Source organism: Guptibacillus sedimenti, assembly GCF_028610665.1.
In the GTDB taxonomy this organism is placed as follows: domain Bacteria; phylum Bacillota; class Bacilli; order Bacillales; family Guptibacillaceae; genus Guptibacillus; species Guptibacillus sedimenti.
This window is the reverse complement of the sequence record NZ_JAQQWV010000004.1, coordinates 112560-226584: the sequence shown is the minus strand read 5'-3', so window position 1 is coordinate 226584 and position 114025 is coordinate 112560. Positions and strand designations below refer to the sequence as shown.

The 114025-nt window shown below is 39.6% G+C and carries 120 protein-coding genes and 1 pseudogene (2 of these 121 only partly in view); 86 read left to right on the top strand and 35 right to left on the bottom strand.

Features of this window, described 5'->3' with window-relative positions; all coding sequences use genetic code 11:
- A protein-coding gene (locus PQ578_RS17800; protein ID WP_273835782.1) for a DUF421 domain-containing protein crosses the window boundary here: on the top strand, window positions 1–527 show its 3' portion. Its footprint begins 109 nt before the window's first position; the window shows 527 of its 636 coding nt (coding positions 110–636); the start codon falls outside the window, past its left edge; it ends in the stop codon at window positions 525–527.
- 101 nt (window positions 528–628) lie between these two features.
- On the top strand, window positions 629–1330 hold the full coding sequence (locus tag PQ578_RS17795; protein WP_273835781.1) for a DsbA family oxidoreductase: 702 nt from the start codon (window positions 629–631) through the stop codon (window positions 1328–1330).
- 40 nt (window positions 1331–1370) lie between these two features.
- Here the strand turns inward: PQ578_RS17795 and yvfG are convergent, their stop codons facing one another.
- On the bottom strand, window positions 1371–1592 hold the full coding sequence (gene yvfG, locus PQ578_RS17790) for a protein YvfG (RefSeq protein WP_273835780.1): 222 nt from the start codon (window positions 1590–1592) through the stop codon (window positions 1371–1373).
- A gap of 274 nt (window positions 1593–1866) precedes the next feature.
- Window positions 1867–2535: a B3/B4 domain-containing protein gene (locus tag PQ578_RS17785; RefSeq protein WP_273835779.1), complete on the bottom strand. Its 669-nt coding sequence runs from the start codon at window positions 2533–2535 to the stop codon at window positions 1867–1869.
- Between the two features lie 82 nt (window positions 2536–2617).
- On the opposite strand from PQ578_RS17785, the gene PQ578_RS17780 reads away from it, so the two are divergent.
- From PQ578_RS17780 to PQ578_RS17710, 15 genes are all read left to right on the top strand, one after another.
- Complete coding sequence (locus PQ578_RS17780; protein ID WP_273835778.1) at window positions 2618–4312, top strand: ABC-ATPase domain-containing protein; 1695 nt, start codon at window positions 2618–2620, stop codon at window positions 4310–4312.
- Window positions 4313–4343: 31 nt separating this feature from the next.
- Window positions 4344–5483 (top strand): tRNA epoxyqueuosine(34) reductase QueG, encoded by a 1140-nt coding sequence (queG, locus tag PQ578_RS17775; RefSeq protein ID WP_273835777.1) that lies wholly within the window; start codon window positions 4344–4346, stop codon window positions 5481–5483.
- A 66-nt stretch (window positions 5484–5549) separates the two neighbouring features.
- The gene (locus PQ578_RS17770; RefSeq protein WP_165999594.1) at window positions 5550–6086 is read left to right on the top strand and encodes a methylated-DNA--[protein]-cysteine S-methyltransferase; all 537 of its coding nucleotides are present in this window, start codon (window positions 5550–5552) and stop codon (window positions 6084–6086) included.
- Between the two features lie 208 nt (window positions 6087–6294).
- The gene (locus PQ578_RS17765; protein ID WP_273835776.1) at window positions 6295–6921 is read left to right on the top strand and encodes a YczE/YyaS/YitT family protein; all 627 of its coding nucleotides are present in this window, start codon (window positions 6295–6297) and stop codon (window positions 6919–6921) included.
- A gap of 55 nt (window positions 6922–6976) precedes the next feature.
- Entirely contained in the window at window positions 6977–7864 is an 888-nt protein-coding gene (locus PQ578_RS17760; RefSeq protein ID WP_273835775.1) for an amidase domain-containing protein, read from the top strand.
- A 64-nt stretch (window positions 7865–7928) separates the two neighbouring features.
- On the top strand, window positions 7929–8402 hold the full coding sequence (trmL, locus tag PQ578_RS17755) for a tRNA (uridine(34)/cytosine(34)/5-carboxymethylaminomethyluridine(34)-2'-O)-methyltransferase TrmL (protein WP_098446376.1): 474 nt from the start codon (window positions 7929–7931) through the stop codon (window positions 8400–8402).
- A gap of 521 nt (window positions 8403–8923) precedes the next feature.
- Window positions 8924–9229 (top strand): antibiotic biosynthesis monooxygenase family protein, encoded by a 306-nt coding sequence (locus PQ578_RS17750; protein ID WP_098446377.1) that lies wholly within the window; start codon window positions 8924–8926, stop codon window positions 9227–9229.
- A 183-nt stretch (window positions 9230–9412) separates the two neighbouring features.
- Complete coding sequence (locus tag PQ578_RS17745) at window positions 9413–11308, top strand: PrkA family serine protein kinase (RefSeq protein WP_273835773.1); 1896 nt, start codon at window positions 9413–9415, stop codon at window positions 11306–11308.
- A 155-nt stretch (window positions 11309–11463) separates the two neighbouring features.
- Entirely contained in the window at window positions 11464–12021 is a 558-nt protein-coding gene (lepB, locus tag PQ578_RS17740; protein ID WP_160921509.1) for a signal peptidase I, read from the top strand.
- Window positions 12022–12080: 59 nt separating this feature from the next.
- Complete coding sequence (locus PQ578_RS17735; RefSeq protein WP_179886343.1) at window positions 12081–12248, top strand: hypothetical protein; 168 nt, start codon at window positions 12081–12083, stop codon at window positions 12246–12248.
- Between the two features lie 287 nt (window positions 12249–12535).
- Window positions 12536–13705, top strand: coding sequence for a sporulation protein YhbH (yhbH, locus tag PQ578_RS17730; RefSeq protein ID WP_159781091.1), 1170 nt, complete (start codon window positions 12536–12538; stop codon window positions 13703–13705).
- A 123-nt stretch (window positions 13706–13828) separates the two neighbouring features.
- Window positions 13829–14698, top strand: a complete 870-nt coding sequence (locus tag PQ578_RS17725; protein WP_273835772.1) for a ComEC/Rec2 family competence protein — start codon at window positions 13829–13831, stop codon at window positions 14696–14698.
- 78 nt (window positions 14699–14776) lie between these two features.
- The gene (locus tag PQ578_RS17720; protein WP_273835770.1) at window positions 14777–15214 is read left to right on the top strand and encodes a CBS domain-containing protein; all 438 of its coding nucleotides are present in this window, start codon (window positions 14777–14779) and stop codon (window positions 15212–15214) included.
- A gap of 115 nt (window positions 15215–15329) precedes the next feature.
- Entirely contained in the window at window positions 15330–16865 is a 1536-nt protein-coding gene (locus PQ578_RS17715; protein WP_224884079.1) for a bifunctional GNAT family N-acetyltransferase/carbon-nitrogen hydrolase family protein, read from the top strand.
- A 195-nt stretch (window positions 16866–17060) separates the two neighbouring features.
- Entirely contained in the window at window positions 17061–18800 is a 1740-nt protein-coding gene (locus PQ578_RS17710) for a phospho-sugar mutase (protein WP_273835769.1), read from the top strand.
- A gap of 99 nt (window positions 18801–18899) precedes the next feature.
- Here the strand turns inward: PQ578_RS17710 and PQ578_RS17705 are convergent, their stop codons facing one another.
- Complete coding sequence (locus PQ578_RS17705; protein ID WP_098446389.1) at window positions 18900–19088, bottom strand: hypothetical protein; 189 nt, start codon at window positions 19086–19088, stop codon at window positions 18900–18902.
- A 157-nt stretch (window positions 19089–19245) separates the two neighbouring features.
- Between PQ578_RS17705 and PQ578_RS17700 the strand changes: the two genes are divergently transcribed.
- The 5 genes from PQ578_RS17700 (at window position 19246) to PQ578_RS17680 (ending at window position 22885) form a co-directional block, all read left to right on the top strand.
- On the top strand, window positions 19246–19506 hold the full coding sequence (locus PQ578_RS17700; RefSeq protein ID WP_098446390.1) for a metal-sensitive transcriptional regulator: 261 nt from the start codon (window positions 19246–19248) through the stop codon (window positions 19504–19506).
- Between the two features lie 202 nt (window positions 19507–19708).
- On the top strand, window positions 19709–20278 hold the full coding sequence (locus PQ578_RS17695) for a redoxin domain-containing protein (protein WP_273835768.1): 570 nt from the start codon (window positions 19709–19711) through the stop codon (window positions 20276–20278).
- 112 nt (window positions 20279–20390) lie between these two features.
- A complete protein-coding gene (locus PQ578_RS17690; RefSeq protein ID WP_273835767.1) occupies window positions 20391–20579 on the top strand; it encodes a hypothetical protein in 189 nt (62 codons plus the stop codon).
- Between the two features lie 259 nt (window positions 20580–20838).
- Window positions 20839–21738, top strand: coding sequence for an EamA family transporter (locus PQ578_RS17685; RefSeq protein WP_273835766.1), 900 nt, complete (start codon window positions 20839–20841; stop codon window positions 21736–21738).
- A 67-nt stretch (window positions 21739–21805) separates the two neighbouring features.
- Window positions 21806–22885, top strand: coding sequence for a mechanosensitive ion channel family protein (locus tag PQ578_RS17680; protein WP_160921493.1), 1080 nt, complete (start codon window positions 21806–21808; stop codon window positions 22883–22885).
- Window positions 22886–22924: 39 nt separating this feature from the next.
- Here the strand turns inward: PQ578_RS17680 and PQ578_RS17675 are convergent, their stop codons facing one another.
- Window positions 22925–23890 (bottom strand): bile acid:sodium symporter family protein, encoded by a 966-nt coding sequence (locus tag PQ578_RS17675; RefSeq protein WP_273835765.1) that lies wholly within the window; start codon window positions 23888–23890, stop codon window positions 22925–22927.
- A 171-nt stretch (window positions 23891–24061) separates the two neighbouring features.
- Between PQ578_RS17675 and PQ578_RS17670 the strand changes: the two genes are divergently transcribed.
- The 6 genes from PQ578_RS17670 to PQ578_RS17645 all read left to right on the top strand — a co-directional run bounded on the left by PQ578_RS17670 (window position 24062) and on the right by PQ578_RS17645 (window position 29374).
- A complete protein-coding gene (locus PQ578_RS17670) occupies window positions 24062–25465 on the top strand; it encodes a SpoVR family protein (RefSeq protein WP_098446399.1) in 1404 nt (467 codons plus the stop codon).
- Window positions 25466–25468: 3 nt separating this feature from the next.
- Window positions 25469–26041 (top strand): DUF4257 domain-containing protein, encoded by a 573-nt coding sequence (locus PQ578_RS17665; RefSeq protein WP_273835764.1) that lies wholly within the window; start codon window positions 25469–25471, stop codon window positions 26039–26041.
- 70 nt (window positions 26042–26111) lie between these two features.
- Window positions 26112–26825: an alpha/beta fold hydrolase gene (locus PQ578_RS17660; protein WP_273835763.1), complete on the top strand. Its 714-nt coding sequence runs from the start codon at window positions 26112–26114 to the stop codon at window positions 26823–26825.
- A gap of 252 nt (window positions 26826–27077) precedes the next feature.
- Window positions 27078–28430, top strand: a complete 1353-nt coding sequence (locus PQ578_RS17655; protein WP_420541584.1) for a TrkH family potassium uptake protein — start codon at window positions 27078–27080, stop codon at window positions 28428–28430.
- 404 nt (window positions 28431–28834) lie between these two features.
- The gene (locus tag PQ578_RS17650) at window positions 28835–29050 is read left to right on the top strand and encodes an alpha/beta-type small acid-soluble spore protein (protein ID WP_048313244.1); all 216 of its coding nucleotides are present in this window, start codon (window positions 28835–28837) and stop codon (window positions 29048–29050) included.
- Between the two features lie 75 nt (window positions 29051–29125).
- On the top strand, window positions 29126–29374 hold the full coding sequence (locus PQ578_RS17645) for a hypothetical protein (protein ID WP_165999633.1): 249 nt from the start codon (window positions 29126–29128) through the stop codon (window positions 29372–29374).
- Window positions 29375–29409: 35 nt separating this feature from the next.
- Here the strand turns inward: PQ578_RS17645 and PQ578_RS17640 are convergent, their stop codons facing one another.
- The 10 genes from PQ578_RS17640 to PQ578_RS17595 form a co-directional block, all read right to left on the bottom strand.
- A complete protein-coding gene (locus tag PQ578_RS17640) occupies window positions 29410–30069 on the bottom strand; it encodes an amino acid ABC transporter permease (protein WP_098446404.1) in 660 nt (219 codons plus the stop codon).
- Window positions 30062–30853: a transporter substrate-binding domain-containing protein gene (locus PQ578_RS17635; protein WP_273835760.1), complete on the bottom strand. Its 792-nt coding sequence runs from the start codon at window positions 30851–30853 to the stop codon at window positions 30062–30064. Before PQ578_RS17635 ends, PQ578_RS17640 begins: the two co-directional genes overlap by 8 nt.
- 174 nt (window positions 30854–31027) lie before the next feature.
- Window positions 31028–32125, bottom strand: coding sequence for an ABC transporter ATP-binding protein (locus PQ578_RS17630; RefSeq protein WP_273835758.1), 1098 nt, complete (start codon window positions 32123–32125; stop codon window positions 31028–31030).
- 163 nt (window positions 32126–32288) lie between these two features.
- Window positions 32289–33179, bottom strand: a complete 891-nt coding sequence (locus tag PQ578_RS17625) for a PucR family transcriptional regulator (protein ID WP_273835756.1) — start codon at window positions 33177–33179, stop codon at window positions 32289–32291.
- Between the two features lie 113 nt (window positions 33180–33292).
- On the bottom strand, window positions 33293–33472 hold the full coding sequence (locus tag PQ578_RS17620; protein WP_098446634.1) for a hypothetical protein: 180 nt from the start codon (window positions 33470–33472) through the stop codon (window positions 33293–33295).
- Window positions 33473–33556: 84 nt separating this feature from the next.
- A complete protein-coding gene (locus PQ578_RS17615; protein WP_098446408.1) occupies window positions 33557–33775 on the bottom strand; it encodes a DUF5342 family protein in 219 nt (72 codons plus the stop codon).
- 44 nt (window positions 33776–33819) lie between these two features.
- The gene (locus PQ578_RS17610) at window positions 33820–34983 is read right to left on the bottom strand and encodes a YheC/YheD family endospore coat-associated protein (protein WP_273835754.1); all 1164 of its coding nucleotides are present in this window, start codon (window positions 34981–34983) and stop codon (window positions 33820–33822) included.
- A complete protein-coding gene (locus PQ578_RS17605; protein ID WP_273835753.1) occupies window positions 34980–36353 on the bottom strand; it encodes a YheC/YheD family endospore coat-associated protein in 1374 nt (457 codons plus the stop codon). Before PQ578_RS17605 ends, PQ578_RS17610 begins: the two co-directional genes overlap by 4 nt.
- Window positions 36322–37410 carry a YheC/YheD family endospore coat-associated protein gene (locus PQ578_RS17600; RefSeq protein ID WP_273835752.1) on the bottom strand — a complete coding sequence of 363 codons (1089 nt, stop codon included), beginning with the start codon at window positions 37408–37410 and terminating at the stop codon, window positions 36322–36324. Before PQ578_RS17600 ends, PQ578_RS17605 begins: the two co-directional genes overlap by 32 nt.
- Before the next feature lie 12 nt (window positions 37411–37422).
- Complete coding sequence (locus tag PQ578_RS17595) at window positions 37423–38781, bottom strand: YheC/YheD family endospore coat-associated protein (protein WP_273835751.1); 1359 nt, start codon at window positions 38779–38781, stop codon at window positions 37423–37425.
- A gap of 127 nt (window positions 38782–38908) precedes the next feature.
- Between PQ578_RS17595 and PQ578_RS17590 the strand changes: the two genes are divergently transcribed.
- Window positions 38909–40051, top strand: a complete 1143-nt coding sequence (locus PQ578_RS17590) for a DUF445 domain-containing protein (protein WP_273835750.1) — start codon at window positions 38909–38911, stop codon at window positions 40049–40051.
- An 83-nt stretch (window positions 40052–40134) separates the two neighbouring features.
- Window positions 40135–40503, top strand: coding sequence for a YlbF/YmcA family competence regulator (locus PQ578_RS17585; RefSeq protein WP_159781116.1), 369 nt, complete (start codon window positions 40135–40137; stop codon window positions 40501–40503).
- Window positions 40504–40656: 153 nt separating this feature from the next.
- Here PQ578_RS17585 and PQ578_RS17580 read toward each other — a convergent pair whose 3' ends face one another.
- A complete protein-coding gene (locus PQ578_RS17580; protein WP_273835749.1) occupies window positions 40657–40878 on the bottom strand; it encodes a hypothetical protein in 222 nt (73 codons plus the stop codon).
- Window positions 40879–41077: 199 nt separating this feature from the next.
- Here PQ578_RS17580 and PQ578_RS17575 point away from each other — a divergent pair, with 199 nt between their 5' ends.
- Window positions 41078–41929, top strand: coding sequence for a Cof-type HAD-IIB family hydrolase (locus PQ578_RS17575; protein ID WP_273835748.1), 852 nt, complete (start codon window positions 41078–41080; stop codon window positions 41927–41929).
- Window positions 41930–42088: 159 nt separating this feature from the next.
- Window positions 42089–43570 carry an aldehyde dehydrogenase family protein gene (locus PQ578_RS17570; RefSeq protein WP_273835747.1) on the top strand — a complete coding sequence of 494 codons (1482 nt, stop codon included), beginning with the start codon at window positions 42089–42091 and terminating at the stop codon, window positions 43568–43570.
- A 60-nt stretch (window positions 43571–43630) separates the two neighbouring features.
- Here PQ578_RS17570 and PQ578_RS17565 read toward each other — a convergent pair whose 3' ends face one another.
- Complete coding sequence (locus PQ578_RS17565) at window positions 43631–43816, bottom strand: YhzD family protein (protein ID WP_098446420.1); 186 nt, start codon at window positions 43814–43816, stop codon at window positions 43631–43633.
- A gap of 143 nt (window positions 43817–43959) precedes the next feature.
- Here PQ578_RS17565 and PQ578_RS17560 point away from each other — a divergent pair, with 143 nt between their 5' ends.
- The 9 genes from PQ578_RS17560 to PQ578_RS17520 all read left to right on the top strand — a co-directional run bounded on the left by PQ578_RS17560 (window position 43960) and on the right by PQ578_RS17520 (window position 55090).
- Complete coding sequence (locus PQ578_RS17560; RefSeq protein ID WP_420541583.1) at window positions 43960–44856, top strand: ABC transporter ATP-binding protein; 897 nt, start codon at window positions 43960–43962, stop codon at window positions 44854–44856.
- Window positions 44849–46102 carry an ABC transporter permease gene (locus tag PQ578_RS17555; RefSeq protein ID WP_273835746.1) on the top strand — a complete coding sequence of 418 codons (1254 nt, stop codon included), beginning with the start codon at window positions 44849–44851 and terminating at the stop codon, window positions 46100–46102. The genes PQ578_RS17560 and PQ578_RS17555 overlap by 8 nt, the downstream gene beginning before the upstream one ends.
- Before the next feature lie 188 nt (window positions 46103–46290).
- Window positions 46291–47532 (top strand): metallophosphoesterase family protein, encoded by a 1242-nt coding sequence (locus tag PQ578_RS17550; RefSeq protein WP_273835744.1) that lies wholly within the window; start codon window positions 46291–46293, stop codon window positions 47530–47532.
- The gene (locus tag PQ578_RS17545; protein WP_273835743.1) at window positions 47532–50318 is read left to right on the top strand and encodes an ATP-binding protein; all 2787 of its coding nucleotides are present in this window, start codon (window positions 47532–47534) and stop codon (window positions 50316–50318) included. Before PQ578_RS17550 ends, PQ578_RS17545 begins: the two co-directional genes overlap by 1 nt.
- 4 nt (window positions 50319–50322) lie before the next feature.
- Window positions 50323–50988 (top strand): response regulator transcription factor, encoded by a 666-nt coding sequence (locus PQ578_RS17540; RefSeq protein ID WP_159781125.1) that lies wholly within the window; start codon window positions 50323–50325, stop codon window positions 50986–50988.
- Window positions 50985–52355 carry a sensor histidine kinase gene (locus PQ578_RS17535; protein WP_273835742.1) on the top strand — a complete coding sequence of 457 codons (1371 nt, stop codon included), beginning with the start codon at window positions 50985–50987 and terminating at the stop codon, window positions 52353–52355. Before PQ578_RS17540 ends, PQ578_RS17535 begins: the two co-directional genes overlap by 4 nt.
- A gap of 48 nt (window positions 52356–52403) precedes the next feature.
- A complete protein-coding gene (gene yhaM, locus PQ578_RS17530; RefSeq protein WP_273835741.1) occupies window positions 52404–53375 on the top strand; it encodes a 3'-5' exoribonuclease YhaM in 972 nt (323 codons plus the stop codon).
- A 136-nt stretch (window positions 53376–53511) separates the two neighbouring features.
- A complete protein-coding gene (locus tag PQ578_RS17525) occupies window positions 53512–54729 on the top strand; it encodes an MDR family MFS transporter (RefSeq protein WP_337958027.1) in 1218 nt (405 codons plus the stop codon).
- Between the two features lie 85 nt (window positions 54730–54814).
- Window positions 54815–55090, top strand: coding sequence for a sporulation YhaL family protein (locus PQ578_RS17520; protein ID WP_273835738.1), 276 nt, complete (start codon window positions 54815–54817; stop codon window positions 55088–55090).
- A gap of 47 nt (window positions 55091–55137) precedes the next feature.
- Here the strand turns inward: PQ578_RS17520 and PQ578_RS17515 are convergent, their stop codons facing one another.
- Window positions 55138–56052 carry a peptidylprolyl isomerase gene (locus tag PQ578_RS17515; RefSeq protein ID WP_273835737.1) on the bottom strand — a complete coding sequence of 305 codons (915 nt, stop codon included), beginning with the start codon at window positions 56050–56052 and terminating at the stop codon, window positions 55138–55140.
- Between the two features lie 277 nt (window positions 56053–56329).
- Window positions 56330–56509, bottom strand: a complete 180-nt coding sequence (locus PQ578_RS17510) for a hypothetical protein (protein ID WP_159787079.1) — start codon at window positions 56507–56509, stop codon at window positions 56330–56332.
- Window positions 56510–56635: 126 nt separating this feature from the next.
- Here PQ578_RS17510 and PQ578_RS17505 point away from each other — a divergent pair, with 126 nt between their 5' ends.
- Window positions 56636–57232: a YpmS family protein gene (locus tag PQ578_RS17505; protein ID WP_160921425.1), complete on the top strand. Its 597-nt coding sequence runs from the start codon at window positions 56636–56638 to the stop codon at window positions 57230–57232.
- A 139-nt stretch (window positions 57233–57371) separates the two neighbouring features.
- Here the strand turns inward: PQ578_RS17505 and PQ578_RS17500 are convergent, their stop codons facing one another.
- Window positions 57372–57917: a DUF3267 domain-containing protein gene (locus PQ578_RS17500; RefSeq protein ID WP_098446432.1), complete on the bottom strand. Its 546-nt coding sequence runs from the start codon at window positions 57915–57917 to the stop codon at window positions 57372–57374.
- 237 nt (window positions 57918–58154) lie between these two features.
- Here PQ578_RS17500 and PQ578_RS17495 point away from each other — a divergent pair, with 237 nt between their 5' ends.
- On the top strand, window positions 58155–58496 hold the full coding sequence (locus PQ578_RS17495; protein WP_273835735.1) for a DUF1878 family protein: 342 nt from the start codon (window positions 58155–58157) through the stop codon (window positions 58494–58496).
- Here the strand turns inward: PQ578_RS17495 and PQ578_RS17490 are convergent.
- Together PQ578_RS17490 and PQ578_RS17485 are read right to left on the bottom strand one after the other, a co-directional pair.
- Window positions 58493–59065, bottom strand: coding sequence for an HTH-type transcriptional regulator Hpr (locus PQ578_RS17490; RefSeq protein ID WP_273835734.1), 573 nt, complete (start codon window positions 59063–59065; stop codon window positions 58493–58495). The genes PQ578_RS17495 and PQ578_RS17490 overlap by 4 nt on opposite strands.
- A gap of 71 nt (window positions 59066–59136) precedes the next feature.
- Window positions 59137–59505: a YtxH domain-containing protein gene (locus PQ578_RS17485; protein ID WP_273835733.1), complete on the bottom strand. Its 369-nt coding sequence runs from the start codon at window positions 59503–59505 to the stop codon at window positions 59137–59139.
- A gap of 168 nt (window positions 59506–59673) precedes the next feature.
- Between PQ578_RS17485 and PQ578_RS17480 the strand changes: the two genes are divergently transcribed.
- A complete protein-coding gene (locus PQ578_RS17480) occupies window positions 59674–59871 on the top strand; it encodes a hypothetical protein (RefSeq protein WP_273835732.1) in 198 nt (65 codons plus the stop codon).
- A 121-nt stretch (window positions 59872–59992) separates the two neighbouring features.
- Complete coding sequence (locus PQ578_RS17475) at window positions 59993–60391, top strand: YkvA family protein (protein ID WP_098446437.1); 399 nt, start codon at window positions 59993–59995, stop codon at window positions 60389–60391.
- Window positions 60392–60426: 35 nt separating this feature from the next.
- Here PQ578_RS17475 and PQ578_RS17470 read toward each other — a convergent pair whose 3' ends face one another.
- Both PQ578_RS17470 and serC read right to left on the bottom strand, forming a co-directional pair.
- Window positions 60427–60945, bottom strand: coding sequence for a tryptophan transporter (locus PQ578_RS17470; RefSeq protein WP_273835731.1), 519 nt, complete (start codon window positions 60943–60945; stop codon window positions 60427–60429).
- A 129-nt stretch (window positions 60946–61074) separates the two neighbouring features.
- Window positions 61075–62163, bottom strand: a complete 1089-nt coding sequence (gene serC, locus PQ578_RS17465) for a 3-phosphoserine/phosphohydroxythreonine transaminase (RefSeq protein ID WP_273835730.1) — start codon at window positions 62161–62163, stop codon at window positions 61075–61077.
- Window positions 62164–62359: 196 nt separating this feature from the next.
- Between serC and PQ578_RS17460 the strand changes: the two genes are divergently transcribed.
- The gene (locus PQ578_RS17460) at window positions 62360–63259 is read left to right on the top strand and encodes a hypothetical protein (RefSeq protein ID WP_273835729.1); all 900 of its coding nucleotides are present in this window, start codon (window positions 62360–62362) and stop codon (window positions 63257–63259) included.
- A gap of 28 nt (window positions 63260–63287) precedes the next feature.
- Here the strand turns inward: PQ578_RS17460 and PQ578_RS17455 are convergent, their stop codons facing one another.
- On the bottom strand, window positions 63288–63722 hold the full coding sequence (locus tag PQ578_RS17455; RefSeq protein WP_273835727.1) for an HIT family protein: 435 nt from the start codon (window positions 63720–63722) through the stop codon (window positions 63288–63290).
- Window positions 63723–64040: 318 nt separating this feature from the next.
- Here PQ578_RS17455 and PQ578_RS17450 point away from each other — a divergent pair, with 318 nt between their 5' ends.
- Genes PQ578_RS17450 through PQ578_RS17440 form a run of 3 tightly spaced genes read left to right on the top strand, consistent with a single transcriptional unit; the run spans window position 64041 to window position 66770 of the window.
- Window positions 64041–64781, top strand: a complete 741-nt coding sequence (locus tag PQ578_RS17450; protein ID WP_273835725.1) for an ABC transporter ATP-binding protein — start codon at window positions 64041–64043, stop codon at window positions 64779–64781.
- The gene (locus PQ578_RS17445) at window positions 64781–65995 is read left to right on the top strand and encodes an ABC transporter permease (RefSeq protein ID WP_273835723.1); all 1215 of its coding nucleotides are present in this window, start codon (window positions 64781–64783) and stop codon (window positions 65993–65995) included. Before PQ578_RS17450 ends, PQ578_RS17445 begins: the two co-directional genes overlap by 1 nt.
- Before the next feature lie 37 nt (window positions 65996–66032).
- Window positions 66033–66770 carry an EcsC family protein gene (locus PQ578_RS17440; RefSeq protein WP_273835721.1) on the top strand — a complete coding sequence of 246 codons (738 nt, stop codon included), beginning with the start codon at window positions 66033–66035 and terminating at the stop codon, window positions 66768–66770.
- A 77-nt stretch (window positions 66771–66847) separates the two neighbouring features.
- Here PQ578_RS17440 and PQ578_RS17435 read toward each other — a convergent pair whose 3' ends face one another.
- Window positions 66848–67282 (bottom strand): ferritin-like domain-containing protein, encoded by a 435-nt coding sequence (locus tag PQ578_RS17435; RefSeq protein ID WP_273835720.1) that lies wholly within the window; start codon window positions 67280–67282, stop codon window positions 66848–66850.
- Between the two features lie 182 nt (window positions 67283–67464).
- Between PQ578_RS17435 and PQ578_RS17430 the strand changes: the two genes are divergently transcribed.
- From PQ578_RS17430 to PQ578_RS17420, 3 genes are all read left to right on the top strand, one after another.
- On the top strand, window positions 67465–67980 hold the full coding sequence (locus tag PQ578_RS17430) for a type 1 glutamine amidotransferase domain-containing protein (RefSeq protein WP_273835719.1): 516 nt from the start codon (window positions 67465–67467) through the stop codon (window positions 67978–67980).
- Window positions 67981–67997: 17 nt separating this feature from the next.
- On the top strand, window positions 67998–68345 hold the full coding sequence (locus PQ578_RS17425) for a DUF3243 domain-containing protein (RefSeq protein ID WP_098446446.1): 348 nt from the start codon (window positions 67998–68000) through the stop codon (window positions 68343–68345).
- A gap of 62 nt (window positions 68346–68407) precedes the next feature.
- Window positions 68408–69154: a phosphatase PAP2 family protein gene (locus tag PQ578_RS17420; RefSeq protein ID WP_273835718.1), complete on the top strand. Its 747-nt coding sequence runs from the start codon at window positions 68408–68410 to the stop codon at window positions 69152–69154.
- Here the strand turns inward: PQ578_RS17420 and PQ578_RS17415 are convergent.
- Window positions 69119–70012 carry a diacylglycerol/lipid kinase family protein gene (locus PQ578_RS17415; RefSeq protein WP_273835717.1) on the bottom strand — a complete coding sequence of 298 codons (894 nt, stop codon included), beginning with the start codon at window positions 70010–70012 and terminating at the stop codon, window positions 69119–69121. The two genes, PQ578_RS17420 and PQ578_RS17415, sit on opposite strands and share 36 nt — an antisense overlap.
- Window positions 70013–70266: 254 nt before the next feature.
- Between PQ578_RS17415 and PQ578_RS17410 the strand changes: the two are divergent.
- Window positions 70267–70563 (top strand): annotated as a pseudogene (locus PQ578_RS17410) (ABC transporter permease); the annotation flags it as partial.
- A gap of 36 nt (window positions 70564–70599) precedes the next feature.
- On the opposite strand, the gene PQ578_RS17405 reads toward PQ578_RS17410, so the two are convergent.
- The 3 genes from PQ578_RS17405 to PQ578_RS17395 form a co-directional block, all read right to left on the bottom strand.
- Window positions 70600–71463: a formate/nitrite transporter family protein gene (locus PQ578_RS17405; protein ID WP_273835716.1), complete on the bottom strand. Its 864-nt coding sequence runs from the start codon at window positions 71461–71463 to the stop codon at window positions 70600–70602.
- A gap of 182 nt (window positions 71464–71645) precedes the next feature.
- Complete coding sequence (locus tag PQ578_RS17400) at window positions 71646–72404, bottom strand: PRC-barrel domain-containing protein (RefSeq protein WP_273835715.1); 759 nt, start codon at window positions 72402–72404, stop codon at window positions 71646–71648.
- A gap of 60 nt (window positions 72405–72464) precedes the next feature.
- Window positions 72465–72974: an antibiotic biosynthesis monooxygenase family protein gene (locus tag PQ578_RS17395; protein WP_273835714.1), complete on the bottom strand. Its 510-nt coding sequence runs from the start codon at window positions 72972–72974 to the stop codon at window positions 72465–72467.
- Between the two features lie 160 nt (window positions 72975–73134).
- Between PQ578_RS17395 and PQ578_RS17390 the strand changes: the two genes are divergently transcribed.
- From PQ578_RS17390 to PQ578_RS17345, 10 genes are all read left to right on the top strand, one after another.
- Entirely contained in the window at window positions 73135–75288 is a 2154-nt protein-coding gene (locus PQ578_RS17390) for a transglycosylase domain-containing protein (protein ID WP_273835713.1), read from the top strand.
- Between the two features lie 218 nt (window positions 75289–75506).
- Window positions 75507–76547, top strand: a complete 1041-nt coding sequence (hemE, locus tag PQ578_RS17385; protein ID WP_160921401.1) for a uroporphyrinogen decarboxylase — start codon at window positions 75507–75509, stop codon at window positions 76545–76547.
- Window positions 76548–76571: 24 nt separating this feature from the next.
- On the top strand, window positions 76572–77525 hold the full coding sequence (gene hemH, locus PQ578_RS17380) for a ferrochelatase (protein WP_098446453.1): 954 nt from the start codon (window positions 76572–76574) through the stop codon (window positions 77523–77525).
- Window positions 77518–78924 (top strand): protoporphyrinogen oxidase, encoded by a 1407-nt coding sequence (gene hemY / locus PQ578_RS17375; protein WP_273835712.1) that lies wholly within the window; start codon window positions 77518–77520, stop codon window positions 78922–78924. The genes hemH and hemY overlap by 8 nt, the downstream gene beginning before the upstream one ends.
- 156 nt (window positions 78925–79080) lie before the next feature.
- The gene (locus tag PQ578_RS17370; RefSeq protein WP_273835711.1) at window positions 79081–80331 is read left to right on the top strand and encodes an ATP-binding protein; all 1251 of its coding nucleotides are present in this window, start codon (window positions 79081–79083) and stop codon (window positions 80329–80331) included.
- 10 nt (window positions 80332–80341) lie between these two features.
- A complete protein-coding gene (locus tag PQ578_RS17365) occupies window positions 80342–80923 on the top strand; it encodes a TetR/AcrR family transcriptional regulator (protein ID WP_273835710.1) in 582 nt (193 codons plus the stop codon).
- 189 nt (window positions 80924–81112) lie between these two features.
- On the top strand, window positions 81113–83440 hold the full coding sequence (locus tag PQ578_RS17360) for a YhgE/Pip domain-containing protein (protein WP_273835708.1): 2328 nt from the start codon (window positions 81113–81115) through the stop codon (window positions 83438–83440).
- 194 nt (window positions 83441–83634) lie between these two features.
- Window positions 83635–84774, top strand: coding sequence for an ABC transporter ATP-binding protein (locus PQ578_RS17355; RefSeq protein ID WP_273835707.1), 1140 nt, complete (start codon window positions 83635–83637; stop codon window positions 84772–84774).
- Window positions 84767–85429 (top strand): ABC transporter permease, encoded by a 663-nt coding sequence (locus PQ578_RS17350; RefSeq protein WP_098446459.1) that lies wholly within the window; start codon window positions 84767–84769, stop codon window positions 85427–85429. The genes PQ578_RS17355 and PQ578_RS17350 overlap by 8 nt, the downstream gene beginning before the upstream one ends.
- Window positions 85430–85479: 50 nt before the next feature.
- Window positions 85480–86343, top strand: coding sequence for a glycine betaine ABC transporter substrate-binding protein (locus PQ578_RS17345; protein ID WP_179886383.1), 864 nt, complete (start codon window positions 85480–85482; stop codon window positions 86341–86343).
- Window positions 86344–86388: 45 nt separating this feature from the next.
- Here the strand turns inward: PQ578_RS17345 and PQ578_RS17340 are convergent, their stop codons facing one another.
- Genes PQ578_RS17340 through PQ578_RS17330 form a run of 3 tightly spaced genes read right to left on the bottom strand, consistent with a single transcriptional unit; the run spans window position 86389 to window position 89366 of the window.
- Entirely contained in the window at window positions 86389–87312 is a 924-nt protein-coding gene (locus PQ578_RS17340) for a glycine betaine ABC transporter substrate-binding protein (RefSeq protein ID WP_273835706.1), read from the bottom strand.
- Window positions 87313–87323: 11 nt separating this feature from the next.
- Window positions 87324–88157: a choline ABC transporter permease subunit gene (gene choW / locus PQ578_RS17335; protein WP_224598571.1), complete on the bottom strand. Its 834-nt coding sequence runs from the start codon at window positions 88155–88157 to the stop codon at window positions 87324–87326.
- Window positions 88158–89366, bottom strand: coding sequence for a quaternary amine ABC transporter ATP-binding protein (locus PQ578_RS17330; RefSeq protein WP_098446463.1), 1209 nt, complete (start codon window positions 89364–89366; stop codon window positions 88158–88160).
- 334 nt (window positions 89367–89700) lie between these two features.
- Between PQ578_RS17330 and PQ578_RS17325 the strand changes: the two genes are divergently transcribed.
- Window positions 89701–90228 carry a GbsR/MarR family transcriptional regulator gene (locus tag PQ578_RS17325; RefSeq protein WP_273835704.1) on the top strand — a complete coding sequence of 176 codons (528 nt, stop codon included), beginning with the start codon at window positions 89701–89703 and terminating at the stop codon, window positions 90226–90228.
- A 115-nt stretch (window positions 90229–90343) separates the two neighbouring features.
- On the opposite strand, the gene PQ578_RS17320 is transcribed toward PQ578_RS17325, so the two are convergent.
- Window positions 90344–91072: an amino acid ABC transporter ATP-binding protein gene (locus tag PQ578_RS17320; protein ID WP_165999716.1), complete on the bottom strand. Its 729-nt coding sequence runs from the start codon at window positions 91070–91072 to the stop codon at window positions 90344–90346.
- Window positions 91073–91289: 217 nt separating this feature from the next.
- On the opposite strand from PQ578_RS17320, the gene PQ578_RS17315 reads away from it, so the two are divergent.
- From PQ578_RS17315 to PQ578_RS17300, 4 genes are all read left to right on the top strand, one after another.
- Entirely contained in the window at window positions 91290–92963 is a 1674-nt protein-coding gene (locus tag PQ578_RS17315) for a glycoside hydrolase family 13 protein (RefSeq protein ID WP_273835702.1), read from the top strand.
- A gap of 227 nt (window positions 92964–93190) precedes the next feature.
- The gene (tkt, locus tag PQ578_RS17310; RefSeq protein ID WP_273835700.1) at window positions 93191–95191 is read left to right on the top strand and encodes a transketolase; all 2001 of its coding nucleotides are present in this window, start codon (window positions 93191–93193) and stop codon (window positions 95189–95191) included.
- 113 nt (window positions 95192–95304) lie between these two features.
- A complete protein-coding gene (gene deoR, locus PQ578_RS17305) occupies window positions 95305–96267 on the top strand; it encodes a DNA-binding transcriptional repressor DeoR (protein WP_273835698.1) in 963 nt (320 codons plus the stop codon).
- Window positions 96264–97010, top strand: coding sequence for an MBL fold metallo-hydrolase (locus PQ578_RS17300; RefSeq protein WP_273835697.1), 747 nt, complete (start codon window positions 96264–96266; stop codon window positions 97008–97010). The genes deoR and PQ578_RS17300 overlap by 4 nt, the downstream gene beginning before the upstream one ends.
- A 601-nt stretch (window positions 97011–97611) precedes the next feature.
- Here PQ578_RS17300 and PQ578_RS17295 read toward each other — a convergent pair.
- Window positions 97612–97806, bottom strand: a complete 195-nt coding sequence (locus PQ578_RS17295; protein WP_098446470.1) for a hypothetical protein — start codon at window positions 97804–97806, stop codon at window positions 97612–97614.
- Between the two features lie 172 nt (window positions 97807–97978).
- Between PQ578_RS17295 and lplA the strand changes: the two genes are divergently transcribed.
- The 10 genes from lplA (at window position 97979) to paaX (ending at window position 106401) form a co-directional block, all read left to right on the top strand.
- Complete coding sequence (lplA, locus tag PQ578_RS17290; protein WP_273835696.1) at window positions 97979–98968, top strand: lipoate--protein ligase; 990 nt, start codon at window positions 97979–97981, stop codon at window positions 98966–98968.
- Between the two features lie 197 nt (window positions 98969–99165).
- Window positions 99166–100692: a fatty acid--CoA ligase family protein gene (locus PQ578_RS17285; protein WP_273835695.1), complete on the top strand. Its 1527-nt coding sequence runs from the start codon at window positions 99166–99168 to the stop codon at window positions 100690–100692.
- A 142-nt stretch (window positions 100693–100834) separates the two neighbouring features.
- Window positions 100835–101767 (top strand): 1,2-phenylacetyl-CoA epoxidase subunit PaaA, encoded by a 933-nt coding sequence (gene paaA, locus PQ578_RS17280; RefSeq protein WP_273835788.1) that lies wholly within the window; start codon window positions 100835–100837, stop codon window positions 101765–101767.
- 6 nt (window positions 101768–101773) lie between these two features.
- Complete coding sequence (gene paaB / locus PQ578_RS17275; protein WP_224884217.1) at window positions 101774–102106, top strand: 1,2-phenylacetyl-CoA epoxidase subunit PaaB; 333 nt, start codon at window positions 101774–101776, stop codon at window positions 102104–102106.
- The gene (paaC, locus tag PQ578_RS17270; RefSeq protein WP_273835694.1) at window positions 102106–102882 is read left to right on the top strand and encodes a 1,2-phenylacetyl-CoA epoxidase subunit PaaC; all 777 of its coding nucleotides are present in this window, start codon (window positions 102106–102108) and stop codon (window positions 102880–102882) included. The genes paaB and paaC overlap by 1 nt, the downstream gene beginning before the upstream one ends.
- Window positions 102883–102895: 13 nt before the next feature.
- Window positions 102896–103369: a 1,2-phenylacetyl-CoA epoxidase subunit PaaD gene (gene paaD, locus PQ578_RS17265; protein WP_273835693.1), complete on the top strand. Its 474-nt coding sequence runs from the start codon at window positions 102896–102898 to the stop codon at window positions 103367–103369.
- A gap of 25 nt (window positions 103370–103394) precedes the next feature.
- Window positions 103395–103715, top strand: coding sequence for an EthD family reductase (locus PQ578_RS17260; protein WP_273835692.1), 321 nt, complete (start codon window positions 103395–103397; stop codon window positions 103713–103715).
- Between the two features lie 15 nt (window positions 103716–103730).
- Window positions 103731–104504 carry an enoyl-CoA hydratase-related protein gene (locus PQ578_RS17255; RefSeq protein ID WP_273835691.1) on the top strand — a complete coding sequence of 258 codons (774 nt, stop codon included), beginning with the start codon at window positions 103731–103733 and terminating at the stop codon, window positions 104502–104504.
- Between the two features lie 134 nt (window positions 104505–104638).
- On the top strand, window positions 104639–105415 hold the full coding sequence (locus PQ578_RS17250; RefSeq protein WP_273835690.1) for an enoyl-CoA hydratase-related protein: 777 nt from the start codon (window positions 104639–104641) through the stop codon (window positions 105413–105415).
- Between the two features lie 92 nt (window positions 105416–105507).
- Entirely contained in the window at window positions 105508–106401 is an 894-nt protein-coding gene (paaX, locus tag PQ578_RS17245) for a phenylacetic acid degradation operon negative regulatory protein PaaX (RefSeq protein WP_273835686.1), read from the top strand.
- A 41-nt stretch (window positions 106402–106442) separates the two neighbouring features.
- Here paaX and PQ578_RS17240 read toward each other — a convergent pair whose 3' ends face one another.
- On the bottom strand, window positions 106443–106967 hold the full coding sequence (locus PQ578_RS17240; protein ID WP_273835684.1) for a gamma carbonic anhydrase family protein: 525 nt from the start codon (window positions 106965–106967) through the stop codon (window positions 106443–106445).
- A 167-nt stretch (window positions 106968–107134) separates the two neighbouring features.
- On the opposite strand from PQ578_RS17240, the gene PQ578_RS17235 reads away from it, so the two are divergent.
- The 8 genes from PQ578_RS17235 to PQ578_RS17200 form a co-directional block, all read left to right on the top strand.
- Complete coding sequence (locus tag PQ578_RS17235) at window positions 107135–108103, top strand: NAD(P)H-dependent flavin oxidoreductase (protein WP_273835682.1); 969 nt, start codon at window positions 107135–107137, stop codon at window positions 108101–108103.
- Window positions 108104–108275: 172 nt separating this feature from the next.
- A complete protein-coding gene (locus PQ578_RS17230) occupies window positions 108276–109286 on the top strand; it encodes an ABC transporter substrate-binding protein (RefSeq protein WP_420541581.1) in 1011 nt (336 codons plus the stop codon).
- A 105-nt stretch (window positions 109287–109391) separates the two neighbouring features.
- On the top strand, window positions 109392–110426 hold the full coding sequence (locus PQ578_RS17225; protein ID WP_273835680.1) for an ABC transporter permease: 1035 nt from the start codon (window positions 109392–109394) through the stop codon (window positions 110424–110426).
- Window positions 110392–111186, top strand: coding sequence for an ABC transporter ATP-binding protein (locus PQ578_RS17220; protein WP_098446483.1), 795 nt, complete (start codon window positions 110392–110394; stop codon window positions 111184–111186). Before PQ578_RS17225 ends, PQ578_RS17220 begins: the two co-directional genes overlap by 35 nt.
- Before the next feature lie 200 nt (window positions 111187–111386).
- Window positions 111387–111782: a thioesterase family protein gene (locus tag PQ578_RS17215; RefSeq protein WP_224884629.1), complete on the top strand. Its 396-nt coding sequence runs from the start codon at window positions 111387–111389 to the stop codon at window positions 111780–111782.
- A 25-nt stretch (window positions 111783–111807) separates the two neighbouring features.
- Window positions 111808–112908, top strand: a complete 1101-nt coding sequence (locus tag PQ578_RS17210; RefSeq protein WP_420541580.1) for a Glu/Leu/Phe/Val dehydrogenase dimerization domain-containing protein — start codon at window positions 111808–111810, stop codon at window positions 112906–112908.
- 24 nt (window positions 112909–112932) lie between these two features.
- Window positions 112933–113997, top strand: a complete 1065-nt coding sequence (pdhA, locus tag PQ578_RS17205) for a pyruvate dehydrogenase (acetyl-transferring) E1 component subunit alpha (protein ID WP_273835678.1) — start codon at window positions 112933–112935, stop codon at window positions 113995–113997.
- Window positions 113994–114025: the beginning of an alpha-ketoacid dehydrogenase subunit beta gene (locus tag PQ578_RS17200; protein WP_273835677.1), read on the top strand. 964 nt of this gene lie beyond the right edge of the window; only the first 32 of its 996 coding nucleotides appear in the window; its start codon is at window positions 113994–113996; its stop codon lies beyond the right edge, outside the window. Before pdhA ends, PQ578_RS17200 begins: the two co-directional genes overlap by 4 nt.

The window sequence follows — 114025 nt, the reverse complement described above, 5'->3', positions numbered from 1 at the left end:
TCATCATGATTGGGATTGGCTCATTACTTATTCAACCCATTGTAGGTAAAAACGTGTTTACGACACTTTTAGTAGGCCTGGCACTTGTTTTAACTCTCGTTATTGTTGAATATAGTCAGCTGAAATTTGATTGGCTAGAACGGTTTATTACTGGGCGCTCAAAAATTCTAATTAAAAATGGGATACTCCAAGAAAATAATCTTAAAAAATTACGCTTTACTGTTGATCAGCTTGAAATGAAACTAAGACAATCACAAATTCACTCTATCTCGGATGTAGCTGATGCCACGTTAGAGCCAAATGGCCAGCTTGGATTTCAGCTTAAAGAATCGAAGCAACCCGCGACCAAGGAAGAGGTCGCCAAGATCTACGAAGAGTTAAAGAACCTTAATCAAGTTATCCAAGGTTTATCAAACAGTCCTGTACTAAAAACACATCCGGCAAATTCTGTTGATAAAAAATCCACTTTATTTGATGAGGTGGGGTCAAATGTTCATAATCCACCAGTACCTAGTAAACTTCAATGATTCATTGGGAAGACCTTGTTGAGCAAATTCCTGCTCATTTTAAAATAGAGGTGATAAAATATAAGTACGTAAAAATAATGATAAACTGAAAGAGTGATTTGATGAGAATTGAAGTATGGTCTGACTTTGTATGTCCATTTTGCTATATAGGGAAAAGACGTCTTGAGAGTGCGCTTCAGACTTTCCCACAGCGTGATCAAGTAGATGTCGTTTTTAAAAGCTTTGAACTTGATCCGAATGCGAAAGAATCTAATGGGGAAAGCATGGCTGAGCTTTTAGCAGCGAAATATAATGTGAGTCTAGAACAAGCTCAAGGTATGTGTGAGAATATGAGGCAACAAGCTGAAGGAGAAAACCTTACGTATGATTTCGATCAAATGATTCCAACGAATTCATTTGATGCCCATCGTCTAGTTCACTATGCAACAGAGCATGGTAAAGGTAATGAGATGTCAGAACGTCTTTTTTATGCCTTCTTTACTGAATCCAAAAATATCAGTGATCATGAAACACTTGCTTCACTTGGTGAGGAGCTTGGGTTAGACGCTAAGGATATAAAACGTATGCTAGGAACTGAAGAGTTTACGAAAGAAGTTCGCAGTGATGAAGCAATGGGAAGCCAACTAGGCATCCAGGGTGTACCGTTCTTTGTATTTGACGGTAAATATGCGGTGTCAGGTGCTCAGCCCGTAGAAATGTTTAAACAGGCCGTTCAGAAGGCCTGGGGAGAAGGTAACCAGCTTGAGGTCGTTGGTGGTAATACAGAAGCGTGTTCTGCTGACTCATGTGATTTTCCTAAATAAAAGCGTAAGAAAGCTCTCTTATTGAAAAGAGAGCTTTTTCTTATACGTCTGTATTTTCTTGTTTAATCGTTTTGTAAGCTGAATCAAGGTTACGAATGCGACGAACAATTTCAGAGTTTTTGTTAAGGTTGTCATAGATCATAGAAGAAACGACAGAACGATAATAGCTATTCATTGCCTCTAATTTTGAGAATACATCTCGGTTTTTTTGTATGTATTGTCGAAAATTTTCTTCGAAAAATGGTGTAGAGAATGGTTCCATATGCGTTCTCCTTTCTACTGATAGTTCCGATTATAGATGGACATTTAGAAGGCGTCAAACCTGATACTGTGCGTATAGGTCTAATAATAATGAAATGAAAGAATTGTTTTGTTAAGAAATTATGAAAAATGTGTTGTTTCTTACATACGTTCTATGGTATTCTATCTACATCAGCGAGGATTGTAGAAATTCCTCGAATTTTCACCATTGACCCAACGCAGTGTTTCGTTAATATTAACGAAGCGTTGCGTTTTTTTATGTCTGATAGATTCCTTTAAATGGAAATTCCATTTTCAACATGACCACCATGAATCTGATGAAACATTTCAGCAGAAGCGTTTACAAGTTTTTTACATTCTGATAAGGGTAGTGACGGTTGGAGATAAAAGAGCTGAATCGCGTTAGTTGAATTTTCCGTCACAGCCGTTCGTTTAGAATCGACAATTGGACTTCCGAACGCACCTCTTTGATCGGACGAATGGAGTTTGTTATTAAAAGAGACCTCACGACCATTTAAACCATCATAGAAGGTATTATTATCTCCAATATCGATCGTAATATCTCCTTCGATTTGATCAAGATCGTAGATTCCAATTGGAATTTTGTATTGAAGCGATAGTAAGTTGTTGATGTCGGCAGCAGAGTGAACGAGAGGTATCGTACTTCCTTTTTTTAATCGTCGTAAGAGAGATTCAGAAGAGGGACGATATCGAGCAGGATCCGTACCGAGTTTTTTGAAAATGGATCGCCATTCTGAAACGGCGGAAAACGAATTGAGATCGATCCCTTCAAGGTCCATCATCATTGTTTCTTGATAAAATTGAAAGCGACCGCGTACCATTTGCGGTGACTTTTCAACCACGATATTATGATAAATAGCATAACCAATTTTAAAATCAGGATAAAGCTCTTTAATAGATGGAGCGAGAGTAATATTAGTCATCACACTTTCCTCCTACTTCATATTTTCCGTTCATTTTACCATATACCAAATTTTGAAGCTTAAAAGGAGGTTTGCCTCATATATGAAAGAACTAAAAAAACAGCTAGAACGCATTGATGGAAAAGGGTATAAGGCATACAAGGACATTAAAGGACGCTATAATTTTAATGATTTTACCCTTGCGATTGATTATGTTCAGGGAGACCCGTTCGCAAGCCCTTCTCGGATAAGAATCATCGTTCCTCGTACGAAAACAATTATAGAACGTGAATGGTTTGAATCGTCTGTGAGGAGAGTCCGAACGGAAGATTGGATTGCGCGAGAAGTAGGAGGGGCCATTAAAAAGACAGAGAAGCATACAAAAGGCACCGGGAAAAGTGGATTGCTCTTTATCGATCAACCTGGTCAAAAGGTCATTGAGCGAGCCTCTGTGAACCTCACAGAGGAAGTCATTACAATTTGTCTATCAATTGGATTACCCGCTCAAGGTAGGAAAGTTCTTGGCAGACAGGCGCTTGACTTGCTTTTGCATCGTATTCCAGACGTTATGAAAAAATCTGTCTTTGCACTAAATAAAGATCACATTGTTAAGGCGCTTTTTCTAGCAGATCAACAGGAGGCGATTCGTGACTACCTCACTGAAAACGGATATGTTAGCTTTGTAGCAAATGGAGCTATTCTGCCACGTGAGAGTGGGGTTAGCGATCGTCCTATGCAGCAAAAGGCCGTCCAATTTGAATCGCCTGAAAGTATGGAAGTATCTCTTAAGATTCCACATCGGTCAGAACCTTTAGCAGGGATGGCGGTAAAAGAAGGGATTACTTTAATTGTTGGTGGTGGTTACCATGGAAAAAGTACCCTCTTGCATGCTATGGAGCATGGCGTCTATGATCATATTTCAGGAGATGGAAGAGAGTATGTGCTCACAAATCACCACGCAATGAAGATTCGTTCAGAAGATGGGCGTCAGGTGACTGGAGTTGATATATCGCCATTTATCAACAATCTTCCATATGGCAAGGATACACGGTCTTTCACATCTGAAAATGCTAGTGGAAGTACGTCACAAGCTGCGAATATTATAGAAGCCTTAGAAGCTGGTGCAGATACGCTTCTAATTGACGAAGATACGAGTGCAACAAACTTTATGATTCGAGATTATCGGATGCAACAGTTGGTAGCAAAAGAAAAAGAACCCATTACGCCATTTATTGATCGTGTAAAGCAATTAAGTACAGAACGACACATATCAACCGTACTTGTTATGGGTGGATCTGGGGATTACTTTGAGGTAGCTGATCAGGTCATTTTAATGGAAAATTATCGTCCATTCGATGTAACCAAAAAAGCTAAAGAAATTGCGCAAGAATCGGCCCGCCAAAAAGAAGGTGGAGAAACGTTTGGTGATGCAAGAAAGAGAGTACCTGAACGGAGTAGTTTGAACAGTCAAAAGGGAAAGAAATCGAAAGTGACTGCTCGAGGACTGCACCAAATTCAATATGGTCATACGGAAGTTTCCTTTCTTCAAGTAGAGCAACTTGTTGATCCCAGCCAAACAAGATTTGCTGCTGATGTTCTTCATTTTCTTGAAAGAAATCAGACGTTAGGAAATAAGTCGATTCCTGAGCTATTGGACTTCATTGAAGAAAGAATAAATAGTGAGGGGCTAGGTTCCTTTTCGTTATTTCAAGATCAGCATCCAGGGGACATTGCTCGAATTAGAAGAACGGAAATGGCAGCGATATTCAATCGGATTCGAACGTTAAAAATAAAATAAACTCACGCCAATAAAGGAAGGAGGGTAATGAATGACAAACGCACAATTAAAAGCTGATATTGTGGCATACAGTAAAACAATTGGGATTGATAAAATAGGCTTCGCTGCTGCAGATCCGTTTAAAACACTGAAACAACGATTGCAGCGTCAGCAGGAGCTTGGGTATCAGTCGGGTTTTGAGGAATCTGATATTGAGAAGAGAACAAAGCCTGAGCTTTTGTTGAGCGGTGCAACGACCATTGTTTCGATTGCCATTGCTTATCCTTCGCGAATGAAGGATAGCCCAAGAAGTAAGAAAGGCGAACGAAGAGGACTATTTTGTCGCGCTTCATGGGGTGTTGATTACCATCATGTGCTTAGAGAGAAACTCTCCCTCCTAGATGCATATATTAAATCGAAGGTTCCTGAAGCTAGAACGAGTTCAATGGTCGATACGGGCGAATTATCCGATCGAGCTGTAGCTGAAAGAGCCGGCATTGGTTTTAGCGGTAAAAACACAATGACCATTACAGAAGAATTTGGATCATGGGTCTACCTTGGTGAAATGATTACTGATCTGAATTTGGAACCTGACGAGCCTGTTGAGGAGGGATGTGGAGACTGTAATATTTGTGTAGATGCCTGTCCAACGGGTGCCTTAATTGAAGGTGGTCAGCTTAACGCGAATAAATGCATTGCTTTTCTTACGCAAACAAAGGGTTTTTTACCTGACGAATACAGGTCTAAATTAGGCAATCGTTTATATGGGTGTGATACGTGTCAGCTTGTTTGTCCTAAAAACAAAGGAAAAGATTTTCATCACCATCCTGAACTCGAACCTGATCCAGAAATGGTAAAACCAAAGTTAATTCCACTCTTAACTATGACGAATCGTGAATTTAAAGAGCAATTTGGTAAAGCAGCGGGCTCATGGAGAGGGAAGAAGCCAATCCAGAGAAATGCAATTCTTGCTCTTGCTCATTATAAAGATGAAACAGCAGTTGATACTCTGGTGGAAGTTATGGAAAAAGATCCTCGTCCGGTGATCCGCGGAACCTCAGCTTGGGCCCTAGGAAAAATCGGTGGTAAGAAGGCCCTTCATGCCCTTATGAAGGAGCAAATGAGAGAAAAAGATACGGATGTGGCAGATGAGATCGCTAAGGGCCTGTCAATGCTTGAAAATAAGGCTTAATGCTGATGGTCAAACGATTAGATGCGTTGTAAGATAGTGAAAAATGTACAATAAAGAAGGGATAGAATGGAGAAACAAGTGATTTATTATGGGGAGTTTCAATCACCGATTGGTCCATTAACGTTGTTTGCTAGTTCGAAAGGAGTTAGTAGGCTCGATTTTGGTTGCCAGGAGGATGTGCTGCCTGCTGCTGAAACATGGTACAAGAAACATCATGTAAATGCGGACCTTGTTTTCAATTCTGATATGATTGAACCAATTGTCATGCAATTGGAGGAATACTTCAGTGGAAAAAGAAAGGTTTTTGATCTCCAGCTTGATCCAATAGGAACGATTTTTCAGCAGAAAGTATGGAAAAACCTCTCGGAAATTCCATATGGGGAAACGCGTTCTTACAGAGATGTTGCCGTCGGTATTTCCGCCCCAAAAGCTGTTCGAGCAATTGGTTCAGCTAATAATCGAAACCCGATTCCCATTATTGTACCGTGTCATAGAGTAATTGGAAGCAATGGTGCTCTCGTTGGATACGGTGGTGGCGTCACGAAGAAAGAATATTTATTATCACTTGAACAACACCATGCCATGCATGCAATGTTGCCATAACAAGATTTGAAGCCTGTTTGCTACGTTTAATCCGTGGCAAACAGGCTTTTTTGAATTTTTCGTCTTAGGCATAATGCTACAAAAAGCGTGTGCTTTCTTGTAAAATAGCAAATGCGGTTAAAGGACAGATGAAAAATTTAAATAAAAAGTAATGAATGCAACAAGTAAATGGATTGTATTCAGAGTCTTCTTAAGAGGAGTGGAAATGATGAACAGCTTTTTGTCGAAAAGCCTTATTTACGTAGCAGGCCTATTTACCCTTGCCTTTGGAGTAGTATTGTTAATCAATGCTGATGTTGGAATTGCTCCCTGGGATGCTCTTTATGTAGCTCTTTCTGATCAAATCGGATTTACAGTAGGATCATGGGTGTTTATTGTTGGAGGCATTTTGATTTTCATTAACAGTCTAATTATGATGAGAAAGCCTAATCTGGCTGGTTTTATCCCGATTATTTTACTAGGACTGTTTGTAGACTTATTGAATTTAAAAATATTAACTTTTATCGACGTAAATGGAATCGTTCCCAGATGGATGTTGTTTCTTGTTGGATTAGTCATTATGGGACTTGGGATAGCTGTGTATTTATTTGCTTCATTGGCATCTATTCCAAATGATGAATTAATGCTTGCACTTACTGAACGAACCGGATGGAGTATCGGTGTTACAAAGACAATAACGGAAGCTATTGCATTTGTTTTAGCCTTTCTTCTTGGTGGTCCCATTGGTGCAGGTACGTTTGTTGAAGTCCTCCTACTCGGTTTCCTTGTCGGTTGGTTTGATAAACTCCTAAAAAAAATAAATCATTCTTCACCTGAAGCAGCTGCTCATTCTTGATTCCATGTCATGTGTGAGTTTTCCTTATCATAAATTGCGATGAGGGGGGACGCATATGGGGTGGGGAGAAGAGTTGAAATCTTTTTGGAAAGATCAAGCAACTAGTTTAATAAATGGTACGGAATTAGCTAGGTTAGGAATTCGTCCTACTACAGAAGAAGAAGCAGCGGCGCGGTACCTGCAACAATGTGAGGATAGAGGAGCCGCTGTTATTCGAATAAAAAACAAAGGAATTCTTCTTAGCAAAAAAGGTTTTTCAAAGGATCAAATGTATGATTACCTTCTCCATCAACAGTTCTTGATCAAGCAAGGGAAGAAACTTTATCAAGAAGAACGAATGGAAAAGAGATTCGCGAAGATGAATGAAGGTGATCTTGTTCTAGATTGTTCTGTGGAAGTTGAAGGAGAGCGACCTCAAACAATAGAGAGTGAAGGAGACGATCGCGTTGGTATGAAAGGTTCATACTATGATCGATTATCTGCTCTTAAGTATGCTGAACGCTGGTGGGACGATTATAACCCGGCATATCAATCATTTGATGTTGATTGTACGAACTATATTTCACAATGTCTTCATGCGGGAAAGGCTCCAATGCGTGGTTATCCTGATCGCACAAAAGGATGGTGGATGAAAGGGAGTAATTGGAGTTATTCTTGGACAGTGGCCCATGCTCTTCGCTGGCATTTAAGTGGCTCGAAGACTGGTCTACGCGCACGTGAAGTAGCAAATCCTGATGATTTGATTCCAGGAGATATTATATGCTATGACTTCGATGGAGATGGTCATTGGCAACATACTACTTTCGTTGTTGATAATGATGAGAAGGGGTATCCTCTTGTAAATGCTCATACGACAAATAGCAGAATGCGCTATTGGGCTTATGAAGATTCTACGGCATGGACACCTGAGATCAAGTATAAGTTTTTTCATATTGAAGATTAGTGAATTCCATCTCCATTTAAAAACATGCTATAATAGAAATGTTTTGAAGTGGAGGTGAATGAAGATGTCTTTAAATATCGTCCTTTTTCAGCCAGAAATACCGGCGAATACGGGGAATATCGCACGAACATGTGCAGCTACTCATACAAGTTTACATTTAATTCGTCCATTGGGCTTTTCAACTGATGATAAGATGTTGAAACGTGCGGGATTGGATTACTGGCAATATGCTGATGTTCATTATTATGATTCTCTAGATGAGTTTTTTGAAAAAAATCAGGATGGGAAATATTACTATATAACGAAATATGGTACAAATACACATACTGATTTTGATTACTCTGATCAAGACGAGAATACGTATTTTGTTTTTGGAAGAGAAACAAATGGCTTGCCAGATGAATTGATTGAGAATAATAAAGAACGTTGTCTTCGTCTACCGATGACTGATCACGTTCGCGCTCTTAACCTATCTAATACAGCTGCAATTATGGTGTATGAAGCGTTGAGACAGCAAAATTACCCTGGAATGAAATAAAAAAGAACGACTTTTCAGCAAAGAGCTGTAAGTCGTTCTTTTTTTGATAGACGATCGAATGGTTACTCAGATAAAGAGTTCCAATATCTCCGTTTCTAAACGCTCGTCTGTGCTTTTCGTTAGATCCAGCTGCAGTGGGCAGACACTCGGTCACTTCACCTTTTCATCCGAACACAAAGAACGTGTTCAAATGAAAAGGCTCCAGTGCCTGCCGTGTCTAACCGCCCACTTCCGCTTTTCGTGTTACCGACTACCTTTTTTGGTTTTGCTTGGTCGGTCGTTGTAGCCGGCGGTGAAGATTGCTGCTAGGAATGCCAGGATTACTACTAAAATACCCAGGAAACTCATGGTCTCATCCTCCTCAGGTAAAATTGTGTCCAAATCTACCTCTCATTATAAACCATGTGAGGTGAGGTGTGAATGTTTTGAGGGGAATTCTTGGATTGTGGGTGGTTTGAATTGGAAAAAAATACGGTTATTCGATAGGATAGAGATAGAAAGATAAAGGAGGCTTTTTAATTATGTATGTTGTCATGAATGAATTAAAGGTGCCAGATGAAGCTAAGGATATGATGAAACAACGTTTTGGTAAGAGCGCAGAGAGTATGAAGAATGTAGAAGGTTGTTTAGAATTTATGTTTCTGGAACAATCTGCTGAGAATGGAAAGTTAATTGTGTTTACGAAGTGGGAAAATGAAGAGGCTTATCAGAACTGGGTACATTCCGATTCCTTCAAGAATGCTCATAAAGAAAAACGTGAATCGAAAGAGAAATCACCCGCAACTGGTAATGAACTTAGTGAGTTTACTGTTGTCTATCATACGTAAGAGTGAGAGCCGGCCGAGCCGGCTCTTTTTGTTTGTTTTATAAAGTTCTTGTGATCTCTCTTTTACGTGAACTTATTTAGCCCTTATCCGTGTTTTTACGTTCAAAAAGAAAGCCGAATGTTATAGGACATCCCCGCATAACATGTATTAAATCCGATGAATCAAACTTGGAGGGGGCTCGTAATGGATATCTTACGTAAAATCCAGCAGCATCGAGAAGATGAAAGGCGGCTGAAGTGGGAAGGAACCTTCAGCGAGTATTTAGACATTATCCGGGAACGACCTGAAGTAGCGCAGTCAGCTCATTCACGTGTTTATAATATGATAAAAGATGCAGGGATCGATGAAGTTGACGGGAAGCGTAGTTATTCTTTTTTCTCAGAAGAACTGTACGGTCTCGAGGAAGCGATCGAACGTCTTGTAGAAGAATATTTTCATCCAGCTGCCAAACGGTTAGATGTTCGGAAACGAATTCTCTTATTGATGGGGCCAGTTAGTGGTGGTAAATCGACGCTAGTTACTGTATTAAAAAGAGGTTTAGAAAAATATTCCCATGAAGATTCAGGTGCCGTATATGCAATTAAAGGGTGTCCAATGCATGAAGATCCGCTTCATTTGATTCCACATCATTTAAGAGATGAGTTCCATGAGGAATATGGAATACGAATTGAAGGAAGTCTCTCGCCGCTTAACGTTATGCGTCTTGAGGAGGAGTATGGTGGCCGTATTGAGGATGTCATGGTTGAACGTATTTTCTTTAACGAAGATAAGCGGACAGGTATTGGTACATTTAGTCCATCAGATCCAAAGTCGCAAGATATAGCAGACTTAACAGGGAGTATTGACTTTTCAACAATTGCTGAGTTTGGATCGGAGTCTGACCCAAGAGCATATCGATTTGATGGCGAGTTAAATAAAGCAAATCGCGGTATGATGGAGTTCCAGGAAATGTTGAAATGTGATGAGAAGTTTCTATGGCATTTGCTGTCACTGACACAAGAAGGGAATTTTAAGGCCGGGCGCTTTGCTTTAATTTCGGCGGATGAATTAGTTGTGGCCCATACGAATGAAGCAGAGTACCGTTCATTTATATCGAACAAAAAGAATGAAGCTCTTCACTCTCGTATTATTGTTATGCCGGTTCCATATAACTTGAAAGTTAGCCAGGAAGAACGTATTTACGAGAAAATGATTCGTGAAAGTGATGTGGCAGATGTTCATATTGCCCCGCATGCTCTTAGAGTGGCTGCCATTTTCTCTATCTTGACGAGGTTAAAAGATACGAATCGTCAAGGAGTAGATCTTGTTAAGAAGATGCGACTCTATGATGGAGAAATCGTGGAAGGGTTTAATCAGGTAGATGTGGATGAGCTTCATAAAGAGCATTCAGATGAAGGGATGAGCGGAATTGATCCACGTTATGTCATTAACCGGATTTCTTCCACCATTATAAGAAAAGAAGTACCGTCCATTAATGCACTAGATGTATTGCGTTCATTGAAGGATGGACTAGATCAACATGCTTCTATTTCAAAAGAAGACAAAGAGCGCTATATGAATTTCATCTCGATCGCACGTAAAGAATATGATGAAATTGCGAAGAAAGAAGTACAGAAAGCTTTTGTATACTCCTATGAAGAAAGTGCGAAAACGTTAATGGATAACTATCTTGATAACGTAGAAGCCTACTGTAATAAAAATAAATTGCGTGATCCACTGACTGGTGAAGAAATGAGTCCAGATGACAAACTCATGCGCTCGATTGAGGAGCAAATCGGAATTTCTGAAAATGCGAAAAAAGCATTCCGTGAAGAGATCTTGATTCGAATTTCTGCTTACGCAAGGAAAGGTAAGAAATTTGATTACAATTCTCATGAGCGTTTAAGAGAAGCGATTCAGAAGAAATTGTTTGCAGATTTAAAAGATGTCGTAAAAATTACAACTTCATCTAAAACACCAAATGAGAATCAACTCAAAAAAATCAATGAGGTTATTGCTTGTCTTATTGATGAACATGGCTACAATTCGATTTCAGCCAACGAACTGCTCCGTTATGTTGGAAGTCTCCTAAACCGATAATTTTCAAAAAGCATACCTCAAAAGGGGTATGCTTTTTGGAATGTATGAATGTGCCAAACATTCTTTATGTAATCGCTTACTAAGGCGGGTGCGCTTGTGCCAGCTTATTAGGAGTGATAGATTAGACGTAAAGACGTATTGAAAAGAGGTTTGAGATGGAGAAGGAACGCAATCCGCTTTGGGAGTGGATAAAGGCTTTTTCAATAGCTGTCGTCCTGGCGATTGTTATTCGTGAATTTCTCATCACGAATTATGTGGTACACGGCGAATCGATGATGCCAACGATTCAAGACGGGAATCGTTTAATAATTAATAAAATTGGCTACGAAGTATCTGAGCCTAATCGGTTTGATCTTGTCGTATTTCATGCGAACGAACAAGAAGATTATATTAAGAGAGTGATTGGTCTCCCGGGGGATACAATCGAATACAAAAATGATCATCTTTATGTAAATGGCGAGAAGATGAGTGAACCTTATCTTGAACGGTACAAGGATGAGATATTTAACGGTAATTTAACGGAAAACTTCAATCTTGAAGATAAAACAGGCAAAATGAAGGTTCCTGAGAACTCTTTATTTTTAATGGGTGATAATCGGAGACATAGTTATGATAGTCGGCATATTGGCTTTGTACCAATGGATCAAGTAGTTGGAGAAGTAAACCTTCGTTATTGGCCACTTGAAAAATTCGACTTCACGTTCGAAAAATGAAGTGCAAATAGGTTAATAATGATGAGATCTGGGTACGTAGATTAATGAGGTGATGCATGATGGCAGACCGAAAAGATAAACCGGACAATAGCTCAATGGCAATGGATGAAAAGGAAATGCAGGCACTTGGTAAAGAGATGGAAGAACTAGAGACAAATGATGAACTTAAGAAAAAGGGTCGTCGTCCAGACCCAGTTCAACATGAAGAGAAAGCCGATGAAAAATAACTCCTAACAGGGGGTTATTTTTTTTTAGAATAATTGTAGGAATAGCAAAAGAGGGAAGGAAGGGTCAATATTTTGTCCAAATCCAATAAGAAGTTTGATAAAACGTTAATTTGTCAGAATTAATTGTCAATTATCGCTTGTATTTGCATAGGATAAAGTATACTATTCAACGCAGCCAGGGGATGTCCATATATGGATGCTGCTTTAGAACAATCATCATGAGTGATCATCGATCATTGAATAAATTTCCGATAGAAATTTTATTTTTTTAAGGAGGGGAATAAGGCATGAAAGACAAGAATTCCAACAATTTCGTCGTCTCTCAGGAGAATTGGTCCCTCCACCGAAAAGGCTATCAGGATCAACAACGCCATGCCGAAAAAGTTCAGGATGCTATCCAAAACAATCTCCCGGATCTCATCAGTGAAGAGAACATTATTCTTTCCAACGGTCGAGATGTCATTAAAATACCAATTCGATCACTTGATGAATATAAAATTCGATACAACTATGATAAATCAAAGCACGTTGGGCAGGGCGAAGGCGATAGCCAGGTGGGAGACGTAGTAGCACGTGATGGCTCCGGCGAAAAGCAGCCAGGAGCAGGTAAGGGTGAAGGAGCCGGTGATCAACCTGGAGAAGATTACTACGAAGCGGAAGTGTCGCTTGTAGAACTTCAGGATATCCTATTTAAAGAACTTGAATTGCCGAATTTACGTGAAAAAGAAACAGCAGATGTTGTCCAGAAAAAAGTAGAATTTAATGATATTCGAAAAACTGGTCTAATGGGTAATATTGATAAAAAACGTACCATATTAACTGCGTATAAGCGAAATGCCATTAGCGGTAAACCAGCAATTGCACCGATCTATCAAGATGACCTTCGTTTTAAAACATGGAATGAAGAAATTAAGCGTGAGTCAAAAGCGGTTGTTTTGGCGATGATGGATACAAGTGGCTCGATGGGAAAATGGGAAAAATATATGGCTAGAAGCTTTTTCTTCTGGATGTCTCGTTTTCTTAGATCAAAATACGAAACAGTAGAGATCGAGTTTATCGCTCATCATACAGAAGCAAAAGTCGTCACAGAAGACGATTTTTTTTCAAAAGGAGAAAGCGGTGGAACGATTTGTTCATCCGCCTATCGAAAAGCGCTTGAATTAATTGATGAAAAGTATTCTCCATCTCGCTATAACATCTATCCATTCCACTTCTCAGATGGTGATAATTTAACGTCTGATAACACAAGATGCGTTAAACTGGTGAATCAAATCATGAAGGTATCCAATATGTTCGGATATGGAGAAGTAAATGCTTATAACAGACACTCTACACTAATGAGCGCTTATAAGAATATCCATGATCCGAAATTTAGGCATTATATTTTAAAAGAGAAAAAAGATGTTTACCATGCCATGAAAAGTTTCTTTCGAAAAGAAGAAGAAGTTCGTTCATAAAACTTCCCTGAAATGGGGAGTTTTTTCTTTTTGTATGCAAAGTAACGGATTACCAGATCATTATGCTTTTAGTTAAGAAAGGAAAGAGCATACTAATGGGAAGAAAAAATAGGAGGGACGATGATGAAGTTTTTAATCGCTCTTTTTTTCTCCCATCTTATCCTATTACAAATGCCGTATCTCGTGACTGCAGAAACAAATTTGGTTGAGGTCCACTTTCTGGATGTTGGACAGGCTGATAGTATTTTCATTACATTTGGAGAAGAAACAATGTTAGTGGACGCAGGCGATAATGGTGATGGGGGAATGGTAACCAATTATTTAAAAGAGCTAGGAGTTAAGCAATTGGATTATCTCGTAGCTACTCACCCTCACCACGATCATATCGGTGGCATGGATGAGGTGATAAAAGGTTTTGAAGTGGAACGGGTGCTGATGCCAGATGTATCTTATCCAACTACTCATTATAAATCTTTACTCAAGGAATTGAAGAAAAAAGACATTCCTGTTACGACGGCGCACGAAGGCGTGAAGATAAAACTTGGGCGTCGTGTGAGTGTACAGGTGATTTCACCTTCTGAAAATGCTGAGTACGAGGATTTTAACGACTATAGTGCAGTGCTGCGTCTTAAACATGGGGATAATCGTTTTTTATTTATGGGGGATGCCGGTGTAGAAGTGGAAAAGCAAATGCTCGATGGATTGAAAAAGAAGCATCTAGTATCTGAAGTGTTGAAAATCGGCCATCACGGAGCAAACTCTGCGACTACAGAAGCGTTTATAAAAGCTGTGAGTCCTGAAACTGCTGTGATTTCAGTCGGAAAAGATAACCGGTATCATTTTCCTGATAATGATGTGCTTCAAAGGTTGCGTGGGAATGATATTTCCATTCTAAGAACGGATCAAATCGGAACAATTATTGCAACAAGTGACGGAAAGAATATTAGCTTCCATACCGAAAATAATCTTATCTCACATAAAAAGGAAAAATAATATATTCGAATTGAGCCTACACTATAACGGTGGAAGGCAATGCCTTTCCAAGCTCAATGATCATACAACCTGGGAGGAATGCTTGTGCAAAACAATCTGCAAAATCTCATGTCTAAGAACATTGTGTCTGTCACACCAGAGCAGTCCATTCAAGAAGCAGCCGCGTTAATGAATCAACACAACATTGGTTCATTACCAGTAATGAAGAACGGTCAGCTTTATGGAATGGTTACGGATCGTGATATTACAACTCGTGCCACTGCGACTGGAGGAAATGCTAACTGTCAGGTGAGTCAATGTATGTCTGATAACATTGTTTCAGCCACTTCTAACATGAGTGCAGAAGAAGCTGCGGCTTTGATGGCTCAGAATCAAATCCGTCGCTTGCCTGTTGTAGAAAACAATCAGGTTGTTGGAATGGTGTCACTTGGAGATTTTGCAACCAAAACACCGGAGCAACAAGAAGCAGGTACAGCGCTATCCAGCATTTCTCAAAATGGTGCTCCAAAGGCGTAAAGCCAGGGAGACTGACTACGTCAGTCTCCTCTCTTTTTACATATGATAAAATTAAGGTACAAACAGCCATAAAAAGGGTACATAGTAAAATAGATCTAAAGTGGAGGGAAAGCAGATGTCAGAATTAGACGTATCGAAATTCGAAAAAAAGATTGAGATCAGGCAAATTCGTCACGAGGATATCGAAGAAATCCTAGCCTTACAAAAAAAGTGTTTTCCTGGAATGGACCCCTGGAAAAGAGAACACCTGGAAAGTCACCTTGATATCTTTCCGGAAGGTCAGTTTTGTGTAGAGCTTGAGGGAGAAATTATTGGTTCCTGTTCAAGTCTGATGGTTAACTTTGATGAGTACGATGATCAGCATACATGGGACGATATTACAGATGAAGGTTATATTACAAACCATAATCCCGATGGCTATAACCTATATGGAATTGAAGTAATGGTTCATCCTGAATATAGAAGAATGAAGATCGGCAAGCGCTTATATGATGCACGTAAAGATCTTGCTCGTGAATTAAATGTTAAGAGTATCATAATCGGGGGACGAATTCCGAATTATCATAAACATGCAGATGAAATGAAGGCATCTGAATATGTGGAGGAAGTAAAATTCCAAAATATTTATGATCCGGTGTTAACGTTCCAGTTAATGAATGGTTTTAACGTAATGAGAATCAATCCAAACTACTTACCAGATGATAAAGCGTCAAAGCAGTTCGCCACGTTAATGGAATGGAATAACGTTGAATATAAGGCAGTGACAAGAAGACACTTTAGGTCCTCTTTCCCTGTAAGAATTTGCGCCATTCAATATGCTATGAAGAAGATTTCTTCGTTTGAGGAATTTGCCAACCAGGTAGAATATTATGTAGATGTGGCAGCTGATTTTGGCTCTGATTTTGCAGTCTTCCCAGAGATCTTTACAACACAACTTATGTCGTTTATGGATGAGAAAATTCCAAGTAAAGCCGTCCGTAAATTAACAGAGTATACAGAGCCTTACATTGAACTTTTCACTGAATTAGCAGTTAAGTACAATGTGAACATTATTGGTGGCTCTCACTTTGTATTAGAGGATGAAAAAATCTACAATATTGCCTATTTGTTTAGAAGAGACGGAACGATTGAAAAACAGTACAAAATCCATGTTACACCGAATGAGCGTCGCTGGTGGGGAATTCACGGTTCTGATGGCATCGAGGTTTTCGATACAGACTGTGGTAAAATCGCGATTCAAATATGTTATGATATTGAGTTTCCAGAACTCGGTCGTATTGCAACAGATAAAGGAGCAAATATTCTTTTTACACCTTTTTGTACAGATGACCGTCAAGGATATTTACGTGTTCGATACTGCGCGCAGGCTAGAGCGGTTGAAAATCAAATCTACACAGTGATTGCTGGTACAATCGGTAACCTTTCTCAAGTAGAGAATATGGATGTTCAGTATGCGCAATCCGGCATTTTTACGCCATCCGACTTTGCATTTTCAAGAGACGGCATTGCCGGAGAGTGTCACCCGAATATTGAAACTGTCGTTGTAGGGGATGTCGATCTTGAAATTCTAAGAAGGCAGCGTCAGTCTGGAACGGTTCGTCAATTACGAGATCGTCGAAAAGACTTATATGAAATTCATTATAAAAAGTAAGCCTCAACGGCTTGCTTTTTTTTGTCGTTTTTTAGGAAATGGTGTCTTTTTCCTAAATAGCATTGGCTGATCAAACAATTCGTATTATGATTAAGTAAGAATAGGAGAAAATCTGACCAAAAGGAAGGACTTCAGTCGGTTTTCTAGAAATGATACAAACGTGATAAAGAAGCTATACATAACGGGAGGAAAAAAATGGACTGGAAAAACGCGTACAAGAGATGGACATCAGCAACTTCACTTGATGAGGAATTAAAAAAGGATCTGGAAGCTCTTAGTGGACAGGATAAAGCACTTGAAGATGCTTTTTACAAAAACCTTGAGTTTGGAACAGGTGGGATGCGTGGAGAAATCGGTCCTGGTACTAATCGTATGAACTTATATACGATACGTAAGGCGTCTGAAGGCTTAGCGCAATACATAGATGCAAACGGTGAGGAATATCAAAAACGAGGAGTAGCCATTGCATACGATTCACGTCACAAGTCACCTGAGTTCGCCATGGAAGCCGCTAAGACGTTAGCGACACATGGGATTCAAACATATGTCTTTGAAGAGCTACGCCCTACACCAGAGCTTTCTTTTGCTGTTCGAACGTTAAATGCTTGTGCTGGAATCGTTATCACAGCTAGTCATAATCCGCCAGAGTATAATGGGTACAAAGTATATGGCGAAGATGGAGGTCAACTTCCTCCTAAAGCTGCTTCAGAAGTGATTTCATATGTAGACGGCATAGAGAATGAGTTAGAGGTGAATGTTTCTTCTGAACGAGAATTAAAAGACAAAGGACTCATTCAAATGATTGGCGCAGAAATTGATCGTCAATACGTTGAGCAATTAAAAACGCTTCGCGTGAATCAATCACTACTTTCTGAAATGGGTGAGCAGTTAAAGATCGTCTTCACTCCTTTACATGGAACAGCTAATATCCCTGTTAGAGAAGGATTGAAAGCTTATGGTTTTAACAATGTGACGGTGGTAAAGGAACAAGAGATGCCAGATCCTAACTTCTCTACTGTTTCTTCTCCAAATCCGGAAGAGCACGCAGCATTTGAACTTGCTATTCAATACGGCGAGCAGCAAGACGCTGACATTCTTTTAGCTACTGACCCTGATGCTGATCGCGTTGGTATAGCTGTAAAGAACAAGGAAGGTAAATATGTTGTTCTTACTGGGAATCAAACAGGTGCTCTTCTGTTGAATTATATTATTACTCAGAAAAAAGAAAATGGTGAACTTCCACAAAATGGGGCAGTCCTAAAGACAATTGTCACTTCTGAAATCGGTCGTAAGATTGCAGAAGACAATGGTCTGACTTCCTATGATACGTTAACTGGATTTAAGTTCATTGGCGAGAAAATAAAAGAGTTTGAAACGACTGGGGAGCATACTTTCTTATTCGGATATGAAGAGAGCTATGGTTACCTTGTTGGAGACTTTGTTCGAGATAAAGATGCTGTTCAAGCATGTCTTGTCGCCGCAGAAGTTGCTGCATTTTACAAATCCAAAGGAATGACACTTTATGAAGGACTTCTCGAGGTATTCGAACAATATGGCTATTATCAAGAAGGGCTGGAATCACTAACACTTAAAGGGAAAGAAGGCGCTGAAAAAATCGTATCTTTACTTGCAAAGTTTCGTGAAGATCCACCTACTGAAGCAGCTGGATTAACTGTTCAAAGCGTAGAAGACTATGAGATAAGTAAACGAACTTATTTAGGTCAAGATAAGAGTGAACAAATTGATTTGCCTACTTCAAATGTATTGAAGTATAAACTTGAAGATGGATCATGGTTCTGTCTGCGACCTTCAGGAACCGAGCCAAAGGTGAAGTTTTATTTTGGAGTGAACGGTGATAATCTAGAACACAGTCAGAGTAAATTGGCTGAACTTAGAAAATCTGTGATGAGTAAAGTGAATGACCGGTTGGAATAATAGGGTAGTGGTGAAAGAAAACCAGGACAATGTTCGTCCTGGTTTTCTTATTTAACTAAAAACATGAAAAAAAAACCGGTTAGCAAACCGGTTTTTCTACTATTGGTGAAGTTGTTGTTTATTCAATTGATGTTCGTAATCAGCTTTATTCTTACGAATGAGATGAAATACTTTGTCTTTCGTTTCGCTATCTAGTTTTTCGAGAATTTTACCTGCTTTGTATTCGTTCGAGGTAACAATTTTTCGATAAATTTTAGATAACCGTTTATCATCTTCGGATAAATCCAAAAGGCACTGCCTCCTTATAATGATCTAAACCTTTTTCCTATCCTTAAATTACGATTTATTTTACAATATATGAAGAGAAGTAGCAAGAAATTAATATAATTATGACAGAATATTCTTATATGTAATAAATTAAATGGACATGAAAGGGAGTCATACCATGGAATATACAAATGAAATGAAAAATCGTTTAAAAAGAGTGGAAGGTCAAATTCGCGGTGTTCTCCGGATGATCGAAGAAGAAAAAGATTGTAAAGACGTTATTACTCAGCTTTCTGCGAGTCGGACGGCAATTGACCGTACGATTGGATTAATTGTTGGTTCGAATCTTGAAGAATGCATTCGAGAACAACTTGATAAGGGTGAGTCCACAGAAGATGTCGTAAAAGAAGCCGTACAACTATTAGTGAAAAGCCGCTAGTTCAATTTTGCCTCAAACATTTTATATTGTCGGATACAATTCATGTTGTGGTCAATCAAAATGAATGAGAGTGTATATAACTTGCAAGCTGGAGAAATAGTGAATAATAGATCTTCTCATTTCTGTTATTTGCTTTTAGTTCTATTTGCATGAATGGATAGAGATGATTGCTTTTACGTTTGTTTGAAAAAAGGAGGAGCAAATGAAACGTCTAAGAATAGGAATCGTTTTTGTTCTCGGTTTTCTAGCATATAGTCTCTATTCTTCATATCAAGAGAAAGAAGTGAGCCATCCAGCTCAAATGCAAGCTTCTGAAGTAACGTCTAATGCTCATGAAATAGGAATTCAAGAGGGAAATCGTGCACCTGATTTCACATTATATTCGCTTGAAGGGAAAGAAGTGAGCCTTTCAGATTCCAAAGGAAAGGTTACCTTTATTAATTTCTGGACCACCTGGTGTCCTCCATGTAAAGAAGAAATGCCTGATATGCAGCAGTTTTATGAGGAAGATGGGAAAGAGCTTGATGCGGAAATCTTTGCGGTTAATCTTACAACGAATGAGTCATCCTCACAGGTTGTAAAAGATTTTGCAAGGAAAAATAATCTTACTTTTCCTATTTTGTTAGACACAGAGGGACAATTAATGGAAACATTCGCGACCATTACAATTCCTACTACTTATGTTATTGACAAAAATGGTATAATCATGAAGAAAGTGATTGGTCCTATGAGTAAAGAAATGATGAACGATTTGGCATTCTCTGCTCGATAAAGTGATCACTTGTTGGTTATCTATGTCTTGTTGTTCGTTCCTTTGTTCTTTTTAGAAGACGATTTTAGGAAACATTGAAGATAAACAGTTGACACATAAGGGGGAGTGAACTGTGGCAAATCTAGGATTTGGTGTAATGCTATTTGTTATACTCGGGTATGTCCAATACAGTTGGATTTATGAAACAGTAGATGGAATTGGGTACGAATTCAAATCAAAATGGTCTTACATATCGATGTCAGTGTTTCTGGGTGTGTTAGTTGGCTACTTCATCACTAGTGGTCTTTATCAAGCTTATTAAAAAAGGTGATTAATTTTATAAAGTTTGAAAGAATATGTTTCCGTTGACGTTTTGTGAAATAGCACTTATGCTGTACAATGTATACTAAAACCAGCCCAAAGATGGCTGGACGGCGATTTTTCTGAGAGACGGATCTCTCATTTTCATCGCCCTCTGTTGATTAAATCGACAGGGGGCGATTTTTTAATGTTTACACACAGTAATAAGCTGTTTCTGAAGTTGATATTAAGAAAAGTGGAATGAATGGGGGGATTCATAAATGTGGAAGTATGTATTGCTTGTTTTAGCTGCTGGATGCAGTCTGGGATCACTTTCAACAATTACAAAAATAGGGATTACAAGAGGATTTTCTGTAGGAGAACTTTTAGCAGGACAGTTTGTCTTTGGATGGTTGGTCTTACTTGTTCTACTTCTAATCTTTAAACAAAAGCCAAGTTTTAAAGGAGCTAAATTTTTGTTGCTTGGCGGAGCTATGATCGGGTGTGTTTCCATATTTTATACGCTTGCTGTCTCAAAGCTTCCAGCTTCCATTGCTGTTTTGCTTTTGTTCCAATTTACATGGATTGGTATTGTCATTGATTCCTTATATCAAAAAAAATGGCCAAATTTAAAAACGTTTCTTTCCGTTAGCATTCTTCTTATCGGGACGACTCTAGCGAGTGGAATTATTGGAAGTGAGAAGATAACTTATGATCCAACCGGAATCATGTTAGGGCTTTTATCAGCAATTTGTTTTGCCATGTACATTTTTATTATGGGTAAAACTTCGGCGGAAGTTCCTGCAATACAGAAAAGCTTTTTCATGGTGACCGTCGCAGGAGTTCTAGTGTTAACGACATTTACTCCAGGGTCTCTTCTACATGGTGGGCTATCGTTAGAATGGACGCTGTTTGGTTTCTTCTTAGCGATCCTCGGGAATATATTCCCTGTTCTTTTTATGGCAATAGGTGTACCGAAAGTTGGTTCGAGTGTTGGAACAATCCTTAGTTCTTCAGAGCTCCCCGCAGCAGTGTTTCTCTCGGCTATCATTCTACATGAAGCCGTTCATATGATTCAATGGTTTGGCGTCTTTCTCGTTCTTGCTGGCATTGTCATTTCCCAATGGGATGTTTTCGGTGAAAGTAAATCCAAAAAAAGCAGTATAATTTTAGATAACTGACAAATAGAAGAAAATGAAAACGAATGTATATCTTTATAACCTATTTTAGTAAAGGGGAAATTGCGTAATGGATTTGTTACGTATTGATGACACCTGGATTCAGCTTGGAATTGCCATTGGAATCTTCCTTCTTTTTCTATTAATGAGGAAAATTTTCGCGAAGTATATTTATAATCTCGTTCTTAAATTAAGCAGAAAATCTTCTAATGAATTTTTCACACATCTTTTTTTAGCATTTGAAAGACCGCTACGAATGCTGTTTGTGATTATAGGATTAAATATTTCTGTTCGATATGTTTCTTTTCTTGATCATCATAATGAACTCTTCACAGACATTATGAGTTCATCGTTAATTTTCTTAGCGGCTTGGGGGCTGTATAATTTATCCTCAGCTTCTTCATTGTTTTTCCAAACGATGAACACGAAATATAATTTAAAAATTGATCAACTTCTAATTCCATTTCTATCAAAAACGCTCCGTCTCTTAATTGTTGCCATGACGTTCAGCGTCATTGCTGGAGAATTTGGTTATGATGTGAATGGGTTTATTACAGGGCTTGGACTAGGAGGATTAGCCTTTGCTCTTGCAGCAAAAGAAACGATTGAGAACTTCTTTGGTGGCATTGTGATTATTACAGAAAAGCCATTCTCAATTGGGGAATGGATTAAAACGCCTAGTGTTGAAGGGGTCGTTGAAGACATTACGTTTAGAAGTACGAAAATCCGTACGTTTGCTCAAGCGCTTGTTACCGTTCCAAATGCGAGACTAGCTAATGAAAATATTACAAACTGGTCAAAAATGGGGAAACGTCAGATTACGTTCCATGTTGGTGTCACGTACAATACGCCTTCAGAAAGACTTGAAACGTGTATTACTCGTATTGAGAAGATGCTTCGAGATCATGATGAAATTCACCCTGAAACGATCTTTGTTTCTTTTGATGAGTTTAATCATAGTAGCCTTGATGTTTTTCTTTATTTCTTTACAAATACGACAACGTGGGGCGATTTTTTAAATGTGAAGCAAGACGTGAACTTTAAAATTATGAAAATCATGGAGGAAGAGCAAGTTTCCTTTGCATTCCCTACGCAAACACTCCATGTTGAAAGTGCACGATCTCATGAAGAAGAGAAAATGTATAGCTAAAGAAGAAGGCAGGTCTCCGTTTGAGAGACCTGCCTTCTTCTATGCGCTTCTCTTTGATAAAACGTTTTGTTCTTTAGTAGCCGGCTTCCTTTTACTCCAAATGGTAGCAAGAATAGGGCCTGATATATTATGCCATACACTGAAGATGGCACTCGGTACGGCGGCAATTGGATTGAAATGAGCTGCTGCGAGTGCTGCTCCAAGACCCGAATTCTGCATCCCAACTTCAATAGAGATAGCTCGTTGATCGCGTTCATTAAGTCGAAATAATTTTGCGAGAAAATAGCCAATCATTAGGCCGAGCAAGTTATGAAGAATAACAATTGAGAAGATCAACAGTCCTGTCTCTGCTATGCGGTCCTTGCTTGCGCCTACGACTGCAGCCACAATGGCTACGATAGAAATGACCGAAACAAGGGGTAACGCTTTTACACTTTCAGCAACTTTTTCTTTGAAAATAAGCTTTACGATAACGCCAAGAGTGATTGGTATGACGACCATTTGGAAAATGGATAAGAATAGATCTCCAGCTGAGACCGGTAACCACTGACTCGCAAATAATAAAACGAGTGCAGGCGTTAATAAAGGAGCAAGTAGTGTTGAGACAGCTGTAATGGCTACGGATAAAGCTGTATTTCCTTTAGAGAGATAAGTGATCACATTGGAAGCTGTTCCGCCAGGACAGCAACCGACTAGGATGACACCTACAGCAACTTCAGCGGGTAACCGAAATACAACCGCTAGAGCGTATGCGAGTAATGGCATAATGATGAACTGTGCTGCCACCCCTATGGCAACACTTTTTGGCTGCTTCACCACTTCTTTAAAATCATTGGTAGAGAGGGTCATCCCCATCCCAAACATAATAACGCCTAGTAGTATGGTTATGTAAGAAGTAATCCACGTAAATCCTTCAGGATAAATAAAACCTAACACTGCAAAAAGAAGTACCCAAACTGCAAATGTATTTCCCGCAAAGCGACTTGCCTTTTCAAGAGCTTTCATTCCACCACATCCTTAGAAATTTTAATCTTGATTATACGCTTATTTAAACAATTTTCAATACTATCTGAAAACTTATCCAACTATTTTTCCATAACGATTTTCTTCCGCCTAATCATGAACCTACTTGTCCGGTCATACATATTAGTAAGCAATACATTAGGAGGGAATGAAATGTCTACAGAGAAAGAAATCTTTTATGCCATAGAAGAGATTACGGAGATCGCAAAAGGGTTCGGACTCGATTATTACCCAATGCGTTATGAGATATGTCCAGCAGATATTATTTACACATTCGGAGCATATGGTATGCCAACGCGGTTCTCTCATTGGAGCTTTGGAAAACAGTTTCATAAAATGAAGCTGCAATATGATCTAGGACTAAGTAAAATCTATGAGCTTGTTATTAATTCAGATCCTTGCTATGCCTTTTTATTAGATACAAATAGCCTCATTCAAAATAAGCTTATTATTGCTCATGTATTGGCGCACTGTGACTTTTTTAAGAATAATGTTCGTTTCTCCAATACACGAAGAGACATGGTGGAAAGTATGACGGCCACTGCTGAGCGTGTTGCTTATTATGAACATCATTATGGGAAAGACGAAGTAGAAAACTTCCTTGATGCCGTCCTCTCGATACAAGAACATATAGATCCTTCTATCATGCGTCCTAGACTAACTTATAATTATCAAGACGATACACCAATTCCAGTGAAACATGATTCACCATACAATGATTTATGGTCAATCGATAAGGATGATTCTGCGGACGAGCCAACTCCAAAGAAAAAGAAGAAATTCCCTCCACAACCAGAAAAAGATCTTCTTCTTTTCATTCAGGAATACAGCACCGAGTTAGAAGACTGGCAACGCGATATTTTGACCATGATGCGAGAGGAAATGCTTTATTTCTGGCCACAGCTTGAAACAAAGATCATGAATGAGGGCTGGGCGAGCTACTGGCATCAGCGTATTCTGCGCGAAATGGATTTAACGACGGATGAAGCAATTGAATTTGCTTCTTTAAATGCTAATGTTGTGCAGCCTTCACGCACACGTATTAATCCTTACTACCTGGGGCTTAAAATTTTCGAGCATATTGAAGAAGTCTACGATAACCCAACGGAAGAGATGAGGCAGCGGGGATTCGAGCCTGGGAAAGGGCGAGAAAAGATGTTTGAGGTCCGTGAAGTAGAAGCTGATATTTCATTCATTCGAAATTATTTAACGAAAGACCTCGTCCACAAAGAAGATTTATATTTATTTCAGAAAAAGGGGCGGGATTATAAAATTGTAGATAAAGAATGGGAGCATATTCGCGATCAACTTGTGACAATGAGAGTAAATGGCGGCTTTCCTTATTTAACTGTCAATGACGGAAACTATATGAAAGCTGGCGAAATGTATCTTCACCATTCTTTTGAAGACACAGAACTTGATCTTCAATATCTAGAGCGCGTTATTCCTTATATTTATCAGCTTTGGGGGCGTCCGGTTCATATGGAAACAAAAGTGGAAGATAAAGAAGTTCTTTTTTCATATGACGGAAAGAAATTACATCGAAGGTATTTGTAGGCCTTGGACATCCTGAGTCAATTAAATGATCATTTCTGGACTTATCTTCTCTTTATTACGGTCGCTGGCGCAGTAGGAGGAGTTGGAAATATTCTTATCTCAGGTGAATTCCAGCGTTTTCGTAAAGTAATCAATTACGAAAATCAAACAGTTTACTACAGTCTAGGGTCTATTAAAGAGCCGTTTGTAGGAGCCATTGGCGGTATTTTAACAACGCTTTTGTTTATCGAAACAGCTTCAGCTCAGTATTTGTTATACTTAGCACTGCTCACAGGATTTGGGAGCAGTGCTTTTCTAAAGCGATACGTGGATCAAAAAACAGATCAAATTATTGATCAAAATAACAGTGCGATTCAAAATAAAAATATTCAAATATATGCTGTAAAAAATGAAGCAGACGGGTCAAAGGTAAAAGGAATTATGAGTCCATCACCTATTTACTTAACGGAAGAAGAAATGGAACGTCTCACAAAACTTCAAGCGAAAGTGGGTGAAGCGGTAGGTCCGAAAGAAGCAAAACTGTATCAGTGTGAAATTAATTCGCTTCTAAGTCAAGGCAAGCAGCGATCGTTTTAGGTGTCTCTTGTCGAAGTATGAGATCTATCGTATGATATATGTGATTATGCACATATAAAGGGGATCTCATATGAAAAAAGTGATAAAACGAATCAGCCTTATTGTTTTACTGTTAGTAGTGATCCTTTCGATCGCTTTCTTTTTCTGGGCTCGCTCTGCATATGAACCAACAAAAGAAGCGCTAGCTTATATGGAAAAATCCAATGAAAATGAATTAACTTTTGGATCAACAGACGCAGAGAAAGGGATCATCTTTTATCAAGGCGGCAAAGTAGAAGAAGAAGCCTATGCGTACCTAGCGCACCAGCTTGCTGAGAAAGGTTATTTTGTTGTCATCCCGCGTCTAACGTTAAATCTCGCTATTCTGGATGGCGACGAAGCTACGAGTATTATCGATCGATATAGCACGATCGATAATTGGTACATTGGTGGTCATTCACTAGGTGGTGCTGTGGCTTCCTCATTTGCAATGGAACATCCCGATCGCATACAGGGGTTGTTTTTTCTCGCTGCTTATCCGATTGAAGACATGTCTAACTTAGAGATGCCAACGTTAACAATATACGGGGAGGATGATGGAGTAGCTACCTTATCTGACCAAAAGGAAAAAGAAAGCTTGCTATCTTCTCAAGCTGTCATTCATGTAATTGAAGGCGGAAATCATGCGAATTATGGTATGTACGGTGAACAAAAAGGAGATAATCCTGGATCACTTACATCGGAACAACAAATCGATGAAACTGTCCAAACCATTTCAACTTGGATAGAAACCTCACAAAAATAAGAAGCTGTCAGTGACAGCTTCTTATTTTTGTGAGGTTTTTTAGTTCGGATAAGGGAATAAGGAATAGAAGGTAAGAAGATTCTCAATAATGGAGGATATAGGAAAGAGATTGACAGAAAGCGTATATGGGTTAAGATAGGGAATGTAATTATCTAACCCTTCATATGAGTTCAACTCCTAACTTTAAATGATGGAACAACTGATTAGGAGCTTTCTCAAAAGTTTGTATTATATGAAAAGGCTGTGGATGCTTTGTTAAGATCTCGATTTCGACGAATCCGATTAACGTCTGTTCAGTTAATCGTTTTGTTTTATTTAATAGCGGTAACGGTTTCCACTTTCTTAATTGGTTTACCGATTGCCCATCAACCTGGTGTGGAGCTCTCCTTTATTGATGCGCTATTTACAGCCGTTAGTGCGGTAAGTGTAACGGGTCTTTCTGTTGTATCTATTGCGGATACGTTCAGCGTTCCAGGTATTTTCATCCTCGCTGCAGTCCTCCAAATTGGTGGGATTGGAATTATGACGCTCGGTACATTTGTGTGGCTTGTCATGGGCAAGAAGATTGGGTTGAAAGAAAGACAGTTGATTATGACAGATCAAAATCAATCAACCCTCGCAGGCCTAGTGCAACTGATGAAACAAATTCTTGGCTTGATATTCATTATAGAAGTGATCGGTGCTCTTGTTCTAGGTACTTATTACCTTCGCTTCTTTGAAACTTGGCAGGAAGCCTATTTACAGGGGTTCTTTGCTTCTGTTAGTGCAACGACAAATGGTGGCTTTGATATAACAGGTAGCTCGCTTCAGCCGTTCGCTCAAGACTATTTCGTGCAATTTATTCATATCTTATTGATTGTGACTGGAGCAATAGGGTTTCCAGTTTTAATTGAAGTGAAAAACTTTTTGTTTTCTAGACAAAATAGTTATCGCTACAAATTTTCTTTATTTACAAAACTAACTACAATGACGTTCTTTGTGTTAGTTGTATCAGGTGCTATCCTGATTTGGGCTTTTGAAGCGACAACCTTTTTTGCGGACAAAAGCTGGCATGAATCGTTTTTCTATGCCATGTTTCAGTCGGTAACTACTCGTAGTGGAGGACTCTCAACGATGGATGTGAATCAGTTCCAGGAGCCTACACAGCTACTATTATCTGCATTAATGTTTATCGGTGCTTCCCCAAGCAGTGTTGGAGGGGGAGTTCGAACAACAACCTTTGCAATTGTACTACTTGCTATTTTCTTCTTCGCAAAAGGCGGGACATCGATCAAAGTTTTTGGACGAGAATTGCATCATGAGGACATTCACAAAGCATTTGTCGTCTTCACCGTAGCCATTATCGTGTGGAGCTGTGGAATTATTATGCTCTCATTCTCAGAACCATTTCCGATTGTGGCGATTATTTTCGAAGTCTCATCAGCATTTGGTACTACTGGTTTATCAATGGGGGTAACACCAGGGCTAAGTACATTTGGTAAAATTGTAATTATGTGTTTGATGTTTATCGGAAGAATTGGGATTCTTTCGTTTCTCTTCCTTATTAGAGGAACGGTTCTTCGTGAAAGATACCACTATCCAACAGAACGAGTTATTATTGGATAAAAGCAAGTGGCCTAGTGCTACTTGCTTTTTTTTTCGTTAAGTCCTTTCAATGTAGTAGTTGTTTTCTGTTACGCGGAATTAGTTGGATTTTCGCGGAAATATTGTTCATTATCGCGGGAAAAATAAAAATAACGCGGAAATATCGCAGAAATCGCGGAAATACGTTTTTATGATGCCTGCAGTGTCTAATCGCCCACTTCCGCTTTTCTTGTCTAGCTGCGACTCGCAGAAACTGCGATATTTCACTCTTTTACCAGAACACAAAAGGCGTGTTCTAGTTCAAGAGTTCCAATATCTCCGTTTCTAAACGCTCGTCTTCGCTTTTCTTGGTCTTATTTACCAAAAAATATTGGTATATAAAAATCGGGATTTCACAAACTAGTTGTACAAAGGAGGTGATTGACATGGCTCAACAACAAAGCAGACAAGGAAGCTCTAACAACCTTGTAGTACCTGGTGTGGCTCAAGCTATCGACCAGATGAAGTATGAAATCGCTACTGAATTCGGAGTGCAACTTGGTCCAGATTCAACTTCTCGCGCTAACGGATCTGTTGGTGGAGAAATCACAAAGCGTTTGGTTCAAATGGCTGAACAACAGCTTGGCGGTTACCAAAAATAATTTTATACCATGGCTGTAAGGGGTGGATTCGTCCATCCCTTCTTACGTGATTTATCCATAGAAGGAGGAGGCTTTATGTCTTTTGAATGTCCGCTCTGTAATAGCTTTGCTGCTATTGAGCTTGTTTGTCAGGTATGTGGAGATAAGTTAACGGATAAGGGAAGAGAAGCGGAGTATTATGATGAATATAGTGCGTATGAGCCTATTGAATCAATGAAAAAAGCGGACGGATATAAAAGCAAAGCGCATGAATGCCCCCATCTTCTATCTTGTCCAACGTGCGGATGGAATGATGTCTATTTAATTGAAGAATGGATTACATAGCAAAGAGCTGCCGGTTAGGGCAGCTCTTTATCTTATTAAGAGGATGGAATATACAATTTCTTCTCAAGAAAACTTTGGATGAGATTAAGAATCGTTGTAAAGAACCAGTAAATGAAAGCTGCCGTTAATAAGATTGGTAAGACTTTAAAGTTTGATGCAGCAATCTGATCTGCATTATAGGTTAATTCTGAAATCGTCAGTACGGAAGCAAGAGAAGAGGCTTTTACGATATCAATTAAAGAATTCCACACGGGTGGAATCGCTCTTCTCCAAGCTTGAGGTAAAATGACTTCTTTGTAAATTAACGATTTCTTCATCCCGAGTGACATCGCAGCTTCCCACTGTCCTTTTGAGAGGGAGAGGATGGCTGCTCGGAATGATTCAGAGATATAGGCTCCAAAGTGTAAGATAAGGCCAGTGTATGCGGCTTGCCAGGCTGTTAATTGGATATCAACAGAGACAAGACCATAATACAAAATAAATAATTGGATTAGTAGTGGAGTGCCTCTGAAGAACGAGACATATAATTTTGCTAACCCAGTCGCTATTTTACTTTTAGAAAGACGCAACAATGCAATCATTAATCCAACGAATAAAGCACCAAAGATGGAAAAGAAACTAAGAAGAAGTGTATTCTTAGCCCCTTCAAGGAGAAAGGGCAAAGAATTAATTAACACATCAGTTGTCTCACTCACTTACGTTCTCTCCATCAAAATATTCTTTTGAAAGGTCTGCGAGTGTTCCGTCTTCTTTCATTTCCTTTAATGCATCATTGATCTTGTTAACCAAGTCTTCATTTCCTTTTGGAAGAGCAAAGGCCATTTCTGTTTTGTTGAACGTCTCGCCAACGCCTTTTACTTTATAATCCTGCTCAGGCAGTTCCGTTAAAATGAAGAGACGGTCATTCATTGCTGCTTCGATGTTACGTTCGTTACTGAGATCTGTAAGAACCTGGTTTGCGCCTTTGTAAATTTTTGTTTCAGCTCCAGCTTCTTCAGCAGCTTGTGCGTAGTTACTCCCCTGTGTGGTTCCAACTGTTTTTCCTTCAAGATCTTCAATACCTTTAATATCATCGTTATTCTCGTTAACGATCACCTGTCCACCTGAATAAGTATATGGTTCTGTAAAATCAAATTGTTCTTTACGATCATCCGTAATGGTTACTTGATTGGCGACCATATCAATACGTTCTGTTTCAAGTGAGGATAGAAGCCCTTTCCATTCAATTGCTTTGAATTCCGCTTTCATTCCAATGCGATCGGCTACTTCTCTGGCAACTTCCACGTCGTAACCAGTGATTTCATTATTGTCATCACGATAGCTAAATGGTGGGTAAGTTGCTTCCGTTCCAATTAACAGTGTTTCTTTTTCGTTGGAACTTCCTTCTTCGCTATTCTCTGTATTATTATTGCTACCGCAGGCAGCAAGTACAGTAAGTGTTAAGGCAAGTACCAACCCTAGCATCCATTTTTTGTTCAAAATAAAGTCCTCCTTTTAATTCCTACAAAATTGATGTGAATTATAAATTTATTGTAGTTAGCATTTGACTTAAAGTCAATCAAGAAACATTATTGACGTTAATTTACTGCTTCATGCAAAAAGACAAATAAAAAAGCTTCCTCGCTTTAAGAGGAAGCTTTTTTAGCCATTTTATTAACGAATGCGAAGTTCTGATTCAGTATCAAAGAAATGGCATTTATTCATATCAAACGCAAGGCTGATATTCTGACCGTTTTGAATATCGGTACGAGAGTCAACACGTGCTACGAAGTCTTGATCTGCAACTTTCGAATAAAGGTAAGTTTCTGCACCCATCAATTCAGCTACATCAATGACAGCACTTACTTTTGTATCTTGAGAAGATTCGATAAATACTGGCTCATCATGAATATCTTCAGGACGAATACCAAGCATCACTTCTTTGTTCAAGTATCCTTGATCACGAAGGACTTTCATTTTCCCTTCAGGAACTTTTACTTGAACATCACCTAGTTTGAAGAAGCCATCTTGCAATGTACCACGGAAGAAGTTCATGGCAGGAGATCCAATAAATCCGCCAACAAAAACGTTGTCAGGTGCATCGTATACATCTTTTGGTGTTCCTACTTGTTGGATAAGGCCATCTTTCATAATAACGATACGCGTTGCCATAGTCATTGCTTCTGTTTGGTCATGAGTTACATAAATTGTCGTTGTTTGTAAACGCTGATGAAGCTTAGAAATCTCAGCACGCATTTGCACACGAAGTTTTGCATCTAGGTTTGAAAGTGGCTCATCCATTAGGAACACTTGTGGATCACGTACAATGGCACGACCTAGTGCAACACGCTGACGCTGACCACCTGAGAGTGCTTTAGGTTTACGATCGAGCAGGCTTTCAAGACCAAGAATACGAGCAGCGTCCGTTACGCGACGTTCAATTTCTTTTTTGTCGAACTTACGCAGTTTCAAACCAAAAGCCATATTATCGTATACGTTCATGTGAGGATAAAGAGCATAGTTTTGGAATACCATTGCGATATCACGATCTTTTGGTGCTACGTCATTCACGCGACGATCACCAATAACGAGGTCGCCATCTGAGATATCTTCAAGGCCGGCAATCATACGAAGCGTTGTTGATTTACCGCAACCAGAAGGTCCTACAAACACGATGAATTCCTTATCTTTAATATCAAGGTTAAAGTCTTTTACTGCCTCAAATTTGTTATCATATCTTTTGTAAATGTGATTGAGTGCGATCTCTGCCATGTTAATGCCTCCTATGAAATGAACTCCTTTTGCTAGTTCTAAGTCTACTCTATGAAAACGCTATCGTAAATTGTAAGCGTGCACAAACTTGTTCCGAGGTTTTGTGCATTTTGACCGAAAGACGTGAGAGAAAAGGGGTAACGCACTAAAAAAACTGCGTCCTTTAACGCAGTTCCATCGCAAGAAGAGAAAGGTAAACCATTACAGCTCCTTGAAAGCTTTTAACATCGATTCCCGTTTTTTCAATAAACTTATCGACACGATATTGGAGACTATTTCTATGTACGTATAGCTGTTTTGCTGCAAGGGTAATGTTTAAGTTTGATTCTAAATAAATCCGGATACTTTTTAGTAGTTCAGAGTCATGTTGAATTGGTTCCATGAGTTTAATTAAGTAATCAATGGTATCTTCACTCGCTTCATTGAAAAGAACAGCAGGGACAATATCCACGTGTGTAAAAACCATTTGAGAAGGCATCAGCTCTCTTCCTGTAGCAAACCATTTTTTTTCGGCTTTATAAACACGCTTCAAGTGACTGCTATCCGAATGACTTATTGTCTGACCAACAAACAAAGACATTCCAGTAAAAAAGTCAGCTGTTAGGGCTGCAGCTGTTTGTTCGAGTTCATGAACGATTTGTTGGTCTATATCGTTAGCTTGCACGAGGACGCCTTTCCTCTCATTTTCAAACAAAAGCACGGTTTCATCAGAAAACAATCCAGTCATAGCCTCGATAAAATCAGAAAGATCGGATGGTGCTTCTTTTAAATAAAAATGGATATACCGGACAGGTGAATTAAGGTTAAGTTCCACGCTTGAAGTATCTTCAAAAAGGAGAGAAGCCCATTTTATTTGAACCTCGTTCATCCGATCATCTAATATGCGGATGGAAGGGAAAAGGGCATTTAGAAGATCCTTCTCGCGTCCCGTAAGACGAGTTTTTCGAATCCCGAATTCTTCCCCATCAGTGGTTCGGTACCAATGGAACAGATCGGGCTGTTCGGAGGTGAGGACATAATCATTTCCATATAAATCGGCAAGTTTTGCATTCATAAGTGGTCCTCCTAATGTACAGTTATCCTCTAGTATAACGCATCAGCTGCTTCAAATTAATAGAGAATGAATCGAAAAGAACCTCTTCCAATGCAAGAGGTTCTTTGGTTATATTATTTCTGTTTGTCTTTATCTTTTTTTTCTACACTAGAATAGGGTGGCTCTTGTTCCATCACGGGGATGGCTTCTTCAATTTGTGCTTGTCTGTAACTTTGATGAACGGCCCCGCCAGCCATTCCTTCATTTACCATACGATCGATATCCATATCATACTTATCGCGGCCTTCGTACATTGAGTCTTCTGTTTTTTTAGTTGGCAACCTGATTCATCTCCTTATTTCATTGAATAAGGATAGTATGTGTTCCCTTGAGTAGGATTATGAATCTTGTTCGTATACATGGAAAAGCATAAGTTCATGAATTTGAGACTGAAGTTTGTTTTGTTCCGATTCGGGTGGAGCGGGCTGGAACCATTCGAATTCTCCAGTATGAAGGTATAGCGTACGGTAATACGTTCCTTGGTGAAAAAAAGATACTTCCCATTTAGGTTTTCTTACTTTTGATCCAACGGATTTATATTGAAAGTGCGAAATCATTGTATTCCCCCATGTCCACTTTTTTATCATCATAACATAGGATGTTAATACGCTGAATACGTTCGAAAAGATGAGGTGAGGGATCGTATAAAGGCTTGATGAATCAATGGTTCGTCAAAACGCATTGGTTTTGCATTCGCTTCAAAAATCCATAGCTGTCCATCTTGATCTTTTCCGATGTCTAAAGAGCATTCGAGCATCTGTTCTTTTTCTTCGAGAACTTCAGCTGTACGAATCGCAAGTGCAGTCAGTCGTGCTTCATCTTCCTGAGTGGCTAATTTATGAAACGGAAGAATACGCCCACCTTTTGGAACGTGGGTTGTTAGTCCATTAGGTGGAGCTGCACGAACTCCAATTCCTGTGACCTGCCAGCTTTTGAACGGTTTTTGTAAAAGGACTCGAAAATCATAAGCTTCTCCTTGATGTGTTGCCAGTTTAATTTTACGTTGCATGATGTAAGACTCTCCAATTTGAGTAGCAAGATGTTCTCTTAATAAAGAGAAAGTTGAAAACAAATAACTCCTTTCATGATCGACATAGTGAAATCCAGTCTTTACTCTATTTAATTTAAAAATTCCTCTTCCTTTACTGCCTGAAGTTGGTTTGAAAAATATGGAATGATGCGTATTGAGAAATTGTTCTACATTTGATCCGTTAACAGATGCTGTCTCTGGAATAAAAGGTAATAATTCTTCGTTTGCTGATAAGTGAGCAAGTACATGATCTTTTTGAAAAAATGACCGATTAAAATATGGGATTCCTTTCTTCTTTAATAAGCTGAAAAAAGCGGTCACTTTATCGGATTTCTCTTCTCCGCGATCAGGAATCCGATTGTAAACAATGTTAGGGTACGGGAAACGATAACCTGTCCATTTTTGAGAAAAGTGATCGTAAAGGTAACCAGTTATAAACGATGAGTGAATATCATCAGGTGTAAATACGTAAGAAAGCCCTCCAGAATCAGTAAGTTCTTTTTGAATGGCTTTGAATATCGTGCCATTACCACTGAAGTGCTGCTTGCGGGTAGAACCTGCAAGAATTCCGACAAGAGGCCTGATGGCATCATGGGACGACTGCAATTTCATAATAGAAGAAGCAAAAGAGGGAAAGGGAGAGAGCTTATTTGGCTCTTTCCCCCAGTAAATGGATTGATAACTGCTCTGCTGATACCAGCGTTTATTTGCATGACTATAAAATAATTCAATCATACTGTCGTAACCAATTGCTTTTCGATGGTCGATTGTGCAAGAAAGATGGCATATTCGATCGGTAACATTCTCGTTCTTGCCTCTTCTGCTTTTAATTTCGGATGGGAGAAAATACCTCTACCTGGTTTTGAATTTGCTTCAAATAAATAAATTTTCCCTTCTTTTGTAATACCAAGATCAAACCCAATTTCACCAATAAAGCCAGAGACTTTTTTATCTATCGCACGACTTAATTGAAGGGCAGCCTCCATTAAATCAGTTTCTACCTGCTTCTTTACGCCATATTCAGAAGTGAGCTCTCCAATTGTTTTAACCGTTCCGTTAGATGCCATGTGAGTCGTTAAGCTTCCAGCGCCTGCGATTTTTGCAGCAATCGCACTGACTTCCCAGTATCCCTCTTTGTTTTTGTTTGTATGAACGCGATAATCCATTGAACGATGATGAATGCGATGTAAATCAATTCCCTGTTGAGCAATGAGACCTTCCATTCCATTTGGGTACTGCGTTTTGAGGAGCCTTGCTAGTGATGTATATCGTCTAAGTCGGTTCTCTTTATCTGTTCTGAAGCGGCAATAATAATACTTTTCATTAGCTGGTTTTAAGATTTGCTGAATGCCAAGACCAAGACTTCCGTTGGCAGGTTTAATATATAGTTGCTCATACTCTTTCAACATGCTTGCGATAATCGTTGTTTTAGGACTTAGAACCGTTTCTGGTAAATAATCTTTTACGGCTTTATCTGTGCTTAATTTCTCGAACATCGTCCACTTATCAAAAAATCCAGGATTAAACCAGGGGGTGAAATATTGCGACTGAAGTTTCTTCATTGTCGTACTGACTTGTTCAATGTTTGCTGAACTTCGGTTTGGAAGGCGGTCGTAAACAACATCTGGGATTGGTACGGTTACTCTGTACCAGCCTCGTTTGTTATACATTAATCCTTTAATACTTCCTGTTTTCCAATCAATGTGATGCGCTCCAAAAGCAAAGCCAATAGCACCACACTTCAAGGTAGCTGACAATAATTTAGCGAAATACATACTTCGTTCCCCAATCGGCCTCATGCTATCCTTTGTAAAACCTGCTGTAAAAATCCCAATTAGCGGTCCGATATGAAGTGAATTTCCCTTCTCAAAAAGATGAACAGATGTTTCTGAAGGCACACCCAGCACCTTCCATAAATCTTCTGATAGAAGGTACTCTTCTTTGTTATCCGGATGAGGAGAGACTGTGCAAAAGGATCGTCTGGAACCAAAACATAGCTGATTAGGAAAAGAAATGCGATCGACCCAACGCTTAAACAGAGTGGCTGGAACATAGAAATTCCCTTGAGAAGTACTATCCTTTTTTAATGGAAGAATTACATCCATAGCAGTTAACCCCTTTCCTCTCGCTGATAAGCGAATGGCAATAGTAAAATGGAATCGTATAGTAATCTTGATGCGACCGAATGGCCTTATGCCCCGGTTTTGAATTTGCTTCAAGTAACCAGACTTTACCTGATCGATCAATTCCGAAGTCTAATCCAAGTTCAAACAATGGAGAAAAAGTTTCTTCTAAAATAGTAGCTACGCAATGAGAAAGTCGGCTGATTATTGACTCAGCATGATGAAAGACAGACTCTGACATTAAAAGCTTTTGGTCGGTTTGAATGGTGCCACCGCTATGCAAGTTTGATACAAAAGATTCAGGGTTTCCTACACGAGTTGCGCGACCGATTTCTTCCCAGGTTGTATAGGAGGTTTTTTTCATGACCACTCTTCGATCAAACGGTTGATTGTTTTGATCAAGCAAAGAAAGCCATTGCTGTGCGATATAGTCGCGCTGTTTTAAAATGCTCCTGATCATTTTTAGTAAAGAACTGGTTTTATCATAAGTATGATGAAAGATACGCCCATTATGATTGATTTGAACACCAATCTGGTCCTGGTTTTGAGTGAGTAGCATGATACCGTTACCTTGTGAGCCGATAATTGGTTTCAGAATAATCTTGCCGTGTTCAGTTAATAAATCGGATAGTACTTTAGCACACGTGTGAGGATGAAGCTTTATCGAATGTGGTATATGCCGATTTAGTAAAGGGCTTTTCTTTAATTGTTTGTATATCTCCCACTTTCCTGGAAGCCCATGACCTAGGAAAGTAGCGTTAGATTCCGTTTTCAGCCATCGAATAAAAGCTGTTTCTTTTTTTGTGGTGCTTCCGCTATGAAAGCATCGATCATAGATAAATTCCGGCACCTTAAAGTTCGTTTCCACCCATTCTTTTTGTAGTGGTTCGTATTTTAGCCCCTGTATGTGATGGGAAGAATGCTGGTTAGGTGAAAATCGATAGACGTCGAAACCTAAATCTATTCCAGCTTCACTTAATTTGGAGACGTAATCCATTTCATGTTGAAGTGAATGTTGGAGAATACCGAATGATTTCATAATCTCCCCCTTCTATAAGGATGAATACCAATGTACCAAACGGATTAGCGCTTTTACGGACGGACGGTAGGTACTTAAGGTTGTTCCCTCTGAGGTTTTTGAAGGTTTTGTGTTTACTTCAATTATCCACGGATGACCGTCTTGATCCACTGACATGTCGATTCCAAGCTCCCCAAATAAACCTTCACTCTCACGATCAATGATTTGTGCAACTTCACGAGCAAGTTCAGGGAGAATCCGCATTAGTTGGCTTTTCATCGAATCTTGAAAAGGAGCGAGCCCTTCATGGAATTTTTTTAATAGAGCACCATGTGCTATATTTGAAACAAATTGTTCATTTGTTCGTGAAACTCGCGACACAGCTGATACAACTGACCATTTCCCACCAGTACCTTTTAAACATAGAATTCGGAAGTCTACGGGACATCCGTCAATATCGATGAGAGGTATGCCTTGTTGGATAAGGTAGGGAATATATTTAGATCGTAAGCGAATAGTCTTGTAGAGGTTAGGTAAGGCAGAAGATGAAATTGTCTGACTGCCATTAAAGCTAGAGTAATCAAGATGAAAGAGATTATCACTTTGACTGATTCGAAAAATATGTTTGCCCTGGCTTCCATTTAACGGTTTTAAATATAGGATAGGATGTTTTGTAATCATGATTTCAATCGCATCAAACCCTTCTAGGAGAACCGTTTCAGGAAGATATGGAACAATCTCATCGTATAAGAGGAGTTTCTGATGTACGTCCCATTTATCAAGAAATGACTCATTAAAATAGGGGATTTTCTGTTGTTGCCAATAGACTTTCAATTGTTTGATAAAATGAGAATTCTCAAGTTTTCTAGAATGGATTCGATTATAGATAACGGATGGTATTGGCAGTATCGTTTCCACCCATGTTCGCTGATTCCAAATGAATCCAGATACCTTTGTTTCATTCCAAGGCTGTAATGTATACACGTAGAAAAGAATATGATGTTCCTCGCAATACTCTGCAACTTCCTTACAAAAATCCGTATAGGATCCAAACAGATTCTCTGCTTTTGAAGAAGAGTTAAGAGCAAGGCAGAAGATTGGACCAAGTGAGAGTATTTGTTTCTGATGACAAAAGCTCATGGTAATCGGAATGGTTTGATCTGGCAGTGACAGGGAACGGAGGAGATCAGGTGAACAGTATACGGTATGACTTGATGGTGTATGATAGACCTTTATTGAAACGCTGACTTCAACCGCGCCACATCGCAGTGGAAGGGGAGAATCCGTCAGTTTCCATTTAGAAGCGATTTTTTCAGGAATGGTTAACGTAAGTTTTGACTGGGAAGAGCTTGAATTTTCTGGTTGTATAATAATCTTTTCAGCAAGTTTCATTCAAGACCCTCGTTCAACATTTTTTGCTTTATTACCTTACTTTAACTGGATAGGCAATAGCGGATATCGTATACTATGAAGATGAAGTTTACTATGTGAACGTGAAGGATAGAAAGGTTGAGGTATCATGTCATCCATAATTATAACAATCCTCTTTATGATCGCTATTGGCGCAGTAATAGGTGGATTCACGAATTCATTAGCGATTAAAATGCTGTTTAGACCATATCAAGCTCGGTACATAGGTAAATGGAAAGTTCCATTTACTCCTGGTCTCATTCCGAAGCGAAGAGATGAATTAGCAGTGCAACTTGGAAAAATGGTCGTTGAACACCTTTTAACTGCTGAAGGAATTCAGCAAAAAATGAATGATCCTGTTTTCAAGCGTACGATGATTGAGTATGCGCAAAAAGAAGTGTTGAAATTAGTAGAGTCTGATGAAAAAATCGAGGATCTTTTAAAGCGAGGACTTCATCTCGAGAATCCCGAGCAAGAAATAAGATTAAAAGCAAGCACGTATCTTACTAAAAAAATTGAAACAAAACTAGTGAGTTTAAAAAGCAAGGAATTAACTGAGGTTCTTCCAGAGAAAACACAGGAGAGAATTGATGGAGCAATCGAACCGATTGCAGATCTTATTTTAACGAAAATCAGTGACTACATCGCTTCTTCTGAAGGGAAGAACAAACTATCTGTCATGATTGATCGTTATCTTGCTGACCGTGGAACGCTTGGAAGTATGATTAATATGTTTTTTACGAATACAAGATTAGTCGATAAGGTGCAACCTGAGCTGCTTCGCCTTTTGAAGCAAAAAGATATTCAAAATGTTATCATTACGATGCTGGAGAAAGAATGGCAATCGCTTAAAGAAACGAAATTAGAGACGTTTGAAGACAAATTCGATTCAGAAGAGCTCGTGCAAGGAATAACAAACCTTATTGTGGATGAACTTCCAATTCAGCGTGTGTTGAATTTAAGCCTATCAGAAGCAATAGAGCCTTATAAACAGCGTATTGTTGAAGACTTTGTGCCAAGAATAGTGGATGCAGCTGGTCAGTACCTAAGTCAGAATTTGCAGCCGCTCATGGAACAACTGCATCTTGCCGATGTGGTGAAAAGTCAGGTAGAGACGTTCTCTGTAGGGCGTCTCGAAGAAATGGTTTTATCGATATCCAGACGAGAATTTAAAATGATAACGTATCTTGGGGCAGTACTCGGAGGGTTGATTGGGTTGATCCAGGGCATAATCATTACCCTTATGGGATGAATTTCGTTTCAGTCTTTGTTATAGTGGGGAAGTATAGGGTTATGAGAGCGAAATAATCCTCACTTACTAAGGAGGTATATACAATGGCAGAGAAAAATCTTTACGACGTAGCATACGAATTAGAAAGCGCAATGCGCGAGCATGAGGACTACACGAAGCTTAAAGAATTATATGATCAGGTAAACCAAGATGAAGTATCAAAGAAACTTTTTGATAACTTCCGCAACATGCAAATGGAGCTTCAACAGAAGCAAATGTCTGGTCAACAGATCACAGAAGAAGAAGCTCAAAAAGCTCAACAACAGGTTGAACTTGTTCAGCAGCATGAAGTGATTTCTCAGTTGATGCAACAAGAGCAACGCATGAGTCAGGTCATTCAGGACATTAACAAAATCGTAACGAAGCCTCTAGAGGACCTTTACGGTAGCCCTGAAGAAGACATTCAGCAGTAATTAAAAAACCGTTCATCTCAGGATGAGCGGTTTTTTTATATAATTTCTATTTCATACTCTCAATGATTTGATTTTGGGTTTATTCGAGTGAAACATATGCTTCATTCGAATAAGCTCAAAATGATGAGAAAAGTTACAAAAAAGGATAAGTGCTTAGGAAGCGTTCTCAATGACGCCAATGACCTCAAACTGAGTTGGCTGTGTAATAATCGTTTCTTCTACTGAACAATGAGGACAGTTTAATTGATGAGCTCTTTCCTGACCTTCGGCAATTGTTCCTCGAAATTCATGGTCACACTCAGAACATTTATAAATGTGCGGCTCACTAAATGCTCCTGTGCAGTCAAATCTGATTCTTTCTTTCCCCTTTGTCATATGTTTAAGACCCCTCTCCGTTATTGTAATACGTTTGTAATAATACTAGTTTCATATTAAAACTTCCCACGCTTTTCCTTTTCTAAACGCCTAATTTTGGGAATGAAGGATTTTACATGAATTTTAATGTGATAAGACAAGATTTACGAGTCATAGAGATAAGTGGGGAAGGGAGTACTTCTATATGGGAGGGATTTAAATGGTTTATCAACTTCTAGCATTAGATATTGATGGAACAATACTTAGATCTAATCATAAAATTGACAAAGAAACGAAGGAAGCCATTAGTTATGTGAGAGAGAAAGGAGTATACGTAACGCTCACAACGAGTCGTAACTTTGCATCTGCTAAGAAAATTGCAAGGGCAGTGAAGTTAGATGACGTCATGCTCGTTACGCATAGTGGCGCCTTTATTGCTGAAGAGGTTGAAAAGCCAATTTATGAAGAAAGGATTTCAAACGAAGATGTTAATAAGATTGTTAATATTCTAGAGGAATTCGATTGCCATATTCGCATCATTCATGAACGGCTAGCTGTTGGAAATCGAGTGAAGCATAACAACTATTTATCAGCAAAGATGACGCTAGGTATAGGAGATCCATTATTTTATCCTGTAAACTTTGTGGAAACACTAAGTGAGTATTTAGAAAAGAAAGACCTCTCTCCTCCAAAAATTGATGCGCATTTCTTTAATGAAGAAGAAAGAGAGGAAGCACGTCTTATGTTAGAGGAGCGCATTCCTTCGATATCCGTTGTTCGATCGACAAAATGTAATTTTGGGATCATTCCAAAAGGCGTTTCTAAAGCAAAAGGACTTCGTATTTTAGGGGAGAAATTAGGAGTGCCTGTGGATGAAATGGTTGTAATCGGTGACGCAGATTGTGATGCTGAAATGATTCGACAAGCGGGTCTTGGCGTGGCAATGGGGAATGCTTCGTATGAATTAAAGAGACTTGCCGACTGGGTAACGCGATCAAATGACCAACAAGGCGTTTCTTATATGGTAAAAGAAGTTTTTCGAAAGCAAATGCGTGTCCAACTAAAAAGGTAGCTCAAGCTTATGGACGCCTTCATCGAACCCTGACGAATAGTAGGGAATGAAGGCGTCTTTTGTGCGACTTTTGAATCATTTTCCTGAAATGAAAAGGCTTTCACGAAAAAACAGCTAATATGTATAATGTTTGATAATTTTGAATTCTGGAGGGATAGTATGCAAAAATTACTCGACTTGAATCCAAAGGTGACGGAATTTCTGAAAGGCACAAAGCAACTTTATATTAACGGTCAATGGAAGGATTCGGTATCAGGTAGAACATTTGATACGCTAAACCCCTCAACAGGTGAAGTACTTGCTACAGTTAGTGAAGCAATGAAAGACGATATTGATGAAGCAGTTATGTCAGCTCGGAAAGCTTTTGATAGCGGACCGTGGCCTCGCATGTCTGCCTCTGCTAGAAGTCGCTTAATTTATAAGCTAGCTGATTTGATGGAAGAAAATAAAGAAGAGCTTGCGATGATTGATACGCTTGATAATGGTAAACCAATTCGTGAGACGCAAAATGCGGATGTTCCACTTGCGATTGAGCATTTTCGCTACTATGCAGGTTGGTCAACCAAAATTATGGGACAAACCATTCCAGTTAACGGTCCGTTCTTTAACTATACGCGCCATGAAGCATTAGGTGTTGTGGGACAAATCATTCCATGGAATTTCCCTCTACTTATGGCAGCCTGGAAACTTGGTGCTGCTCTAGCAACTGGTTGTACGGTTGTACTTAAGCCTGCGGAGCAAACGCCGCTTTCAGCACTTTACTTAGCTCAATTAATGGAAGAGGCTGGTTTCCCTGAAGGTGTCGTGAACGTTGTACCAGGATATGGTGAGACGGCAGGGGATGCACTCGTCAAACATCCAAATGTGGATAAAATTGCATTTACTGGGTCGACTGAGGTTGGGAAATATATTATGAATCAGGCTTCAAATGATTTGAAGAGGGTTACGCTTGAACTCGGTGGGAAGTCTCCAAATATTATCTTACCTGACGCTGATATGGCAAAAGCGATACCAGGCGCGTTAAGTGGTATTATGTTTAATCAGGGCCAGGTTTGCTGTGCGGGATCAAGACTTTTTGTTCAGAAGAAAGCATATGATAATGTGATGGCTGACTTAGTAAGCCATAGTCAAAAGATCAAGCAGGGAGCTGGCTTGGATCCTGATACTGAAATGGGCCCACTTGTATCGGCTGAACAGCACGAGCGAGTTATGAAATATATTTCGAAAGGACAAGATGAAGGCGCAGAATTATTGACTGGTGGACAAGTTCCTTATGATAAGGGATACTACGTCCAGCCAACCATTTTCTCTGATGTAGATGATAAAATGACGATTGCAAAAGAGGAAATCTTTGGCCCTGTTGTTGCGGCAATGCCGTTTGAAGACCTTGATGAAGTGATCGAACGAGCAAATGACTCTAACTATGGTCTCGCAGCCGGACTCTGGACAGAGAATCTGAAGTCTGCTCATTATGTTGCAAATAAAATAAAAGCCGGAACGGTATGGGTGAACTGCTACAATGCGTTTGACGCCGCTTCTCCGTTTGGTGGCTATAAGCAATCTGGTATCGGAAGAGAAATGGGCTCTTATGCTCTGAATAACTACACAGAAGTGAAGAGCGTTTGGATTAACTTAAAGTAATCAAAAGAGAACCGCTCGTCCTTTATGGACGGGCGGTTTTTGTGAGGTAGTCCATTTCAGCTATCTTTTTAAGACGATCAACTTACCTGCAGATGATACGACACGTGCCGTATGATTTTCAAATCCTTTTTGTTTCAACAGCTCTTCGCCCACTTTTTTAGCTTCCTTGTCGTCTTGCGCCTCAAAACTTTCATCAAGAACGGTAGCGCCACTTTTTTCAAATGCCGTGATAATGTATTTTTCCATGTTATCCCCTCCTATTAGTAGTTTACCGATTGATCAATTTGTTGTCACTTTTTTCTGAAAAAACGAATCTTTTAGATGAATCAAACGTTATACTTATCGAGGAGTGTTTCGAATGAAGTAAGGTCAATTAAGAGGGGGTAATTATGCTCGAATTTCAAAATGTAACAAAGCAGTTTGGCGCTTTTACAGCAGTTGAGCGTCTTAATTTATCTATTCCAGAGAATGAGATTTTTGGTTTGCTCGGTGGGAATGGAGCGGGTAAAACCACCACCTTTCGGATGTTACTGCGACTTATTGATCAAACACAAGGAACCATTAGTTGGAAGGGAGAAGGGATCTCTTATGATTCCAGTCATTTAATTGGCTACCTACCTGAAGAACGCGGTCTTTATCCAAAGATGAAAGTGAAAGAGCAACTCATTTATCTTGGTAAGTTACGAGGAATGAAAAAAGCAGAAGTTGAAAAAGAAATAGCGATATGGCTTGAACGGTTTAAAGTCCCTGAGTACCTTGACAAGAAAGTAGAAGAACTATCGAAGGGAAACCAACAAAAAATTCAATTTATTGCAAGTGTTATTCACAAGCCGGAATTGCTCATTCTTGATGAGCCTTTTAGTGGTCTTGACCCAGTAAATGTTGAAGTGCTAAAAGAGGCTGTGCTTGATTTAAAAAAGAGTGGGACGACCATTTTGTTTTCCAGTCATCGCATGGAGCATGTGGAAGAGCTCTGTGAGCATCTTTGTATCCTGCATAGAGGAAAATCAGTTGTATCGGGAAATTTAAAAGAAATTAAACGTTCATATGGAAAAAAGAATATTCGAATTGATGCAGATTTTGACGTTGCCTTTTTAGAAAACGTTGCCGGAGTTGTTCGATTGAAACAGGGATTGAATCATAGCATCGTTCAAATTGAAAATGAACAAGTGTCTCAAACCGTTTTACGAGAGTTGGTAAGTAAAGGGTTTGTTCGACAGTTTGAATTAGAAGAGCCGTCATTAAATGATATTTTCATTGAAAAGGTGGGTGCGGCATATGAATAAGTTTTTCATTGTCCTATCCCAGACGTACTTAAACCGTTTAAAGTCCAAAGCTTTTATTATTACGACGGTTATTACATTATTGATGATTTTTTTAATTACGAACATCTCAACCATTATGAATACGTTCGATTCAAGTGAGGCCGACCGTGTTGGGGTAATTGATACTGGCTCGTTTTATAGATCCCTTGAAAATCAAATCAAGATGATGGACGCGGAAATTGTCTTAGAAAAGTTCGAGGGAACAGAATATGAAGCGGAACAGGCGGTCGAACAGGGAGACCTTGACAGCTACTTGGTTCTAGAAGAAAATGAAGCTCTCGAGCCGACAGGTCTTTATAAAGCTGAGACGGTGGCAGAACAAGTCACTCCTCAAGTAATTGAAACAGCTCTTCAACAAATGAAGAGTACAATCGCAGCTGAAAAAGCTGGCGTAACTCCGGAGCAGCTTAATCAAATTGATCAGCCTGTACAGTTTGAGAAAGTAGCTTTAGAAAAAGGGGCGAAGACGGAGGAGGAATTGAATCAAGCGCGCGTGTTTGTATATGTGCTCTTGTTCGTTATCTACTTTTCAGTCATTTTTTATGGGAATATGGTAGCTGTTGAAGTAGCAACTGAAAAATCATCACGAGTGATGGAGATCTTAATTTCAAGTGTTTCTCCTGTAAAGCAAATGTTTGGAAAAATTCTTGGAATCGCTTTGCTTGGTTTAACGCAATACGCCATTATTATTGCGAGTGGTTATCTGTTTATGCAAATGCAGGAAGACGAACTCACAGAAACAGGATTCCTTTCATTTCTTGATTTCGGCAACTTGTCAACTTCGCTTATCGTCTATGCGATTGTCTTCTTTATTCTTGGGTATTTACTATATGCAACAATTCTTGCTATGGTCGGTTCACTCGTTAGTAGAGCAGAAGAAGTGCAGCAGATGATCATGCCAATACAGCTTCTTATAATAATTGCCTTTTTTATAGCGATGTTCGGACTAAGTACCCCATCTTCTACATTTGTCACGATTTCATCCTATATCCCGTTTTTCTCACCGGTCGTAATGTTTTTACGTGTAGGAATGCTCTCGATTCCATTCTGGGAAGTAGCTCTAAGCCTTACGTTGCTCGTTGGGGCAATTGTGTTATTTGGCATTATGGGGGCGAAAGTCTACCGGGGTGGTGTTCTCATGTATGGAAAGTCATCTTCATTAAAAGACATTGGAAAAGCATTAAAGTTATCGAAACGTGAACAATAACATCAACTGAAAAGAAGTTAGCAGACCCGGAGATATGGTTTCTTCGGGTCTTATTTATTTTTACATCTTCATCGGTTGGGCTCATAAGTGCTCGATGAGGTGAGTAAAGAATGTGAAAGCGTACGAACGTGCGCTCGATTAGATATGGTAAAATGAATGGTAGAGAGCATTTGAAAGGGAGATGAGTGATGAAAGAAGTATCCTTTCTGCACTGTGCGGATCTACATTTAGATAGACCATTCACCGGTGCTAATCAATTACCAACTTCGATTCATGAATTTGTTCGAGAAAGTGCTTATCGCTCTTTGCGCGCTATCGTTGATCTTGCTATTCAGCAACGTGTCGATTTTGTCCTTTTTGTTGGAGATTTGTTTGATAGTAGCTATCGTAGCATAAAGACACAGATGGTTCTCTTACAAGAGTTAAAGAGATTAGATGAAGCGGGGATCTATAGTTATCTTTCCCATGGAAACCATGATGCACTGGACGGAGAGTGGGCTGCTTTAACTTGGCCAGAATCAAGCTACTTTTTCAGTGAGGAAGTGGAAGCTGTTCCATTCAAGCAAGAAGAGAAGACGGTTGCCTGGATTCATGGATTTAGTTATCCAACTCGTCATGTGAATGAACGGATGGTAAGTGCTTATCAAAGGACGGATGAAGAGAGTTTCCAAATCGGAATGCTTCATGGAAATTTAGAAGGACAGACGGAGCACTCTGCTTATGCCCCGTTTACATTAAGTGAATTAATCGAAAAAAACTTCGATTATTGGGCGCTTGGTCATATTCATCAACGGATAGAGTTACTGGAAAATCCACCGATCGTGTATCCCGGAAACATCCAGGGGGCTCATTCTAAAGAACGTGGCAAAAAGGGATGTTATTTTGTAAAGTTAAGCGATGCTGATCCAGTCACGGTTTTTCATCAAACATCTGATGTTACATGGCATAGGCCAGTTGTTGATATTGGGAAATGTAATTCCATGGGGCAACTTCTAAACGTTTGTGAAGAAATACTGAATCAGGAAAACTTCTCTACAGGCGGGCATTTAATCAATTTTGAATTTATTGGGATAAGTTCATTACATACAGATCTGCTGTATGCAAACCAATTAGATGACCTTCTCCAGACGCTCCAATTAAATCGAGACATGGAAGATAACGGATTTGTGTGGCCGTACAAATTATCTTTGCATTCTATGCCTTCATGGGATCGGGACAGTTTAAAAGAGCAGAGTGGCTTTTTACAAGACATTCTCTTTATTTCAGACCACTATGAGCAAAATGATCTGAAAGAAGCCATATCCCCTCTCTATAGCCACAGGCGAGCGAGAAAGGCACTTCATCCATTAGAAGATGAAAGCCAGTTAATAAAAGAAGCGGAAGAACTCTTGCTCACCTACCTCATTGATTCAAAAGGAGATGGCGAGTAATGAAACTTAAAGGCATCGAAATCTATGGTTTCGGAAAGTTTGAAAATGATCGAATCGAAGATATTTCAACTGAATTGCAACTTATATTTGGAGAGAACGAAGCAGGGAAATCAACGCTTATTGCGTTTATCGAATACGTATTATTTGGCTTTCAGGCTCGTCAAGAAAATAACTACAAGATGAATCAACTGCCGCGTTTTGGAGGCGTGCTTTCTGTTGAAAATAATGGAGAAATGTTTCGAATTGAAAGAACGAAAGATCGCACGTCTGAACAGGTTGTGATCTACTATTCGAACGGCTCATTTGGAGATAGTGACGATTTAAAGGCACTATTAAAGGGAATGAATCGAACGAGCTTTAAACAAATTTTCTTTTGTAATTTGACAACGTTAAATGACTATCAATACTATGATGAGGAAGGTTGGAATCAAGTATTATATGAAGCCGGTATGAGCGGCGGGGCTTCATTACTTGCCATTGAAAAGAACTTTGAAAAGTGGCAAGGCGAAATTTTTAAGCCAGGTGGTAGAAAACCACAACTTAATGAAAAACTGGAAAGCTATGAGTCTTTAAAGAAAAAGACGAACGAATGGGAGAAGAAAAACGAGAGCTATAACCATTTGATCGAGAAGGTCGAGAAGTTAGAAACACAAGTGAAGGGCAATGCAGAAAGGTTGCAATTACTACAATCTGAGCAGCGAACACTTGATTATGAGAAACAAATTTTCCCTCTTCTAAAACAGAAACAGAAGCTTCATCATTTATTGGATACTCTACCTGAGTTTGATCCTTTTCCAGAGGAAGGACTTGGTAGATTCGATAAATGGAAAGACCAGTCTGTCCTTTTATCTGGGGAATTAGAAAGTTTAAAGAAAAGAAAGCAGGGTCTACAAGCAGAAATTAATCCTAATCATCTTCTTCCTGATGCAAAAAAGTTCTTACAAGAAGTTTCCTCTTTGAACGAAGAAATGATTCTTTACCGAGGAAGAACAGAAGAAAGAAGAAGACGTAAGCAAGAACTTTTATCACTTGATAAAACACTTGAATCAGAGTTGCAGGAATTAGGAGAAACTGAAGAAAAAGTAAAACCTGTGAAGACGTCTTTTTCAGGGCGTGAAAGTTTAAAACAAATCAAAGAAGCCTACCTGCAATCAAATCAGAAATACCAATACGTTAATGAGGGATTTCTCACGGCTAAAGAAGATCTTGAGAAAGAAGAAAATGAGTATAAACGCATAAAAGAACGCATTGCTTCTGAGAAAAAGCATAAAAAGGGAGAAAGAGAAAGCTTTTCAACACAAAAGCGACCATATGAGATGATGGCAGTCGCCATCATACTTCTGATAGTGATAGGTCTAGCTGAAAATTGGCTTCTTGGTTTTGTGGCGGCGGCTATTGTTATCGGTGGAGCAATCCTTATGACTTACACAACCAAGGCCTCTAAGGGCGGCTTGCAAGATGAGGCACTGATCCGAGAGAGAGAGTGGACTCGACAAGCTGAACAAATAAAAGATCAAATTGATCGCCTTAACCGAGCTTATTTTAAGGCTGCAGAAAAAGTAGATCTTTGGGAAGCGGAGAGGTATCAACTTGATAAAGATTTGGAGGAATGGCGCGTGCGTCATTCGTTTCCAGAAAATTTGCCTTCTACATCATTGCTAGACGCATTTGACAGGGTAGTTTCAATTAAGAAGCTGCAGACGGACCGCCATCAAAAGCAGAAACAGATAGAGGAGCTTGACTCTCATTTAGCCTTGTTCGAAGATAGAATGAAGCGTTTATGTGACAAAGTGAATTTACACGATCAAACGCCTGAAAATGCGATTCAACGCGTGCTCCAAAAAGCTGAAGAACAAAGAGAAAGTTTGAAAAAAGTTGACATGGCGAAAAGTAAGTTAAAATCCATTGAGGAGCAGTACGATGAGGTTTCTGCAAAATTAAACAGCTGTAATGAGGAAATAAAGGGACTAATGCTGTTAGCAGAGACAGAAGGCGAAGAGGCCTATCGAACAAAAGGAAAAGCTCACCAAGAAGCAAAAGAGCTGAACCACCAGCTTGCTACTCTTTCATCTCAGCTCAGTGAGGATGCATCTGTAAGATTTGCAACCGTGGAAGAATTAGAGGATCAGCGGCAACAAGTAGAGCAGGAAGAAGCGTCTATATTGGAGAAACAGCAAACACTTTACAAGCAGATAGCTACTGAGCAAGAAAAACTTCGTCTTTTAACAGAAGATGGCACGTATGATGAGTTGCTTTTACAACGGCAGCAAAAGGAGGATGAGATTAACGCTTATGCCAGAAGATGGTCTGTCATGAAAGTAGCATCTGATCTTCTAACGAAAGCGAAAGCAAGATATCAAGAAGAACGCCTACCGGCTGTGATGAAGAAAGCGGAAGAATACTTCAAGAACATTACAGATGAGCGTTACACCGCTATTTATCCACCTTTAGAAGGTGAACCTTTTCGAGTTGTTCATAAGAGCGGTCGAGCGTACAAGCCATCTGAATTAAGTAGGGGAACAGCTGAGCAATTATATTTGTGTATAAGACTTGCACTTGCTTCTATATCTGCAGTAGAAATGCCCATTTTTCTTGATGACATTTTTGTGAATTTTGATGAAAAACGGACGAATCTTGCGAAAGCATTTATTAAGAAGTTTTCTAAAGAACATCAAGTTATTTTATTAACATGCCATACAGCTACCACGGTTGGGATAAATGACAAGATGCATGTACTTGAACGTTCATCTGATGCGATAAATAAAAAAGATCAGTTAATGAGGTGATATTATGGAAGAAGTTTACAAAATACACTTGGTTGAAGATGAAGAGAATCTAGTTCAAATATTAAAAACGTATATGGAAAAGGAAGGATTTGTAGTGAAAACTTTTTTGAGTGGGGAAGAAGCGCTCGAAAGCATTCACGAATCCTGTCATCTTTGGATATTGGATATTATGCTTCCTGGAATTGATGGATATGAATTGTTAAAGAAAATTAAGGCAGAGGACGATGTGCCGGTTATCTTTATTTCAGCGAGAGATGAAGATCTTGATCGCATTGTTGGTCTTGAATTAGGAAGTGATGATTATATTGCAAAGCCATTCATGCCGAGAGAACTAATCATTCGCGCCAAAAAGCTATTAAAGCGAGTGTATCAGCAATCTTCCCAAAAACGATTTGAAATTGTAGAATATGAAATTGATCCTGTTTCAAGAAAAGTACTAGATCGAGGAGAGCCTGTTGAATTAACGACGAAAGAAATGGACTTAATTCTTTATTTAGTTGATCACGTTAATCAAACATTGTCTAGAGAACAAATTCTTGTTCACGTTTGGGGAGACGATTATGTTGGATCAGATCGCGCTGTTGATGATGTGATTAGACGTGTACGAAAAAAAATGCCCCGCATGAATCTTGAGACGTCTTATGGACTTGGTTACCGGTTAATCACATGATTCGCCTGAACTTAACGAAACGGATTTGGCTCTCGTTTATGATTCTAGTACTGCTTGTGGGCGTCGTGATTGCGGTTATCTATCCTCTTTCTATTAAAGGAACGTTAACAGAAGAAACCTACCAGATTATTGAGAGTGAGCAACAACGATATACGTTTCCTGATCAGGATGGTCCACTTCCACCTCAAACAGATCAAGATTTCATCGAGCGGAGAGACGCTGAGCGGTCAGTGGGACATACATTGATTACAAGACTGTATAGTGGCCCACTACAAGGAGATCCAATTCCGGATGAAGTTATTATTGAAATGCGTAAAAATGCGCTGGATCAGAAGAAAGATAAAGGACGGTATGAACTTACGTATAATAACCAGGCATCACTGTTTTATGTGATATCCAAAGTAGATGTGAATGGACAAGAAGCGTACTTTATTTCTTATATGTGGGATACGTATCGCAATCAAATGATTGACCGCCTCTGGTGGAGGTTAATTATCATTTTACTCTTTGCTATGTTTCTTAGCCTTTTTCCTGCAGCGTGGATTGCGCAATATTTGCGAAGACCTTTAACCGTGCTTGGGGAACGTTTTGAGCAAATTGCAAACCGCAATTGGAAGGAGCCGTTCAAATGGGAAGGTGATGAGGAGTTTCAGAAACTTTCCAATCAGTTTGAATCAATGAGGCAGAACTTAATGAGATATGATAAAGCACAGAAAACATTTATCCAACATGCTTCTCATGAGTTGAAAACACCGATTATGATCATCAAAAGCTATGCGCAGTCTATTAAAGATGGCGTCATGCCTGATTCGCTCGATAATACGATGACAGTCATTTTAAATGAGTCCGATCGGATGGAGCAGCGTGTAAAAGGGATGCTGACGTATATTAAGCTGGATTCAATTGATGAGCCTGAAGGAAAATGGGAAACATTTCGCTTTGGGGTCCTTGCTGAAGAACTTCGTGAACGATTTATGTATCAGAGGGAAGATGTGACGTTTTCGATATCAGGGGAACAGATTGAATTGACGGCAATACATGAACAAATGTTAACGGCTATGGACAACCTTGTTCAAAACGCATTGCGCTATGCTAACAGTGAGATCCACTTAATGGCTCGTGAGGATGAAGGACACATTATATTAGAAGTCTACAATGATGGTGAACCACTATCATTTCAAAAAGTAGAAAAAGATAGATTGTTTGAACCGTTTCAAAAAGGTGATAAAGGGCAATTTGGAATCGGACTTGCGATCGTTAAAAAAATTGCGGAACGTCACAAAGGAATAGCAGAAGTAACCAATTTGGATCAGGGAGTTGTTTTTTCGATTTTAATGCCGAAAAAACAAAGCGAAAGGTCTGAGTAAGGCGCTATGCTATACTAAATAAATACATTTTGACCCGGAGGTGGAAAGATGAAAGAATTCAAAGGAATCGGACATTACCGAGTAGGTGATCAAGTGGATCACTTCTTATTAATTAAATCATCAGTGAAAGGCGTAGCAAGTAATGGAAAGCCTTTTCTTACATTAATTTTACAGGACAAGTCAGGAGATATTGAGGCTAAGCTCTGGGACGCGTCTTCTGACGATGAAGAGAGTTTTGATGCTCAACAAATTATTAAGGTGAAAGGTGATGTGACAAACTATCGTGGACGTAATCAACTAAGAATTAAAGCTATTCGCCTTGCAACAGATATGGACCAGGTGAAAGTAAGTGATTTTGTTGAATCAGCTCCACTTGAAGTGAATGAAATTATGGAGAAAATCACGCAGTATGTGTTTGAAATGCGTAATCCAAACATTCAGCGTATTACACGTCATCTTGTAAAGAAACATCAAAGTGACTTTCTGACCTTCCCAGCCGCAACAAAAAATCATCATGAGTTTGTTTCGGGATTATCTTATCATGTCGTTTCCATGCTTGATATTGCTAAGTCCTTATCTCAGTTATACCCATCTCTTGATACAGATTTGCTTTACGGCGGAATTATCCTACATGATTTAGGAAAAGTCGTAGAGCTATCAGGATCGATTGCAGCAAGCTATACGAATGAAGGGAAGCTACTCGGTCATATATCAATCATGGTGAATGAAATCGGTCAGGCAGCAAAGGATTTAGAAATTGAAGGTGAAGAAGTTATGCTTCTTCAACATCTGATCTTGAGTCACCATGGTAAAGCGGAGTGGGGTAGTCCAAAGCCTCCAATGATTCGGGAAGCAGAGATTTTGCATATGATTGACAACATTGATGCGAAAATGAATATGCTTGATCGAGCTCTAAATAAAGTTGAGCCAGGTGAATTTACAGATCGCGTCTTTGCACTTGATAATCGTTCATTTTATAAACCTAAGATGACCCCTATTAGTGAAAATGCAACAAAATAAAGTAAGGTAACAGAAGGGAAATGCGTTCTTTGAACCATTTCTCTTTTTTCTGAGAAAAAGGACTACTCGGAGGATGGACATGAAAATAAAGGATTGGGATCGGAATTTAAAGATTAGACTATTTGGGGAGGGATTGATGAACATTCTATTTTGGATGTTCTTTCCCTTTATGGCCATTTATTTTTCAGATTCATTTGGAAAAGGAATGGCAGGTCTTTTACTAGTTTTGTCTCAGGTTGTTGCCGTTATCGCTAATTTAATTGGTGGGTATTGCGCGGATCAATATGGAAGAAAGCAAATGATGTTTCTTTCTGCTCTAGGGCAGGGATTCACGTTTGTGGTGTTTGCGTTTGCTAATTCTCCATGGCTTAGTTCCCCGATGCTAACGTTTGTAAGCTTTTCTGTTCTTGGCATCTTCGGATCATTGTACTGGCCAGCTAGTCATGCCATGGTTGCAGATGTTGTGGAAGAAAAAGACCGGAATACAGTCTTTGCTGTCTTCTATACGGCACTCAATATTTCAGTTGTCGTCGGACCAATTCTAGGCGGACTATTCTTCTTTCAGCATCGATTTGGGTTACTATTAATTGCTGCTGCCGTCAGCTTCTCTTTGGCAGTATTAATTTCCATCTTTATTCGTGAGACAGCTCCTGAAAAGAGACAAAATAGTCTCGTTACAGATTCTTCTACGAAATGGACAAAGTTTCTTTGGACTCAGCTTCAAGACTATCGAGTGATTGCGAATGACAAAGTTTTTCTGTTATTTATTTTGGCTGGCGTCCTTGTCGCTCAGACATTTATGCAGCTTGATTTATTAATCGCAGTCTATTTAAGCGAAAAAGTGCCAGAGCAAGCTGTGTTTACGTTCTTAAATACTGCGATCAGAGCAGATGGCAATCAGATATTTAGTTGGCTTATATCAGAAAATGGCTTACTGGTTGCGCTGTTAACCGTTTATATGACGACTAAAATGAATCAATTTAAAGAGCGAAATGTTTTTATTGTTTCTTGTTTGATCTATGCGCTAAGCATGATCTTATTTGGAAACGTTACTTCTATATGGCTTCTTGCTATTGCTATGTTTATTTTTACAATGGGAGAGCTGATGGTTGTTGGTATTCAAGAAGGATTCGTTTCACGTCTAGCTCCAAAACATATGCGTGGTCAATATTTTGCAGCTGCAAGTCTTCGTTTTACTGTCGGTAGAACGGTCGCCCCAGTAGCTATACCACTTACAGCCTTAATAGGATTTCAGTGGACGTTTTACTTGATCAGTTTTCTTGCAGTGAGTGCAGCTTTCCTCTATTTTGTAATGTTTGACATGACTGAGAAACAGGGAGTTAACCATTCTTAACTCTTCTAACTGGTATAATTCATTTCTTTTGTACATAAAGTGTAGTAATTGAAGAAGCTTGTACGAAAGAAAGGAAGTGCTTTGGATGAGGAAAGGCGTTCTTATACTTCTAGGTTTTCTATTTATTTTAAGTTTGTTTCAACTCACAGAAGTATCGGCTACATTATCAGGCATATTCTCCCAATTTCCATGGTGGATCTATTTCGTTCTAGCAGGTATTGTCTACAGTGGTTATAAGACAATGCAATTAACAGCTGAAGAGAGAAAGGTTGATCAGATTCATATTGAAGAAGAAGGCAGAGTGTACGTGGAAAGAATGGAGGAAGAACGCGAACGTAGGAAACAGCGAATACCGGAATAGCACAATAAAAAAAGACGAAAGGGCTAAGCCCTTTCGTCTTTTTAACGTTATTCTTCTGATTGAGCCTCGTCAGACTCTTCAGTTTCAGTGTTTTCTTCCTTCTCTTCTGTTTTGAAGAGATCTTCAAACTGATCATCTTTTACTTTAATATCAGATTCTTTGATTAGTTCATCAATAACTGTTGGAACGTCTTTGGCATTTTGTAGCATATACTGTTCTTCAACTTGATCTTTTGCATCTTCAAAGGACATAACTGTTTTCTTCTTTAGCTTAATAATGTGATAGCCAAATTGTGATTGAACAATGTCACTTACTTCGCCTTCTTTCAATGCAAAGGCAGCTTCTTCAAACTCTGCAACCATGTCACCTTGTTTGAATACGCCAAGATCACCGCCATTTTCAGCTGATCCATCTTTCGAATATTCTTTTGCAAGTTCAGCAAAATCTCCGCCGTCTTCTAGTTTCTTTTGCACTTCTTTCGCTGTTTCTTCATCGTCAACTAAAATGTGGCTTGCTTCTAGTTCTGTGAAGAGGTTCTTATTATCTTCATAGAACTCTTTAAGCTTCTCGTCCGTCACCTCTACACCGTCGGTTGCCGCTTTTTGAGCAAGAAGTTGCTTTCGTACATCGACTTTAAACTGCTCAATGTCCTGGTATCCATTTGATTGAAGGGCTTGTTCAAGTTGCTCATCTGTTTCAAAATTTTCTTTGATCTTATCGAGTTCTTTCTCAACTTCTTTATCAGAAACATCGTATTTATCTTCTAGAATTTTCGTTTGGACTAGATCGCTTAGTACCGATTCACCAGCTTGATCTTTTAATGCTTGATAAAATTCTTCCTGTGTAACATTTCCAGCACTTGTTTCAACGACAGCTTCTGAATTATCTCCTGAATCATTGCTGCAAGCGGATATCGCAAGTAAAGCGATTAAAGCAGAAAGCATAATGAACATTTTTTTCATCAAGTATACACTCCTAAAGGGTTAGTTAAATTTAACAATATTGTGATACAGTTAATACTATAGCATAGAAAGATATGTGAAGTTAAATTGAATTGGAAATATGAGAAAAATTACACAAAACAACCAGGTTCTGTGTGAAATTGATATAATTAAATGCAGGAAACCTCTTCTTTTTTTGAACGGCAATAGTCGAGCAGACGAAGCAGGCGAAACAAAAAAAGATGAGGCTCATCGCCTCATCTTTTTTGAGTATGCATGGAGATACGCTCTTTGTGTCTTAAGTGAATAAAACTTCTACGTAGGAAGAAATGAGCAAAATCGTAATAAGAACGTTAATGGTTCTAAATACATTTGGCTGTTTTTCTTCAGGAATGTTTTTCTTCAAGCATAGGGCATTTGTCATAGAGTTAAATGTAACTAGAATGAAAGTCGCAAATAGGATGAAGAATAATCCAATAATGGTCATGTAAGAACCTCCCAGAGTCCATTTCGTTAATTCGAAGAAATATATAACGGTTTTCTTTAACTTATCTTTCAATCCGTAGTATCATGGAAAATATTCGTCCCATAAGGAGCTGTTCAAATGTTTAAAAACCGATGGAAGACGGCCTTTATCATTCTCTTAGCTGCTGTCGTCCTCATTTTTGCAGGTGTCGTAGGATTCTATCAATACTATTTTCCTGAAAGTGAGATTGCCAAACTCTCAAATGAGAAAAATACAGAAGAACCTTTTGAAACGACATTTTCGATTCAGATGAAAAAAGATGAATTGAATGAAATCATTAATCAAGAACTTGAAAAGTACAGTGAGAAACAAAAGAACATTGGATATAGTGTTAATCTCGATGAGCTGGCCTCTTTTCAAGGATACGTAACGATTTTTGATCGGAAAGTGGACTTTTTTCTTAAATTCGAGCCTCAGGTACAGCCAAATGGTGACCTTTTATTAAAAGAAAAATCTTTTCAGATTGGTCTGCTTGAGCTTCCAAGTGATAAAGTTCTTTCCTTTATAAAAAAGCAGGCATCATTGCCGCCTGAAATAACAATTGATTCTGATAAAGGGACAATTTATATGGCTGTAAGCGAATTAGAATTGAAGAATGATATGAAGCTTAGGGCGAAATCATTCGACCTTCCTAATGATGAAATTGTATTCGATGCCTACTATCCTATTAATTAGCATGTTGTCCTAACATTATTATGAAGGAAGTCTTATGAGAATTCAATACTGCTGACTGCAAGGCAATAGTAAAAGAACAGAGCGCTAAGTTTTAGCGCTCTGTTCTTTTAGGATTTCTTCTTACTTTTTTTGGTGTAAGTTAAGAGGCTCGTTTAATAAGGATATGGAAACCTTCACTGCGGTCTTCTACATATGCATTCTTTGGTGCGCGAAGCACTTGAGAGGCATAGAGAAAGTCGCTAAAGCTAAAACCAAGGTTAACCGCAGCCAGAATTGAGAAAAACGATACATAGGCTGGCATGTAAACTGATGCAACAATTGCGGCAGTCGTAATCGTAACGGCTGGTGCAAGAGCTGCAATTAAGAAAAGATTTCTTGAAATTGGACTGCACGTTTCACAGCGCATCATCGGTAGGAGGACAAATCCTTTTTCTAATTTCATCGTTGCTTTTAAGCCGGCTAATGTTAAAGGAAGCCAGTGGATCAGCTTATGAATAGGAAAAAGGACAGCCAGGGAACCGAGAAACGGTAGTATCGGTACAATCGCATGTTTTGTTGTCGGATATAACATACTGAAGACGAGATAAAATGCAATAAAGTATAATAGAGTTAACAGCATCGAGAATATAGTTAATCGATGTGTTCCGAATTCACGATTAAGGTAAATCGATTTCCAACAATTCATAAGAATCACCTGCTTCCGTAACTTTCATGTGGGTTCGTGTTATAGTGAATACTCGTATACTGTACAGCGATTCTACGCAGAAATCAACACGTTTTTTTGTAAAGAAATAAGTCGAAATCTTTTTGACAAAATCAGCGCTTTTTCGCGCTGGATTAGTCTGGAAAATACATTTCAATTTATACCCTGTTCCGGTAAACTATAAGTACAATTGATCGCAAAGTAAGGAGTTAAGTTAACATGGAAGCTATCCACAAAAGATTAGATCGAATTGAGTTTCATATGCGCTTACTTGCTAAGATGGAAGAGGAAGGAGAATACCCATTTTATCGCCTTGTGATTGACAGAGGACTAACAGAGGCTGAGGTAACAGAAGTGTTTCAATTATGTTTAGAAGTAAATAAAAAAATGCATGAACAAATCGAAGAAGGTCTCTTAAACCGTTCAACGTTGCTCACGCATTTTGTAGGTATGTTAAATATTAAGTTAGATCCGCTAATGACAATTAAAGCACTACTTGCTCAGGAAGAGACTTACCGAGAACTAATGGAGACACTTCTGAAAGTATCACCTTATCGTTAAAACGATTTCAATCGTTCTTCGTCATCCTGGCTTGTGAATTCTTTTGAGAATTCACTTTCAAGCTTGGTGAAAGACTTTTGGAAAATTTCCATAAAGTCTTCCCCGTAAAGTTCTTTAATTACACACATCATTTCTGTAAATTCAGGAAACTTACCATAAAGATCTCGAATAGGCATGGAAGCTTTTAAGACACTATCACGATTCGGAGAGTAATGTTTCCACGTTTCCTGCAACAATTTCTCACCCTTTTCAGTAAGTTGTACATATGTATTGCGCTTATCATTCTCTTTTTTTGAAAAAGTGAGAAGAGATCGAGATTCTAACTTTTTTGAAAAATTAAATGCGGTTGAAACATGCATCACACCAAATTTGGCAATATCAGAAATAGAAGACCCGTCAAGGTGGTAAGCAATGGAAAGGATATGATGTTCATTAATGTTAAGATCAAAAGGCTTTAGCCACTCTTGCCAATCACGTTCAACAGATTTCCAGAGTGCTTTACTCAATTGGCCTATTCGATGACTGAAAATCATCGCTTCTTGAATTGAAATTTCCTGTTCTTCCTTCATAAAGGCCCTCCTTTTCTTATCGGTCTTTCAAGCTATATTAGAATATTGTTGATCGTCTGTAAAAAAACCGGCTATTTCGAAGCCGGACTGTTTACTTCATCTTTAACTGTCTCAATTGTCTTTTGCATTTCTTCTACATCTTCTTTTAACCTTGTTAAATTAGGTTGAATGTCCTGTTGATAAGAAGAAATAGAGCGCTTCAAATCAGCAGCTACTTCTTGGATCACTTCTTTTCCTTCAGAAGACAACTGTTTAACTTGAGTACTAAGCTCGTTCAAATCGCTTTTAAGCTTTGCAAATCCTTCTTTTATGTCATCGCTCTTAACTTTTGTTTCAGCGATTAGTTCTTTGCCTGATTTAGGTGTTGTTAAAAGTACAGAAGCGGCTGAAACTACCCCTCCAAATATAAATCCTTTTAATAATGTCTTCGCTTTCCCCATGATGATCATCCTTTCCTATCCAAATCCTTATATAGCCACTTAAACAAATTAGTTCGCCGTCCCCTTAAAAAATCCTGCTTATTTTGTTCATTATTCTATTAGGTTATGAAAACAGCTTTTGTTACATATATCTTTAACTATACGCTAAGGTAATGGGAGGGGACGGGTGTGGCTGGATTTATCTTTTTTCTCATAGCAGCTGGTAGTTTATTATTAACCGCTATGGTTAGTCGATTGTTACTTATTAGAAAATATTCTTTTCATAATGAACAAATGATTCGGAAACAAAAAAGTGCTTACTTGTTTGGAACTTGTGCCGTTGTTTTTCTAATTCTGGGTATTTCAATGGCTATGCTTGTTTTCTAGCACGCTTTCTTATTTTCCCCAGCCGTTTCAAGTCGCAAACATAAAAAAACACATAGGTGGTTAGAAAGACGCTCTTTTGAGGTATCTTATAGAGAGAAGGATAGCAAAGGAGCGTGAAAAGATGAATCGAATGGTGAAAAGTGTTTTTAAACGAATGACAAAAAAAGCAGTTTCCGTAATGAAAGATAAAGATCGAATGCAAGAAGTGTCAATCGAATCTCTAAAAAAGGGAGCTCTCTATAAGGGTCGTAAAGGAATGGATGATATGTGGGTTGATGTGAAAACATTCTCACGACTCGTTCAAGAAGTTAGAAAAGGTCGTTATCGCGATATCTCCAAAAAATCTGTCATCATGATTGTGGGAGCACTTCTTTATTTTGTGAGTCCGATTGATGCGGTGCCAGATTTATTAGTTGGTATCGGCTTATTAGACGATGTAGCTGTAATCGGATTTGTAGCAGGGCAATTAAAGAATGAACTAGAAAAGTTTCGTGAGTGGGAAACTGGAGTGAGAATATAAAAAATCCGGCCAATTTGGCCGGATTTTTGTTGGATTTAAAAAGCAAAACTAGTGCGTTTAAGAATCGATTGAACAACTGGAAAGATTAGTACCATTGCGATGGTGTTTACTGCAGCAGTTGGAAGAACGACTGTTAGAAACAATCCTGTAAATGCAGCACCACCAGGTAGTCCTGTGAAAACAAGTGCAGCTCCAAGGAAAATAGTGCCACTAATCATTGTTCCGATCGCTGTTAAGATCCCAACAGTTACTAGCGACTGTCCAAAACGCTGAACAAGAAGATAAAGTCCAAAGAATGCAAATGCTGTAACGGGCTTATCGATCATGTTTGCAAGCTGTCCACCAGGAAAGGTAGTTGTTGCAGTAGAAATAACGCCAGTTGCAAGACCAAGTACTAGAACGCTTTTACGCTCAGGGAATAGCAAGATTCCTAGGAACATCATTGTTAGAAGCATATCGTTTTTCATTCCTGAAATTAACCCTGGAATAATCGCGTGAAGAATCGTTCCAATACCAAGCAGTAACGCCATTAGTACTAAGTTTTTCGTTTTCATAAAAAATCTCTCCTCTTCTCAACTCATTCTCCATCATTCGATGGTATTCTCTCCAACAGTGCCCTATGTGCCTGCTGCGAAAGATCTAATTTTTTATATCATAACAAACGAAGCTCCTATTGAAAAGTGTTAAATATTGTGTTTGTGATGGAATGTATGCATAAAATCGCTCAAGGCTTGAACGGAATTAAGCGGTACGGCGTTATAGATGGATGCTCGGCATCCACCAACAGAACGGTGGCCCTTTAGACCTACAAACCCTTCTTCTTCCGCTTCTTTAAGAAACAGATCTTCAAGCTCTTTACTAGGAAGAGTAAAGGTTACGTTCATAGAGGAACGACTGTCTGCCTCGGCTGTTCCACTATAAAAACCTTTACTACCATCAATAGTGGTATAAAGTAATTTTGTTTTCTCGGCGTTCATTTTCTCTATTTCTTTTAAACCACCCTTTTTCTTCGTCCATTCTAGAACGAGAGATAACATATAGATAGCGAAGGATGGAGGAGTGTTATAAAGAGATTTTTTATCAACATGAGTACGATAATCTAACATGGTAGGGAGATTATCTGGAATTTCACTCAGTAGATCCTTTTTCAAAATCACAACTGTAACGCCAGCTGGTCCTAGATTTTTCTGGGCACCAGCATAAATAAGTCCGAATTGGTCGATCGGAAGAGAGCGACTCAAGATATCACTCGACATATCCGCAATAAACGTGGACTCTTTACGCTGAGGAAAGCTCTTCCACTGCGTCCCGTGGATTGTATTATTTGATGTCAGGTGAACATAGGCATCATTCTCCCCATATTTTAGTGCGTTTAAATCGGGTATACGTTTGAAATCCGCTTCTTTACTACTGCCCCCAATGTACGTTTCCCCGATTTTTTGGGCTTCTGTTAAGGCCTTTTGAGACCAGCTTCCAGTGAGCAAGTAGTTTGCCATATAACCTTGATGAAGAAAATTCATCGGAATCATTGAGAACTGCAGGCTCGCTCCGCCTTGAAGAAAAAGAACTTCATAATCATCTGGAATCTCAAGTAATTCTCTAAGGAGTTCATTAGCTCCATCATGAATTCTCTGATACTCTTTACTACGATGACTAAACTCCATAATTGACATGCCTTGCTGCTGATAATTAAGAAGCTCTGATTGAGCATGACTAAGCACATCTTGCGGTAAAGCAGACGGACCAGCATTAAAATTATAACGACGCTCCACGATTCGACACTCCTTTAGCAATGTAATGCGATGCTTCAATTAAACTTGTACTCATCCTATCATTAAAAGAATCAGCGTAGCTATGTTTTTTCTAATCTTTTCGAATATTTCGTTCGATTGAAGCAGAAGCATTTGCTCTCTGCTTGTGTTTTGCTATTCTATATAGAAGTGAATGTTAAGAAAGTGGTGTTATGCAATGTATCGCGAAAACAAACCAACTCATATCGGACCATACGATCATCCAGATATTTACCCCGGGCCACGACCAGCTTCGTCGTTTTTGTACCATAATGGAAAAGCACATCGGATTGATGAAAGTGAGCACGTACCCGTTGAAAAACAAATTGTTCATTATGCTAGAGGAGAGGATGTTTCAGGATCATTAGCTTTTTCTAGTTCAGAACAATTTACGGTAGAGGAGCTTCTATTATCAGAAGGTTTATCTCCAATAGAAGAGCGAATACCCCTCCTGGCTTATGGATCAAATGTTTGTCTCGCTCAACTTCGGTATAAATTTAGTCTTAACCCTGATTTAAGTGACTTTATTCTATATTATCGAGCAGAATTAAAGGATACGGACGTAGTGGCGGGGGCTTTTCTTGCGCCATATGGTGCGCTCCCTGCTGTTATTGCCCCTGTTCCTGGAGCAAAGACAGAAGTTTGGGTAACGTTTGTTGATCGTGAACAGCTCGAGCTTTTAAATAGGACAGAAGGTGGATATGTGCTACGAGAACATCTTCACGGAAAGTTAACGCTTAAAACAGGCGAACAATTTGAGCGAGTATATGCTTATTACTATCCACATGCTTTTTTGAGAGAAGGCTCTTATGTTCGATTTAAAGATATTCCGGGAGAATCTGAATTGCCTTCTATGTGGCAAGCAGATTTATTAAACGAATTGAAAGCAATGCTTGGTTACGGGGGCCATCGTGAAGAATTCATACATGAATTAAGGTGGAATCCTGATTTACGTACTAAATTATCTACAATGTTGAATGGAATGGAACATACATTTGAACATCCTGATTGGGGAATACCAAATGGTTTTTATACGTTAAATGAAATGACTCGTTCCCAAATTAAAAAGAGACCGTAGCGGTCTCTTTTCAAGTGGTGAGAAAGGTTTACTGAGATAGCTGTGAACGAATCCCTTCAGCTAGGCGCTGCAACTTCTCTGTATCGTACTCATCTTCATGTGTCTTCCAAACAGCTCCAAATCCGTCTCCTTTTCCGTAGCGAGGAATCAGGTGGAGATGGTAATGGAAGACAGATTGTCCTGCAATGGCTTCATTGTTATTAAGAATATTCATCCCTTCAGGGGTAAAGTTGGCTTTTAGAGCATTTGCAATCTCAGGGACCGCTTCAAAGAGCTTCGACGCCGTTTCAGGCTCAAGTTCATAGATGTTTTGTTTATGCTTTTTGGGGATAACGAGGGTGTGTCCTTCTGTTACCTGGGTGAGGTCGAGAAAAGCTAACACATCATCATTTTCGTAAACTTTGGCAGAAGGGATATCCCCATTAATAATTTTGCAAAAGATACAATCTGGTGAATGACTCATAAGTATCATCCTTTCAATCTTTTTATTTATCGTACCATAATTTTCTTATTTGATGCGATTGACTCTAACTAAAAAAGGCTCTGCCGGGGGTGCAGAGCCCTGAGTGTAACTTAATTAAGGGAAGACGCCACACTCTTTAAAAGGATGCTCTTAAAAGAGGAATTCTATTCAATGTCCTTGTTTTTTGGACTCTTCTAGCATCTCTTCTATGAAAAAGGTAAGATGTGGATAGTGAAAGAAAAACAATGACTCCGGTCTATCACTCCCTAAATAAAAGTTTGTTAAAATAAAAGCAAATGATGAAATGAGAGGAACGCTATGAATAATTCAATTTTAGAAGTCAGTCATCTTACTGGTGGGTATCAGGCAAATAAGCCTGTCCTTCACGATGTGTCTCTACGTGTAAACTCAAATGAAATTGTTGGATTGATCGGACTTAACGGTGCTGGAAAAAGCACAACAATTAAACATATTCTCGGATTGCTTGATCCAATGAATGGTGAAATCAAAGTGGGAGGGACTACTTTTGCTGATAATAAAGACGGATATCGCAAACAATTTTCCTACATACCCGAAACGCCTCTATTATATGATGAATTAACGCTTTGGGAGCATTTGCAGTTAACGGCATTGGCTTATGAACTTGGTGAAGAGTGGAAAGAAAGAGCTGAAGCACTTTTGCAGGAATTTCGTATGACGAATATGAAAAAATGGTTTCCGGGGCATTTTTCTAAAGGAATGAGACAGAAGGTTATGATTATGTGCGCCTTTCTAGTAAAGCCATCCCTGTATATCGTCGACGAGCCATTTGTTGGGTTAGATCCCATCGGTATTCAATCATTTCTTGATATGATGCTTGAAATGAAAGATAAAGGGGCTGGAGTGCTAATGTCCACCCATATCCTTTCAACGGCTGAAAGATATTGCGATCGATTTATTATTTTGCATGATGGACAAATTGTTATGGCAGGAACAATGGCAGAATTACGAAATCAAATCGGTAATGGCGCTGCAACGCTTGATGACATTTATATCGAAGCGACCAGGAGTGGAAAATGATGCAGCTACAGACCTTATGGAAAGAAAGGGCAGGAGCCTTCTGGAACATTGCTATGCGGTATTTCAGGCTAATTGGAAACAGCAGCTTTTTGTTCACTCTTGTTCTGGCTCTCATTTTTGGAGCGTATTATTACAGTGAAATTCTAAAGGTGCTACCTGAATCCTTTCCAGGTGTGGCCGTTATTACCATCGTTGCAGCTTTTATACTTGTTCGTACACCACTTCGTTTCTTTTTATCCGAAGCAGATCTTGTTTTTATGCTACCTGCTGAGAATCGATTGCAAGGTTATTTTCGTAAATCACTTATGTATAGCTTTGCTCTTCAAGTATTCACAACAGTAGTTGTGATGACGATCCTTGCACCACTCTATCAGCATGAAATGGCTGCTGGAACTGGATATTATGTTTTTGTGATTTGTGTTCTGATTGTATTAAAAGGCGCGAATGTTCTCATGAAATGGATGGAGCTGCATCTGCCAGCTCACCATTCGACTAATGTTTATATCCTGGCAAGACTTGCTGTAACGATTATATTCACCTACTTATTGCTCATACAGGCGCAATGGTTCTATGTCGCTCTATCTGCCGTACTATTCGTCGTCACTTTCTTTTTGATGTTTCTCCCTCTGCAACGGAAATATGCGATCAAATGGGAGAAGTTGCTTGCAATGGATGAAAAGCAAAGTATGAAATTCTATCGTACGGCTAACTTATTTACAGATGTTCCTAAATTGAAGCAATCAGTTAAACAAAGACGATTGTTAAGTAGCCTGGGTGAGAAGCTATTACCATCTGATTCTGTCTATGCTACTCTTTATCAAAAAGCTTTTATTCGGAGTAACGAGTATTTTGGCATTTATTTTAGATTGTGGCTTCTAGGTCTTGCAGTAGTTGCTTTTGTGCCCGGTTTAATTGGGAAAGTGATTGGTGCTGCTCTGATTATTTATCTGACAGCCACTCAGTTACGCACGCTTTATCCTCATTATCAAGCACATGTCATGGTAAAGCTTTATCCAGTATCGGATCATGAACAAGGAAAAGCGTTTCGCCTTATGCTGCTTCGCTTATTGGGTGCACAAGCAGTAACATTTGCAGCTCTTTCTTTTCTTTTATCTCTTGATGTGATCGTATTTCTATCTGTGCTTTTAGCAGGTAGTGCAGCCGTTGTTGTTGCAACATCTCGCGCAGCAGTAGTTAGAAGGTCGGTCTCTTAAAACGTTAGGAATGAACAAGCAAAGGGTGTTTAGTTGCATGGAATATCGAAGCGAAATATCGGAAGAACTTGAAGCGTGGGAACGAAAAATCACGAGGAAATCTTCTATGGTTTCACGATCAGCCAAAAGAATACAAAATCGAATCAATGGTGTTATACCAGAACGTCTTCATTCAATTGTGACAAATAGTATAAAGACGATGGTGCAAGGGGTACTCGTTGGAAGTACGTATACGGTACATCCACCTAAAAAAAATCTATCACTTCAAGTGAGAGATCAACAGGCGAAAGAATTGATACGTAAATACAAACGAATTGCTGCTACTGAAGGTGCTGGTACAGGAGCGGGAGGAATTCTATTAGGATTAGCTGATTTCCCGTTGCTTTTATCGATTAAAATGAAACTCCTCTTTGACCTCGCTAGCACTTATGGATATGATGCTAAAAAAATAGAAGAAAGGGTTTTTATTCTAACTATTTTTCAGCTCGCTTTTTCATCTGATGATACTAGAAGAAAAAGTTATCGGAAGATTTCTTGTTGGGATGAGAGCCTTAGTCAAATAGACGTTCGGAAAAAGTACGAAGAGCATGATTGGAAAACTTTTCAGCTTGAGTATCGAGATTATATTGATCTCCCTAAATTACTTCAAATGGTACCCGGCGTAGGGGCAATTGTGGGAGCTTACGTGAACTATCACTTTCTTGATTGGCTAGGTGAAAATGCAATCAATGCTTATCGGACACGGATGATCAAAGAAGAAAACCAAACAACATAAAGAAAAGAGCCAGCTGGAGGTATCCATGCTGGCTCTTTTCTGTCTGTAACCTTATTGATGATAGGTAAGGATGTTGTTTATTCGAATCGTGCGTCGCTAAGAATGCGATCCATTTCTTCCATGTGATGTGTTTCGTCCGCAATCATATCGTCTAGCTTTACAACAAGTTCAGTAAAACCAAGTTCTTCAGCTTGTTTTTTACGCTTTTCATAACGATCAATGGTATCCTTCTCAGCTGTGCGAGCTTCAATAAGCATTTCTTTTACATCGGTAAGCTGTTTTACTTCAGCTGGCGCAGTAGTAGGGGTACCGCCTAATACTTTAATCTTTTCTGCAAGGTAAAGAGCGTGGCCCAGTTCATCTGCGATTTCACTTTCAAAGAATGGTTTCAATGTTTGACGATATAAGCCAGATACAACTGCCGCATTATAAGTATACATAATACTTGCAGCGTATTCGTTAGCAAGGTCTACATTTAGTCCATCGATGAGTTCCTGTTTTTTGTCTGCCATTTTAAACATCCTTTCTAAATCGTTACTGTTTTGGTTCCATATTAATTTTACCCTTACATTGGCACGATAAAACATAAACCAAAGAATATTTAGGGAGAATAGAATTAATGTTTGACGGATGTTAGGAGGGGTAATATTCATTATATCAATGACACTATTTCATTTATCTAGGAGGTTTTATTTTGAGTAAGATTGCTGTATTAATGACAGATATGTTTGAGGATGTAGAATATACAAAACCCGCAGAGCAGTTTAACAACGCTGGTCATTCTTTAACCGTTATTAGCTCGAAAGCAGGGCAAGAATTAACTGGGAAACAAGGTGAGGCTAAAGTTACATCTGATAAGGGAATAGACGATGTCAAACCTGAAGAGTTTGATGTTCTGTTTATTCCTGGAGGGGTTTCTCCAGATGAACTAAGGGCAGACGATCGATTTGTTGTATTTACGAAGAAAATGATGTTTTTGAATAAGAAAACGCTCGTTATTTGTCATGGGCCACAGCTACTCATTTCAGCGGAAGTTTTAAATGGAAGAAACATTACTGGGTTCAAGTCCATTCAAACGGATTTAAAATATGCTGGAGCGAACGTATTTGATGAAGAGGTTGTCGTTTGTGGAGGTAATCTCGTGAGCAGTCGAAACCCTGACGATATTCCAGCGTTTATCGAAAAATCGTTGTCAGTGATGGATAGCTGATTAAAGGAGTGAAAGTAATGACTGAGAAAAATCATTTAGTTAATAAAGAAAGTGAGCTTAACGTAAATAAAGTTGATGATACGTTAGATCGAATGAGTGACGAGCGTATGGATGATATCCTTTCTAATTTCGAACAGTTTAAATCTTATCTTGCTACAAGAGTGGAGCTGGGAGAAAAACTAGGACTTAGTGAAGAGAGATTGGCCCAGGCAGCAGAAAAAGTAGCAGGTTACTTAGCCGCGAAGGAAGAGCCTAAAAATAGAGAAGAGAAACTTCTTCAGGAACTTTGGCTCGTTGGCAATAAAGAACAGCGTCACGAATTGGCTCATCTTCTCGTTCGAATGGTATTGAATAAAGAAAACTAAGAAAAAGCCGCTGCTGGTTCAGCGGCTTTTTTTAAAAGTCTAAATAAGAAAGGCGTAAGAATATGAACAAAAATGAGTTTTTTAGTACGCTTTCTGGAGCGTTAAAACAAAAAAAGGTTTGGTTACCTCTTCTCTTAAATGCATTTGGCCTATTAGTTGCTATATTAGCAATCATGTTATTTTCAGAGTTAGCGGAAGAAATACTTGAAAAAGAAACGCTTCAATTTGATCAATCGATCATATCGGCAATCGACCCTATCAGGTCTGATGGATTGATGAACGTGATTGAAATCATTACGGAATTAGGATCAGTCTGGTGGATCACAGTTGTTTCAATCACAACAGTAGCTATACTGTGGTTTAAGAAACGTGATGGATGGAGTATTCTCTTTTTTATCATTGCCCAGGCGGCTGGCGGGCTCTTAACGAAAGTGTTAAAACATTTCTTTGCACGATCAAGACCTTCTGTGGATGCTGCATATGATGCGGTTGGGTATAGTTTTCCAAGCGGTCACGCAATGGGATCATTTTTACTTTACGGATTTATCGGATATTTAATTGTAAGAAGCCAGAGAGGAAGGACAACAAAATGGATAAGTGGCTTACTTGTACTACTATTTATTCTAATGATTGGATTTAGCCGAATCTATTTAGGGGTTCATTATCCAAGTGATGTACTAGCAGGCTATGCTGCCGGTACCCTCTGGCTATCTGTTTGTATCTTCTCTTTGGAGTGGGTTCTTTGGATGAAACGTTCCTCTTTCAGTTTAGGATCAGTTCGGAAAGTTTTTTCCAGTAAGAACAGTTAAGTATTTTGGTAGAACTTCGAGTGTGGACGGGGTCGTATAATAACGTTCTCCGTCGCAGTCGATTGTTTGTTCTGGACTGGCCGTTATACTTAAGTTCTTTGTTTGGAAATGAAGTATATCTTCGTTAAATCGAGATTGTTTGAACACTTTGGATTGAAAAATTGACCAGAAAGTAGGGAGTGACGTCTCTTTAATGATTAATACATCGAATTCTCCATCTTGCAGGTTGTTTTCAGGGAAGAATGCTTGAATGCCTCCTGTAAAAGGACCGTTCCCCACAATCATCATCACCGCTTCGCCTTCAAAATTCGTTTCATCGGCTTCTACTTTAAGGTGAAAAGGTTCTGGATTATTAATGGTTTGGGCTGTACTAATGTAATAGGAAAGCCTTCCAAAAACCTCTTTCGTATCAGGATTAATGTTTTCTGATGTTTGCGTGATTAACCCAATCCCCCAGAAATTCAAGAAATACTCGTCATTAGAGCGTCCAACATCAATAAGGGAGCGGTTTTCTTCTAAAAGCTGTTCGACAGCTTGTATCGGATTTTGATTGATCCCAATCGCTCGAGAGAAGTCATTACAAGTTCCACCAGGAATCACACCGAAAATAGGACGATTCTCCCTCTTACAAATCGCATTTGCTAGTTCATAGATGGTACCATCTCCACCAGCCCCGATAAGAATGTCGACATCATCCGCCAAGTCCTCTACTAATTCAGCACCGTGTCCTTCATGTTCTGTCTTGTGAAGAGAAACGTGTTCATATTTTTCTTGAAGTCGTTCTTGTATCAGGTCAATTTGATTGACCATTTTAACATTTCCTGCTTTAGGATTTAAAATAATGGCTACACGTGTCAATGTTATGGCTCCTTTCACGTAATCTCTCTTTCTTATTCCCTTATCACTTAGCACCTACACTCAAATACAGAGATTAAAATAGTATATTGAACCAAAAATACTTGGGGAGGATTAGGGTGAACATATAATTTTCGTAGGAAAATGATCTTAATAGTAAGTTATATGAGGTTAAATCATGGTCATACTCATGACAATTTTCTTAATGGGGAACTATACTAGTAGAGGTAGGTACATATTTTTTAGTAGGAGCTTAGGCAATGGCTATCGTCTTTCTTGTTCTCCAAATTGCAGGTTCTGGCGGAACGTATCCAGTCGCGCTTTTACCAGAATTCTTTCAGAAAATTCATCCATTCTTACCGTTTTCTTACGCGGTCGATTTGATGAGAGAAGCAGTAGGAGGAATTGTTTTGGCGCGCGTAAAAGAAGATTTATTCTTTCTGGGAGTGTTTGCGATTGTCTTTCTTCTGTTAGGAGCATTTCTTAAAGAGCTCTTAAATAAAAAGACCAATCAGCTGATGAAAAAATCTAGAAAGTCCGGTCTCTTTCATTAAAATAAGGCAGCATGTCCATTGACATGCTGCCTTATTTTATTCTGCTTCTTCTTTTGGCAGTCGTTCTTCATTGATTTCTTCTTTAAAAGCATAGGTGAACGTTAAAGCTACGAGAACACCACCACCGATTAAGTTACCGATACTCGCGGGGACCAGGTTGAAGAAAAGGAATTCCATCCAGGAGTATTCCGATCCATGGATAAAGGAGGTACTGAAATAACCCATATTTGCGACACTATGCTGGAAATTCCCTGCTACGAAAATAATGACAGGGAGTGTGGTTGCAAGTACTTTACCAGTTAAATCACGAGCGGCAGTGGCGAGAAATGCAGCCATTCCAATTAACCAGTTTGCGATAATTCCTGAGAGCAGAATTTGGAACCAGCCTAACGTTCCATCAGATAAGAATTTCATTTTATGTTCGGTATACGTCGTTAATTCTGAATAAAACTCAGGGGTTAATGAGCCGGAGGCCACAACAAGCGTCCCCACTAGCAAAGCACCAATTAAGTTACCGAAGTAACAAACGACCCAGAACTTTAATATGTTTTTCGGAATCCAAAACTTCCTTTGAAGAATATAGGTGGGAAGGAGGACATTTACTTCTGTAAACAAAATAGCTCCTGAAATAAAGACAATGGCATACCCCGTTACGAAGCCGATGCCTGATAGAAGTTTACTAACGCCTTCTGTTTCTACCCCCATCGCGATAAGGACAGAGAAAATAGCACCAAATGTTACGAAGGCTCCAGCTAAAATGGACAGTATGAACTGTCTGTTAAGAGGACGATCGCTATGAGATTCTCCTTTAGCAATAAATGTTTCTACGATTTGTGCGGGAAAATAAAATTGTCTTTCAGGATATTTTACTTCTTTGTGTTTTTTACTTGGATTTGCCACAAAAACGCTCCTATCTTTTCTCTTTTACAACAAGTACCCTTTTCGTGAGGAAATATAAACCAACAGATTTGTGACAGGCGAATTTGTTGAAAACTCGTGTTGGTTGTCCACTATTCAGATTCCCTGGGAAATGATCTCGGATTATGTCAAAATAAGCGAGATGGAAGACCACCTCGCCTTGGTTAAAATTTCCAGTATCCAGTTTTTCCATAATGGGTATGAAGATCTTCTTCAAATCGACGTGTAATCGGTTCGTTTAATCGATATTCTGGAGCTTGATCAATGTCTTCTTTAGTAACATCTACAATAACCGTGCGGTCCTGCCAGTTAATATCATGAATCCATTTGGTTGAGAGTAGAACTTCTTTGCCTGAAAACCAGTTTTTTGTATCAACGATAAAATAACGAAGCTGCCACGTTTCTTCGTCAAAGATAAAATCTTTAACATGACCAATCTCACCATCCGTAGCTTGGATGTGATAGCCTGCTACTTCTTTCGTGCTACGCAGATGGTTTTCCTCGTCTTCATTGGAACTGCGTAGTGATGAATTTGCATCAGGTAAATCATCTGCCATAAATGGTCTAGGATACATGCCGTTTCCCCAAGCACCAGTACCTACCCAATAGTAGGGCCAGCTAAAATGGCGGTTTACGTCCATTTCATGTTTTCGAGAAATGGGTTGGTTTGTATCGATATCAGGGCTTTCACTTACTTCTTGAGAAGTAAGTGAAACGGAGAATGATTCAGTTTCATGGTTCGTATGTTCGATAGAGATAGGAGAAATCAACACCTTACGACCTGGTAACCATTTATGTGTGTCAATGACAAGATAGCGGATCGCCCAGTGTTCATCATCGAAATAAAGTTCCTTTAAGATGCCTTTTTCTCCATCTTTTGTATCGATTGCATATTTATAGACTTCATTTTCGCTTACTAGCATAAGGCTCACTCCTCTACCATAAATCCGTTTTAATTAACCGTTACCCAGATCTATTTGCGATTAAACTGATTCTGGTTTTTCTATTTGATAGGTTTTTAGATAAGGTTTACCCGAGAAAATCGTTTTAGGAAGACCTTTACTTGTATGACGGTTTTTATGAGCTGTTTCATAGGCTTCAGATGTTTGCCAACTCTTGAAAGATGCCTCACTATCCCAGAATGTTGCTACTACATAAGTGTCATTAGCCACAGGACGTAAGATTCGGATTCCTTCACAGCCCTGTTCATTCTCAACCTTGCCCGCTCTGTTTTTAAAACGATCTTCAAATACAGCGCGTTCACTCTCTTCGACAGGGATATGATTTAACACAACAAATCCAGGGTTTTGTACATCACCTTTACTGTCGATAACTTCATATTTTTTTGCGTTCTTGAAAAAAGTAGTGCCATTTGTTTCATGATACAATGCAGCACCATCTGGATTAGTGAAGAGAAAAATATTCTCATCCTCGTGTTTTTCTTTTAGTTTCAATAGATAATCGTAAGTTCCATATGTAACGTAACTATTCATCATACCCATCCTTTCAATTAAATGATCAGGGAGATTTGCCTGATACTTTACCCTTATTTGGCAAAAACTAAACAGAATCGTCATTGTCTATAGTACAAACTACGCACTATTTCATGTAAGCTTAGCTGTAATTAATTGATTAAAGGGAGTGCCATATAGAATGAAAAAACTCGGCATAGGCTTAATCGCAACTCTCGCCGTGTTCCTAATTGGGTTATTAGGATACTTAGGGATATTATTAGCAGGAAACTATGTTATTGACGAAAAAAAGCTTGTAATGAATTCTGCAACCGAACTCGTCGATGAAAATGGTGATCTTATAACGAAACTTTATTTCGAAAACCGTGAACCTATTTCAATAGATGACATCCCTGAACATGTGCAAGAAGCATTTGTAGCAACAGAAGACAGTCGCTTCTATGAACATCATGGTTTGGATGTGAAAGCAATAGGAAGAGCGCTCTATCGTGACATTTTAGCAGGGGGGAAAGTAGAAGGAGGAAGTACAATCACACAGCAACTCGCTAAAAATGTGTTTCTAACGAATGATAAGTCGTGGCTTAGGAAAACAAAAGAAGCCGTTATTGCCATTAATCTCGAACGGAGTTATAGCAAAGAAAAAATTTTAGAAATGTACTTGAATCAAATTTATTTCGGTCATGGGGCCTATGGTATTCAATCTGCTTCTACAATGTTTTTTAATAAACCTGCTTCAGAATTAAGCGTAGAGGAGGGGGCCATGCTTGCGGGTCTCCCGAAAGCACCATCTAATTATTCGCCTATTAATCATCCAGAGGAAAGTAAAGATCGACGTGATCTTGTTTTAACTTTGATGGAAAAGCATGATTATCTAACACCAGAAGAAGCAGTTCGCCTTCAGGGAAAAACGCTTGCTCTTGATATTGCTGAGGTTACGAAAGAACCGGCATATCTTACGTATATTGATATGACACTTCAAGAAGCTAAGACACGATATAATTTATCGAACGAAGAGGTGCTGAGGGGTGGTTATCAAATCGTTGTACCATTAAATCCGTCATTGCAGAAAGCCGCATATGAACAGTTTCAAAATGATGCTCTATTTCCAGGAAGCGACGCAGAAACCCCACCACAGGGAGGGTTTTCAATGATGAATGCAGCAAGCGGAGGTGTAGTGGCCGTTCAGGGAGGTCGTGATTACGTTCAGAAAGGGTTTAATCACGTTACAGCAAAAAGACAACCTGGTTCTGCTCTAAAACCATTAGCGGTTTATGCTCCGGCGCTCGAGAAAAAAGAGTATAGTCCCTATACGTTACTTAAAGATGAGAAGATTGATTACGATGGTTACTCACCATCCAACTATAATAATCAATACAAAGGCAAACTTTCACTTTATGATGCTGTAAGAGTGTCGGCGAATGCCTCTGCTGTTTGGCTTCTAAATGAAATTGGTATTCCGTATTCCAAATCTTATCTTGAGAAAAGTGGACTTTCGATTGAAGATCGTGACCTGAAAATCGCACTTGGCGGGATTGATAAGGGCGTATCACCATTTGAAATGATGGCAGCTTATCGACCGTTTATTGAAGGTGGGAAGCAGATTAAGCCATTTTTTATTAGTAAACTATACAATAATGAAGGCAAGCTTGTGGGAGAAGCCAATCAAACTGAAGAAAAAGTTTATACAAAGCAAACGGCATGGTATATGACTAGGATTCTTGAGGGCGTTGTAAAAAATGGAACTGCTACAAGTGGTAAGTCGGAGGTGGCCGTTGCTGGTAAAACAGGAACCACTTCTTATGAAGGAGTATCAGGAGGCTCTCGCGATGCCTGGTTTGTTGGATTCACTCCTGAATACGTTGGTGCTGTTTGGATGGGGTACGATAGAACCACAGATTCACACTATTTATCTGGTGGAAGTGAATATCCTGTTCAACTGTTTAAAGAAGTTGTTAATGCCTCTTCGAATGAAAATGGTCAGAAGGAGTTTAAGAAACCTTCAGGTGTGAAAGATATGGAGAAACCAATCTCTCTTCCGACTATTAATGATGTTAAAGCTGAGTTTGATTTTCTATATGGTCTACCAGCAGTCAAACTAAAGTGGACCGCTTCATCAGATAAGCGTGTCGTTTATCATATTTATGAAATAAAGGATGGAGAGCGAGAGCAAATCGCTGAAGTAGATGGAACTGGAGAGTATACTAGAAATTCGATTTCTTTCTTTGGATCTGTATCATATGAAGTTGTACCATTTAATCCGTTAACAGATCAAGAAGGTGAAGTCTCTAATGAGGCTTCGGTTAGCTTATTTGATAGGTTTAAAAATAGTGAATAAGAGAAACAGAAAACAAGCGCAAGAAAGAAAAACAGAAAATGAGTGAGGAAATTCACTTTTTTGCTAAAGGAATTGTGTTAAAGTATACGATGTAAACGGCTTCAAAGTTGGACGATTTTATGACTTTTTTCTTCAATATCTGTACACTGAAGCTAACGATCGCTATAGTATGTAAGGATGTATAAATGAACGTTGTGGAATTAGAAAGGTGGACAAGCATGAATAAAGCAACATTTAATGATCAATTTCTTCGGGCATGCCGGGGAGAAGAAACGGACCATACACCTGTATGGTATATGAGACAAGCTGGGCGATACCAAGCCGAGTATAGAAAGATCAGAGAAAAGTATTCGTTTCATGAGATGAATTTGAATCCGGAAGTAGCAGCTGAAGTAACGCGATTTGCTGTTGAACAACTTGGGGTTGATTCAGCCATTCTATTTGCGGATATTATGACGCCTCTTCCTTCTATTGGAATAGATGTTGAAATTAAATCAGGAATTGGTCCTGTTATTGATAATCCGATTAAAACAAGATCTGATATTGATCGACTTGGCGAACTTGATCCATTGAAAGATATTCCGTATGTGATGGAGACCATTAAAATGCTTCGAGACCAGCTATCAGTTCCGTTAATTGGATTTAGCGGGGCGCCGTTTACTGTAGCGAGCTATATGATTGAAGGTGGCCCGTCTAAGAATTATCATAAAACCAAGGCATTTATGTATTCAGATCCTGAGGGATGGTATCAACTAATGAATAAGCTTGGAGATATGACAATTGCTTATCTTACAGCTCAAGTACAAGCAGGAGCTCAAGCGGTTCAGCTTTTTGATTCATGGGTAGGTGCGCTAAACGAAGCAGATTATCGCACTTATATTGCACCAGTGATGAATCGAATTTTCTCACGTCTTAAAGAATTGAATGTGCCGCTCTTAATGTTTGGGGTGGGAGCTAGTCACCTTATTCAGGAGTGGAATAAGCTTCCTGTCGATGTGATTGGAATTGATTGGAGAATATCAATTAAGAAGGCGAGAGAAGTGGAAGGCATTACAAAGCCTCTAATGGGAAATCTAGAGCCGGCTCTCCTTCTTGCTCCATGGGAAGTTATTGAGGAAAGAACGAAGGAAATCCTTGATCAAGGGATGGAAACACCTGGATTTATTTTTAATCTTGGACACGGTGTGTTTCCGCAAGTTCAAGTAGAAACCTTGCAACGTCTTACTCACTTTGTACACGAGTACACACGAAAGAAATAGGTAAAGAAACGGGGGAGGTATGGGATGAAGCGAACCATCGGCCTACTAGTTATGGCCTACGGTACACCGCGAAGTGAAGCAGAAATTGAACCATACTATACACATATACGTCGGGGGAAACGACCTACAGAGGAAATGCTGCAGGACTTAATTGAACGCTATGAAGCCATAGGCGGTATATCTCCCCTATCAGATATTTCGAAAGAACAGGCTCAAAAATTAGAAGATCACATGAATAAACAGTTCGGCGATGAGGTCACGTTTAAAAGCTATCTTGGTTTAAAGCACATTGAACCTTTTGTAGAAGATGCAGTCCGCAATATGCAAAAAGATGGAATAGAGGAAGCGGTTAGTATTGTCCTAGCTCCACACTATTCGACTGTTGGTGTAAAAACGTATAATGAACGAGCTAGAACAGAAGCAAACAAGCTAGGTTATCCCGATATTGTAGCGATTGATCAATGGTACAACGAGCCGAAGTTCATTCAATACTGGGTTAATCAGCTTCAATCTTACCTAAGCCAAATAAGTGAGCAAGAGAAGCAGAAAACGATTGTTATTTTCTCTGCTCATAGCTTACCAGAAAGAATATTAAAAGAAGGTGATCCTTACCCAGCTCAGCTTGAGGAAACAGCAAAACATATTGCAAAGAGAGCTGGTATTGATCACTATGCGGTAGGTTGGCAAAGCGAAGGAAATACGCCTGACCCCTGGATTGGACCGGATATTCAGGATTTAACACGTGATTTATTTGAACAAGAAGGCTACACGGGTTTTATCTATTGTCCTGTAGGGTTTGTCGCAGATCATCTTGAAGTATTATATGATAACGATTATGAGTGTCGACAGATGACTGATGAACTTGGGGCAGCTTACCATCGTCCAGAAATGCCAAACGCAACAAATGAGTTTATTGAGATCTTAGCAACAGTTGTGACGAACGAATTAATTAAAAAGAAGATGATAAGTCATGAATAAGCAAACAAAAAAAATTGTCATTATCGGAGGCGGAATCACGGGTTTAACAGCCGCCTACTATCTTCAAAAAGAGATGAGAAATGCTCAACTCCCATATGAGATAACGTTACTTGAAGGCACCGATCGTCTCGGTGGAAAGATTCAGACAGATACAACAAATGGCTTTGTAATTGAACGCGGGCCTGACTCTTTTCTTGCGAGAAAAGAGAGCGCGGCACGTTTGGTAAAAGAAGTTGGTATGGAAGATCAGCTTGTTCCGAATTCGACTGGTCAAGCTTTTGTGTTGAATAACGATCAGCTCTATCCAATACCGGGTGGAGCTGTGATGGGTATCCCAACTGAACTTTCACCATTCATATCGACTAAATTATTTAGCTTAAAAGGGAAATCAAGAGCGGCAGGAGATTTAATTCTTCCAAGAGCGAATAACGGAGATGTAGATCAATCGCTAGGATTATTCTTTAGAAGACGACTTGGAAATGAAGTGGTGGAGAATTTAATTGAACCGTTATTGTCAGGCATCTATGCAGGCGATATCGATAAATTAAGCTTGATGTCTACATTCCCGCAATTCTCAGAAGTGGAAAAACAGTACCGTAGCTTGATATTAGGTATGAAAAAGACAACGCCACCTTCTAGAAGAAGTACTGGTAAGAAAAAACCAGCATTTTTAACGGTTAAATCAGGATTGCAGTCTTTTGTCAGAACCCTCGAAGAAAAGTTAACAGATGTGCACATTCGAAAAAGTGTTAAGGTGGATCAGATACAGAGAAACCATAACTCATATACGCTTCTGACAACGAGCGGAGAAGAATTAATGGCTGATTCCATCATCGTTACAACGCCGCATCAGCAAGTTTTTCACATGCTGAGGGAGCATAAAGAAGTCGCTCCATTGCAAGAAATGCCTTCTACAACAGTTGCAACAGTTGCAATGGCCTTTTCAGAAGAAGCGATCAAAAAGGCAATGGACGGCACAGGGTTCGTTGTATCTCGAAATGCTGATTACACCATTACAGCTTGTACCTGGACTCATCGAAAGTGGGAACATGCTGCACCAAAAGGAAAAGTTCTTCTTCGTTGCTATGTTGGAAGAGCAGGGAAAGAAGAAATCGTCGACAAGAGTGATGAAGAAATTGTACAGACGGTATTAAACGACCTGAATCAAATTATGGAAATTGAGGGCCATCCTGAGTTTTATCGTATCACAAGATGGCGACAGTCGATGCCGCAATATGAAGTAGGTCACCGTGAAAGAATCGACAAGGTTATAAAAGGGATCCATCAGAAAATGCCTGGTGTTTTTCTGGCAGGTGCTTCTTATAATGGAGTAGGCCTTCCTGACTGTATTGACCAAGGCGAGGAAGCTGTTACTTCTGTTCAAAACTATTTGAAATAAAGTTAAGGACACATCCATTAGATGTGTCCTTAACTGTTTTTTACTCTAAATTCTTTGCCGTCTCAATCTGGAATGATTATCTAATTTTGTTAGTGTAGAAAGAGGTCTAGTGGTAGAATGTAAATGGCAACAATTAGTCTCAAAGGAGAAATAATCATGTTAGAGATGGTAAGACCTTTACTTGTTAATATTGCAATGCTCTTCTCAGTGTTATTTATCTGGAATATGGTCATGCCATTTACGAGAGCAAGCTCAATTAATTTAAAAGAAAAATTAATATACGGAGCAATCAGTTCTGTGATGGCATTGCTTTGTATGCTTTTCCCACTGGAGATATTCGGAGATACTGTATTTGATTTACGAGTTGTTCCTCTCATTCTTGTCACTCTTTATGGTGGTAAACTGCCTGGGATCATTTGTACACTTACCATTTCTTCTGGCCGATTATGGATGGGCGGCGAGAATGCATGGGTGGGTGTATTAATCGCTGTTATAGGGTTTATCATTGCTAGTAGTTTTGGCCCTTATTTCCGAAAGTCTATTCGAAAGTGGAAGGGAATTCTAATTACTGGTGGAGTGTTTATCCTTTCTTACATCGTGATTCTCATTCTATTCTTAGATCCGTTACAACCTTATTTCTATCCGATTTATTTTACTGCATTTATTATTGCATATTTTATTATCTTTTACTTAACAGAGCGGTTAGTTATGATTAACATTCAGCTTCAAGAAACAGTTTATTTAGAAAAGTTGTCTGTGGCAGGGAAAATGGCAGCGGCGATTGCGCATGAAATTCGAAATCCTTTAACAACGATTAAAGGACTGCTACAGTTTATCTCAAGTGACACTGAGGATAGTAAAGTGAAAAATTATGCTCCACTCATGCTCGAAGAAGTTGAACGAACCAATAAAATTATTACGGACTACCTGATGTTAATTAAACCAACTAAAGATAACTATGAACAGGTTGAGTTGAACAAGGTTGTGAAAGATACAACGGCACTAACTGAAGTACTCGCCTCCTATTATAATGTGAAAATTCATTATGAAGAAAAAGGTGAATTTTTAATATGGGGGAACTCTCAAGAATTAAAACAATGCTTAATCAATTTAATTAAAAATGCGATTGAATCCATAGAAGGCGAAGGTCTTATTCTTGTAGCTTTGCAATATGGGACAAAAAAAGGTACGGTAGATATCGTGATTCGTGACAATGGGGCAGGGATGAGTGAACAAGAACTTGAGAAGATTGGTTTGCCATTTTATACAACAAAATCGAAAGGAACTGGACTCGGTACGATGATTACAAATCGATTAATTCGTAATGTTGGGGGGAAAGTTCACTATACAAGTGCCCAGGACGTTGGAACAACCGTAACTGTCACATTGCCAATTATAAAACAATAGGAGGAGTAAGATGACGTTCGATCGAAAGAAAAGCATAATGGAAGCAGCCGAAAAATCATTTTCAATGTTTGGCTACAAAGCGACAACAATGGATCAAGTTGCTAAAATTGCGAATGTAGGGAAGGGAACAATCTATAATTTCTTTAAAAATAAAGAGGAACTGTTCAATGAAATTGTACGGGGAATGGTTATTGAACTAAAAGAACTTGCTCAAGATTCCATTCATAGAGAGGATACGTTTTTTGAAAATCTTCATCGTGCTCTTTATAGTGTATTGGAACATCGGCGGGAGCATAAGTTGGCGATAAAGCTCTCTCAAGAAGTACGTGAGATTGGAACCCCTGCAGCTATGGATGCTTTGAGTCTTGTAGAAAAGGCGATCCTTCATTTTCTTGAACAAGAGATTGAACGTGGCATTTCAGATGGCGAAGTGAAAAGATGTGATCCATCTCTTGCAGCCTTTCTTATGTTTAAAATGTATATCGCGCTAATTTTCGATTGGGAGAAAACGCATCCTTCCTTTAGTAAAGAAGAAATTGCAAATCACCTTGAATTTTATATGATGAGTGGAATTAAGACGGAAGAGCAGTAGTGAAAATAAAGTAAGCTACTGCTATTGCTATTCTAAATAAAGGGTGATATATTATCTCTTGTAGAAAAAAATGACCAGATTGCAAAATTGGTCACATCACTTGCAATCCATAGTAAGTAGAGAAAAGTCTTTTTTTTTGAGGCGAAATGACCATATGAGGAAAGTGGTCAATTAGACAGGAGGGTAAACATGAAGAAGTCATCAAAACAATTTCGCTCTGAATGGGCGTCATTGCTTAAGAATAAAAAAATCTTAATTCCAGTCATTGCTGTGTTGTTTATACCGGTATTATATAGTGGCATGTTTTTATGGGCATTCTGGGATCCATACGAAAATTTAGATCAGATTCCAGTCGCTGTTGTTAATAGTGACAATGGGGCGGATTTTGAAGGGGAGCATCTTGAAATAGGGAATGAGCTTGTCGATAAGTTGAAAGATGAGCCTGAATTCAAGTGGGATTTTGTTGATGAAGAAGAAGCAAATAAAGGTCTTGAAGATCAAACCTACTATATGAAGATTCATATCCCAGAAGATTTTTCTGAGAAATCGACGACCGTTCTTGATGAACATCCTGATAAATTAAACTTAGAATATGTGCCAAATGAGAGTTTTAACTTCTTGGCTGGGCAAATAGGCGGAACGGCTGTTAGTGAAATCAAATCACAAATTGCTGAAAACATCACTGAGAATTATAGTGAGCTCGTCTTTGATAAGTTTAGTGAAATAGCTGATGGTCTTTCAGATGCATCAGAGGGAGCAGGAGAGCTTGCGGATGGTTCTTCTGATCTAAAAGATGGTACAAAGCAACTGAAAGATAATCTTGCCGTGCTTAATGAGGGATCGATTGAGTTAACAAATGGCTTAAGTAGTGCAGAAAACGGATCAATTGATCTTGCAAATGGCATTAGTGAAGCGAACCAGGGAACGACTGATTTATTAGATGGGTTGAAAGAAAAACAGCCACAAGTGAATCAGTTAGCTGATGGATCTTCTCAACTCAGTAATGGGCTTGGTGAACTTAGCAGCAATATGGGAGATTTTAAAGGTGGACAAGAGCAGCTTCTAGCTGGTGTGAAGCAAAGCAGAGATGGAACAAAGCAGTTGATGGATGGCCTAAATGCTTCAGTATCAGCATTAGAAAATAAATCATTACCTTCTGTTGATGCCGAAGGATTGAAACAATCACTAACAAGTGGCGTGACGAATGCCTCAGCTGTTCCTAAGGAATTGCAGGGTGTTATAGAGTCAATTCAAGGAAGCGATCAGTATACGGATGAGCAAAAGCAAGCGCTGATTAGTCAGCTTCAACCAATTGCTGAGAAGTCTGGTACTGCAGCGAATTCAGTTGGGGAAGCAGCTACGAAATTTTCAAACGAAGCAGAGAAACTTTCAGGTGCATCTTCAAGTCTAGATGCTCTAGTAGAAGGGCAGCGTCAGCTTGCCCAGGGAGCTACAGCATTATATGAAGGACAGGCCGATCTTGAACAAGGTCTAGAAAAATTCGGTGACAAAATAAATCAAGCTAATGCTGGAATCGATCAACTGCATAATGGTGCTATACAGGTTGCAGATGGAACCAATACGGTTTCCACAGGCTGGAATTCATTGATCGATAACGTAGGAACACTCAATTCAGGTATGACAGAATTATCTAGTGGTTCACAAGAGTTAGCATCCGGACTTTCTGAGTTAGAAGGAGGATCTTCAGAAATAACTTCTGGTGCAGGGAAATTAGCAGATGGATCTAAAGACCTTGATAACGGAGCGCAGAAATTAACAGATGGTACATCAGAGCTTCGGGATAAACTAGGAGATGCTGCGGAAGAAACGTCGAATACGAATGCTGATGATGAGACGTACAGTATGTTTGCTGATCCAGTTAATGTCGATACAGAGGCTGTTTCAGGCGTACCAAACTACGGAACCGGATTTGCACCTTACTTCCTTTCCCTTGGTTTGTTTGTAGGGGCACTTCTCATGTCTATTGTATTTCCACTTCGTGATCCAGCAGGAACGCCACGAACGGCAATCGGTTGGTTTATGAGTAAATACGGTATTTTATTAGTAGTTGGCGTGATTCAAGCACTTGTCTCTGATGCTGTTCTTTTATATGCATTGCAGATTGAAGTGCAGAGTGTGCCGTTATTTTTACTCTTCTCTGTCGTATCAAGTCTCGCTTATATGACATTGATTCAATTCTTTGTTACGACATTAGGAGATCCAGGGCGATTTGTAGCGATCATTATCCTGATTTTACAATTAACAACAAGTGCCGGTACGTTCCCACTTGAGTTGATTCCTGAAGGGTTACAAGTGTTTAATACTTGGTTGCCAATGACGTACACCGTTTCAGGATTGAAAGCTGTTATTTCCAGCGGAGATTTTGCATTCATGTGGAAGAATGTCTACGTATTATTAGGATTTATTGGAATCTTTGCCATTGGAACAATCACTTTCTTCTTTGTAGAATTGAAGAAACGTAAGAAACATGGGTTGGAACCTGCGATGAACGAATAAGAAATCTATGATCTATGAGGCTAGTTTAATCAATTGATTAAGCTAGCCTCTTTTCTTTTGATAATTGGTTGGAAAAACGATACAGTATTAGTAAGAAAGTTGTGTTATTGTGCGATAAATAGTTTACGTCTAGGAAAGGAACGGGTAAATACAATAAAGTTATGGATTTATAGGGAGGCAGGAGAAGCGATAGAATGATTACTTTCGAGCATGTTAGCAAAAAGTTTGCTGATGGTACTGAGGCGTTGAAAGATATTAATTTACATATTGAACAAGGCGAATTGTTAACGTTAATTGGCCCGAGTGGATGTGGTAAAACAACCACGATGAAAATGATTAACCGTTTAATCGAACCTAGTGGAGGTCAAATTTCCATTGATGGAAAACCAATCTCTGACCAAGATCCTGTTGAGTTAAGAAGGAGTATCGGATATGTCATCCAGCAAATTGGTCTCTTGCCACATATGACAATTGCAGAAAATATTGCACTCATTCCTAAATTGAAAAAATGGGATAAAAGCAAAATAGATAAACGAGTTGATGAAATGCTGAACCTTGTTGGACTTGAGCCGTCAGTCTTTCGGTCTCGCTATCCACTTGAGTTAAGTGGAGGTCAGCAGCAGCGAGTCGGTGTCATTCGTGCCCTTGCAGCAGAACCTCCCATCATTTTAATGGATGAGCCTTTCAGTGCACTCGATCCAATTAGTCGTGAACAGCTTCAAGATGAGCTTGTGAAATTACAAAAAGAAATCCAAAAAACGATTGTTTTTGTCACCCATGACATGGATGAAGCGATGAAGATTGCCGATCGGATTGCGATCATGAAAGACGGTGAAATTCTTCAACTTGATACACCTGATCGTTTGTTACGTCATCCAAAGAATGAGTTTGTTCGCAATTTTATAGGTGATGAACGGATGGCTAAAGGACAAGCTCCTACTGCAGTTGATTTAATGATTCAAAAAGTAGCGACTGTGAAAGAGAGCAGAGGTTTAGCCGAAGCTTTTCGACTGATGAAATCAGAACGTGTGGATAGTCTCGTCGTCACGGGACCTGAGCAGCAATATAAAGGTGTCGTGACTCTTGATCAAGTTCAAAAGCATTATGAAAGTGATACAAAAAGAATTGCAGATGTTATTGAACGGATTGAGCCAATTCAGAGAAATACGCTTTATCCTGAAATCGCAAAACGTTTTGCTGAAAAGCAGCCAATCAGTATCCCAGTAGTAGAAGGGGAAAAGCTGACGGGATTAGTCACGAGAAGTAGCATGATGCGCGGACTAGCTGGTCTTGAGCAACTCGGTTATAAGGAGGAGGAACCTCTGAATGAATGAGGAAAACTTTTTTGTTTTATTTATTGAAACGATGCAAAATCGTTGGGATGATATTTTTGTTGCGCTTCAGGAGCACCTTTTCCTATCATTTATATCGATTGTAATTGCCATCTTAATCTCAGTTCCACTTGGTATCTTTATTTCCAGACGCAAGAAGTTGGCTGAGCCGTTTATTGCTGTTGCTGCTATTTTTCAAACGGTTCCGAGTCTTGCATTGTTTGGTTTTCTTATTCCGTTTCTTGGAATCGGAAATATTACTGCCATCATCGCATTAACGGTGTATGCACTTCTTCCGATTTTAAGGAATACATACACCGGCATCACATCCGTGGACCAATCTTCCATTGAAGCTGGGAGAGGGATGGGGATGACAAGTATGCAGATTTTAATGAAGATTGAAGTACCTCTTTCTCTTCCTGTCATTATGGCGGGCGTTCGTACGGCTACCGTATTGACGATCGGGGTGGCAACTCTAGCGACGTTTGTTGGTGCAGGAGGATTAGGTGATATTATTTATCGAGGACTAACGTCTAATAAAGATGAGCTTGTGCTAGCTGGTGCACTACCGGCAACCATTCTTGCTCTTGGTTTTGACCTAATTCTAAAGTTATTAGAAAACGCGGCAACTCCTAAAGGAGTTAAAGCAAAAAAATAAAGGGAGAGATTTGATTGAAGAGATTGACCGTGCTTTTACTGGGTGTATTGATGGTTCTTGCTGCATGTGGGGGAGACAGTGGAAGTGAAGAAAGTGATCCAATCGTTATTTCCGGTAAGCCGTGGACAGAGCAATACATTTTACCGCATCTTCTTGCAGAGTACATAAAAGCGAATAGTGACTATGAAGTAGAAGTTGATGCAGGTGTTGGAGAAGTAAATATTCTTCAACAGGCGCTAGTTGATGGTGACATTGATATGTATGTTGAATATACGGGTACTGGTCTTGAAGCGGTATTAAAAGAAAGTGCTGAATCTGATGAATCGGCTGATGAAATTTTTGAACGAGTGAAAAAAGGCTATAAAGATGAATATAACCTTGTTTGGCTTGAGCCTTTAGGTTTTGAAAATGGATACACGCTTGCGATGACCCAAGAAACAAATAAAGAGGTGAATGCAGAAACATTTTCAGACATCATCCCAGCTTCAAATGATTTGGTATTTGGTGGACCACACACATTCTATGAAAGAGAAGATGGTTACGATGCACTCGTAGAAGCATATGGGTTTACTTACAAGGATGAAGTGAGTCTAGATCCGAACATCATGTACGATGCGTTAAATGAAGGAGAAGTTGACGTCATTCCTGCCTTTACCACTGATGGTCGAATTGCTCGTTTTGATCTTGCTACAACAGAAGACGATAAGCAATTCTTCCCACCATATTATGCTGCACCAATTGTTCGCCAGGAAGTTCTTGATTCCCATCCAGACCTTGAGAAGGTTGTGAATGAATTTGCTGGAAGTATTTCAGAAGAAGAAATGTCTGAGATGAATGCAAAAGTTGATATGGATGGAGAAGAACCTGAAGATGTAGCTGTTGAATTCTTGAAAGACAAGGGATTGATCGAATAATAAAAAGCGAGATGAGGAATTCCTCATCTCGCTTTTTCATTGATGTTATTCAGCTGGTTTTAAATCTTCAATTGAATCAGCTTCAACGTAAGATGGCACAACAAGTCCAGTTTTCGCACCTTCAAGGTTTGGTCCAAGACGGTCCATGTTGTCACCATACTCATCTAGAAGATCAGCGTGTGTAATTGGAAGCCATCCAGCTACCATTGCATCAGCATCACCTTCAGAAACAGCGATGAACATAGAAGCAGCATCAAGCTGAGTTAACTCTACTTTATAACCCATGCTTTCAAGTACTTTCGCAACGACGTTTGTACTTGCGATTTCAGAATCCCATGCAACATAGGCAAGTGAGATTTCTTCGCCGTCTACTTCATCAGCGCCATTTGTCCATTCTTCAACCATATCTGTATGTTCGTTTACCCAGTTTTGTGCGGCTTCTTCAGGCTTAGCACCTTCTTGAATTTCAACCATTACAGAACTCATATCTTCTGGAGTCCAGTTGAACTGATCAAGAATTGTATGAGCAGAAGGTTGATCTTCTTTTAATCCTTTACGTGCAAATGTTTCAATGTTTTCTTCTTCACCATAAAGTCCTTTTGGATCTTCAAGGTATTTAAGATCGTATTTCGCGAACATCCAGTGTGGCGTCCAGCCAGTTACGATAATTGGCTCTTCGTCTTCAATGGCTTTCCCAAGTTCTGCAGCCATTGCTGCAGAAGAAGACTCGATTAATTCCCAACCTTTAAGGCTATCGTACTCTTCAAGTGCAGAAGTTGTAGCTTTCATAATTCCAGCACCAGGTTCAATACCGACAATTTCATAATCCATTTCTTCTCCAACGTTAGAACCGCTTTCGCTAGAGCCTTCGCTGCTTTCTCCGCTATTGTTTCCGCCGCAAGCAGCAAGAATCAATGTAAGTGACAAAAATAATGCTAGTCCTGTTAACCCTTTTTTAAAATTAAACATGTAATTCCCCCTTAGTTTTTTGTTTTACCTATATTTTGAGAAATCCGGTCGAGCATAATTGCTAGTATCACAATGGCAAGACCAGCTTCAAAACCAATACCAACTTTAATTTGCGTTACAGCTCGATAAACATCTGCCCCTAGGCCAGGTGCACCTACTAGCGATGCGATAACAACCATAGAAAGGGAAAGCATGATGCTTTGGTTAATTCCCGCCATAATGGTAGGTGTTGCAAGCGGTAGCTGTACTTTAATTAATTTCTGTTTTGTTGTTGAACCAAAAGCATTTGATGCTTCAATTAAGTCTTCAGGTACCTGGCGAATACCAAGGTTTGTTAAGCGAATCGTTGGTGGCATCGCAAAAATAACAGATGCGATGATACCTGGTACCATCCCAATTCCAAAGAACAAGATAGCAGGAATCAGATAGACGAAGGCAGGCATTGTCTGCATAAAATCAAGAACAGGTGTAATAATGCCTCTGACACGGTCACTTTGTGATGCCCATATTCCAAGTGGAACCCCAAGAATAATGGATATAATAACCGAAGTTAAAACGAGCGCGAGTGTCTCAATTGTTGGATCCCAATAACCTAAATTATCGATTAACAACAGACCAAGTAACGTGAATATAGCAACAGGCCAGCGACTTGACCACCACGCTAGGATCGTAAAGATTGCGATTAGTACAAGAGCTGGAGGGAAGGCTAAAATCGAAACAATCCCCTCAACAAACCAATCAATTCCTGATGTAATCCCATCAAAAACGGGTTCAAGATTATCTGTAAGCATATCGACAAAGCTGTCTACCCAATCAGCTAGAGGGATTTTAGGGAATAGCTGCATTTAGCTCACCTCTCCTTTCGCTGATTCTGTTTCATTGCCGGCAAGTGCTCCGATAACCGCGCCACGTACAATAATGCCTTTAAACTTATCGTTTTCATCAATGACTGGTAGTGGAAGAGACGAGCTTGCCATTTTCACAAACATATCTGTTAATAACGTATCAGGTGCGACAGTTGGAAGATCCGTAATGAGAATATCTGCAATTTCTTTTTTTGCTTCGATCGCTTTTGCGGCATCATCCGCTGTAATTGCACCAATTAATTTTTGTTTTTTATCTACGATATATAAGCTAGAAAGCTTTTGTTCTCGCATAAGTTGAAGCGCTACACGTGGGCCACGATCAGCTCTAAGTGTTTCAGCTCGCTTCATAACGTGAGAAGCTGTTAATACTTTGGAAAGGTCAACGTCTTCTACAAATCGTTCAACGTAGTCATTGGCCGGATTCGTCATAATTTCTTCTGGTGTTCCAATTTGAACAATAGAACCGTCCTTCATCAATGCGATCCGATCACCGATACGAAGTGCTTCATCAAGGTCATGTGTAATAAAAACAATCGTTTTCTCCATAGACTCTTGAAGTTCAAGAAGCTCATCTTGCATATCTTTACGAATGAGTGGATCAAGTGCACTAAAAGCTTCGTCCATTAAAAGAACATCGGGATCGTTTGCAAGAGCACGGGCAAGACCAACACGCTGCTGCATACCTCCGCTTAGTTCTGACGGATAGCTTTTTTCATATCCTTTTAATCCGACAAGTTCGAGTGATTCCTGCGCTTTTCCAGAACGTTTCTCTTTACTAATGTTTTGCACCTCAAGCCCGTACTCTGTGTTTTCAAGTACTGTCTTATGAGGGAAAAGCGCGAAACGTTGAAATACCATACTAAGCTTTTTTCGTCTAACATCCCGAAGCTGTTCAGGTTTCATCCTGACGATATCTTCATCATCAATGAGAACCTGTCCTGAAGTAGGTTCAATTAAGCGATTGAGAAGCCGAACAAGTGTAGATTTACCACTACCTGATAGCCCCATGATGACAAAGATTTCACCGGGATATACGTCGAAACTTGCGCGGTTAACGCCAACCGTATTTCCGGTCTCTTTTAAAATCTCACTTTTTGATTTGCCCTGATCTAAAAGCTTTGTAGCTTGTTTGGGCGATTTGCCAAATATTTTGGTTACGTCTTTAACTGTAATTTTGGCTTTCTCCATAGTTTCACCTCTGCCTTTATTTCAAATAGTTAGCGGATAAAATTACAAAAATAACTGAAATATGTCGAAATTTACGATAATCAGTCATTTACTAGTCTTTTTTTACCGACCTATTAAGTATAGAGTGTAGGTACTTAATACTACAAACGTCGTGAGTGCTCAAATTCAGGTAATTCAGTACATACAGAAAAAACTGTACAAACTAAACGGGTAAATGCTTAAGTATCGTCTAGGATGCTAGTATATGCTACAAGGTTTGCTAGTAAACTTTACAATTCATGGGGTTAACACTAAACTATGAAATGACAAACGATTGGAAAAGTAGGTGTATAGTTTGCAAGATAAACGAGTAGAGAATGCAAGAGAACGAGTGATTGAATCAATCTCTAAAAATATGGATATTTATAGCGTAACTCCTTCTGTGGGGCGGTTATATGGCGCGATGTTTTTCGAAAAAGAGCCGATGACGCTTGATGAAATGAAGGATAAGCTTCAAATGAGTAAGACAAGTATGTCGACCGGAGTAAGGACATTAATCGACTTAAATATGGTGGATAAGGTGTGGAGAAAGGGGGAGCGTAAAGATCTTTACGAAGTGAAGTCAGATTGGTATCAAACCTTTACGGATTTCTTTTGTATCCATTGGCGAAAAGGAATTGAAATGAATCGGGATGCTTGCAAAGAGTCGATTGCTGAGCTAATGGAAGTGTTGGATGGCGATATTACGAACGAAGATAAGAATAAGGCTATAGAAGACTTAGATAAGATGTCTTACGCTCTGGGATACTACGAGTGGTTGAACAAAGTAGTCGATTTATTTGAATCAAGGAAGATATTTGATGTGATAGATAAGGAAGAATAGCTGAGATAATTGTAGGGGACACCATTCACTATGATTTGCATAGAGGTAGTACGAATGGTTGTTGATGTTCACTTTCTCCAAACAAAAACGTGCAGGAATTTCCTGCACGTTTTTGTTATAGGATTTTACTTAAGAAAGCCTGAGTTCGCTCATTTTGAGGATTTGAGAACAATTCGTTAGGGACGTTCTCTTCTACGATATAGCCGCCGTCCATAAAAATAACGCGGTCGCCTACTTCACGTGCAAATCCCATTTCATGAGTAACAACAACCATTGTCATTCCTTCTTTTGCAAGGTCTTTCATTACTTCTAACACTTCGCCGATCATTTCAGGATCAAGGGCTGAAGTTGGTTCATCAAACAGCATGACGCTAGGTTCCATCGCAAGAGCTCTTGCAATCGCTACACGCTGTTTTTGTCCACCTGAAAGTTCGCCCGGGTAATTATTGGCCTTATCTCCAAGACCAACTTTAGCAAGAAGTTCCTTTGCTTTCTTTGCGGAGTTTTGTTTGTTTTCCCCTTTTACTTTAATGGGGGCAAGGGTTACATTCTCAAGAACTGTTTTATGTGGAAAGAGGTTAAAATGTTGAAAAACCATTCCAACGTCCTGACGAACCTTATTGATATTCGTTTTAGGATCCGCAATATTATGACCATTAACGATGACGCTACCGCCCGTTATTTCCTCTAATTTATTTAAACAGCGAAGAAAGGTGCTTTTGCCTGAACCAGAAGGACCAACTACGCAAACAACTTCTTTTTCTTTTACATCTGTATTAATATTCTTTAATACTTCTAACTCTCCGAACGATTTCTTAAGATCTTTCACCTGGATGATGCTCATTGTTGCAACTGTCTCCTCTCATGCTACTTTCTTCCTTCATGTAGAAGGAGCTTTCGATAAAAACCATTATATCAATCCTTTGCTCAATTAGAAAAGAACTTACCCTCAATGGAAGAGAAAACGTTTCACTTCTGCAGTTGTACTCTCGGTGACATTCTTCTATAATAGTCAGTGAAAACGTTTGCGCATAAGTTCACGGTATAAAGGAGGAGACTGCATGGCTCAACAGTGGTGGAAGGAAAGCGTTGTTTATCAAATTTATCCTAGAAGTTTTAATGACAGTAACGGGGATGGAATTGGTGATATTCGAGGAATTACAGAAAAACTCGATTATTTGAACGAATTAGGCATCGATGTGGTGTGGTTATCACCCGTTTATAAGTCGCCGAATGATGACAACGGTTACGATATTAGTGATTATCGAACGATTATGGATGAGTTCGGAACGATGGAAGACTGGGAAGAGATGTTAGAAGGAATGCATCAACGTGGAATCCGTCTTGTAATGGACCTAGTTGTTAACCATTCTTCTGATGAACATGCGTGGTTTACCGAAGCGAGAAAATCAAAAGATAATCCGTTTCGTGAATATTATATATGGCGAGAAAGTAAGGAAGACCAGCCTCCAAACAACTGGGGATCTTTTTTCGGAGGTTCTGCGTGGGAGTATGATGAAGAGAGTGATGAATATTTTCTACATCTCTTTTCAAAAAAGCAACCTGACCTCAATTGGGAAAACGAAAAGCTAAGAGAAGAAGTGTATGCTCTGATGAAATTTTGGCTCGATAAAGGGGTCGATGGATTCAGGATGGATGTTATAAATTTGATTTCCAAAACACCTGGTTTACCAGATGCCGAAGTAACGGATGATTCTCCTTATCAGTGGGGAGGAGATTACTTCGTAAATGGTCCGAAATTCTTAGAATACATGAACGAAATGAACGAACAGGTTTTATCAAAATACGATGCAATGACGGTTGGCGAAATGCCAATGGCCACGCCTGAAGATGGTAAAAAGTACACGAATGAAAATGATGGTATTGTGAATATGCTGTTTCAGTTTGAACACATGGATGTAACAAGTGGGCCTGGAGGTAAATGGGATCAACAGGCTTGGAAACTAACGGATTTAAAACGGATTATTTCAAAATGGCAGACCGAGCTTCACGGTACTGGGTGGAATAGTTTATATATGGAGAATCATGATCAGCCTCGTTCAGTTTCTGTATTTGGAGATGATCAGGAATATCGTGTAGAATCAGCCAAGATGCTGGCTGCATGGCTTCATTTTCTCCAAGGAACGCCATATATTTATCAAGGACAAGAGCTCGGGATGACGAATGTCTACTTTGATGATATTAAGGATTACGAGGACATCGAAACGCTTAATATGTATAACGAAGAAGTTGTTGAAAAAGGAAGAAATCCAGAAGAAGTACTCGACGCTATCCACAAAAAAGGCCGTGATAATGCACGGACGCCTATGCAGTGGACTGATGAGAAAAACGCGGGGTTTACGACTGGAAATCCATGGTTAAAAGTGAATGGTAATTATCACGAAATTAATGCCAGAAAGGCGTTAAGTGACGAAAATTCTATTTTTTACTTTTACAAAAATTTAATTCGCCTTCGAAAAGAGCTTCCTGTACTTATCCATGGTAATTATCAGCTACTTTTAGAAGAGGATGAGAATTTATATGTGTACACGAGGCGTTATCAGGACACGACGTTGGTTATTGCTGCTAACTTCTCGAAAGAAACGTGTGAACTGAATCTTCCAGAAACGTTAAACGGCGGAAAACTACTCGTTCATAATTACCAAGATGTGGCGAATCAGTTGCAAAATGAGTCGAACATGCGCCCTTACGAAGTGAAAGTGTATATGATGTAGGTACAAGCGCGGGCGCAGCCTGCGCTTTCTTTCATTTGGGTTTTACTTTATCGTTTTTTAAAGGATTGAATTCTTTATTTCGAGGGAAGATAATTTTGAGAAAAAGAATTTTCTTGAAAAGTATTCGGTTTCCTTTTTCTTTTTGTTTCACTCATGTATAATAACAGATGTACATTTGTTCATTAGGGATTTTACTAAATTTCAATATAAAAAAGGAGTGTATACATATGACAACGACTCAAATGGATTCACTTGCTGTAAATACGATTCGTACGCTAGCAATCGATGCAGTTGAAAAAGCAAACTCAGGTCACCCAGGCATGCCGATGGGAGCTGCACCTATGGCCTACACGCTATGGAGTCAGTTCATGAATCACAATCCATCTAACCCGGATTGGTTTAACCGCGACCGATTTGTTCTTTCAGCAGGTCATGGTTCAGCACTATTATATAGCATGCTTCACTTGTTTGGATATGACGTTACAATGGAAGATTTAAAATCATTCCGCCAGTGGGGGAGCAATACTCCAGGACACCCAGAATTCGGTGAGACACCAGGAGTAGATGCAACAACTGGACCGCTTGGCCAGGGCCTTGCGATGGCAACTGGTATGGCAATGGCTGAACGTCATTTAGCTGCAACGTATAACCGAGATAACTTTAATGTCATTGATCACTATACGTACAGCATTTGCGGAGATGGCGACTTAATGGAAGGCGTATCTTCAGAATCTGCTTCATTAGCTGCACATTTGAAGCTTGGTCATCTTATTGTTATGTATGATTCAAACGACATCTCTCTTGATGGTGATCTTGATCAGTCCTTCTCAGAAAACGTTCAACAACGTTATGAAGCATACGGCTGGCAAGTAATTCGCGTTGAAGATGGCAATGATATGGGTGCTATTGCAGACGCTCTTAAACAAGCGAAAAGCAATACAGAGCAACCGACACTAATTGAAGTGAAAACAACAATTGGGTATGGTTCACCAAACAAAGGTGGCAAAAACACTTCCCATGGTGCACCACTTGGGAAAGATGAAATTCAGCTAGTGAAAGAAAACTACCAGTGGACTTTCGAAGAAGATTTCTATATTCCTGAAGAAGTGAAAGGCCAATTTGCAGATTTTAAAGAAGCTGGAAGCAAAAAAGAGCAGGAATGGAATGAACTTTTCAAAAAATACGAAGCACAATATCCAGAGCTTGCAAAGCAATTATCAGCAGCTCTAAATAATGAACTTCCTGAAGGTTGGGATAGCGAAGTTCCTACTTATGAAAAAGGAACAAGCACAGCATCTCGTGCTGCATCTGGAGAAGTTCTTAATGCTCTTGCTAAAAATAACCCTCAAATCTTCGGTGGATCAGCGGACCTTGCGTCTTCTAACAAAACAATGTTGAAAGATGAGCAGGACTTCTCACCAGCAGATTATAGTGGCCGTAATATTTGGTTCGGCGTACGTGAATTTGGAATGGCTGCAGCAATGAACGGAATTGCCCTCCACAAAGGTCTTCGTATCTTTGGTGCAACGTTCTTCGTATTCTCTGACTACCTTCGTCCTGCACTTCGTCTATCAGCATTGATGGGTGTACCTGTAACATACGTATTCACTCATGATAGCGTAGCAGTGGGAGAAGATGGTCCGACTCACGAACCTGTTGAGCAACTCGCTTCACTTCGTGCGATGCCAGGTCTTTCAGTTATCCGACCAGCGGATGGAAATGAAACTGCTGCAGCATGGAAATTGTCTGTTGAAGCAACGGATCACCCAACAGCTCTAGTGCTTTCTCGTCAGAATCTTCCAGTTGTGACAGAGTCACCGGAACAAGCATACGAAGGCGTGAAACGCGGTGCGTATGTTGTAGCTGGTAGTGACGATGCTGAAGCCATTCTTCTTGCGTCTGGATCTGAAGTTGGCTTAGCAGTAGAAGCGCAAGAACTTCTTTCAAAAGAAGGCATTTCAGCTTCTGTTGTCAGCATGCCAAGCTGGGATCGATTTGAAAAACAATCAGCTGATTATAAGCAAAGCGTTCTACCAGACAACGTAACAGCTCGTCTTGGTATTGAAATGGGCGTATCATTTGGCTGGGATAAGTATGTTGGCCAAAAAGGTGATATTCTTGCGATTGACCGCTTTGGAGCATCTGCGCCTGGCGACACTGTTATTAAGGAATTTGGCTTTACTGCAGAAAATGTTGTCAATAAAGTTAAAGCAATGCTCTCCAAATAAGATAATCGTATCTTAAGATGAAGAGCGGAAGGCTTTCAGAAGGCGAAATGGTCTTTCTGGAAGCCTTTTTCTTAACTAAAGACCATTAAATATTTGAATACACGGGTGTTGCTATGGATAAAGATAAACTGACAAAGGTGGTAGAAGCTGCCCGCTTATACTATCAATTGGACTATAGTCAACAGGAGATCGCAAAGAAATTAGCGGTTTCAAGGCCGACGGTTTCGCGTTTATTAAAACAAGCGAAAGCAGAAGGCGTTGTTGAAATTAAGATTCATGATCCATCCCAAGATGTTCATATGCTTTCATCAGAACTTGCTGATTTGTTTGGATTATTAGAAACGCGGATCGCCATTGTTCCTCAATTTGAGGATGACCTTGTTAAAAAACATATCGGTAAAATTGCAGCTGATTATTTAAATACAGCTATTCAAGACAATGATTTGATTGGTGTTTCATGGGGCACCACGCTAAATGAGATCGGTAAGAACCTTCGTCATAAGTTACTGAAAAACGTTTCGGTTGTTCAATTAAATGGCGGCATTAGTTATTCAGAAACCAACACCTATGCTTATGAAGTGATTCAAATGCTTGGCCGTGCATTTCATGCTACGAGCCATTTCTTGCCTGTTCCTGCCATAGTTGACCATCTTCTTGTAAAGCAAACGATGGAAGAAGATAGACACATTCGTCGTGTTCTTGACATGGGTCGGAATGCGAATATTGCTTTATTTAGTGTTGGAATTCCAACAAATGACTCGGTTATTGTACAGGCAGATTATGTATCAAAAGAAGAGCTAGAAGTCATTCATACGAGATCTGTTGGTGAAATTTGTTCGAGATTTTTTGACGAAAAAGGGAAGCTCATTCATAAGAAATTAAATGAACGCACAATTGGAATTGATCTACAAGAGCTTGCTACAAAAGAAAAGTCAATATTGGCGGCTGGTGGTCCAAATAAAGTTGAAGCGATATATGGGGCGTTGGAAGGTGGCTATGCCAATGTTCTTATAACCGATCACTTTACGGCTCGCGCTTTATTAGAGAAGAAAAAGCAGGGGAGGGATAAACAATGAAAATGACTGTATTAGGTCCGTGGGGAGGTTACCCTAAAGCTGGAGAAGCGAGTGCAGGGTATCTTTTCCAGAGTGAAGGCTATAACTTGTTAATTGATTGTGGAAGTGGTGTATTGGCACAACTTCAATATCACCTTTCCGTCGAAGAACTCGATAGTGTCATCATTAGTCACTACCATCCAGATCATATTGCAGATGTAGGGGTTCTTTATCACGGGCGCTTGATTCAATCCAAAACAAAGTCTGAATTACCAGCGCTACCGATCTATGGTCATTCCCATGATGAAGCAGGTTTTAATAGTTTGGATCATACGCCTTATACCGAAGCGAGGTCTTACACGGAAGAAGATCGTTTAGAGCTCGGCCCGTTTTCCATTACTTTTCAAAAAACAAAACATCCGGTTGTATGTTTTGCTATGCGCATAACTGATGGAAAGCATACCGTAGTGTTTACAGCAGATTCAAGCTATATAAAAGAGTTCGAAGTCTTTTCTGCTGGAGCTGACTTACTCATCTCAGAATGCAACCTTTATGCGGATATGGATGGTTCTAAAATGGGGCACATGAATAGTACGGATGCAGCAACAATTGCAAGCGTAGCGAATGTTTCCACTCTTATGTTAACGCATCTTCCGCATTTTGGAGAGTTATCGGATCTTCAAAAAGATGCAAAAAAATACTTTGATGGGGAAGTTGTACTTGCTTCTACAGGACTAGTTTGGGATTCAGAAAAAGAGTTATAGTAAAAAGCCAGAAGAAGGAGTCCTTCTTCTGGCTTTTTGAATGATAGAAATGAAGCAATTTTTGTTTTCGTTCAAGAACTCCAATATCTCCGTTTCTAAACGCTCGTCTCCGCTTTTCGTAGATCCAGCTGCAGCGCCCAGCCTCTCGATCGCTTCACCTCATAAAATGAACACAAAGACCGTGTTCTTTTTATGAGGCTCCAGCGCTTTTCGAGGCTAAACGGGCACTTCCGCTTTTCGTAGATCCAGCTGTGACTCGCAGAAACTGCGATATTTCGCTCTTGAACCAGAACACAAAGACCGTGCTCTAGTTCAAGAACTCCAATATCTCCGTTTCTAAACGCTCGTCTCCGCTTTTCGTAGATCCAGATGCAGTGGGCAGGTCCTCGAGTCGCTTCAGACGTACATCCGAACACAAAGACAGTGTTCAAATATACGTCTTCCAGCGCTTGTCGGACCTAACCGCCCACTTCCGCTTTTCATGTCTAGCTGCAGCCTCCAGACCCTCGGTCACTTCACCCTACAACTCGAACACAAAGACCGTGTTCAATTTGGAGGGCTCCAGTGCCTGCCGGGTCTAAACGGAGGCTTCCGCTTTTCGTTATTCCCCTAACGTTGCGTCTAGTTTTCCGTTCATGTCCATTAGGAAGCCGATTTCTCGGCCTAGTAGGCGGGCTAGTTCTTTAGATTTTTTTTCGCCTTCGGATTTGATCTGTTCGATGGTTAGGCTAGAGTTTAGGTTGGAAGCCCCTACGACGACGGGGATTTCACCTTTTTCGTAATAAACGATTTTCATATTGCTCCTCCTCATAGTACGTTTGCTTACAATATTCGTACGGAGACAGCTAGGAAAGGGTAGAGGTGTTGTGCTTTTTCGTACTTTGGTCGGGGGGACATAAGTATCAGGTTTTGATTCCTTTCCAACAATTCATTAGAATAGAGATAGAGAACATACAGGAGGTACAAGGATGCTTTATATAGATAATGAGAACATTATGGATGCTGGGATTAATCTAGCGATTGAGGAATACATTTTGAAGGAGCTTGATCCTGAGGAAACTTATTTGTTATTTTACTCGATGAATCCAACAGTTATTGTTGGGAAAAATCAGAATACCATTGAGCAAATTGATACGAGCTACATACGTGAGAATGGTGTGGATGTCATTCGTCGTCTTTCGGGTGGAGGCGCGGTTTATAACGATCCGGGTAATCTAAGCTTTAGCATTATTACGAAGGATGACGGCAATAGTTTTCACAACTATAAGAAGTTCACCGATCCGGTAGTAAAGGCACTTAGCAAACTTGGTGTCGATGCGGAGCTCAGTGGACGAAACGATTTGTTAGTGAACGGGAAGAAAATATCAGGTAATGCCCAGTTTTCGACAAAGGGGAGAATGTATAGTCACGGAACGCTAATGTTTCATGTGAACTTAGAAAATGTAGTGAAAGCTCTAAAAGTAAATAAAGAGAAGATTGAATCGAAGGGCATTAAATCCATTCGCAGTCGCGTTACCAATATTAGTGAACATATGGATCAAGAGATGACGCGCGAGCAATTTAAACAAACGTTACTTCAGTATATTTTCGAAGGAGAAAAAGAAATCCCCTCTTATGACTTAACCGAAAAAGATTGGAAAGCCATCCATGAAATTGCGGAGGAACGGTATAAGAATTGGGATTGGAATTATGGTCGCTCTCCAAAATTTAACGTTCAGCATTCAAAGCGTTTTCCGATTGGGTCAATAGATGTTCGTCTTGAAGTAAAGAAGGGGTACATCGAACAGGCTACGATTTTTGGAGATTTCTTCGGCGTTGGGGACGTGAAAGAGATAGAAAACCAACTAATAGGTGTTCGCTATGAACGTGGATCGCTTGAAGAAGCTCTTCAAGAAGTGGACGTATCTCATTATTTCGGGAAAATAACAAAAAAGGAATTCATTGATCTTCTATACTAAAAGAAAGGAGCTGGGAATCCAGCTCCTTCTTCTTTTGTTGCCTCTTTTTAGTTGTTCAAAATATTTTAGAACGTTTTTTGTTGAGAATTAATTTATGAACTTTTCTTTGTTCCCCTTGCTAGTAAAATTTTCTTCCAATATAATATATTTAGAAAATTAAAAATGAATGACTACTCATTCATATAGGAGGAGAGCGAATGAATCTATCTCAGCAATTAAAAGAGACAGCAGCGACTTATCCTGAGAAACAAGCTTACATTTATCAGGATGAAGCTGTTTTGTACAAAGAACTTGATCAGAAGGTTTCTGGTTTTGCTACAAATTTATTGGCAGAAGGAATTAAAAAAGACGATCATGTGGCTTTAATATTAGGTAACTCACCAGAGTTTTTAATTGCTTACTACGGAGTTTTAAGAGCTGGCGCCGTCGTTATTCCAATTAACCCCATTTATACTCCGGATGAAATTGGCTATCTTCTTCATAATGGAGACGTGAAGGCAATTGTTACATTGGAACAAGCACTCCCTCTAGTTGAAAAAATGGCCGGTCAATTAACTGATATCGTTCTCGTTACTTATACTGGTGAGGGGAAAGAAGAGAGAGTTATTGCAAACACAAAATTGAAACCGTTTACAAAAATGATTGAGGATCAAAACGAGGTTTTTCCAGATGTTACGATAAACGAAGATGACTTGGCTGTTATCCTGTATACATCGGGAACAACAGGAAAACCAAAAGGTGCGATGCTTTCGCATAAGAATTTATTTAGTAATGCATCAGATACTGGCTCTTACCTTCAAATCTCTTCTAATGACGTTGTGGTCACTGCCCTTCCTATGTTTCACGTGTTTTGCATGACCGTTTCAATGAATGCCCCTCTTATTTCAGGAGGAACATTGTTAATCCTTCCTAAGTTCAGTCCTCAAGAAGTTTTCCGCGTTGCTGAGAAATTCAAAGCTACTATTTTTGCAGGAGTACCAACCATGTATAATTTCTTATACCAATACCCAGAAGGTCGAGCTGAATATTTTCAGCATATGCGACTTTGTATTTCAGGAGGTTCTTCTTTACCTGTGGCCCTTCTACACCGTTTTGAAGAAAAGTTTCAAGTTCGGATTTCAGAGGGATATGGATTATCAGAAGCATCTCCTGTTACGTGCTTCAATCCACTGGATCGTCCCCGTAAAGCAGGCTCGATTGGTATGAACATCACGAATGTTGAAAATAAAGTCGTTGATGAACTAGGACAGGAAGTTCCGGTAGGGGAGGTTGGAGAGCTAGCTGTTAAAGGTCCAAATGTGATGAAAGGTTATTATAAAATGCCAGAGGATACCGCAGTAACGCTGAAAGAAGGCTGGCTATTTACTGGTGATTTAGCGAAGATGGATGAAGAGGGCTACTTCTATATTGTGGATCGAAAAAAGGATATGGTCATCGTAGGCGGATATAATGTCTATCCAAGAGAAGTTGAAGAAGTTCTTTATCAGCATCCTGATATCGTTGAAACAGCGGTAGTGGGCGTCCCAGATCCAAACTTCGGGGAGGCAGTTCAAGCCTTTGTTGTCACAAAGCAGCAGATGACGGAAGAAGATGTAATGAACTATTGTAAAGAGCATCTGGCAAAATATAAATGTCCGACGATTGTAGAATTTATTAGTGAATTGCCGAAGAATACAACTGGAAAAATATTAAGAAAAGCTCTTCGTAAACAAGTAAACGCTTAAGACAAAAGCCGATCCATTTAGGATCGGCTTTTGTTATGAATAATCAGAAAACGATTGATATTTGTATAACAATAAAATATAATGACGTTAAATAAACGTTATATTGGAGGTGCGCATAATAGTGATTTCTTTAAACGAAAGAATGGATCATTTTATGAATCGTATCAATAGTGGTGAAAAAATTGAAGCGGATGATTGGATGCCGGATGACTATAGAGAAGCATTAATTCGTTTGATATCCATGCATGGGATTAGTGAGATTATGGGAGCTTTACCTGAAAAAGAATGGGTTCCAAAGGCTCCATCTATCTACCGAAAGCTTGCGATTATGGCGAAAGTTCAGGATGAAATGGGCCATGGTCAACTATTACTTCGAGTAGCAGAAGATTTAATGGAACCACTAGGGAGGAATCGTGATGATATTATGAAGGATCTTTTTTCAGGAAAATTGAAATTCCATAATGTCTTTCATATGAAAGCCCCAACGTGGGGGGATGCTGGTGTGATTGCGTGGTTAGTAGACGGCGCGGCAATTATATCGCAGACGATGATGCTTGGAACGTCTTATGGACCTTATGGGCGCGCTTTGAAACGCATTTGTGCTGAAGAGGTGTTTCATGCTCAGCATGGTGAAAGCATTATTATGGCGCTAGCTGAAGGAACGAAGGAGCAACGAACCTTATTACAAGATTCTATTAACAGATGGTGGACCTCGTTATTAATGTTTTTTGGGCCAAAAACAAACGCCGAAACAGGACACAGCCATCAAGATAAAAATATGCGCTATAAACTTCGTACCAAAACGAATGAACAGCTCAGGCAGGAATTTCTAACAAAATATGTTCCTCGAGTATGGGCGCTAGGTCTAACGATTCCAGATCCCACGCTGAAATTTGATGAAGAAACTTCTGAATGGCAGTATCAACAGCCAGATTGGGAAGAATTCAAGAAAATTGTGACTGGACATGGTCCAAAATCCAAGGAGCGATTAGCGCTACGAATGCGATCGTATGAAATGAACAGTTGGGTGAGGGAAGCGCTCGGAACAAGTAAGGTATCAAATATTGCGAGGTGATCTGTCGTGAGTAGTCCTTTTTATGAAGTCTATGAGGTGTTTAGCAAAAAAACAGATACATCAGCACTTCAGCATCAATTTAGTCTTCTTGCGCCAAATGAGGAACTTGCCTTTGTTATGGCAAAGGAAAATTTCTTTCGACGTGAGCAGGCAGCTGATATCTGGGTCGTGAAGCGAGACCACATTAAACGAATGAATTCTGAAGAAAAAGAGGCAGTGAAGCACTTAGAGAAGAGTTACCGAGAAACGAAGGGTTATGGGTATTTAAAGAAAAAATGGCGTCAGTATGAGCAAGAGCAACTTACTGCAAAAGACATCATGGGAGGGGGAGAGGGCTAATGGAGGCTTTGGAATACCGAGAGTGCTTAATTGAACTGATCTATCAATTAGCAGATGATGATTTTCTGCTAGCATACCGTGGATCAGAATGGCTAGGTCTTGCGCCTCATATTGAAGAAGATGTAGCGTTTGCTTCAATTAGTCAGGATTTGATGGGGCATGCCGCACTTTATTATGGATTACTAGAAGAGCTTGGAGAAGGAAAGATAGATCACTTAACGCATAATCGCTCTCCTGACTATTTTCGAAATGCAATTCTTGTAGAGTTGCCGAATGGAACGGGGACTTATTTAGAAAATCCATCATATGATTGGGCATTTACTGTTGTTCGAAATTACTTCTATACGCTGGCCAAAAAGGTTCGACTTGATTCAATTAAGAAATCATCTTATGAGCCACTGCAACACATTGTTCAAAAAATCTCCATTGAGATGAGCTACCATATGATGCATTGGGAAGTTTGGTTTAAGCAGCTTATCAGTAGTACAGCTGAAGCGAAAAGTAGAATGGAAGAAGCAATGAGCATTGTATTTGAAGAGTTAGGTGGTGTTTTTTCATACGGGCGTATTGGTGATCGAATGGCGAGGCTTTCGCTTATTGAAAGTGAAGATGTCCTTAAAGAACGATGGATGGTTTACTTAAATAAAGAAAACATCCAGTATTCTATGAAAATGAAACAGGGGGATGGTCGAAATGGCATTCATACACCCCATTTAGCGGAAGCGCTTGCTACGTTGTCAGAAGTATATCAATCTGTCCCAACAGCGGAGTGGTGAGGAGGGGGAGGGAATGATACTTAAAGAGAAAGTGATGAAGGTGCTTGATACGGTAAAAGATCCGGAGATTCCTGTTGTAAGCGTAGTGGACCTTGGGATGATCCACAACGTTTCTATTCATAATCATCGAGTCACAATTGAAGTGATGCCAACATTCTCTGGGTGTCCTGCATTAGAAATCATCAAAAGGAATATCGAGCTTGCTGTAGAAAGTATTCCTGAAGTGAATTCTTTATCTGTTGCATTTATTCGGCATCCCATATGGACAACCGAACTTGTTTCGGAGAAGGGGAGGCAGGAATTGAAAAAGTTCGGTATTGCGCCACCTGAAGACCGTGTGGAAGGGGAATGGCATGTGCCGTGTCCATATTGTGGATCAGTTTATACAACAATGGATAATATTTTTGGACCAGCCGCTTGTCGAAGTATTTTGTATTGTAAGTCGTGTAAAAACCCATTTGAAGCGATGAAGCCTGTGTCAATTTAATTAAAAGAAGAAAGGTTGATGAATGATGGTTAAAGTGATCGCATTGTATAAACAGCCGGAGAACGCCCAGAAATTCGATGAGCATTATTTTAATACGCACGCCCCAATTACAGCAAAAATCCCTGGACTGAAAAAAATGGAAGTGACAAAGATTGTTGGGTCACCTATGGGAAAAAGCGACTATTATTTGATGTGTGAAATGTACTATGAAGATCATGAATCGATGAAAGCGGGAATGAAGTCTCAAGAAGGTAAGGCTTCAGGTAAAGATTTAATGAGTTTTGCAGGCGATCTTGTAACACTAATGATTGGTGAAGAAGTTGGAGAAACAGCAGATACAAATTAAAGTGAGGTGCAATGAATGTTTGAAACGATTGATTATGAAGTTAAGGATCGCGTAAGTTGGATTCGGTTAAATCGACCGAATAAATTGAATGCGTTTACATTTAAAATGAATCAAGAAATAACGGAAGCGATGAAGCTAGCGAATAACGATAATAAAGCTCGCTGTGTGGTGATCACAGGTAATGGAAGAGCTTTTTGCTCAGGTCAGGATTTAGGTGGCGTTGAAGAAGGTGTGGATCATGGTGAAATGCTAAGGGCTACTTATAATCCGATGGTAAAAGAAATTACCTCTTCTTCTAAACCGGTCATTGCTGCAGTTAACGGTGTAGCGGCAGGGGCAGGCATGAGTCTTGCTCTTGCGTGTGATTTTCGATTAGCTCATGAAAACGCAAGCTTTATTGAAGCATTTGTTCATGTTGGCCTTGTTCCTGATTCTGGGAGTACCTATTTTCTTCCGCGCCTGATTGGTCATGCGAAAGCGCTAGAACTTGCGCTACTTGGAGACAAAGTAAGTGCTCCAGATGCTAAGGAGCTTGGACTTGTGACGCAAATTTTTTCTAATGAACAATGGGAGAAAGGAATTAATCAGTTTGCAAACCGTCTAGCTAGCCTTCCGCCCAAAGCGGTAACTCTCATTAAACAGAGCTTACTCCGCAGCTGGGAAAGTACCCTTGATGAGGTGCTTGAAATGGAAGCTGTTGCGCAGGCCGAAGCTGGTCAAACGAAAGACCATAAGGAAGGTCTTCTAGCATTTACCGAGAAACGTAAACCAGTTTTCCAGGGGAGTTAAGAGAGCGAGAGAAAAAAGCAGGAAACCGGGGGTAAATCTTGAATAGATGCTATAGAGTGAAAGTAGCCGTGGAGGTTGGTGAACGAACTTCCCGGCTCTTTCCTATGCTTACTACCATAGAAGGAGGTCTTCAAATGTCAGTTGTTACATATGAAGTAAAAAACCATGTTGGATACGTAACTTTAAATCGACCAGAAGTTCTAAACTGTTTTAACTACGAAACCCTTTCAGTACTGCAGGGAATTGTTGACGATATCTATTCAGATCGCGAGGTTCGTGCCGTTATTTTTTTGGGAGCTGGTGAAAAGGCTTTCAGCGCAGGAGCTGATTTAAAAGAAAGAAGAACACTCTCTGACAGTGAAGTCCGCCGCAACGTAAAAAAAATCCGAGAAGTGTTTTCTTCTGTTGAATCACTTCCTCAGCCAACAATCGCAGCATTGAATGGGTTTGCTTTTGGTGGAGGTTTTGAGCTTGCTCTCGCGTGTGATTTTCGCTATGCCGTCGAAGGAACAAAAATGGGCTTAACCGAAACAAGTCTAGGTATCATACCGGGAGCGGGAGGAACCCAGCGTTTACCTCGTCTAATTGGCACAGCGAAAGCGATGGAATTGGTGTTAACAGCACGAAAATTAACATCAGTAGAGGCTTACGAAAGTGGTATTCTAAACGGGGTCGTACCACGTGAAGACTTGCTTAAAAAATGTGAAGAGTTAGCACGCGAAATCTGCCAAAATGCTCCAATTGCTGTGCAGCAGGCGAAGTTTGCTGTCCGAGAAGGTATGAATGTGGATCGTCATACAGGAATGGCAATTGAATCGAAAGCTTATGAAGTAACAATCCCAACGAATGACCGTCTTGAAGCATTAGATGCCTTTGCAGAAAAAAGGAAACCAATTTTTAAAGGGGAGTAGTTGTTGCAGAAGAGGAAAGGCTCTGGTAGTATAACATCATATTTGAACCGCGTTTTTATTTCGGAATGCTTTAAGCAAGCGGAGGTATGATGATGAGCGAATCTTTGAATACACGCTCCATGATTTTTACATTGTATGGAGAGTATGTTAGACACTATGGAAATGATATTTGGATTGGTAGTTTGATTCGTCTTCTAAAAGAGTTTGGGCACAATGACCAATCTGTTCGAGCGGCGATTTCACGAATGAGTAAGCAGGGCTGGGTGGAAGCAAGGAAAGAAGGAAATAAGAGTTTCTACTATTTAACAGAACGTGGGATTAGGAGAATGGATGAGGCGGCTGAGAGAATATTTAAGCTCCGGCCAGCAGAATGGGATGGAAGATGGCGTATGTTTCTTTATACGATCCCTGAAGAGAAGCGACATATTCGAGATGAGCTACGTAAAGAGCTTGTTTGGAGCGGGTTCGGAAGTTCATCCGCTAGCTTATGGCTTTCACCTAATCACCTTGAAGAACAGGTGAAATGGCTGATCGATAAGTATGAAATTAACGACTACGTTCATTTCTTTGTTGCTGATTATAAAGGTCCACACGAAAGCCATGCCCTTGTCAATGAATGCTGGGATTTGAATGAAATAAGCAATCGATACCGTGAGTTTATTAAAATGTATAGCGAGCGTTATGTTATCGATCGTAGTAAAATAGAAAAAGGGAAAATGAGTGATGGCGACTGTTTTGTAGAACGCGCAAAGCTCGTTCATGAGTACCGGAAGTTTCTATTTATTGATCCGGGCCTTCCATCCCAACTATTACCTGACGAATGGCCTGGCGAGCATGCAGCCATGTTATTTAGCGATTACTATAAAACGCTTGCGAGACCAGCTTCACGTTTTTTTGAAGAGGTTTTTCGAGAAGGAAATGAACTAAAAAATAAAGATAATGAGTATGATGCGCTCCAGCATCCTTTGTTATCGGACAGGTCATAGAAGTAGAAAGAAGGAACGGGTATCCCGTTCCTTCTTTTTCGTTATCTGACCACTTCATGTACCTGATCCTTAAATTCTTTTCCCTTTGTTTTATACGTTTCAATCGTTAAGGTAATGAGTTCCTTGTCTTTCTCTGTTAATTGCCTGATTACTTTTCCTGGAGAGCCGAGAACCATAGAATGTGGTGGAATCTTTTTACCAGAAGGGATCAGCGTATTTGCCCCTATTAGCGAACCTTCACCAATCTCAGCCCCGTCAAGTACGATTGCTCCCATACCGATTAATGCTCCATTACGAATTGTACAGCCATGTAGAATCGCATTATGGCCAACAGATACTTCGTCTTCTAACACAAGTGGGAACCCTTCAAACAAATGGCACGTACAATTGTCCTGGATATTGCACCCTTTTCCAATTATGATTGGTGCTTCATCCCCTCTTAAAACGGCATTAAACCATACGGTTGATTTTTCTCCAATTGTAACATCCCCAATAATTTTGGCGCCTGGAGCTACGTACACATCTTCCGCAAGATCTGGTGTTAAACCATTATACGAAAATAACATATAAGCGTGTTCTCCTTTCCGAAATAACAGGCTAGTGACGGACTAGAAATAAATCGTGTTTCATAAGAAGCAGGAATTTTTTATTTCACTTTGAATGTTATAAATAAGTATAACACGTTTTAATTAAAGCGTATTAATATCGTCATAAATTTAGGGGGAGATATACAATGAGACGTCTTTGTGAGTTGCTGTGCGTTCACTACCCATTTATACAAGGAGGAATGGGGAATATTTCTAGTCCTGTTCTTGCATCAGCTGTGTCTGAAGCAGGCGGACTCGGAACAATCGGAACGGGTACTTTAACAGTAGATGAAGTAGAATTATTGCTTCTTGATATGAAGAAACGAACTAAGAAAACATTTGCGCTCAATATACCAATTTCGGTTACAGCAAACTTAAAAGGAATGTGTGAATTAGCTGTAAAATACGCTGTACCTGTCGTCTCTCTTTCAGCCGGTAACCCAGCCCCTTATATTCAATATTTTAAACAAAATAACATCAAGGTCATTTGTGTTACCGCTAGCGTGAAGCATGCACAAAAAGCTGAAAAAGCTGGTGCTGATCTTATCGTAGGAGAAGGCTTTGAAGCTGCTGGAATCAATTCGCCACTTGAGCTTACGACAATGACGCTTATACCTCAACTTGTCTCTAAAGTGCAAATACCCGTCGTTGCTGCAGGAGGGGTAGGTGATTCAAAAGGCTTTGCCGCAGCATTAGCTTTAGGGGCAGAGGGGATTCAGATGGGAACAAGGTTAATTGCAACGAAGGAATCACCTTATCATGAACGGTATGTTGAAAGGTTACTAGAAGCAGATGATACAGAAACGGTCATCGTAGGACGGAGCGTCGGAAAAGTACGTAGGATTTTAAAAACAGCTTATGCTGACCGGTTAATTCAAGCGGAAGGAGCAGGTATTCATCCAGATGATTTTGAAGCAATGACAGATGAGGAAAAACATCGAATTGGTGCAGTAGAAGGGCGATTGGATGAAGGATTTATTAATGGCGGACAAATAAGCGGATTAGTTAAGTCCATTCCGACAGTTCAGGAGCTATTTAAAGAAATGATGGAAGGAGCTGAGCAAATTTACGAGAATCAGATGAAAGCATTTAAAGGTTTTTATTTAAAGCACTAGATCTATATCGGAATATTATTTTTGAAAATATAAAATAGTAATAATTGTTTGAATACTCGTTGACAAGCTAGATTTGCAAGTGTACCATAACGATACAATATGCCGGACAGGCGATAGGATTAAAATATGATGACAATAAGTTGGAAGAACTTATTTGGGGGAGGACAGGCATTTGAAATCCTGGAAAAAGTGGATTGGAATTTCGGTAGTAAGCGTGATGGTACTTTCAGGGTGTGGATCGAACAATTCGTCATCAAACGCAGATGATGAAGGACAAGCAAGTAAAGGTACTTATACAATTGGCGTCACGCAAATCGTGGAGCACCCTTCACTAGATGCAGCTTATGAAGGTTTTAAAATGGCACTCGAAGAGAACGGATTTAAAGAAGGAGATAACATTACTTACGATGTTCAAAATGCTCAGAATGACATGAACAACAGTAACACGATTGCGCAAAACCTAGTAGGTGATGAAGTAGATTTAATTTTTGCCAATTCAACGCCAAGCGCACAGTCCGCGTTAAATGCCACTTCCGATATTCCGATTGTTTTTACTTCGGTAACGGATCCAGTTGGTGCAAAACTTGTCGAGGATTTTGATAAACCAGGTGAGAATATAACAGGTACAACAGATACTCATCCTGAAGCGATTCCAAAAACAATTGAGTTTATTGCCAATGAGTTCGATGCTAAAAATGTTGGGCTGATCTACAATGCCGGGGAACAAAATTCTGTGGCCCAAGTTGATATTGTGAAAGAAGCAATGGAAGGTAAGGATATGAAAGCTGTTGAGAAGAGTGTTTCCACTTCAGCTGAGGTAAAGCAAGCAGCTGAAGCGCTTGTTGGTAAAGTAGATGTGATTTACATCGTGACAGATAACACGGTCGTATCAGCGCTCGAATCGGTCATCAGCGTAGCAAATGATAAGGACATTCCGATGTTTGCGGGAGAATTTGATTCTGTTAACCGCGGTGCCTTTGCGGCTTATGGTTTTGATTATCAAGATATTGGCTATGAAGCAGGTCAGATGGCTGCAAAGATTTTAAAAGGTGAAGAAACGACGGCAGATATTCCAGTGCAATACCCTCAGAATTTAAAACTTAAAATGAATGAAACAGCAGCAGAAGAAATGGGCATCGAAGTGAAGTCAGAATGGGAAGAGATGGGGGAATACACAGAGTAGAAAAATGGGTTCGAAAAAGAAGGGGTTTTCTTTTTCGAACCTTTTTTACGAATACCGTTTTCAAATGGATAAATCCACTGTGAAAAGATTAGGAGGGAGTTCGGGATGGGTTCAGCAATGTTTGGAGCAGTAGAATCTGGCATTATTTATGCAATTATGGCACTTGGTGTTTATTTATCGTTTCGTATTCTAGATTTCCCCGATTTAACCGTTGATGGGAGCTTCGTCACTGGTGCAGCTATTGCTGCAATTCTAATTGTAAATGGAACGAATCCTTTTTTTGCAACGCTTATAGCGATCGGAGTGGGGTTTTTAGCGGGTTGCGTAACAGGCCTCCTACATACAAAAGGGAAAATCAATCCTCTTCTTGCGGGGATTCTTATGATGATTGCACTCTATTCCATAAACTTAAGAATAATGGGAAGGTCCAATGTTCCGTTGCTAAATGAGGAATCTGTTTTTACCAAATTAGAAGGTTTTTTTGAAGCATCTGGGCTCGATCCTCTACTAAGCAACTTAGCTTCATCAATTGGACTTGGCAACCTAACATCAACATGGTCCGTTTTAATAAGCATGCTACTTGTTACGACACTTATAAAAATTTTGACGGATTTATTTTTACGCACGCAAATTGGTCTTGCACTTCGAGCAACAGGTGATAATAAACGAATGATTCGTAGTTTCTCAGCGAACACGGATCAATTTACGATTCTTGGACTTGGGCTTTCGAACGCTCTTGTAGCACTTGCCGGCGCATTAATTGCACAGTATAGCTCATTTGCAGATGTTGGGATGGGCATTGGAATGATTATTATTGGACTTGCTTCAGTGATTATTGGAGAAGCAATTTTTGGAACACGGACAATAGCAGTGACGACATTCGCTGTAGTTGGAGGAGCGATCGTCTATCGAATTGTTGTCAGTTTAGCGCTGCGAGTGGATTTCCTGGAGACAGGTGATATGAAATTGATTACAGCTGTGATTGTAATTGCTGCTCTTGTTCTTCCACAATTAATAGATGGTCAAAAAGAACGAAATCGAAAGAAGCGAAAACGTCTTCAGCAAGAGTTGAAGTTAAAAGAAATGAAGGATGGAGGCGAAGAGTATGCTTCAACTAAATCAAATTCACAAAGTATTTAACGAAGGTACGCTTGATGAGAAGATTGCACTTGAAGATATTAATTTAACGCTTGATCCAGGTGATTTTGTTACAGTGATCGGAAGTAACGGGGCAGGGAAATCAACGTTAATGAATATGATTTCCGGGGTATTAACACCTGATGTTGGAGATGTCTTTATTGATGATAAGAAGATTACAAGCTTACCAGAATATAAGAGGTCAAAGTTAATCGGACGCGTTTTCCAGGATCCTATGGCAGGAACAGCTCCATCCATGACGATACAGGAAAACCTTGCCCTCGCCTACAATCGAAATCGAAGAAGAACGCTAATGAAAGGCGTGACTAAAAAGCTGAAAACAACTTTTCAGGAAGCACTTGAAACGCTTCATCTTGGTCTTGAGGATCGCCTATCTGCGAAAGTTGGCATGCTATCGGGAGGAGAGAGGCAAGCACTGTCCCTTTTAATGGCGACTTTCACAGAGCCTAAAATGCTCTTATTAGATGAACATACTGCAGCTCTCGATCCTGCCCGAGCAGCTTTAATTACAAAATTGACTGGTGAAATTGTAGAAAGAACTCAATTAACAACACTTATGGTCACTCATAATATGCAACAGGCACTGGACTTAGGCAACCGATTAATTATGATGGATAGCGGTAAAATTATATTAGAAGTTGAGGGAGAAGATAAGCAGAATTTAACAATTGAGGCTCTGCTTCAAGAATTCCAGCGAATCAAAGGTACAAAGATGAACAATGACCGAGCCCTCTTAGGGTAGGAATTGAAACCAATCGGATTTCCGGTTGGTTTTTCTTGAAATGGCTTATGGAGGTAAGGAAGATTCTTTAGCATGCTTACCTTTAGATTGTTTCACTATTGTTTAGTTCCTAATTTTTTGACAATTTATTGACGGTTATTATACGTGATGTTATTATATCGTTAAATAAACGTCATATATTATGGTGTGAGGTGTAGCTGATGAAACAGGGGATTTCGGTTGGACAGAGTGCTGTCATTCATGTAAAGGTCACGCCAGATATGTATGCTCAGTTTGAAGGCAAAATCATTCATCAAGCTTATTCGACTGTATCGATGGTCTATCATATGGAGTGGGCCGCAAGACAGTTAATCCTTCCTTATCTTGAAGATGATGAAGAGGGAATCGGCGGCGGTGTTGAGGTAAAGCATATGGGTCCAGCGTGTGAAGGGCAATCCCTTACAATACGAGCCGTTATTATTACACTTACACACAAATCGGTTATTAGCAGAATAGATGTTAAAAAAGGAAGAGAGCTTATTGGAACAGGAAAAGTGATTCAGTTTATTCTCCCTAAAAAGGTGATCGACGAGAAATTAGAAAACGCTAAAATGTAAGCGATTTCATAAAGGGGTGAAAATCGTGTTTGATCGCATAGAAGAGCATGAGCAATTATTATTTTGTAATGATGCTGATACAGGTCTAAAAGCCATAATCGCCATACATAACACAACGCTAGGACCAGCGCTTGGTGGATGTCGAATGCGTCCCTATGAAACGGTAGATGATGCCATTGAAGACGTCTTAAGACTTTCCAAAGGCATGACGTATAAATGTGCAGCTGCTGATGTGGATTTTGGAGGTGGCAAGGCAGTGATTATCGGTGATCCGCTGAAAGATCGGACGCCTGAGCTTTTTCGAGCCTTTGGTCAATTTGTAGAATCGTTGAATGGACGATTTTACACAGGAACAGATATGGGAACAACTCCTGATAATTTTGTTCATTCACTAAGAGAAAGTAGCTGTATTGTAGGGGTTCCAGAAGAATATGGTGGCAGTGGAGATTCCTCAATTCCAACAGCTAACGGCGTTCTTTACGGCATACAAGCTACGAATAAAACTGTTTTCGGTTCAGAAGAATTAGGTGGGAGAACATATGCGATTCAAGGTCTTGGAAAGGTTGGCTATAAAGTCGCGGAAATGCTTCTTGAAAAAGGAGCAGATTTGATTGTTTCAGATATTAATCAATCAGCGATTGATCGCTTAATTCAACGAGCGATTGAGCTCAACCAGGGGGTAAAGGTCGTTACTGGAGATGACATTTACGAAGCAGACGCCGATGTTTTTGTTCCCTGTGCACTTGGAGGGATCATTAATGATCAAACCATCCATAAGCTTAAAGTACAAGCGATTGTCGGTTCTGCGAATAATCAGCTTTTAACAAATGAGCACGGCGATCAGCTCAATGAACGCGGTATTCTTTATGCGCCTGACTATATTGTAAATAGCGGGGGCTTAATCCAGGTATCTGATGAATTGTATTCACCAAACCCCAAACGAGTGCTTCAAAAAACAAAGGCGATTTACGATACGTTATTGTCCATTTTTGAGCAGGCGGAGACTCACTCATTTTCAACGATAAAAGCGGCGAATCTTTTTTGTGAACAGCGAATTGAAAGCCGAAAACGGAGAAATAGCTTCTTTGCGCATAAGAAACCAGGGAAATGGTCTGTTCGCTCTTAATATTAATGTGAGAGGGGGAGTTTAATGGACGTAACTGAGCAATTCCCATTTATTCAATTAGTCAATGGAGAAGGTAAACAACTGGAAGAAAATCCATCCATTACGGTAGCGAATGCAAAACGATTTTATGAACAAATGATGTTTTCTCGTATGTTTGATCGAAAAGCTGTTAATCTCCAGCGTCAGGGTCGAATCGGTACCTATGCTCCGTTTGAAGGTCAGGAAGGCGCGCAAATTGGAAGTGCTCTAGCTTTAGAAGATGGTGACTGGATGTTTCCTACTTATCGTGATCATGCCGCAACGGCAGCTTTTGGGCATTCACTCGTCAATATCTTTCTTTACTGGAAAGGATGTATTGAAGGGTGTGTTCCTCCAGAAGGAAAACACATTTTTCCACCATCCGTTCCGATTGCTTCCCAAATTCTTCATGCGACTGGTACAGCATGGGCTGAGAAGAAAAAAGGAAGCGACAGAGTATCGCTTGTATATTTTGGAGACGGTGCAACATCGGAAGGGGATTTTCACGAGGGATTAAATTTTGCGAGTGTGTTCCAAATTCCAGTGGTTTTCTTTAATCAAAATAATGGCTACGCCATTAGCGTTCCGGTCGAGCGACAGATGAATACAAAAACCATTGCTCAAAAATCCCTCGCTTATGACATGCCTGGTGTAAGAGTGGATGGAAATGATGTTTTTGCTGTGTATAGTGAGACGCTAAAAGCAGTTGAACGTGCGAGAAAAGGTGATGGTCCAACGTTGATTGAGGCGGTTACATGGCGCTATGGAGCTCACACGACGACCGATGAGCCATCGAAATATCGTGACCAGGGAGAAAGTGAACGGAGAAGGCAGACGGATGATCCAATTAGTCGAGTTGAAAAGTATCTGAAAGCTGAAGGTAGCTGGGATGCTGATTGGGAGGAAGAGCTTAAGAAAAAGTCTGAGAAACGATTACAACTTGCTGTTGAGGAAATGGAAAAAACAAAAAAATCGGATGAAGGACTTATATTTGATCATGTGTTTGGGACGGATGTTTGGCCGGTTCAAGAACAAAAGGAGCGCTTTTTTCATAAGGAGAGTGGGAAATGAGCATAGCGGTCAATATGAAAAAGCTAAC

What these genes read in the sequence shown, in the direction of transcription:
- PQ578_RS17670 (WP_098446399.1), top strand. Translation starts at nt 24,062, where the DNA reads ATGTCTACAGAGAAAGAAATCTTTTATGCCATAGAAGAGATTACGGAG.
- PQ578_RS17685 (WP_273835766.1), top strand. Translation starts at nt 20,839, where the DNA reads ATGTGGAAGTATGTATTGCTTGTTTTAGCTGCTGGATGCAGTCTGGGA.
- PQ578_RS17295 (WP_098446470.1), bottom strand. Translation starts at nt 97,806, where the DNA reads ATGAAAATCGTTTATTACGAAAAAGGTGAAATCCCCGTCGTCGTAGGG.
- PQ578_RS17390 (WP_273835713.1), top strand. Translation starts at nt 73,135, where the DNA reads ATGAAAAAACTCGGCATAGGCTTAATCGCAACTCTCGCCGTGTTCCTA.
- PQ578_RS17515 (WP_273835737.1), bottom strand. Translation starts at nt 56,052, where the DNA reads ATGAAAAAAATGTTCATTATGCTTTCTGCTTTAATCGCTTTACTTGCG.
- PQ578_RS17435 (WP_273835720.1), bottom strand. Translation starts at nt 67,282, where the DNA reads ATGGCAGACAAAAAACAGGAACTCATCGATGGACTAAATGTAGACCTT.
- PQ578_RS17360 (WP_273835708.1), top strand. Translation starts at nt 81,113, where the DNA reads ATGAAGAAGTCATCAAAACAATTTCGCTCTGAATGGGCGTCATTGCTT.
- PQ578_RS17750 (WP_098446377.1), top strand. Translation starts at nt 8,924, where the DNA reads ATGTATGTTGTCATGAATGAATTAAAGGTGCCAGATGAAGCTAAGGAT.
- paaA (WP_273835788.1), top strand. Translation starts at nt 100,835, where the DNA reads ATGGATCATTTTATGAATCGTATCAATAGTGGTGAAAAAATTGAAGCG.
- PQ578_RS17520 (WP_273835738.1), top strand. Translation starts at nt 54,815, where the DNA reads ATGAGGAAAGGCGTTCTTATACTTCTAGGTTTTCTATTTATTTTAAGT.
- queG (WP_273835777.1), top strand. Translation starts at nt 4,344, where the DNA reads ATGACAAACGCACAATTAAAAGCTGATATTGTGGCATACAGTAAAACA.
- PQ578_RS17370 (WP_273835711.1), top strand. Translation starts at nt 79,081, where the DNA reads ATGTTAGAGATGGTAAGACCTTTACTTGTTAATATTGCAATGCTCTTC.
- PQ578_RS17760 (WP_273835775.1), top strand. Translation starts at nt 6,977, where the DNA reads ATGGGGTGGGGAGAAGAGTTGAAATCTTTTTGGAAAGATCAAGCAACT.
- PQ578_RS17540 (WP_159781125.1), top strand. Translation starts at nt 50,323, where the DNA reads ATGGAAGAAGTTTACAAAATACACTTGGTTGAAGATGAAGAGAATCTA.
- trmL (WP_098446376.1), top strand. Translation starts at nt 7,929, where the DNA reads ATGTCTTTAAATATCGTCCTTTTTCAGCCAGAAATACCGGCGAATACG.
- PQ578_RS17500 (WP_098446432.1), bottom strand. Translation starts at nt 57,917, where the DNA reads ATGAATTGTTGGAAATCGATTTACCTTAATCGTGAATTCGGAACACAT.
- PQ578_RS17595 (WP_273835751.1), bottom strand. Translation starts at nt 38,781, where the DNA reads ATGAAACTTGCTGAAAAGATTATTATACAACCAGAAAATTCAAGCTCT.
- PQ578_RS17255 (WP_273835691.1), top strand. Translation starts at nt 103,731, where the DNA reads ATGTTTGAAACGATTGATTATGAAGTTAAGGATCGCGTAAGTTGGATT.
- PQ578_RS17420 (WP_273835718.1), top strand. Translation starts at nt 68,408, where the DNA reads ATGAACAAAAATGAGTTTTTTAGTACGCTTTCTGGAGCGTTAAAACAA.
- PQ578_RS17745 (WP_273835773.1), top strand. Translation starts at nt 9,413, where the DNA reads ATGGATATCTTACGTAAAATCCAGCAGCATCGAGAAGATGAAAGGCGG.
- yvfG (WP_273835780.1), bottom strand. Translation starts at nt 1,592, where the DNA reads ATGGAACCATTCTCTACACCATTTTTCGAAGAAAATTTTCGACAATAC.
- PQ578_RS17780 (WP_273835778.1), top strand. Translation starts at nt 2,618, where the DNA reads ATGAAAGAACTAAAAAAACAGCTAGAACGCATTGATGGAAAAGGGTAT.
- PQ578_RS17620 (WP_098446634.1), bottom strand. Translation starts at nt 33,472, where the DNA reads ATGTACGAAGGCCGCGATAAGTATGATATGGATATCGATCGTATGGTA.
- PQ578_RS17535 (WP_273835742.1), top strand. Translation starts at nt 50,985, where the DNA reads ATGATTCGCCTGAACTTAACGAAACGGATTTGGCTCTCGTTTATGATT.
- PQ578_RS17470 (WP_273835731.1), bottom strand. Translation starts at nt 60,945, where the DNA reads ATGAAAACGAAAAACTTAGTACTAATGGCGTTACTGCTTGGTATTGGA.
- PQ578_RS17725 (WP_273835772.1), top strand. Translation starts at nt 13,829, where the DNA reads ATGAAGTTTTTAATCGCTCTTTTTTTCTCCCATCTTATCCTATTACAA.
- PQ578_RS17610 (WP_273835754.1), bottom strand. Translation starts at nt 34,983, where the DNA reads ATGATTGAATTATTTTATAGTCATGCAAATAAACGCTGGTATCAGCAG.
- yhbH (WP_159781091.1), top strand. Translation starts at nt 12,536, where the DNA reads ATGAAAGACAAGAATTCCAACAATTTCGTCGTCTCTCAGGAGAATTGG.
- PQ578_RS17735 (WP_179886343.1), top strand. Translation starts at nt 12,081, where the DNA reads ATGGCAGACCGAAAAGATAAACCGGACAATAGCTCAATGGCAATGGAT.
- PQ578_RS17605 (WP_273835753.1), bottom strand. Translation starts at nt 36,353, where the DNA reads ATGGATGTAATTCTTCCATTAAAAAAGGATAGTACTTCTCAAGGGAAT.
- deoR (WP_273835698.1), top strand. Translation starts at nt 95,305, where the DNA reads ATGGATAAAGATAAACTGACAAAGGTGGTAGAAGCTGCCCGCTTATAC.
- PQ578_RS17240 (WP_273835684.1), bottom strand. Translation starts at nt 106,967, where the DNA reads ATGTTATTTTCGTATAATGGTTTAACACCAGATCTTGCGGAAGATGTG.
- PQ578_RS17710 (WP_273835769.1), top strand. Translation starts at nt 17,061, where the DNA reads ATGGACTGGAAAAACGCGTACAAGAGATGGACATCAGCAACTTCACTT.
- PQ578_RS17675 (WP_273835765.1), bottom strand. Translation starts at nt 23,890, where the DNA reads ATGAAAGCTCTTGAAAAGGCAAGTCGCTTTGCGGGAAATACATTTGCA.
- PQ578_RS17235 (WP_273835682.1), top strand. Translation starts at nt 107,135, where the DNA reads ATGAGACGTCTTTGTGAGTTGCTGTGCGTTCACTACCCATTTATACAA.
- paaC (WP_273835694.1), top strand. Translation starts at nt 102,106, where the DNA reads ATGGAGGCTTTGGAATACCGAGAGTGCTTAATTGAACTGATCTATCAA.
- PQ578_RS17625 (WP_273835756.1), bottom strand. Translation starts at nt 33,179, where the DNA reads ATGAATGCAAAACTTGCCGATTTATATGGAAATGATTATGTCCTCACC.
- hemE (WP_160921401.1), top strand. Translation starts at nt 75,507, where the DNA reads ATGAATAAAGCAACATTTAATGATCAATTTCTTCGGGCATGCCGGGGA.
- PQ578_RS17645 (WP_165999633.1), top strand. Translation starts at nt 29,126, where the DNA reads ATGTCTTTTGAATGTCCGCTCTGTAATAGCTTTGCTGCTATTGAGCTT.
- PQ578_RS17365 (WP_273835710.1), top strand. Translation starts at nt 80,342, where the DNA reads ATGACGTTCGATCGAAAGAAAAGCATAATGGAAGCAGCCGAAAAATCA.
- PQ578_RS17630 (WP_273835758.1), bottom strand. Translation starts at nt 32,125, where the DNA reads ATGGCAGAGATCGCACTCAATCACATTTACAAAAGATATGATAACAAA.
- yhaM (WP_273835741.1), top strand. Translation starts at nt 52,404, where the DNA reads ATGAAAGAATTCAAAGGAATCGGACATTACCGAGTAGGTGATCAAGTG.
- PQ578_RS17575 (WP_273835748.1), top strand. Translation starts at nt 41,078, where the DNA reads ATGGTTTATCAACTTCTAGCATTAGATATTGATGGAACAATACTTAGA.
- hemY (WP_273835712.1), top strand. Translation starts at nt 77,518, where the DNA reads ATGAATAAGCAAACAAAAAAAATTGTCATTATCGGAGGCGGAATCACG.
- PQ578_RS17720 (WP_273835770.1), top strand. Translation starts at nt 14,777, where the DNA reads ATGCTTGTGCAAAACAATCTGCAAAATCTCATGTCTAAGAACATTGTG.
- PQ578_RS17350 (WP_098446459.1), top strand. Translation starts at nt 84,767, where the DNA reads ATGAATGAGGAAAACTTTTTTGTTTTATTTATTGAAACGATGCAAAAT.
- PQ578_RS17315 (WP_273835702.1), top strand. Translation starts at nt 91,290, where the DNA reads ATGGCTCAACAGTGGTGGAAGGAAAGCGTTGTTTATCAAATTTATCCT.
- PQ578_RS17525 (WP_337958027.1), top strand. Translation starts at nt 53,512, where the DNA reads ATGAACATTCTATTTTGGATGTTCTTTCCCTTTATGGCCATTTATTTT.
- PQ578_RS17580 (WP_273835749.1), bottom strand. Translation starts at nt 40,878, where the DNA reads ATGACAAAGGGGAAAGAAAGAATCAGATTTGACTGCACAGGAGCATTT.
- PQ578_RS17475 (WP_098446437.1), top strand. Translation starts at nt 59,993, where the DNA reads ATGAATCGAATGGTGAAAAGTGTTTTTAAACGAATGACAAAAAAAGCA.
- PQ578_RS17445 (WP_273835723.1), top strand. Translation starts at nt 64,781, where the DNA reads ATGCAGCTACAGACCTTATGGAAAGAAAGGGCAGGAGCCTTCTGGAAC.
- hemH (WP_098446453.1), top strand. Translation starts at nt 76,572, where the DNA reads ATGAAGCGAACCATCGGCCTACTAGTTATGGCCTACGGTACACCGCGA.
- PQ578_RS17770 (WP_165999594.1), top strand. Translation starts at nt 5,550, where the DNA reads ATGGAGAAACAAGTGATTTATTATGGGGAGTTTCAATCACCGATTGGT.
- PQ578_RS17545 (WP_273835743.1), top strand. Translation starts at nt 47,532, where the DNA reads ATGAAACTTAAAGGCATCGAAATCTATGGTTTCGGAAAGTTTGAAAAT.
- choW (WP_224598571.1), bottom strand. Translation starts at nt 88,157, where the DNA reads ATGCAGCTATTCCCTAAAATCCCTCTAGCTGATTGGGTAGACAGCTTT.
- PQ578_RS17560 (WP_420541583.1), top strand. Translation starts at nt 43,960, where the DNA reads ATGCTCGAATTTCAAAATGTAACAAAGCAGTTTGGCGCTTTTACAGCA.
- PQ578_RS17320 (WP_165999716.1), bottom strand. Translation starts at nt 91,072, where the DNA reads ATGAGCATCATCCAGGTGAAAGATCTTAAGAAATCGTTCGGAGAGTTA.
- PQ578_RS17440 (WP_273835721.1), top strand. Translation starts at nt 66,033, where the DNA reads ATGGAATATCGAAGCGAAATATCGGAAGAACTTGAAGCGTGGGAACGA.
- PQ578_RS17505 (WP_160921425.1), top strand. Translation starts at nt 56,636, where the DNA reads ATGTTTAAAAACCGATGGAAGACGGCCTTTATCATTCTCTTAGCTGCT.
- PQ578_RS17340 (WP_273835706.1), bottom strand. Translation starts at nt 87,312, where the DNA reads ATGTTTAATTTTAAAAAAGGGTTAACAGGACTAGCATTATTTTTGTCA.
- PQ578_RS17450 (WP_273835725.1), top strand. Translation starts at nt 64,041, where the DNA reads ATGAATAATTCAATTTTAGAAGTCAGTCATCTTACTGGTGGGTATCAG.
- PQ578_RS17460 (WP_273835729.1), top strand. Translation starts at nt 62,360, where the DNA reads ATGTATCGCGAAAACAAACCAACTCATATCGGACCATACGATCATCCA.
- PQ578_RS17300 (WP_273835697.1), top strand. Translation starts at nt 96,264, where the DNA reads ATGAAAATGACTGTATTAGGTCCGTGGGGAGGTTACCCTAAAGCTGGA.
- PQ578_RS17260 (WP_273835692.1), top strand. Translation starts at nt 103,395, where the DNA reads ATGGTTAAAGTGATCGCATTGTATAAACAGCCGGAGAACGCCCAGAAA.
- PQ578_RS17400 (WP_273835715.1), bottom strand. Translation starts at nt 72,404, where the DNA reads ATGCTAGTAAGCGAAAATGAAGTCTATAAATATGCAATCGATACAAAA.
- PQ578_RS17490 (WP_273835734.1), bottom strand. Translation starts at nt 59,065, where the DNA reads ATGAAGGAAGAACAGGAAATTTCAATTCAAGAAGCGATGATTTTCAGT.
- PQ578_RS17650 (WP_048313244.1), top strand. Translation starts at nt 28,835, where the DNA reads ATGGCTCAACAACAAAGCAGACAAGGAAGCTCTAACAACCTTGTAGTA.
- tkt (WP_273835700.1), top strand. Translation starts at nt 93,191, where the DNA reads ATGACAACGACTCAAATGGATTCACTTGCTGTAAATACGATTCGTACG.
- paaD (WP_273835693.1), top strand. Translation starts at nt 102,896, where the DNA reads ATGATACTTAAAGAGAAAGTGATGAAGGTGCTTGATACGGTAAAAGAT.
- PQ578_RS17700 (WP_098446390.1), top strand. Translation starts at nt 19,246, where the DNA reads ATGGAATATACAAATGAAATGAAAAATCGTTTAAAAAGAGTGGAAGGT.
- PQ578_RS17485 (WP_273835733.1), bottom strand. Translation starts at nt 59,505, where the DNA reads ATGGGGAAAGCGAAGACATTATTAAAAGGATTTATATTTGGAGGGGTA.
- PQ578_RS17765 (WP_273835776.1), top strand. Translation starts at nt 6,295, where the DNA reads ATGAACAGCTTTTTGTCGAAAAGCCTTATTTACGTAGCAGGCCTATTT.
- PQ578_RS17795 (WP_273835781.1), top strand. Translation starts at nt 629, where the DNA reads ATGAGAATTGAAGTATGGTCTGACTTTGTATGTCCATTTTGCTATATA.
- PQ578_RS17225 (WP_273835680.1), top strand. Translation starts at nt 109,392, where the DNA reads ATGGGTTCAGCAATGTTTGGAGCAGTAGAATCTGGCATTATTTATGCA.
- PQ578_RS17330 (WP_098446463.1), bottom strand. Translation starts at nt 89,366, where the DNA reads ATGGAGAAAGCCAAAATTACAGTTAAAGACGTAACCAAAATATTTGGC.
- PQ578_RS17590 (WP_273835750.1), top strand. Translation starts at nt 38,909, where the DNA reads ATGTCATCCATAATTATAACAATCCTCTTTATGATCGCTATTGGCGCA.
- PQ578_RS17615 (WP_098446408.1), bottom strand. Translation starts at nt 33,775, where the DNA reads ATGATTTCGCACTTTCAATATAAATCCGTTGGATCAAAAGTAAGAAAA.
- PQ578_RS17395 (WP_273835714.1), bottom strand. Translation starts at nt 72,974, where the DNA reads ATGAATAGTTACGTTACATATGGAACTTACGATTATCTATTGAAACTA.
- PQ578_RS17785 (WP_273835779.1), bottom strand. Translation starts at nt 2,535, where the DNA reads ATGACTAATATTACTCTCGCTCCATCTATTAAAGAGCTTTATCCTGAT.
- PQ578_RS17285 (WP_273835695.1), top strand. Translation starts at nt 99,166, where the DNA reads ATGAATCTATCTCAGCAATTAAAAGAGACAGCAGCGACTTATCCTGAG.
- PQ578_RS17250 (WP_273835690.1), top strand. Translation starts at nt 104,639, where the DNA reads ATGTCAGTTGTTACATATGAAGTAAAAAACCATGTTGGATACGTAACT.
- PQ578_RS17345 (WP_179886383.1), top strand. Translation starts at nt 85,480, where the DNA reads ATGGTTCTTGCTGCATGTGGGGGAGACAGTGGAAGTGAAGAAAGTGAT.
- PQ578_RS17680 (WP_160921493.1), top strand. Translation starts at nt 21,806, where the DNA reads ATGGATTTGTTACGTATTGATGACACCTGGATTCAGCTTGGAATTGCC.
- PQ578_RS17455 (WP_273835727.1), bottom strand. Translation starts at nt 63,722, where the DNA reads ATGAGTCATTCACCAGATTGTATCTTTTGCAAAATTATTAATGGGGAT.
- PQ578_RS17495 (WP_273835735.1), top strand. Translation starts at nt 58,155, where the DNA reads ATGGAAGCTATCCACAAAAGATTAGATCGAATTGAGTTTCATATGCGC.
- pdhA (WP_273835678.1), top strand. Translation starts at nt 112,933, where the DNA reads ATGGACGTAACTGAGCAATTCCCATTTATTCAATTAGTCAATGGAGAA.
- PQ578_RS17715 (WP_224884079.1), top strand. Translation starts at nt 15,330, where the DNA reads ATGTCAGAATTAGACGTATCGAAATTCGAAAAAAAGATTGAGATCAGG.
- PQ578_RS17600 (WP_273835752.1), bottom strand. Translation starts at nt 37,410, where the DNA reads ATGAAATCATTCGGTATTCTCCAACATTCACTTCAACATGAAATGGAT.
- lplA (WP_273835696.1), top strand. Translation starts at nt 97,979, where the DNA reads ATGCTTTATATAGATAATGAGAACATTATGGATGCTGGGATTAATCTA.
- PQ578_RS17565 (WP_098446420.1), bottom strand. Translation starts at nt 43,816, where the DNA reads ATGGAAAAATACATTATCACGGCATTTGAAAAAAGTGGCGCTACCGTT.
- PQ578_RS17425 (WP_098446446.1), top strand. Translation starts at nt 67,998, where the DNA reads ATGACTGAGAAAAATCATTTAGTTAATAAAGAAAGTGAGCTTAACGTA.
- PQ578_RS17570 (WP_273835747.1), top strand. Translation starts at nt 42,089, where the DNA reads ATGCAAAAATTACTCGACTTGAATCCAAAGGTGACGGAATTTCTGAAA.
- paaX (WP_273835686.1), top strand. Translation starts at nt 105,508, where the DNA reads ATGAGCGAATCTTTGAATACACGCTCCATGATTTTTACATTGTATGGA.
- PQ578_RS17220 (WP_098446483.1), top strand. Translation starts at nt 110,392, where the DNA reads ATGCTTCAACTAAATCAAATTCACAAAGTATTTAACGAAGGTACGCTT.
- PQ578_RS17555 (WP_273835746.1), top strand. Translation starts at nt 44,849, where the DNA reads ATGAATAAGTTTTTCATTGTCCTATCCCAGACGTACTTAAACCGTTTA.
- PQ578_RS17660 (WP_273835763.1), top strand. Translation starts at nt 26,112, where the DNA reads ATGAAAAAAGTGATAAAACGAATCAGCCTTATTGTTTTACTGTTAGTA.
- PQ578_RS17695 (WP_273835768.1), top strand. Translation starts at nt 19,709, where the DNA reads ATGAAACGTCTAAGAATAGGAATCGTTTTTGTTCTCGGTTTTCTAGCA.
- PQ578_RS17355 (WP_273835707.1), top strand. Translation starts at nt 83,635, where the DNA reads ATGATTACTTTCGAGCATGTTAGCAAAAAGTTTGCTGATGGTACTGAG.
- lepB (WP_160921509.1), top strand. Translation starts at nt 11,464, where the DNA reads ATGGAGAAGGAACGCAATCCGCTTTGGGAGTGGATAAAGGCTTTTTCA.
- PQ578_RS17550 (WP_273835744.1), top strand. Translation starts at nt 46,291, where the DNA reads ATGAAAGAAGTATCCTTTCTGCACTGTGCGGATCTACATTTAGATAGA.
- PQ578_RS17215 (WP_224884629.1), top strand. Translation starts at nt 111,387, where the DNA reads ATGAAACAGGGGATTTCGGTTGGACAGAGTGCTGTCATTCATGTAAAG.
- PQ578_RS17585 (WP_159781116.1), top strand. Translation starts at nt 40,135, where the DNA reads ATGGCAGAGAAAAATCTTTACGACGTAGCATACGAATTAGAAAGCGCA.